107 protein-coding genes and 1 tRNA gene (2 of these 108 running past the window's edge) are annotated in these 113996 nt (G+C 71.1%); 47 read left to right on the plus strand and 61 right to left on the minus strand.

What is annotated here, in order from left to right:
- Positions 1 to 175 carry the 3' portion of a helix-turn-helix domain-containing protein gene (locus L2K70_RS21650; protein ID WP_236401667.1) on the plus strand. It extends 47 nt beyond the left edge of the window, so the window shows 175 of its 222 coding nt (coding positions 48-222); its start codon lies beyond the left edge, outside the window; it ends in the stop codon at positions 173 to 175.
- Positions 176 to 232: 57 nt separating this feature from the next.
- On the opposite strand, the gene L2K70_RS09870 is transcribed toward L2K70_RS21650, so the two are convergent.
- The 3 genes from L2K70_RS09870 to L2K70_RS09880 are packed head-to-tail and all read right to left on the minus strand — an operon-like array spanning position 233 to position 5349.
- Positions 233 to 2998, minus strand: a complete 2766-nt coding sequence (locus tag L2K70_RS09870) for a bifunctional YncE family protein/alkaline phosphatase family protein (RefSeq protein ID WP_236401668.1) — start codon at positions 2996 to 2998, stop codon at positions 233 to 235.
- Positions 2999 to 3028: 30 nt separating this feature from the next.
- Positions 3029 to 4408 (minus strand): ABC transporter permease, encoded by a 1380-nt coding sequence (locus L2K70_RS09875; protein WP_236401669.1) that lies wholly within the window; start codon positions 4406 to 4408, stop codon positions 3029 to 3031.
- Positions 4405 to 5349, minus strand: coding sequence for an ABC transporter ATP-binding protein (locus tag L2K70_RS09880; protein ID WP_236401670.1), 945 nt, complete (start codon positions 5347 to 5349; stop codon positions 4405 to 4407). Before L2K70_RS09880 ends, L2K70_RS09875 begins: the two co-directional genes overlap by 4 nt.
- Before the next feature lie 302 nt (positions 5350 to 5651).
- Here L2K70_RS09880 and L2K70_RS09885 point away from each other — a divergent pair, with 302 nt between their 5' ends.
- Together L2K70_RS09885 and L2K70_RS09890 are read left to right on the plus strand one after the other, a co-directional pair.
- Positions 5652 to 6002 (plus strand): YciI family protein, encoded by a 351-nt coding sequence (locus L2K70_RS09885; RefSeq protein ID WP_236401671.1) that lies wholly within the window; start codon positions 5652 to 5654, stop codon positions 6000 to 6002.
- Positions 6003 to 6064: 62 nt separating this feature from the next.
- A complete protein-coding gene (locus tag L2K70_RS09890) occupies positions 6065 to 7252 on the plus strand; it encodes an RNA polymerase sigma factor (RefSeq protein ID WP_236401672.1) in 1188 nt (395 codons plus the stop codon).
- Positions 7253 to 7325: 73 nt separating this feature from the next.
- Here L2K70_RS09890 and L2K70_RS09895 read toward each other — a convergent pair whose 3' ends face one another.
- The 14 genes from L2K70_RS09895 to L2K70_RS09960 form a co-directional block, all read right to left on the minus strand.
- Positions 7326 to 7841 carry a flavin reductase family protein gene (locus L2K70_RS09895; protein WP_236401673.1) on the minus strand — a complete coding sequence of 172 codons (516 nt, stop codon included), beginning with the start codon at positions 7839 to 7841 and terminating at the stop codon, positions 7326 to 7328.
- Complete coding sequence (locus tag L2K70_RS09900) at positions 7838 to 8359, minus strand: NADPH-dependent FMN reductase (RefSeq protein WP_236401674.1); 522 nt, start codon at positions 8357 to 8359, stop codon at positions 7838 to 7840. The genes L2K70_RS09895 and L2K70_RS09900 overlap by 4 nt, the downstream gene beginning before the upstream one ends.
- Positions 8356 to 9066 (minus strand): alpha/beta hydrolase, encoded by a 711-nt coding sequence (locus L2K70_RS09905; protein ID WP_236401675.1) that lies wholly within the window; start codon positions 9064 to 9066, stop codon positions 8356 to 8358. The genes L2K70_RS09900 and L2K70_RS09905 overlap by 4 nt, the downstream gene beginning before the upstream one ends.
- Positions 9067 to 9129: 63 nt before the next feature.
- Entirely contained in the window at positions 9130 to 9711 is a 582-nt protein-coding gene (locus L2K70_RS09910) for a cysteine dioxygenase family protein (protein ID WP_236401676.1), read from the minus strand.
- A complete protein-coding gene (locus tag L2K70_RS09915; protein WP_236401677.1) occupies positions 9708 to 10337 on the minus strand; it encodes an enoyl-CoA hydratase/isomerase family protein in 630 nt (209 codons plus the stop codon). Before L2K70_RS09915 ends, L2K70_RS09910 begins: the two co-directional genes overlap by 4 nt.
- Positions 10334 to 11485 (minus strand): CaiB/BaiF CoA transferase family protein, encoded by a 1152-nt coding sequence (locus tag L2K70_RS09920; protein WP_236401678.1) that lies wholly within the window; start codon positions 11483 to 11485, stop codon positions 10334 to 10336. The genes L2K70_RS09915 and L2K70_RS09920 overlap by 4 nt, the downstream gene beginning before the upstream one ends.
- Before the next feature lie 28 nt (positions 11486 to 11513).
- Positions 11514 to 12650, minus strand: a complete 1137-nt coding sequence (locus tag L2K70_RS09925) for an LLM class flavin-dependent oxidoreductase (protein ID WP_236401679.1) — start codon at positions 12648 to 12650, stop codon at positions 11514 to 11516.
- Positions 12651 to 12683: 33 nt separating this feature from the next.
- On the minus strand, positions 12684 to 13811 hold the full coding sequence (locus L2K70_RS09930; protein WP_236401680.1) for an LLM class flavin-dependent oxidoreductase: 1128 nt from the start codon (positions 13809 to 13811) through the stop codon (positions 12684 to 12686).
- Positions 13811 to 14866, minus strand: coding sequence for an ABC transporter ATP-binding protein (locus L2K70_RS09935; RefSeq protein WP_236401681.1), 1056 nt, complete (start codon positions 14864 to 14866; stop codon positions 13811 to 13813). Before L2K70_RS09935 ends, L2K70_RS09930 begins: the two co-directional genes overlap by 1 nt.
- Positions 14863 to 15864 carry an ABC transporter ATP-binding protein gene (locus L2K70_RS09940; protein ID WP_236401682.1) on the minus strand — a complete coding sequence of 334 codons (1002 nt, stop codon included), beginning with the start codon at positions 15862 to 15864 and terminating at the stop codon, positions 14863 to 14865. The genes L2K70_RS09935 and L2K70_RS09940 overlap by 4 nt, the downstream gene beginning before the upstream one ends.
- Positions 15857 to 16738 (minus strand): ABC transporter permease, encoded by an 882-nt coding sequence (locus L2K70_RS09945; protein ID WP_236401683.1) that lies wholly within the window; start codon positions 16736 to 16738, stop codon positions 15857 to 15859. Before L2K70_RS09945 ends, L2K70_RS09940 begins: the two co-directional genes overlap by 8 nt.
- Positions 16735 to 17802, minus strand: a complete 1068-nt coding sequence (locus tag L2K70_RS09950) for an ABC transporter permease (protein WP_236401684.1) — start codon at positions 17800 to 17802, stop codon at positions 16735 to 16737. Before L2K70_RS09950 ends, L2K70_RS09945 begins: the two co-directional genes overlap by 4 nt.
- Complete coding sequence (locus tag L2K70_RS09955) at positions 17799 to 19364, minus strand: ABC transporter substrate-binding protein (RefSeq protein ID WP_236401685.1); 1566 nt, start codon at positions 19362 to 19364, stop codon at positions 17799 to 17801. Before L2K70_RS09955 ends, L2K70_RS09950 begins: the two co-directional genes overlap by 4 nt.
- Positions 19365 to 19438: 74 nt before the next feature.
- The gene (locus L2K70_RS09960; protein ID WP_236401686.1) at positions 19439 to 20782 is read right to left on the minus strand and encodes an LLM class flavin-dependent oxidoreductase; all 1344 of its coding nucleotides are present in this window, start codon (positions 20780 to 20782) and stop codon (positions 19439 to 19441) included.
- A gap of 121 nt (positions 20783 to 20903) precedes the next feature.
- Between L2K70_RS09960 and L2K70_RS09965 the strand changes: the two genes are divergently transcribed.
- Entirely contained in the window at positions 20904 to 21779 is an 876-nt protein-coding gene (locus tag L2K70_RS09965) for a LysR family transcriptional regulator (protein WP_236401687.1), read from the plus strand.
- Positions 21780 to 21864: 85 nt separating this feature from the next.
- On the opposite strand, the gene L2K70_RS09970 is transcribed toward L2K70_RS09965, so the two are convergent.
- A tRNA-Thr gene (locus L2K70_RS09970) sits at positions 21865 to 21937 on the minus strand.
- 130 nt (positions 21938 to 22067) lie between these two features.
- Here L2K70_RS09970 and L2K70_RS09975 point away from each other — a divergent pair.
- Entirely contained in the window at positions 22068 to 22511 is a 444-nt protein-coding gene (locus L2K70_RS09975; RefSeq protein WP_236401688.1) for an OsmC family protein, read from the plus strand.
- On the opposite strand, the gene L2K70_RS09980 is transcribed toward L2K70_RS09975, so the two are convergent.
- From L2K70_RS09980 to topA, 5 genes are all read right to left on the minus strand, one after another.
- Positions 22512 to 24068 (minus strand): alpha/beta hydrolase, encoded by a 1557-nt coding sequence (locus L2K70_RS09980; RefSeq protein WP_236401689.1) that lies wholly within the window; start codon positions 24066 to 24068, stop codon positions 22512 to 22514. It abuts the gene before it with no gap.
- Positions 24065 to 25240: a DNA polymerase III subunit delta' gene (locus tag L2K70_RS09985; protein ID WP_236401690.1), complete on the minus strand. Its 1176-nt coding sequence runs from the start codon at positions 25238 to 25240 to the stop codon at positions 24065 to 24067. The genes L2K70_RS09980 and L2K70_RS09985 overlap by 4 nt, the downstream gene beginning before the upstream one ends.
- The gene (tmk, locus tag L2K70_RS09990; RefSeq protein ID WP_236401691.1) at positions 25237 to 25875 is read right to left on the minus strand and encodes a dTMP kinase; all 639 of its coding nucleotides are present in this window, start codon (positions 25873 to 25875) and stop codon (positions 25237 to 25239) included. Before tmk ends, L2K70_RS09985 begins: the two co-directional genes overlap by 4 nt.
- A gap of 55 nt (positions 25876 to 25930) precedes the next feature.
- The gene (locus tag L2K70_RS09995) at positions 25931 to 26638 is read right to left on the minus strand and encodes an RNA methyltransferase (RefSeq protein ID WP_236401692.1); all 708 of its coding nucleotides are present in this window, start codon (positions 26636 to 26638) and stop codon (positions 25931 to 25933) included.
- Positions 26639 to 26717: 79 nt separating this feature from the next.
- Complete coding sequence (gene topA / locus L2K70_RS10000) at positions 26718 to 29432, minus strand: type I DNA topoisomerase (protein ID WP_236401693.1); 2715 nt, start codon at positions 29430 to 29432, stop codon at positions 26718 to 26720.
- A 184-nt stretch (positions 29433 to 29616) separates the two neighbouring features.
- On the opposite strand from topA, the gene L2K70_RS10005 reads away from it, so the two are divergent.
- Positions 29617 to 30345: a hemerythrin domain-containing protein gene (locus L2K70_RS10005; protein WP_236401694.1), complete on the plus strand. Its 729-nt coding sequence runs from the start codon at positions 29617 to 29619 to the stop codon at positions 30343 to 30345.
- A 56-nt stretch (positions 30346 to 30401) separates the two neighbouring features.
- Positions 30402 to 33815: an ATP-binding protein gene (locus L2K70_RS10010; protein ID WP_236401695.1), complete on the plus strand. Its 3414-nt coding sequence runs from the start codon at positions 30402 to 30404 to the stop codon at positions 33813 to 33815.
- A gap of 6 nt (positions 33816 to 33821) precedes the next feature.
- On the opposite strand, the gene L2K70_RS10015 is transcribed toward L2K70_RS10010, so the two are convergent.
- The 4 genes from L2K70_RS10015 to L2K70_RS10030 form a co-directional block, all read right to left on the minus strand.
- On the minus strand, positions 33822 to 34163 hold the full coding sequence (locus L2K70_RS10015; protein ID WP_236401696.1) for a DUF3140 domain-containing protein: 342 nt from the start codon (positions 34161 to 34163) through the stop codon (positions 33822 to 33824).
- Between the two features lie 85 nt (positions 34164 to 34248).
- Positions 34249 to 35253: a sugar phosphate isomerase/epimerase family protein gene (locus tag L2K70_RS10020; RefSeq protein WP_236401697.1), complete on the minus strand. Its 1005-nt coding sequence runs from the start codon at positions 35251 to 35253 to the stop codon at positions 34249 to 34251.
- Positions 35254 to 35302: 49 nt separating this feature from the next.
- The gene (locus L2K70_RS10025; RefSeq protein WP_236401698.1) at positions 35303 to 37420 is read right to left on the minus strand and encodes a PQQ-dependent sugar dehydrogenase; all 2118 of its coding nucleotides are present in this window, start codon (positions 37418 to 37420) and stop codon (positions 35303 to 35305) included.
- Positions 37421 to 37552: 132 nt separating this feature from the next.
- Positions 37553 to 39034, minus strand: coding sequence for a DUF7059 domain-containing protein (locus L2K70_RS10030; protein WP_236401699.1), 1482 nt, complete (start codon positions 39032 to 39034; stop codon positions 37553 to 37555).
- A 40-nt stretch (positions 39035 to 39074) separates the two neighbouring features.
- Between L2K70_RS10030 and L2K70_RS10035 the strand changes: the two genes are divergently transcribed.
- Both L2K70_RS10035 and L2K70_RS10040 read left to right on the plus strand, forming a co-directional pair.
- Positions 39075 to 41180 carry an MMPL family transporter gene (locus tag L2K70_RS10035; protein WP_236401700.1) on the plus strand — a complete coding sequence of 702 codons (2106 nt, stop codon included), beginning with the start codon at positions 39075 to 39077 and terminating at the stop codon, positions 41178 to 41180.
- 15 nt (positions 41181 to 41195) lie between these two features.
- Positions 41196 to 42089 (plus strand): phosphotransferase, encoded by an 894-nt coding sequence (locus L2K70_RS10040; protein WP_236401701.1) that lies wholly within the window; start codon positions 41196 to 41198, stop codon positions 42087 to 42089.
- Positions 42090 to 42155: 66 nt separating this feature from the next.
- Here the strand turns inward: L2K70_RS10040 and L2K70_RS10045 are convergent, their stop codons facing one another.
- Positions 42156 to 44477 carry a sodium-translocating pyrophosphatase gene (locus L2K70_RS10045; RefSeq protein WP_236401702.1) on the minus strand — a complete coding sequence of 774 codons (2322 nt, stop codon included), beginning with the start codon at positions 44475 to 44477 and terminating at the stop codon, positions 42156 to 42158.
- A 168-nt stretch (positions 44478 to 44645) separates the two neighbouring features.
- The gene (locus L2K70_RS10050) at positions 44646 to 44981 is read right to left on the minus strand and encodes an anti-sigma factor antagonist (protein ID WP_129427178.1); all 336 of its coding nucleotides are present in this window, start codon (positions 44979 to 44981) and stop codon (positions 44646 to 44648) included.
- A gap of 174 nt (positions 44982 to 45155) precedes the next feature.
- On the opposite strand from L2K70_RS10050, the gene sftH reads away from it, so the two are divergent.
- Both sftH and L2K70_RS10060 read left to right on the plus strand, forming a co-directional pair.
- Complete coding sequence (sftH, locus tag L2K70_RS10055) at positions 45156 to 47504, plus strand: DEAD/DEAH box helicase (RefSeq protein WP_308195785.1); 2349 nt, start codon at positions 45156 to 45158, stop codon at positions 47502 to 47504.
- A gap of 9 nt (positions 47505 to 47513) precedes the next feature.
- Positions 47514 to 47825 (plus strand): hypothetical protein, encoded by a 312-nt coding sequence (locus tag L2K70_RS10060; protein ID WP_236401703.1) that lies wholly within the window; start codon positions 47514 to 47516, stop codon positions 47823 to 47825.
- A gap of 7 nt (positions 47826 to 47832) precedes the next feature.
- Here L2K70_RS10060 and L2K70_RS10065 read toward each other — a convergent pair whose 3' ends face one another.
- The 7 genes from L2K70_RS10065 to ssd all read right to left on the minus strand — a co-directional run bounded on the left by L2K70_RS10065 (position 47833) and on the right by ssd (position 52413).
- The gene (locus L2K70_RS10065) at positions 47833 to 48189 is read right to left on the minus strand and encodes an Rv3654c family TadE-like protein (RefSeq protein ID WP_236401704.1); all 357 of its coding nucleotides are present in this window, start codon (positions 48187 to 48189) and stop codon (positions 47833 to 47835) included.
- Positions 48186 to 48563, minus strand: coding sequence for a TadE family protein (locus L2K70_RS10070; RefSeq protein ID WP_236401705.1), 378 nt, complete (start codon positions 48561 to 48563; stop codon positions 48186 to 48188). The genes L2K70_RS10065 and L2K70_RS10070 overlap by 4 nt, the downstream gene beginning before the upstream one ends.
- Positions 48563 to 48742: a DUF4244 domain-containing protein gene (locus L2K70_RS10075; protein WP_236401706.1), complete on the minus strand. Its 180-nt coding sequence runs from the start codon at positions 48740 to 48742 to the stop codon at positions 48563 to 48565. Before L2K70_RS10075 ends, L2K70_RS10070 begins: the two co-directional genes overlap by 1 nt.
- A 140-nt stretch (positions 48743 to 48882) precedes the next feature.
- Positions 48883 to 49572, minus strand: a complete 690-nt coding sequence (locus L2K70_RS21655) for a type II secretion system F family protein (RefSeq protein WP_236401707.1) — start codon at positions 49570 to 49572, stop codon at positions 48883 to 48885.
- Entirely contained in the window at positions 49569 to 50072 is a 504-nt protein-coding gene (locus L2K70_RS10085) for a type II secretion system F family protein (protein WP_236401708.1), read from the minus strand. The genes L2K70_RS21655 and L2K70_RS10085 overlap by 4 nt, the downstream gene beginning before the upstream one ends.
- A 167-nt stretch (positions 50073 to 50239) precedes the next feature.
- Complete coding sequence (locus L2K70_RS10090) at positions 50240 to 51406, minus strand: TadA family conjugal transfer-associated ATPase (protein WP_236401709.1); 1167 nt, start codon at positions 51404 to 51406, stop codon at positions 50240 to 50242.
- Positions 51403 to 52413, minus strand: coding sequence for a septum site-determining protein Ssd (gene ssd, locus L2K70_RS10095; RefSeq protein ID WP_236401710.1), 1011 nt, complete (start codon positions 52411 to 52413; stop codon positions 51403 to 51405). Before ssd ends, L2K70_RS10090 begins: the two co-directional genes overlap by 4 nt.
- Before the next feature lie 133 nt (positions 52414 to 52546).
- On the opposite strand from ssd, the gene L2K70_RS10100 reads away from it, so the two are divergent.
- Positions 52547 to 53341, plus strand: a complete 795-nt coding sequence (locus L2K70_RS10100; RefSeq protein ID WP_236401711.1) for an HAD family hydrolase — start codon at positions 52547 to 52549, stop codon at positions 53339 to 53341.
- 297 nt (positions 53342 to 53638) lie between these two features.
- Here the strand turns inward: L2K70_RS10100 and L2K70_RS10105 are convergent, their stop codons facing one another.
- Positions 53639 to 54367 carry a Fic family protein gene (locus tag L2K70_RS10105; RefSeq protein WP_236401712.1) on the minus strand — a complete coding sequence of 243 codons (729 nt, stop codon included), beginning with the start codon at positions 54365 to 54367 and terminating at the stop codon, positions 53639 to 53641.
- A gap of 33 nt (positions 54368 to 54400) precedes the next feature.
- Positions 54401 to 55111, minus strand: coding sequence for a hypothetical protein (locus tag L2K70_RS10110; RefSeq protein WP_236401713.1), 711 nt, complete (start codon positions 55109 to 55111; stop codon positions 54401 to 54403).
- An 82-nt stretch (positions 55112 to 55193) separates the two neighbouring features.
- Here L2K70_RS10110 and L2K70_RS21660 point away from each other — a divergent pair, with 82 nt between their 5' ends.
- From L2K70_RS21660 to L2K70_RS10145, 7 genes are read left to right on the plus strand one after another with little or no spacing between them, the layout of a single operon-like run.
- The gene (locus L2K70_RS21660; protein ID WP_236401714.1) at positions 55194 to 56483 is read left to right on the plus strand and encodes a hypothetical protein; all 1290 of its coding nucleotides are present in this window, start codon (positions 55194 to 55196) and stop codon (positions 56481 to 56483) included.
- 36 nt (positions 56484 to 56519) lie between these two features.
- Positions 56520 to 57371 carry a class I SAM-dependent methyltransferase gene (locus L2K70_RS10120; RefSeq protein WP_236401715.1) on the plus strand — a complete coding sequence of 284 codons (852 nt, stop codon included), beginning with the start codon at positions 56520 to 56522 and terminating at the stop codon, positions 57369 to 57371.
- 44 nt (positions 57372 to 57415) lie between these two features.
- Positions 57416 to 58681: a hypothetical protein gene (locus L2K70_RS10125; RefSeq protein WP_236401716.1), complete on the plus strand. Its 1266-nt coding sequence runs from the start codon at positions 57416 to 57418 to the stop codon at positions 58679 to 58681.
- 27 nt (positions 58682 to 58708) lie between these two features.
- Entirely contained in the window at positions 58709 to 59839 is a 1131-nt protein-coding gene (locus L2K70_RS10130; RefSeq protein ID WP_236401717.1) for a sensor histidine kinase, read from the plus strand.
- A complete protein-coding gene (locus L2K70_RS10135; protein WP_236401718.1) occupies positions 59836 to 60549 on the plus strand; it encodes a LytR/AlgR family response regulator transcription factor in 714 nt (237 codons plus the stop codon). Before L2K70_RS10130 ends, L2K70_RS10135 begins: the two co-directional genes overlap by 4 nt.
- Before the next feature lie 10 nt (positions 60550 to 60559).
- Complete coding sequence (locus tag L2K70_RS10140; protein WP_236401719.1) at positions 60560 to 60946, plus strand: hypothetical protein; 387 nt, start codon at positions 60560 to 60562, stop codon at positions 60944 to 60946.
- Positions 60943 to 62457: a sodium/solute symporter gene (locus tag L2K70_RS10145; protein WP_236401720.1), complete on the plus strand. Its 1515-nt coding sequence runs from the start codon at positions 60943 to 60945 to the stop codon at positions 62455 to 62457. The genes L2K70_RS10140 and L2K70_RS10145 overlap by 4 nt, the downstream gene beginning before the upstream one ends.
- 80 nt (positions 62458 to 62537) lie before the next feature.
- On the opposite strand, the gene L2K70_RS10150 is transcribed toward L2K70_RS10145, so the two are convergent.
- Positions 62538 to 63233, minus strand: coding sequence for a VOC family protein (locus L2K70_RS10150; protein WP_236401721.1), 696 nt, complete (start codon positions 63231 to 63233; stop codon positions 62538 to 62540).
- 108 nt (positions 63234 to 63341) lie between these two features.
- Here L2K70_RS10150 and L2K70_RS10155 point away from each other — a divergent pair, with 108 nt between their 5' ends.
- Positions 63342 to 63617: a Fe-S cluster assembly protein HesB gene (locus tag L2K70_RS10155; protein WP_236401722.1), complete on the plus strand. Its 276-nt coding sequence runs from the start codon at positions 63342 to 63344 to the stop codon at positions 63615 to 63617.
- 55 nt (positions 63618 to 63672) lie between these two features.
- Here L2K70_RS10155 and L2K70_RS10160 read toward each other — a convergent pair whose 3' ends face one another.
- Positions 63673 to 64800, minus strand: coding sequence for a helix-turn-helix transcriptional regulator (locus L2K70_RS10160; RefSeq protein ID WP_236401842.1), 1128 nt, complete (start codon positions 64798 to 64800; stop codon positions 63673 to 63675).
- A 139-nt stretch (positions 64801 to 64939) separates the two neighbouring features.
- On the opposite strand from L2K70_RS10160, the gene L2K70_RS10165 reads away from it, so the two are divergent.
- A complete protein-coding gene (locus tag L2K70_RS10165) occupies positions 64940 to 66688 on the plus strand; it encodes an FAD-binding oxidoreductase (RefSeq protein ID WP_236401723.1) in 1749 nt (582 codons plus the stop codon).
- 4 nt (positions 66689 to 66692) lie between these two features.
- Here L2K70_RS10165 and L2K70_RS10170 read toward each other — a convergent pair whose 3' ends face one another.
- Complete coding sequence (locus L2K70_RS10170) at positions 66693 to 67130, minus strand: hypothetical protein (protein WP_236401724.1); 438 nt, start codon at positions 67128 to 67130, stop codon at positions 66693 to 66695.
- Between the two features lie 39 nt (positions 67131 to 67169).
- On the opposite strand from L2K70_RS10170, the gene L2K70_RS10175 reads away from it, so the two are divergent.
- Complete coding sequence (locus L2K70_RS10175; protein ID WP_236401725.1) at positions 67170 to 68318, plus strand: MFS transporter; 1149 nt, start codon at positions 67170 to 67172, stop codon at positions 68316 to 68318.
- Between the two features lie 7 nt (positions 68319 to 68325).
- Here L2K70_RS10175 and L2K70_RS10180 read toward each other — a convergent pair whose 3' ends face one another.
- A complete protein-coding gene (locus tag L2K70_RS10180) occupies positions 68326 to 69591 on the minus strand; it encodes an NHL repeat-containing protein (protein WP_236401726.1) in 1266 nt (421 codons plus the stop codon).
- 90 nt (positions 69592 to 69681) lie between these two features.
- Between L2K70_RS10180 and L2K70_RS10185 the strand changes: the two genes are divergently transcribed.
- Positions 69682 to 71139, plus strand: coding sequence for a phospholipase D family protein (locus L2K70_RS10185; RefSeq protein ID WP_236401727.1), 1458 nt, complete (start codon positions 69682 to 69684; stop codon positions 71137 to 71139).
- An 18-nt stretch (positions 71140 to 71157) separates the two neighbouring features.
- On the opposite strand, the gene L2K70_RS10190 is transcribed toward L2K70_RS10185, so the two are convergent.
- Positions 71158 to 71577 (minus strand): MarR family winged helix-turn-helix transcriptional regulator, encoded by a 420-nt coding sequence (locus tag L2K70_RS10190; RefSeq protein WP_236401728.1) that lies wholly within the window; start codon positions 71575 to 71577, stop codon positions 71158 to 71160.
- A gap of 73 nt (positions 71578 to 71650) precedes the next feature.
- Between L2K70_RS10190 and L2K70_RS10195 the strand changes: the two genes are divergently transcribed.
- On the plus strand, positions 71651 to 72733 hold the full coding sequence (locus L2K70_RS10195) for a methyltransferase (RefSeq protein WP_236401729.1): 1083 nt from the start codon (positions 71651 to 71653) through the stop codon (positions 72731 to 72733).
- Between the two features lies 1 nt (position 72734).
- The gene (locus L2K70_RS10200) at positions 72735 to 73133 is read left to right on the plus strand and encodes a DUF1304 family protein (protein ID WP_236401730.1); all 399 of its coding nucleotides are present in this window, start codon (positions 72735 to 72737) and stop codon (positions 73131 to 73133) included.
- 1 nt (position 73134) lies between these two features.
- On the opposite strand, the gene L2K70_RS10205 is transcribed toward L2K70_RS10200, so the two are convergent.
- Positions 73135 to 74184: an S-adenosylmethionine:tRNA ribosyltransferase-isomerase gene (locus L2K70_RS10205; protein WP_236401731.1), complete on the minus strand. Its 1050-nt coding sequence runs from the start codon at positions 74182 to 74184 to the stop codon at positions 73135 to 73137.
- Complete coding sequence (locus L2K70_RS10210; protein WP_236401732.1) at positions 74181 to 74867, minus strand: SDR family NAD(P)-dependent oxidoreductase; 687 nt, start codon at positions 74865 to 74867, stop codon at positions 74181 to 74183. Before L2K70_RS10210 ends, L2K70_RS10205 begins: the two co-directional genes overlap by 4 nt.
- A 49-nt stretch (positions 74868 to 74916) precedes the next feature.
- Between L2K70_RS10210 and soxR the strand changes: the two genes are divergently transcribed.
- Entirely contained in the window at positions 74917 to 75393 is a 477-nt protein-coding gene (gene soxR, locus L2K70_RS10215; protein WP_236401733.1) for a redox-sensitive transcriptional activator SoxR, read from the plus strand.
- A gap of 84 nt (positions 75394 to 75477) precedes the next feature.
- On the opposite strand, the gene L2K70_RS10220 is transcribed toward soxR, so the two are convergent.
- Together L2K70_RS10220 and L2K70_RS10225 are read right to left on the minus strand one after the other, a co-directional pair.
- Entirely contained in the window at positions 75478 to 75876 is a 399-nt protein-coding gene (locus tag L2K70_RS10220) for a VOC family protein (protein WP_236401734.1), read from the minus strand.
- Positions 75877 to 75909: 33 nt separating this feature from the next.
- The gene (locus L2K70_RS10225) at positions 75910 to 76098 is read right to left on the minus strand and encodes a hypothetical protein (RefSeq protein ID WP_236401735.1); all 189 of its coding nucleotides are present in this window, start codon (positions 76096 to 76098) and stop codon (positions 75910 to 75912) included.
- A gap of 161 nt (positions 76099 to 76259) precedes the next feature.
- Here L2K70_RS10225 and L2K70_RS10230 point away from each other — a divergent pair, with 161 nt between their 5' ends.
- The 11 genes from L2K70_RS10230 to L2K70_RS10280 all read left to right on the plus strand — a co-directional run bounded on the left by L2K70_RS10230 (position 76260) and on the right by L2K70_RS10280 (position 92870).
- Positions 76260 to 77342 (plus strand): RNA polymerase sigma factor, encoded by a 1083-nt coding sequence (locus L2K70_RS10230; protein WP_236401736.1) that lies wholly within the window; start codon positions 76260 to 76262, stop codon positions 77340 to 77342.
- A 2-nt stretch (positions 77343 to 77344) separates the two neighbouring features.
- Positions 77345 to 78553, plus strand: a complete 1209-nt coding sequence (locus L2K70_RS10235) for an MFS transporter (RefSeq protein ID WP_236401737.1) — start codon at positions 77345 to 77347, stop codon at positions 78551 to 78553.
- Between the two features lie 98 nt (positions 78554 to 78651).
- On the plus strand, positions 78652 to 78780 hold the full coding sequence (locus tag L2K70_RS21135; protein WP_268930412.1) for a hypothetical protein: 129 nt from the start codon (positions 78652 to 78654) through the stop codon (positions 78778 to 78780).
- 272 nt (positions 78781 to 79052) lie between these two features.
- Entirely contained in the window at positions 79053 to 80690 is a 1638-nt protein-coding gene (locus L2K70_RS21140; protein WP_268930413.1) for an NAD(P)/FAD-dependent oxidoreductase, read from the plus strand.
- Positions 80687 to 82084, plus strand: coding sequence for a sensor histidine kinase (locus tag L2K70_RS10250; protein WP_236401738.1), 1398 nt, complete (start codon positions 80687 to 80689; stop codon positions 82082 to 82084). Before L2K70_RS21140 ends, L2K70_RS10250 begins: the two co-directional genes overlap by 4 nt.
- Positions 82085 to 82225: 141 nt before the next feature.
- Complete coding sequence (locus tag L2K70_RS10255) at positions 82226 to 85771, plus strand: hypothetical protein (RefSeq protein WP_236401739.1); 3546 nt, start codon at positions 82226 to 82228, stop codon at positions 85769 to 85771.
- A gap of 108 nt (positions 85772 to 85879) precedes the next feature.
- Complete coding sequence (locus L2K70_RS10260) at positions 85880 to 86770, plus strand: hypothetical protein (protein WP_236401740.1); 891 nt, start codon at positions 85880 to 85882, stop codon at positions 86768 to 86770.
- Positions 86771 to 88061: 1291 nt separating this feature from the next.
- Entirely contained in the window at positions 88062 to 90140 is a 2079-nt protein-coding gene (locus tag L2K70_RS10265; RefSeq protein ID WP_236401741.1) for a hypothetical protein, read from the plus strand.
- Between the two features lie 136 nt (positions 90141 to 90276).
- A complete protein-coding gene (locus L2K70_RS10270; protein WP_236401742.1) occupies positions 90277 to 90846 on the plus strand; it encodes a hypothetical protein in 570 nt (189 codons plus the stop codon).
- Positions 90843 to 92183 carry a B12-binding domain-containing radical SAM protein gene (locus tag L2K70_RS10275; protein WP_236401743.1) on the plus strand — a complete coding sequence of 447 codons (1341 nt, stop codon included), beginning with the start codon at positions 90843 to 90845 and terminating at the stop codon, positions 92181 to 92183. Before L2K70_RS10270 ends, L2K70_RS10275 begins: the two co-directional genes overlap by 4 nt.
- A 240-nt stretch (positions 92184 to 92423) precedes the next feature.
- Positions 92424 to 92870 (plus strand): hypothetical protein, encoded by a 447-nt coding sequence (locus L2K70_RS10280; protein ID WP_236401744.1) that lies wholly within the window; start codon positions 92424 to 92426, stop codon positions 92868 to 92870.
- Between the two features lie 297 nt (positions 92871 to 93167).
- Here the strand turns inward: L2K70_RS10280 and L2K70_RS10285 are convergent, their stop codons facing one another.
- The gene (locus L2K70_RS10285; RefSeq protein WP_236401745.1) at positions 93168 to 93638 is read right to left on the minus strand and encodes a hypothetical protein; all 471 of its coding nucleotides are present in this window, start codon (positions 93636 to 93638) and stop codon (positions 93168 to 93170) included.
- A gap of 269 nt (positions 93639 to 93907) precedes the next feature.
- Between L2K70_RS10285 and L2K70_RS10290 the strand changes: the two genes are divergently transcribed.
- Positions 93908 to 94396, plus strand: a complete 489-nt coding sequence (locus L2K70_RS10290) for an NUDIX hydrolase (RefSeq protein WP_236401746.1) — start codon at positions 93908 to 93910, stop codon at positions 94394 to 94396.
- Between the two features lie 154 nt (positions 94397 to 94550).
- Here L2K70_RS10290 and L2K70_RS10295 read toward each other — a convergent pair whose 3' ends face one another.
- Together L2K70_RS10295 and L2K70_RS10300 are read right to left on the minus strand one after the other, a co-directional pair.
- Positions 94551 to 95387 carry a hypothetical protein gene (locus tag L2K70_RS10295; RefSeq protein ID WP_236401747.1) on the minus strand — a complete coding sequence of 279 codons (837 nt, stop codon included), beginning with the start codon at positions 95385 to 95387 and terminating at the stop codon, positions 94551 to 94553.
- Positions 95388 to 95745: 358 nt separating this feature from the next.
- Positions 95746 to 96873 (minus strand): excalibur calcium-binding domain-containing protein, encoded by a 1128-nt coding sequence (locus tag L2K70_RS10300; protein ID WP_236401748.1) that lies wholly within the window; start codon positions 96871 to 96873, stop codon positions 95746 to 95748.
- A 519-nt stretch (positions 96874 to 97392) separates the two neighbouring features.
- Here L2K70_RS10300 and kilB point away from each other — a divergent pair.
- On the plus strand, positions 97393 to 97872 hold the full coding sequence (kilB, locus tag L2K70_RS10305; RefSeq protein ID WP_236401749.1) for a plasmid transfer protein KilB: 480 nt from the start codon (positions 97393 to 97395) through the stop codon (positions 97870 to 97872).
- 114 nt (positions 97873 to 97986) lie between these two features.
- Here the strand turns inward: kilB and L2K70_RS10310 are convergent, their stop codons facing one another.
- Positions 97987 to 98190, minus strand: coding sequence for a cold-shock protein (locus L2K70_RS10310; protein ID WP_091198989.1), 204 nt, complete (start codon positions 98188 to 98190; stop codon positions 97987 to 97989).
- Between the two features lie 213 nt (positions 98191 to 98403).
- Here L2K70_RS10310 and L2K70_RS10315 point away from each other — a divergent pair, with 213 nt between their 5' ends.
- Positions 98404 to 99198, plus strand: coding sequence for an aldo/keto reductase (locus L2K70_RS10315; RefSeq protein WP_236401750.1), 795 nt, complete (start codon positions 98404 to 98406; stop codon positions 99196 to 99198).
- Here the strand turns inward: L2K70_RS10315 and L2K70_RS10320 are convergent.
- From L2K70_RS10320 to L2K70_RS10330, 3 genes are all read right to left on the minus strand, one after another.
- Positions 99195 to 100004 carry an SDR family NAD(P)-dependent oxidoreductase gene (locus tag L2K70_RS10320; RefSeq protein WP_236401751.1) on the minus strand — a complete coding sequence of 270 codons (810 nt, stop codon included), beginning with the start codon at positions 100002 to 100004 and terminating at the stop codon, positions 99195 to 99197. The genes L2K70_RS10315 and L2K70_RS10320 overlap by 4 nt on opposite strands.
- 10 nt (positions 100005 to 100014) lie before the next feature.
- Positions 100015 to 100470, minus strand: a complete 456-nt coding sequence (locus tag L2K70_RS10325) for an SRPBCC family protein (protein WP_236401752.1) — start codon at positions 100468 to 100470, stop codon at positions 100015 to 100017.
- Positions 100471 to 100580: 110 nt separating this feature from the next.
- Positions 100581 to 101549, minus strand: coding sequence for an aldose epimerase family protein (locus tag L2K70_RS10330; RefSeq protein WP_236401753.1), 969 nt, complete (start codon positions 101547 to 101549; stop codon positions 100581 to 100583).
- A gap of 79 nt (positions 101550 to 101628) precedes the next feature.
- On the opposite strand from L2K70_RS10330, the gene L2K70_RS10335 reads away from it, so the two are divergent.
- From L2K70_RS10335 to L2K70_RS10350, 4 genes are all read left to right on the plus strand, one after another.
- Positions 101629 to 101853, plus strand: a complete 225-nt coding sequence (locus L2K70_RS10335) for a DUF2188 domain-containing protein (RefSeq protein ID WP_236401754.1) — start codon at positions 101629 to 101631, stop codon at positions 101851 to 101853.
- Complete coding sequence (locus tag L2K70_RS10340; protein ID WP_236401755.1) at positions 101850 to 102473, plus strand: SGNH/GDSL hydrolase family protein; 624 nt, start codon at positions 101850 to 101852, stop codon at positions 102471 to 102473. Before L2K70_RS10335 ends, L2K70_RS10340 begins: the two co-directional genes overlap by 4 nt.
- Positions 102463 to 102855: a DUF1622 domain-containing protein gene (locus tag L2K70_RS10345; protein WP_236401756.1), complete on the plus strand. Its 393-nt coding sequence runs from the start codon at positions 102463 to 102465 to the stop codon at positions 102853 to 102855. The genes L2K70_RS10340 and L2K70_RS10345 overlap by 11 nt, the downstream gene beginning before the upstream one ends.
- Before the next feature lie 94 nt (positions 102856 to 102949).
- The gene (locus L2K70_RS10350) at positions 102950 to 105922 is read left to right on the plus strand and encodes a SpoIIE family protein phosphatase (RefSeq protein ID WP_236401757.1); all 2973 of its coding nucleotides are present in this window, start codon (positions 102950 to 102952) and stop codon (positions 105920 to 105922) included.
- On the opposite strand, the gene L2K70_RS10355 is transcribed toward L2K70_RS10350, so the two are convergent.
- The 7 genes from L2K70_RS10355 to L2K70_RS10385 form a co-directional block, all read right to left on the minus strand.
- A complete protein-coding gene (locus L2K70_RS10355; protein WP_236401758.1) occupies positions 105919 to 106785 on the minus strand; it encodes an NAD(P)-dependent oxidoreductase in 867 nt (288 codons plus the stop codon). The two genes, L2K70_RS10350 and L2K70_RS10355, sit on opposite strands and share 4 nt — an antisense overlap.
- A 70-nt stretch (positions 106786 to 106855) precedes the next feature.
- Positions 106856 to 107140, minus strand: coding sequence for a winged helix-turn-helix transcriptional regulator (locus L2K70_RS10360; protein ID WP_236401759.1), 285 nt, complete (start codon positions 107138 to 107140; stop codon positions 106856 to 106858).
- Positions 107137 to 107538 (minus strand): VOC family protein, encoded by a 402-nt coding sequence (locus L2K70_RS10365; RefSeq protein WP_236401760.1) that lies wholly within the window; start codon positions 107536 to 107538, stop codon positions 107137 to 107139. The genes L2K70_RS10360 and L2K70_RS10365 overlap by 4 nt, the downstream gene beginning before the upstream one ends.
- Positions 107539 to 107570: 32 nt before the next feature.
- Positions 107571 to 108587 carry an App1 family protein phosphatidate phosphatase gene (locus L2K70_RS21665; RefSeq protein ID WP_236401761.1) on the minus strand — a complete coding sequence of 339 codons (1017 nt, stop codon included), beginning with the start codon at positions 108585 to 108587 and terminating at the stop codon, positions 107571 to 107573.
- Between the two features lie 19 nt (positions 108588 to 108606).
- On the minus strand, positions 108607 to 109599 hold the full coding sequence (locus L2K70_RS10375; RefSeq protein ID WP_236401762.1) for an aldo/keto reductase: 993 nt from the start codon (positions 109597 to 109599) through the stop codon (positions 108607 to 108609).
- Positions 109600 to 109629: 30 nt separating this feature from the next.
- Positions 109630 to 110532 (minus strand): NAD-dependent epimerase/dehydratase family protein, encoded by a 903-nt coding sequence (locus L2K70_RS10380; RefSeq protein ID WP_236401763.1) that lies wholly within the window; start codon positions 110530 to 110532, stop codon positions 109630 to 109632.
- A 10-nt stretch (positions 110533 to 110542) separates the two neighbouring features.
- The gene (locus L2K70_RS10385) at positions 110543 to 111232 is read right to left on the minus strand and encodes a phosphatase PAP2 family protein (protein WP_236401764.1); all 690 of its coding nucleotides are present in this window, start codon (positions 111230 to 111232) and stop codon (positions 110543 to 110545) included.
- Between the two features lie 203 nt (positions 111233 to 111435).
- On the opposite strand from L2K70_RS10385, the gene L2K70_RS10390 reads away from it, so the two are divergent.
- The 3 genes from L2K70_RS10390 to acs form a co-directional block, all read left to right on the plus strand.
- Positions 111436 to 111783 carry a DUF485 domain-containing protein gene (locus L2K70_RS10390; RefSeq protein WP_236401765.1) on the plus strand — a complete coding sequence of 116 codons (348 nt, stop codon included), beginning with the start codon at positions 111436 to 111438 and terminating at the stop codon, positions 111781 to 111783.
- A gap of 1 nt (position 111784) precedes the next feature.
- The gene (locus L2K70_RS10395) at positions 111785 to 113419 is read left to right on the plus strand and encodes a monocarboxylic acid transporter (protein WP_236401766.1); all 1635 of its coding nucleotides are present in this window, start codon (positions 111785 to 111787) and stop codon (positions 113417 to 113419) included.
- A 141-nt stretch (positions 113420 to 113560) separates the two neighbouring features.
- Positions 113561 to 113996, plus strand: the beginning of a protein-coding gene (gene acs / locus L2K70_RS10400; protein ID WP_236401767.1) for an acetate--CoA ligase. It continues 1529 nt past the right edge of the window; the window shows 436 of its 1965 coding nt (coding positions 1-436); the start codon lies at positions 113561 to 113563; the stop codon falls past the right edge of the window.

Raw genomic sequence — 113996 nt, forward strand, 5'->3', positions numbered from 1 at the left:
CGGCCTGGGTCGCCGCGCGCGCGAGCACTCCGGCGTCTCGCTGGAGGAGATGGCAGCCGCGGTCGGCGTCTCGGTCGTCGAGCTGATGGCGTGGGAGCTCGGGGAGCGTGAACCGCGCGGGGATGCGGCCCGCGACTACGTGCGCGTGCTGCGGGGACTGTCGAACCGTCCGTGACGCCGACGGCAACCGGCCCGCGTCCGTGATGGACGCGGGCCGGCCGTCGACCTGGGGTTAGTCGGTGTCCGACCCCGGCAGGGCCGCTCCGGGGACCTCGTCAGGGAGGTACACCTTCGGATCGCCCGGGTAGGGCACGTCGTAGTGGTGGACGTCGTACCACGTGTAGCGGTTCATCAGCTCCGGGTTGGCGTAGTCCGCGCGGGCCCGCCTGCCACTGAGGTGCTGCTTGTCCTTCCACTTCTCCCAGGCGACCGTGTAGGAGACGGCCTCCGGAGCGGTCCGGGGTGCGGTGATCCCGCTCGCGGGGGTGTCGAGCCCGCACGCCGGCGCTGTCGCGATGTTCTCGGTGAGCGAGATCTTGTTCTTCCGGACCGAGTACGGCGTGAGGTCCGGCTTCTTCTGGAACGCGTCGAACATCGGCGTCGCGGCGGCGAGCTTCTGGTTCAGCGGCTCCGCGCCCAGGATCTGCTGGATGGTGCGGACCATGTTGATCTGCGTGTAGTAGCGCGACACCGTCGTGCCGTGGACGGCCCACGGACTGATCACCTGCACGGGCGCGCGGTGGCCGTCGACGTGATCGGCACCGTTCTGGCTGTCGTCCTCGACGACGAAGATGGCCGAGTCCTTCCACCACTTGCTGTGCGAGATCGTGTCGACCACCCGGCCGACCGCGAGGTCACCGCTTGCAACGTTGGACCGCGCCGAGACCGGCCCACCCGTGTGGTCGTCCGACATCCAGATCATCTGGAAGTCCTGCGGGCCGTTGGCGAGGAAGTCCTGCTTCCAGATCGCCGCGCGGTAGAGGTCGGGGATCGACATGTCGAACGGCGGGGAGAGCGGATGGGTGATCTCGTTGAGCGACGGGATGACGGAGCCGTAGTTGCCGCGCAGCTCGGGCGTCGTCAGGAGGGCCGGGTCACCGCCCTGCTCCTCGACGCTCTTCGTCGCGCAGTAGTACTGCTGCCACGTCCCGGACGGCTTGCCCTCGGTGTAGATGAACTCGCCGTAGTTGCGTGCCGTTGCGCCGGCGGCCTGCACCGAGGTCCAGAGGAAGCCCGAGCGCTGGTGGCCGAGCACGTCCTCCTCGGTGTCGTACGACCGCTCGTACTCTCCTGCGCTGGACTCGGTGTACTCCGGGTTGTCGCCCTGCATGAGCCAGTTGTGGCCCTCGGCGGAGTTGGTGCCGACGTCGTAGGTGTTGTCGTAGAGGCCGAACTGGCGGGCAAGTGCGTGCAGGTTCGGCGTGACGGTCTCGCCGAACTGCGCGAGGGACGGGTCGCCGTTGCCCTCGGGCATGTCGCCGTGGACCTGGTCGTAGGTGCGGTTCTCCTTCACGATCATGAAGACGTGCTTGATCGTGGACGGGTCCCCGATGCGCTTCGGGACCGGCACCGCCTTCGCCCTCTTGCCTGTCGCGTGCTTGGTGTCGGTGTCGGCGGGGCCCCAGCCGTTCTGGCTGAAGACCTGCGGCGTCAGGGTTTCGCGGACCTCGACGTCCGACGGCAGGGTGAATCGCGTGAGCGACGCCGTCGTCCCGTGGGTGCCGTGACCGGTGGCCGGCGTGGTGCCAGTGCCCTGGTTGAAGGTGATGAGCGGACCGCGGGCGTCGATGCCGCGCCTGTTCGCGACCACGACCTTGTCGCCCACCGGGAAGACGCCCTCGGGGTAGTAGTCGGTGGGCACGAGGCCGACGTAGCTCACCGGGTCGAGGGGGGTGGCTCCGAGCCGGTAGACGGCCACCGCGTTGGCGCGACCCAGGCTGACCAGCAGCCGGCCGTCCTGGACGGCGACGGCATCCGGCGCGTAGCCGACCTCGGAGCCCTGCCACGGCGTCGTCGAGATGGTCTGCACCACCTGGTCGGTGGCGGTGTCGATGACCGACACCGTGTCGTCGTTGGTGTTGGCGACGTAGACGACGCCGTCCTGCACGTGCATCGCCGTCGGGTGCAGCCCGACCGGGACCTCGGTCACCGGCACGTCCGCGGCGCTCGTGTCGATCACGCTGACAGTGCCGGTGGTCGACGTCCCGAGCACCGGGTCGGCCGGCACCGCCGTGCCGTAGGAGTCCTGCGTGTCGTCACCCGAGGTGGCCCGCCGGCCACCCTCGTTGGCGACGTAGAGCGTCGAGCCGACCAGGGCGAGGCTGCGCGGCGCGATCCCGACCGGCCACGTCTGCTTCACCGCACCCGTGGTCGGGTCGAGCGCGACGACGGTGTTCTGGCCGTTGAGGCCGGCATAGAGCGTCGAACCGTCGGGGGAGAAGGCGAGGCCGGAGGTGAGGGCGTTGGCGCCGCCGACCGTAGGCAGCACGAAGCGGGTCGGCGCCGCGAGGCTGCCGTCCGGGTTGACGGCGAAGCGGGTGAGCCCTGTGCGGTTCGGCATCCAGAAGGTGGTGCCGTCCGGGGAGTAGGCCGGGCTCTCCTGCCCGACCGTGTTGTCACTCAGGCGCAGGTTCACGCCCGCGGCCGTGCCGGCCCGCCACACGAGCGAGTAGGTCGAGAGGTCGAAGACCTGCAGCGAGACCGAGCGATCGTTGGAGGTCGCCGCCAGGAATCGGCCGTCCGGGCTCACCGTGGTCCCCATGAACTTGCCGTACGGAGTCGTCAGCCGCTCTCCGAGCGGCTTGAGCACCTGGTCCGAGGAGATCTGCAGGCCATCGGCGTGCTCGGTGCCGACCTGGTGATCGGCGAAGCGGACGGTCGCGGCGTAGGCGACACCGCCGGTGACGGCGATCGTGAGGGCGCCTGCGGCGGCGGCGAGCGCTCGTCCGCGCGGTATCAGGCGTCGTGGTCTCACGACGCGGTTGCGGGTGACGTTCATCAGGGTCCTTCCGAGAGGTGGGATGGAGCGTTACGGGTACGTGCGGGGAGGGTCGGGAGTGCGCTGCGCGAGCAGGTCGAGGGAGCCGTCGAACTGCCAGAGCGGGTTGGGTGCGTCGCCCGTGGGCGTGCGGACCTGGAAGAAGCCGTTGACCTCCTTCGGTCCGTCGCCGTCGGCGACGTACTTCCCGTCGGCGAGGACGTCGAGCTGGTAGATCGCGGACCCTGTCGCGCTCGAGCCCGGCAGGGTCCACGTCACGACGCAGCGCCAGTCGGAGCCCGGACCGGTGTCCTCGACCCGGTCGCCGCCCTTGTCGCAGCTGGCTGTCGCCTCCAGCTGGTCCACCGTCACCGCCGGTCGCGACAGCTGATCGGTCTGCAGCACGTAGAGATGGGAGAACGACGTCGCCAGGCCGGCCTCGACCTTGGTGCGCTCGATGCCTGACCCCGTCGCGCCCGTCGCCGACAGGACGCCGGTCGTCAGGACGGACAGGACGAGCAGCGGGACGAGCCCGCCGAGGACGAGGCGGCGGCCCGAACCGTCGTGGGCCAGGTCGGTGAAGTCGCGCCGGACGAAGATGCGGAAGGCGAGGTATGTCGCGAGGACGGTCCACGACAGCCCGACGACCAGGCCCACCCACACCGGCCCGGCCTGGACGGGCTCGGTGAGCAGCCCCCGGTAGGCGAGGAACCCGTTCACCGGGAGGGCGAGCCGGACCGCCACGGGCACCGGCAGCAGCGCCACCCCCTGCAGCACGAGCGCCAGGACCACGGGCAGGAGCAGGCCGAGGGGCGACCGGCCCAGTGCGACCGAGCCGAGCAGCCCCACGGCCCCGAACGCCAGCGTCGCCGGCACCACGGTGAGCCAGGCGAGGAGCACGGTCCGGGCCAGCTCGCCGGACTGGAGGAGGTGTCCGTCGATACCCGGGACGGCGTGACTGCCGACGGAGAGGAGCCCGCCGGCGACCGACGAGGCGACGATCGCGGCGAGCAGTGCGGCGATGACGGTGAGTGCCGCGAGGGCCTTGGCGACGAACACGACGCGTGCCGAGCGCACGGCGACCATCAGCTGGCGCCACGTGCCGAGACGGTCCTCGACGGCGAACACGTCGCCTGCGACGAGGGCGGTGAGGAGCGGCAGGACGAGCGTGCCCATGAACGCGAGCACCGCGAGGGAGCCCGCCCACCCGGACTGTCCCATCCACCGGCCGTAGAGCGCGTCGGCGGGAAGAGACGTCTGGCGGCTCACGACTGCTGTGTAGAGGGCCGGAGCCGCGAGGCAGGCGAGGAGGACCAGCCGGAGGCGCCACTGCGAGAGCAGCTTGACCAGCTCGAACCGGTAGACCCGGCCGAGCGGCGCCGCTGTCGTCCGGCTCTGGGGGGTCGCGGCGGTCCGGAACGCGGTCGTCATGCGGACACCTGCCGGAGGTCGGACGGCGAGCCGGTCAGCGCGAGGAAGGCCGCCTCGAGCGGTGGTACGACAGGCCCGAGCTCGCGGACCGCCGTGCCCGAGGCGACCAGACGGCCGACGAGCTCGTCGACGGCGTGCTCCGGGCCGCGGACGACCAGCGCGCGGTCGTCGTACCGGGCGTTGGCGGGGTCAGCCTCGACCCACAGCCCAGGGACGAGGGACGCGAGCCGTCGCGTGGCCGCCGGGTCGGTGGTCACCAGCCGGTAGTCGAGGTCGCCGCTCTCGGACGCAAGCTTGGAGAGGGGGCCGGTGAACACGACCCTGCCGGCGGTCAGCAGGGTGACCTCGTCACACAGCGCAGCGAGGTCGTCCATGCGGTGGCTCGAGAGCACGACGGTCACGCCGTCCGCCGCGAGGTCGCAGAGGATCGCGTGCATCTGGCGCTTGCCGGCTGGGTCGAGGCCGTTGGCCGGCTCGTCCACCACGAGCAGCTGCGGCTCCCCGATCAGCGCGGCGGCCAGGCCCAGCCGCTGTCTCATGCCGAGCGAGAAGCCGCGAACCGGGTCGTCTGCCACGTCGGCGAGGCCGACACGGTCGAGCAGTGCGTCCACCGTGCCCGCCTCGGCTAGACCCGGACGCAGCGACGAGATGCTGGACAGGTTCTGGCGCGCCGTGAGCGAGGGGTAGAGGCCGGGCCCGTCGACGAACCCGGTCGCCGATCCCGCTGCCTGCTCGACGGATGCGCCGAGCACCTCGAGCGTGCCGGAGGTGGGACGCGACAACCCCAGCAGCAGTCCGAGGAGCGTCGTCTTGCCCGCGCCGTTGGGACCGACGAGGCCGTGGATGCTGCCCGTCGACAGGTCGAGGTCCACGCCGTCCAGCGCGATCACGTCGCCGAACGTCTTGGTGAGGCTTCGCGCGCGGACGGCAGTCGCTGGCATGACGTACCTCATCCCGAGTCCGAGGTCGGCGCCGCCCGAGTGCGGCTCCGCCCGACGAACGTAGGAGCCGCGGGTGCACTGCGAACCGCGCGCAAGCGAACGTCACGCGAACGGCGGGCGAGGCGCGAGCGTCACGGCGGCGCCGTTCACTCCTCCTGCTCATGTCGACCGGTCCAGACCACCGCCAGAGATGCGGCGCGCGATGTCCTGACGGGCTGCCCTTGCTTCGTGATGATGGTGAGGACGGCAACGGGTCGTCCTCGAGCACCACCATCCGCACACCCCGACCCCAGGAGCCCGACATGCCCCAGTACGCAGCGATCATCTACTCCACCGACTCCGACTGGACCGCGCCCGAGCACGCCGACGAGATGGCGGAGTACGGCGCCTTCTCGGAGGCGGCCGCCGCCATCATCCGCGGCGGCGCCGCCCTGTTCCCCACCTCGACCGCGACCACCGTGCGTACGGACCGCAAGGGCGGCGACGTCGTCGTGTCCGACGGCCCCTACGCGGAGACGAAGGAGGTGCTGACCGGCTTCTTCCTCCTCGAGTGCGACGACCTGGACCACGCCATCGCGGTGGCCGCCACCATCCCGGGTGCATGGAACGGCGCCGTCGAGGTGCGCCCCGTCATCCCCCGCGAGATGGACTGACCACACCGGTGCACCCGTCCGACGGCCCGGATCCCGCACCACGTGCTGCCCTCGCAGACCTGGTGCGGGAGTCGGGCCGCGACGTGCTGGCGAGCCTGACCCGGCAGGTCGGTGACCTCGGCCTGGCCCAGGACGCCGTGCAGGACGCCGTCGTCCGCGCGCTCGAGACGTGGCCACGCGACGGCGTACCGCCGAACCCGACCGCGTGGCTCCGACTAACCGCGCGCCGACGCGCCATCGACCTCATCCGCCGCGAGCGGAGCCGCAGCGCACGGGAGGAGCGAGCCGTGACCAGCTCCCCCGAGCTACGCCCCGGGTGGACCGCCGAGATCGAGCCGAGCGTGCTCGACGACGACCTGCTCCGTCTCCTGTTCACCTGCTGCCACCCCAGCCTGGCGCCACCGAGCAGGGTCGCGCTGGCGCTGCGCACGCTCTGCGGGCTCACCGAGGCCGAGGTCGCGCGAGCCCTGCTCAGCACGCCTGACGCGACGGCGAAGAGGCTCGTCCGGGCGAGGCAGAAGATCAAGGCGGCGCACATCCCCTACGAGGTGCCCGCCGACCACGAGCTCCCGCAGCGGTGGGACGGGGTGCTCTCGACGGTCTACCTCACGTTCAACGAGGGCTACGCGGCCACCGCGGGCGCCGAGCTCACGCGTCCCCCGCTGCTGGTGGAGGCCGTGCGGCTGGGCCGGCTCCTCGTCCGGGTGCAACCCGACGACGCGGGCGCTCTGGGACTCCTCGCGCTGATGCTGCTCCAGGACTCGCGGCGCGCCGCCCGCGTCGACGAGACGGGCCGCCCGGTGCTGATGGCCGACCAGGACCGCGGGCTGTGGGACCGCGATGCGATCCGCGAGGGCGTCGAGGTCCTGGGCGAGGCGCTCCGCAGGTCCGGCGACGTCCCCCACCGCTTCGTGGTCCAGGCGGCCATCAGCGCGTGCCACGCCCTGGCGCCCACGTGGCCCGAGACCGACTGGGCCGCGATCGTCTCGTGGTACGACGTGCTCCAGCGGATCGACCCGTCACCGGTGGTGGCGCTCAACCGTGCCGTCGCAGTGGGCGAGCTCGACGGTCCCGACGCGGCCCTCAAGCTCCTCGACGCCATCACCGGCCTCGACACCTACGCGCTCCTCCACGCCTCCCGCGCCGTCCAGCTGCGGCGGCTCGGCCGGATCGACGAGGCGCGCACGGCCGACGAGCGTGCCGCCCGGCTGCCCCTCAACGAGCCGACCAGGTCGCTCCTCGTCGGCTGACGCAGGGACGCACCCAGGGTCTCGTGTCCGGGACACCACGGGATCCCGCTGACCGCTGATCGGGCGCCCGGACCTATACGAGCGTGCGCAGCGTGCCGAAACCGCTGCGGTGGAACACCAACGGGTGGGAGTTGTCCTCGGCCTGGTGCACCGCGTGGAGCTGCAGCAGCACGACGACATGGTCGCCGGCCTCCACCTCGCGGTAGATCGTGCAGTCGAAGCTGGCCAGGCCGTCGTCGAGCGTGATCGCGCCCTCCGGTGTCGTGGTGAACTCCAAGGAGTCGAAGCGCTGGTCCACCGGACCCGCGAGTGCGCGGCACACCTCGGCGTGGTGATCGGCCAGGACGGTGACACCCAGGTGGGACGAGCGACGGAGGTCGGGCCAGGTCTTGGACGAGGTGGCGAGGCTGACCGACACCAGCGGCGGGTCGAGGCTCACCGAGGTGAAGGAGCTCGCCGCGAGACCTATCGGGCGCCCGTCGATCTCCGCGGCGAGAGCCACGACGCCGCTCGGAAAGGTGCCGAATGCGTCGCGCAGCAGGCGGGGGTCGAGGTCCTGGTTGGTGGCGAGGCCGGGTGCGGTGGTCATGGTGCTCCGTTCGTGGGGAAGGGATGCGAGGCGAGGACCGTGGTGACCAGCGGACGGGTGGCTGCGAGCCAGTCGGCGTACGCCGTCGGGTCGTCGTGCCGGGCGTCGACCACGTAGAGCGCACGACCGGGCACCGTGCCGCCGATCTCGGTCAGGACCGGGCGCAGCGTCGTCTCGGGTGCGAGTGAGTGGTCCGGGCTGCCGCCCAACATCAGCGGCACGGCGAGACCGGACAGGCCCGTGCCCCCGGCGAAGCGGTCCAGGAACAGCTTGAGCAGCCCCGTGTAGGCGGCCTTGTAGGTGGGGCTGGCGACGACGACGAGGTCGGCGGCCCCGACCTGCTTGACGAGGTCTGCCACGGTCGGGTCCGCCCAGTCGAGGATGGCCGGGCCCAGGGTCGCCAGGTCGACGACGAGGTCGGGCTCCCCACCGCTCAGCTGGGTCGCCACGTAGGTCGCGGCCGCGAGCGTGCGGCTGCCCGGCTTGGGGTTGCCGACGACGACAGCGGTGGTGCTCATCGAACGGCTCCGGCCGGGACCAGCACCGGAGGCAGCTCGGCACCGAGCTTGAGCGACTCGAGGAACAGCACGATCGTCGCGGCCACCGATCGGTGCGACACGTCGTTGAGGATGTCGTGGCGTCCCCCGTCGACCAGCCACACGCGGGCCCCGGGCGCACCGACGTAGGACGAGACCGCGTCGGCGGCGGAGGTGATGCGGTCGGCAGAGCCGTGGATGACGAGGACCGGCTTGTCGGGCGCCGCCAGCTCGAGGCTCGTCCACGGGAGCGGCTGCTCGAGCGCTTCCCGGTCGAGCAGGAGGTCGCCGTCGAGGACCGAGCGGTGGACCGGACACGCGGTCCGCGCCTCGACCTGGTCCTCCCAGGTGCCGTCGGCTGTGGAGCCCGGGAGCGCGACGCCCGCGATCACGGCCGCGTCGGCGGCCACCTCCCCCACGAGGACGGCGGCCAGCGTTGCTCCGCTGTCCGCGCCGACGAGGACCTTGGGTGAGGGCAGCGACTCGTCGGCCAGCAGCTTCTCGACCCGCTCGCGCGTGGCGGTGAGGTCGTCGAGGTCCACGGGGACCACGCGCACCTTGTAGGCGTCGGCGGACAGGCGCGCGCCGAAGCGGGCGTACGACGCATCGGTCTCCCCGCGTCCTGGCAGGACGACGAGCGTGCCCCGGGGTGTGGCGCCGGTGGGTTCGTCCCAGGCGGTGACGGTCATGGTCGTTCTCCTAGTCGTGAGCAAGAGTCGTGAGCAAGAGTGGTGAGCGGGTCGTGAGCGGGCTCAGGCCCAGCGCGAGGTGAACCAGTGCACGGCGCCGGTCTCGGGGTCGTAGCTGCGGCGCGGGAGGGTCCCGATGTCCGCGCCGTAGACGTGGATGCCGACGACCGGCTGGTCGCCACCGCACCGGACCTGGTGCACGTCGTCGTCGGTGGTGCAGCACACGGTGACCTCGCCGGGCCCCCACTCGTCGGTGCCCTGGCCGACCAGCGGGACGTTGGGCGTCGTCGGCTTCTCGTAGCGGGTCTCGACCTCGACGCCGGAGTAGATCCCGACGACGCCCCAGGTCTCGTGCCCGTGGACCGGCGTCCCCTGGCCGACGTCCCAGACCGCGCTGGCGATCGAGAAGCTGCCGTCGGCGGCGACGTGCAGCGGGTACATCACGTAGCGCACGGGGTCGGGAGCCACCTGCTCGGCCGGCAGCTCGAATCCCTCGGCGAGCACGCGCTCGAGCTCGGTGCGGACTGCCGCGGTGAGCGCCTGCTCGTCGAGACCCTGCCCGATGAGGTCCTCGACGGTCCGGGCGAGACCAGCGATCGCCGGCACGTCGCTCTGGACCGGGACGATCTCCTGCTGGGTGGTCATGCGGGTTCCTTCTTCCTGGCTCGGGCCTTCATGGTCTGGTCGGCGTACGTCGTGAGGCGGGCGTGCAGGCCCGGGAGCGACACCGACCGTGCGAGTGCGCTCACCTCGGCGTCGCTGTCGTGCTGCGGACGGTCGGGGCGAGGTCCGGCGAGCGCGACGGCGAGGTCGCTCGGTACGCCGGTGGTCAGCCGTCCACCGAGCTCAGCCCGTCGTACGCCGCCCAGGGCGACGCCGAACGAGGAGCCGGGGAATCGGAGGGTGACCGACGGGTCGACGAGACGGTGGTCGCAGGCGAGCACCAGGTCGGCCCCGGCGCCGACGGCTGCGCCGTCGACCACGGCGGCGGTCACGTAGGGCGCCGCGATGAGCCGCTCGAGGAGGTCCCCGATCCGTAGGAAGCGCAGCGCCAGGGTGGCGTCGGTCTCCGCCGCGAGCCCGCCGAGGTCGAACCCGGCCGCGAAGTGGCGGGGGTTGCCGCGCAGGACGAGGGCATCGGGCCCCGCCGCGTCGGCCTCGTCCAAGACCCCGTGAAGGGACTCGACGAGGTGCGCCGAGAGGGCATTCGCTCGCTCCGGCCGATCCAGCGTGAGCGCCCACGTGGACCCGCGGTCGACGATGATGCTCACCGGGCGTGCTCCCCGGTCCACTCCTGCACGACCTCCGGGTGGGCGCCGAGGGCTGGTGCCCCGCGCTCCAGGCGCGCGGCCAGACCCGAGATCCGGACCGGGTAGACCACGGTGGGGGTCTCCCCCGCCACCGGCACGTCGAGGTGCGCCACCAGGCCCGTGGCCTCGACGTGAGGGTCGGCCAGCGCCTCCCCGAAGGTGTTGACGGGACCGCACGGCACTCCGCGTGCCCGGAGCTCGGTGAGCCAGTGCTCGCGCTTCTCCAGGGCGAGCTGCTCACCCAGGAGGTCGGCGAGCTCGCGCTGGTGCGCGACGCGGTCGCGTTGGGTGGCGAAACGGGGGTCGTCGACGAGGCCCGGGAGGCCGACGACCTCGGCGACGGCCTTCCACAGCTTGTCGTTGCCCGCGGCGATGGTCAGGTCGCCGTCGGCGGCGCTGAAGCCCTGGTAGGGCGCGTTGCGCGGGTGCGCCGTTCCGAGGCGCGCCGGCTCGACACCGGATCCCCAGTACTCGCTGGTCTGGAGTGCGGAGACACCGATCAGGCAGTCCAGCATCGGAACGTCGAGCCGTACGGACGCTCCGCTGTCGCGGACCCGGGGCAGCATCGCGGCGATGGTGTAGGCGGCGTAGAGGCCTGCGGTGAAGTCACCGACCGGGACTCCCGACTTGACGGGGTTGCCGTCCGGCTCGCCGGTGACGCTCATCAGGCCGGACATCCCCTGGATCACGACGTCGTAGGCGCCGTCGTTGACGTAGGGGCTGGTCAGTCCGTAGCCCGAGATCGAGGCGTAGACGAGGCCGCGATGGTCCGCCGAGACCTCGTCGTAGCCGAGGCCGAGCCGGTCCAGCACGCCCGGCCGGTAGTTCTCCACCACGACGTCGGCCGCTGCGACGAGCGCCCGCACGTCCGCCAGCTGCGATGGGTCCTTGAGGTCAGCGGTGATGCTGCGCTTGTTGCGGTTGACCGAGGCGAAGTTGTGGCTGAACTCCGCACCGTCCCGGTCGCGCGCGATCGGTGGCCACGCGCGCATCTGGTCACCCGTCGGCGGCTCGACCTTGACGACGTCCGCGCCGAGGTCGGCCAGCAGCATCCCGGCGAAGGGCCCGGCGGCCACGTGGGTGAGCTCGACGACGCGGACGCCGTCCAACGGCAGACGTGTCGGGGCGGCGGCACCGTCAGGACGCACGGGCGGTCCCCGCGCGGTGGGCGAGCTCCTGGCGCACGAGCGGCAGCAGGTCGCGGCCGTAGTCGATCGCGTCCTGCAGGGGGTCGTACCCGCGGATCAGCACGGTGTTCACCCCGATCTCGACGTAGTCGAGGATCGCGGCCGCGACCGTCTCGGGCGACCCGACGAGCGCGGTCGAGTTCCCGCCCCCGCCGACGGCGGTGGTCGTGGGCGTCCAGAGGCAACGGTCGTGCACGTCGCCCTTCTCGGCCACGGCGAGCAGGCGCTGCGACCCGGCGTTCTGGGGGCCCTGCCCCTGCTGCGGGTGGATCCGCCCGACCTTCTCCTTGAAGGCCGCGCCGACGGCGCCGTTGATCGTGGCGAGAATGCCGTGGGCCCGCTCCCACGCCTCCTCGTCGGTGCGGCCCAGGATCGGGCGGAACGAGACCGAGGTGCGCGGCGGCGTGGTCCGCCCCGCGGACTCCGCTTCGCGGGCGACCGTCGCGATCTGCTCGCCGGTCTCTGCGAGCGGCTCGCCCCACAGCATGTAGGTGTCGGCGTGCTTCGCCCCGACCGCGTACGCCGCCGTCGAGCTGCCTCCGAAGAACAGCTCGAGGTGGCGGTCCTGGTAGGGGTGGACCTGCGGGTCGAAGCCCTCGAAGCGGTAGTAGCTCCCCTCGAAGTCCCGCGGCCCTCGGGTGTCCCACGACTGCCGCAGGACCTGCAGGTACTCGTCGGTGCGGGCGTAGCGCTCGTCGTGGGGCAGGTAGTCGCCCTCGCGCCGCTGCTCGGTGTCGTTGCCGCCGGTCACGATGTTGAGCGCGACGCGGCCCTTCGAGAAGTGGTCCAGTGTGGTGAAGGTCCGCGAGGCGAGGGTCGGGTGCACGACACCGGGGCGGTGCGCGACGAGCAGGCCGAGGCGCTCGGTGTGTGCTGCGGCGAAGGCAGCCACCTGGGTGCCCTCGGACCAGCCGGAGCCGTAGCCGATGAGCACGCGGTCGAAGCCACCGTCCTCGTGGGCCCTCGCGAAGCGGGCGGTGTAGTCGGGGTCGACGACGGGCCCGGTCGAGGGGCGGATCTCGGAGGCGTCGGCGGTGCCGATCATGCCGAGGATCTCGACGGAGTCGTAGGGGGCGGGGACGGTCATGGTCGTTCCTTCTCTCGGGAGGTGGTCTGCGGCTCAGGCGGTGGCCAGCGCGAGGCGCTGCTCCGCGCCGCGGCGGACCAGCTCGATGACGGGGGCGTAGGAGGTGGCGTCGGCCAGCGGGTCGAACCCGCGGATGAGCAGCGTCGTGACGCCGAGGGCGACGTAGTCGAGCAGCGCGTCTGCCACCTGCTCGTGCGTGCCGACGAGCGCCGTGGAGTTGCCGGTGGCACCGGTGACCTTGGCCAGGGCGGTCCAGAGCCGCTTGTCGTGGACGTCGCCCTTGTCGGCCGCCTCGAGCAGCCGCTGCGAGCCGACGGCGTTGCTCCCGTCGAGGCCGAACGTGCGCCGGGTGGTGCCCCACCGCTCGCGCGTTGCGTCCAGGATGGCCTCGGCGCGTGCCCAGGCCGCCTCCTCGGTGTCGGCCACGATCGGCCGCAGGCTCACGCTGAAGCGGGGGTCGCGGCCGTACGGCGCCGCAGCGGCCCGGACCTGCTCGATCCGCTCGCGGATGCCGTCGAGCGGCTCCCCCCAGAAGGCGTAGGCGTCCGCGTGCTTGCCACCCACCCGGATGGCGTCCTCGGAGGCGCCCCCGAAGTAGATCGGGATGCCCCCGGGTGTCGGACGTACGGCCGACCACGCCCCACGCACGCGGTAGAACTCCCCGTCGTGGTCGAACGGTTCGCTCGACTCCCACTCACGGCGGAGCACCGTCAGGAAGTCGTCGGTCCGGCGGTAGCGGGTGGTCTTGTCGGAGAAGTCCCCGTCCCGGGCCTGGTCGACGTCGTCGCCACCGGTGATGACGTGCATCGCGACGCGGCCCGGGTGGAAGGCGTCGAGGGTGGCGTAGGCGCGAGCGGCCAACGTCGGGGCCAGGAAACCCGGGCGGTGTGCCAGCAGGACGCCGAGCCGCTCGGTCGACTGCAGCACGTGGGAGGCCACCAGGAAGCCGTCGGGCGTGGCCGAGGAGTGGGCGATGAGGACACGGTCGAAGCCCGCGTCCTCGTGCGCCCGCGCCAGCCGGGCGGCGTACTCGGGGTTGACCGTCGGTCCCACCGGCACGCCGGCCTCGGTCTGGGCCGAGATCCCGTCGACGCGGTTGTGCTCCGACGGGGCGTTGCTGGTCTCCTGCGTGGCGGTGATGCCGATGAGCTCGATGGTCATCAGGACTCCTTCGTGGTGGTCAGGTGGGTCCGCCACTCGCCTGCGACGTGGCAGGCCGCCTCGCGGTCGCCGGGCAGGGTGACGGGGGCGGGCTGGTCCGCGCACGCGTCGTGCGCGAACCGGCAGCGAGGCGCGAACACGCAGACGCCGTGGCTCGGCCAGGCTCGGGCGTCCGGCTGGGGGCGGAGCTGCTCGGGGCGGAGCCGGTCGACGTGCGCCACGCTCGGGGCGGACGCCGTCAGGAGGCCGGTGTAGGGGTGGGCGGGTCGCTGGAGCACGTCCTGGATCGGCCCCTGCTCCACCACCCGGCTGCGGTAGAACACCGCCACGCGGTCCGCGATCCCGGCCAGCGAGCTCAGGTCGTGAGCAATGATCACCACAGCCAGCCCGAGCTCGCTGCGCAGCCGGTCGAGGAGGCTGAGCACCAGGTTCCGGTTGGACACGTCGAGCGCGGACACGGGCTCGTCGCAGAACAGCAGCTTGGGGTGCGTCGAGATCGCCCGGGCGAGGGAGACCCGCTGTCGCTGCCCGCCGGAGAGCTGGCGTGGGCGACGGCCGAGCATCGACTCGGGCTCGAGCCCGACGAGGCGCAGCGACTCCGCCACCCGTACGTCGCGCTCGGCGCGGGACAGCGTGCCCGCGATGTCGAGCGGCTCGCGGACCAGCTCGGCCACCGTGAGGTCCGGGTCGAGGGAGCGCAACGGGTCCTGGAAGACCAGCTGCACCTGTCCCGATCGCCGGAACTCGCGGAGGGCTCGGCCCTTCAAGGAGCCCATGTCCTGGCCGTCGAGCTCGATGCGGCCGGCAGCCGGCCGGACCAGGCCGACCGTGGCGCGCGCGAGGGTGGTCTTGCCGGACCCGGTCTCACCGACGATCCCGACGATCTCACCGGGACGCACCTCCAGGCTGGCGGCGGTCAACGCTGCGCCGGTGCCGAGGTGCGTGCCCTTGCGGGGAGGTGCGTAGGAGACCGAGAGGTCGCTGACCCGCAGCACCGGCGCGACCTGCGTGTGCTCGGGGCCCGACACCTCGGGCCGTTCGCGAGTGGCGGTCATGCGAGGGCTCCTTCCAGGGCGTCGAGGCGGGCACAGCGAGCGGCGCGCCCCCCTCCCAGGTCGGCCAGGGGCACCGGGCCCGAGGTGCAGGCAGAGGTGGCGAAGCGGCACCGCGGAGCGAACCGGCAGCCCGGCATGTCCTCGCCGACGGACGGCGGCTGGCCGGGGATGACCTCGAGCGCGCGCCGTTCCCAGGTCCCGATCGTGGCGACCCCCATGAGGGCCTGCGTGTAGGGGTGTCGGGGACGGGCGAGCACCTCCTCGGTGGTGCCGCTCTCGACGATCTCGCCGGCGTACATCACCAGGATCCGCTCGCAGGTCTCCGCGACGACAGCGAGGTCGTGGGTGACGAGGAGCAGTGCGAGGCCGTGGGTCTCCCGCAGGCGTCCGAGCAGGTCGAGGATCTCGGCCTGGATGACCACGTCCAGCGCGGTCGTGGCCTCGTCGGCGATCAACAGCTCGGGCTCGCACGACACCGAGATCGCGATGAGCACCCGCTGCTGCATCCCGCCCGACAGCTCGTGCGGATACCGGTGGAACACGCCTTCAGGGTCGTGCAGGCCGACCTCGGTGAAGAGCTCGACCGCGCGGCGGTGGGCGTCGGCGCGGGAGAGCCCCCGCTTGACGCGGAGCTGCTCCGCGAGCTGGTGGCCGACGGTGAGCGAGGGGTTGAGGTAGGACGCAGAGTCCTGGAACACCGCGCCGAGCCGGGTGCCTCGTACCTCGTTCCACGTACGCCGGGTGGCTCCCGTCAGCTCGGTGCCGCCGAGCACGATGCGGCCGTGGTCCACCTCGCCGGTCGCCGGCAGCAGGCCGAGCACGGAGCGGCAGGTCAGCGTCTTGCCGCTGCCCGACTCGCCCACCAGCCCGACGGACTCGCCGCGGCCGATCGAGAACGAGACGTCGTGGACGGCCACCAGGTGGTCGCCCACCGAGACCCGCAGGTCGGTGACCTCCAGGACCGGACTGAGGACTGGACCGGGTACGGAGTCAGGCACGAGCGGCCTCCTTCTGCTCAGGGCGGACGGTCACGCGCCGCGGCGACCTGCGTCGCGAGGGGTCGCCCGCCGCCTCGCGGACGGCGTCGGCGAGGAGGTTGAGGGACCCGACGGTGGCCATCATCAGGAGGCCCGGGAAGACGGGCGCCCACGGCTGCTGCGCCAGGTAGTCGAGGTCAGAGGCGAGCATGCCGCCCCAGGTCGGCGCCGGCGGGGACACCCCGAGGCCGAGGAACGACAGGGACGCGACGACGAGGAGCGCCGCACCGGTCGCCTGGGCGGAGGTCACTGCCACGTTGGGCAGCACCTTGCTCCAGATGTGGCGGCGCAGCGTCCACCACTCGGTGGCGCCCATCAGCTCGGCGGCCTCGACGTACTGCTGACGGCGCAGTCCGAGTGCTGCTGCGCGGGTGACGCGGAAGAAGATCGGGCTGATGAGCACACCGATCGCGAACATGGCCTGCTGCAGGCCGTTGCCGAGCGTGCCGGCGACCGCGATCGCGAAGACGGTGAAGGGCAGGATGACGAGGGTGTCGCTGATCCGCAGGGTCATCCACTCCAGGCGCGGGCCGAGCCATGCGGACGCGAGGCCCGAGGGCACACCGAGCACGCCGCCGATGAGCACGGCCTCGAACGCGCCGATCACCGAGAGCCGGGTGCCGGCCATGAGCCGGCTCAGCACGTCACGTCCGACGTAGTCGGTCCCGAGCCAGTGGGCCGCGGAGGGGCCTTCCAGGACGTGGTCGGTGTACTGCCGGAGGGGGTCGTGGGGCGCGAGCGCTCCACCGACGAGGGTGAGGAAGGCGATGACGGCGAGCACGACCAGCGCGAAGCGGGCCGAGGGAACCCGCCAGAGGTTCCTGATGATGGTCATCGAGGGCCCCCCTGCCGGCGGGTCGTCGGGTCGAGCGCCCTCTGCAGGACGTTGACGACGGCACTGGCGATCACCACGACGACGGCGGTGACGAGGAGGGTGCCGAGGACGACCGGTACGTCGCCGCGCTCGGCGGACTGCAGCGCCAGCTGGGCGACACCCGGCAGCCCGAAGAGTCGCTCGGTGATGACGGCCCCACCGACGATGAGCGGGATCGCGAGTCCGATCACCGCGAGCGTCGGAGCGGCTGCGTTGCGCAGGACGTGGCCGAACAGCACCCGCGACCGGCCGTAGCCACGCATCTCGGCGCCGATCGCGTAGTTCTCCGTCAGCGCGGTGACCATCGAGGTGCGCAGCTGACGGGCGATCGACGCGGCGACGTCGAGGCTCAGCGCGAGCGAGGGCAGGATCGAGAACCTCAGCCACTGCGCGGGGTCCTGCTCGATCGGCACGTAGCCGCCGGCGGGCAGCAGCTGCAGCTTCACCGAGAAGATCACGATCAACGCCATGCCGATGACGAACGGAGGCAGGGTGGCGAGCACCGAGCACACCAGCGTCACCAGCCGGTCGACAGCGCCGCCGTTGCTCAGTGCGGCCGCGATGCCGGACCCGCCACCGATGAGGATGGCGAGCACCAGGGCCAGGGCTGCGATGGAGAGGTCGACCGGCAGCGCCTGCTTGATGCTGTCGGCGACCGGGATCGTGGTGAACCACGAGCGGCCGAGGTCGCCCTGGACGGCGTCGCCGACCCAGGCGACGTACTGCACGACCAGTGGCCGGTCGAGCCCGAACTCGTGGTTCATCCGGGCGATGTCCTCCGGCGTCGCGGTCTCGCCGAGCACGGCGGCGGCGGGGTTGCTGTCGCTCAGCGCTCCCAGGGCGAAGGTGATCACCGACGCGAGCAGGAGCACCGTGATGGTGACCGCCAGTGCGCCGGCGAGCGCGCGCAGCGCCGAGGTGACGCGGCCGGTCCGGCCTCGGGCTGGAGCGACGGACGCTGGAGCGGCCTGCGGCTCGATCTCCGGTGGGGACGTGCCTGCTTCGGGGGCGACGGTCAGGCTCACGCGGTGACACCCTCGAAGCGACGGAGGCTGGGACGGGTCGGGAGCCCGCTCACGCCCTTGCGGGCGATGACGGCCGGCACGAGGGTGAGGAAGGTGTTGGGGAAGGTCGTGACGGCGATCTTCGTGGCCTCCTGGAGCAGCGCAGGGTAGGTCGGGTCGTCCGTCGGCGTCTTCTTGACCTTCTCCAGCTGGGCCTCGAGCTCCGGGCTGGTGGTGCGCGCGGGGTTCATCAGTCCCTCGGCGCCGAAGAGCACCTGGAAGGCCTGGACCGGGGACTCGCGCCCTGCGAAGCCGTCGTAGGTGAGCGCCTTGGAGTGCTCGAGGTAGACCAGCTGGGTGTGCTGGGTCGGCGGGATCGACTCGATCTTCGCCTCGATCCCGACCTCCTTGAGCTGCGCCTGGATCAGCTCGACCGCGGCTTCGCTCTGGCCGCTGCTCGTGAAGACGGCCTTGACCGGCGAGGTGTGGCCGGCGTCCTTGAGGATCTTGCGCGACCGGTCCGGGTCGTAGGCGTAGATGCTGGCGAGCTCGGGGTTGTAGCCGACGTAGCCGGGCGGGAACGGCTGGTAGCTGACGTCGCCCACCCCGAACGCCGCGACCTCCTTGAGCTTCTCGCGGTCGATCGCGTACTTCATCGCCTCGACGACGGCCGGGTCGTCGAAGGGCGCCATGCTCGCGTTGACGTCGAGGACGCTCACGAACATCGTGCTGATGACCTGGACGTCGAGCCCGGCGTCCTTGGCCTGCTGGAGCTGCGCACCGCCCAGGCGGACCAGGTTGAACTGCCCGGACCGCGCGGCGGCCACGGCGGTCGACGGGTCGGGCTGGGGGTACAGCTCGAAGTTCTCGACCTTGATCTCGTCGGCCGCGGAGAAGTTCGGGTTCTTCTTCAACGTGGCGTGGTCGTTCTGCACGTACGCCGTGAGGGTGAACGGGCCCGAGCCTGCGGGCTGGGTGGCCAGCGAGTCGACGTCCTTCTCGAAGACGGCGGGGTTGACCACCATGCCGGTCTTGCCGGCGAAGAGGAGCGGGTACTGGTAGTCGACCTCGGTGAGCTCGATGACGACGTCGAGGTCGCCGTCGGCCCTCACCGACTTGATGGTGGCCATCTGCGGAGCGATGAGGGAGCCGTCCTGGGTCCGACCGCGTTCGATCGACTTCGCCACCGCCGTGGCGTCGAGCGGGCTCCCGTCGCTGAACTTCAGGCCCTCGTGGAGCGTGAAGGTCACGACCTTGCCCGAGTCGTCGTACGCCCACTTCTCGGCCAGCCAGGGCGTCGCGTTGCCCTGGTCGTCGAGGGCGGTGATCGCGTCGTAGGTGAGGGCGAGCATCTGGACGTCGGAGCCGGCGGAGGAGGTGACCGGGTCCCACGTGGTCGGCAGCTGCCACGCCCACTTGATGGTCCCGGTGCCGCCGGAGCCGGAGGAGCCGCCCGAGCCGAGGGTCGAGGTGCCGCCGCACGCCTCCAGCCCGAGGACGAGGCCGGCGGCGAGGCTGAGGCCGAGGAAGCCGCGTCGGGAGGGGGCGAAGGTGGGCGAGGGCGTGGTGCTGGCGCGCGTCATGGGAGGCGTGTGCCTTTCGGTTCGGGTCGTACGACGGGTGGGTGGGGGTGGTGGTGGGGCTGGCGCCGGCCGGGTCAACCGGCTCGACGGGCCGCCGTGTGGCGGTTCTCCGGCACGGGCAGCCCGAGATGCCCGCGCAGGTGGGTGGACTCGTAGTCGCTGCGGAAGACACCGCGGTCCTGGAGGATCGGGACCACGTCGTCCACGATCCGGCGGAAGTTGGCGGGGTGGTCGAGGCCGATGTTGAAGCCGTCGCAGGCCTTGGCCTCCCACCACTCGACGAGCTTGTCGGCGACGGTCGTCGGCGACCCGACGAACTCGCTCTTGCGGAACGCGCGGGTCGCCTCGACGGCCTGCCGCAGCGTCCAGCCGTTGTCGACGGCACGCTGGGTGACGGCCTTGGCCTGGGTGTAGAACGACCGCTCGCCGTGGACGAGGGCCTCGGCGGGGAAGGGCGCGTCGAGGTCGTACTGGGTGAAGTCGTGCCACCCGAAGGGACGTCCGAACTCGCGGAGCGCGGCGCCGAAGGTGTGGTCACGGTCGTTGTTGGCCGCCTCGATCTCGCGGGCGTCCTCATCGGTGTCGCCGACGACCACCTTGACGCCCGGCATGATGACGAGGTGGTCCGGGTTGCGGCCGAACCTGTCGCGCGCGCGGGTCTTGATGTCGTCGTAGAACGCCTGGCCGCTGGGGATGTCGGGCGCGAAGGTGAAGATCCCTTCGCCCACGCTTGCTCCCAGGTCGCGACCCTGCTCGGAGTCACCCGCCTGGAAGATCACCGGATGGCCCTGGGGCGAGCGCACCATGTTGAGCGGGCCACGGACGGAGAAGTAGGTACCTTCGTGGTCGAGGACGTGCTGCTTGGTGGCGTCGAGGAACTGCCCCGTCTCGCGGTCCCGCACGAAGGCGTCGTCCTCGTAGGAGTCCCAGAGCGCCCGGGCGAGCTCGACGTACTCCTGCGCCCTGCCGTAGCGGGTGTCGTAGTCGTAGTGCTCGTCCAGGCCGTAGTTGCCTGCCGTGCCGGCGTCCCCGGTGGTGACCACGTTCCACCCGGCTCGCCCGCCGCTGATGAGGTCGAGCGAGCCGAAGCGCCGCACCAGGTTGAAGGGGCTGTTGAAGCTCGTCGTCGCCGTCCCCACGAGGCCGATGCGCTCCGTCCGGGTGGCAAGGGCGCTGAGGAGGGTGAGCGGCTCGAGGCGATTGAGGTAGTGCGGGGGCGAGAACGGCGTGATGAACTGGCTGTCGACGATGAAGACCAGGTCGAACTTGCCCCGCTCGGCCAGCTGGGCCATCTCGACGTACCAGTCGATGTTGACGCTCGCGTCGCCGGGGATCTCGGGGTCGAGCCACAGCGTGTGGCTCCCCGGACCGCCCGTGCCGTAGGGCACTGCGCCCAGGTGCATCTGCCTCGTTGCCATCGACTCCCTCTCGCGAAAAATCTTTCTCTAGTAAGTTAGTCGACTTTTCTGGAACGATCCAACGCGCCGTTGTGATGGGACTCATCAGGCTGCGCGATCAAAGTCGACTAATCTGGTCGACATGGATCGCACCCTCGACATCGGCCCCCTCCGCAGCCTGGTCGCGGTCTCCGACTGCGGGGGCTTCCAGCGCGCTGCGGAGCGGCTGCACCTCAGCCAGGCGGGCGTGAGCCAGCACGTGCGTCGGCTCGAGGCGGCCACCGGGTTGCAGCTCGTGGAGCGGCACGGTCGCGGCTCGCGGTTCACCGCCGACGGCGAGCGGCTGCTCGCTGCGGCCAGGCGGATCCTCGCCGCTCACGACGAGGCGCTCCGCGATCTCGCCGGGGCGCGCCTCGAGGTCACGATCGGCTCGACCGAGCACGCGGCCGCGCGCCTCCTCCCGACGTTGTCAGCGGCGTTCGAGGACGTCGACTCCGGCACGACGTTCCGCTATCGCATCGACCGCGGCTCCCGCCTGCGCGAGGGCCTCGCCTCCGGGCAGGTCGACCTCGCGCTGCTGCTCAACGCGGCCGACCGCCCGGGAGCCGTGCCGGTCGGCGAGCTCGAGCTCACGTGGTACGCCGCCGAGACCTGGCGTCTGCCGACGCCGCCCGACCCCGTCATGGTCGTCGCCTTCGACAACCCGTGCGAGCTGCGCAACCGAGCCCTCCAGGCACTGGCGGACCACGGCATACCCGCCGCGATCGGAGCCGAGGCCACCCAGCTCGCAGGAGTGCAGGCCGCGGTGAGCTCGGGCCTCGGCGTGGCCCTGATGGCACTGGAGGAGCCGCCGGCCGGGATGGTCGCGGTGCACGACCTGCCCGCGCCCGAGCCGCTGATGGTCTACGTCTGCCCCCGTGACGGCCTGGCACCGGAGGTCACGAGGATCGCGGCGGACGCCCTCAGCGCCGTCCTGCGCCGCCCGCGCGACACCCGGCGGCTGGCCCCGGTCAGCTGATGAGCTCGTCGAGGCGCCACTGCACCCCGATGCCGACTTGGGACGCAGAGACGCCCCCGGGGTCTCGGGTCCCCGGGGGCGTCGGAGCCGCCTGTCAGAATCGAACTGACGACCTAGTCATTACGAGTGACTCGCTCTACCGACTGAGCTAAGGCGGCCGGCGTCGAGACGTGCTCGACGACCGCGGGCGAGTATACGGAGCACGCGGACCCGGACAGAAATCCGGGGGTGGGGAGCACCGGCTAGGTTCGAGGACGACCCATCCCCGACACATCGCAGGAGACCACGATGCCCACTCGCTCCGCCCGCACCGCCTGGAACGGCGGCCTCCAGGACGGATCCGGCCAGGTCGAGCTCACCAGCTCCGGCGTCGGCACGTACGACGTCTCGTTCCCCAAGCGGGCAGCCGACGACGCCGACGGCACGACCAGCCCCGAGGAGCTCGTCGCCGCGGCGCACTCCGCCTGCTACGCGATGCAGCTCTCCGCCCTCATCGCCGAGGCCGGCGGCACCCCGCAGGCGCTCGAGGTGAAGGCCGACGTCACCCTCGGCCCCGACAAGGAGGCCGGCGGCTTCAAGCTCACCGGCATCCTGCTCACCGTCCGCGGCGAGGTCGACGGCCTCGACGAGGCCGGCTTCAAGGAGGCCGCCGAGAAGGCCAAGGCCGGCTGCCCGATCAGCAAGGCGCTCACCGGCGTCGAGATCACGCTCGACGCCGCGCTCGAGGGCTGACTAGCAGGTCGTCCCGTCGTCGGGGACTGTCCCCTCCAGGAGGTAGTCCTCGACGATGGAGTCGATGCACCCGTTGCCGGAGTTGTAGGCCGTGTGGCCGTCGCCGTCGCGCTCGACGAGCACGCCGGAGTCGAGCTGCGCGGCCAGCGCCTCGGCCCACTTCATCGGGGTGGCGGGGTCCCGGCTCGTGCCCAGCACGAGGATCGGTGCGGCTCCCTCGGCCCTGATCGTCAGCGGTTCCTCGGTGGACTTCACGGCGATGCCGCGGCACCCGGTCATCCCCCAGGCGAAGATCCGGCCGAAGGTGGGCGACGCCTGCTCGAACTCCGGGTAGAGCGACGGCACCTGGCTGAACGGCACGGACGTGGGGTCGTCGAGGCAGTTGATGGCGTAGTTGGCCTCGATCGAGTTGTCGGCGTAGGACCCGTCGGCGTTGCGCGAGGCGTAGGCGTCGGCGAGGTCCATCAGCGCCGAGCCGTTGCCGTCGAGCGCCGACGTGAGCGCGGTGCTGAGCAGGAACCAGTAGTCGCGGTTGTAGAGCGGCGTGATGATGCCGTAGAACGCGTTGCCGACCTGCAGCTCGCGATCACCCGCCGGCAGTGGCTGCTCCTCGATCGAGTCGAGCAGGTCGCTGATCGTGGTCATGCCCTCGTCGACCGTGTCGCCGAGGAAGCAGTTGTCGGTGGTGTCGAGGCAGTTCTGCACGTAGGCCCGCAGCGCGGTCTCGAAGCCCTCGGCCTGCTCGAGCGCCAGCGACTTCGCGTCCAGGGACACGTCGACCGCCCCGTCGAGCACCAGGCGGCCGACCTTGTCGGGGAAGAGCTCGGCGTAGGTCGCGCCGAGCTTGGTGCCGTACGACGCCCCGAGGTAGGTCAGCGTGTCCTCGCCGAGCGCCGAGCGGAGGACGTCCATGTCGCGCGCGGCCTCGATCGTCGTGACGTGGCCGAGGTCGTCGCCGGAGCTGGCGACGCACTTCGGCCCGAAGCCGAGGACGGACGACTCGTAGGACTTCACCTCGGCCGGCGTGTCCGGCGTCGGGTCACCCGCGAGGTAGGCGTCGAGCTCGCTGTCGCTGAGGCAGTCGACCGGGGCCGAGCGGCCCGCCCCGCGCGGGTCGAAGCCGACGATGTCGAAGCCGTCGAGGAGCGGCTGGCGGAAGACGCGGCCGGCCGCGGCGGCGTACGACGTCCCCGGGGCGCCGGGCCCGCCGGGGTTCACCACCATCGAGCCGACCCGTGCCCCGCTGGCCGGCACCCGCAGCAGCGCGAGGTCGATGGTCTCGCCCTCGGGGTCGGCGTAGTCGATCGGGACGGTCAGGGTCCCGCAGTCCTGGTCGGGGTCGGACTCGCACGGCGCCCAGTCGATGCGCTGGGAGTAGAAGTCCGCGAGGGAGGCGTCGGGCGCCTCGGTCACCGTCGCCGGCGGCGGCGTGGTGGGCGACGGCGTGGGGCGCGCGGCGGGCTCGTCGGGCAGGGCCCCGCGGACGGCGAGCCCGACCGCGACGAACGCGGTCACGGCGAGCACGAGGACGGCGATGACCGCCGCGACCTTCTTCACCGACGACCTCCGGGCAGTCGCAGCGCGACCATCATCGACTCGAGCGCCAGCTGCGGCGGCACGTTGAACTCCAGCATCTGCTCGCGTGCGGTGAAGACCGCGTCGATCATCCGCAGCAGCTCGTCGGGCGTGGCGGCGCGGGCGACGACCTCGACGTCGCCGCGCAGCTCCTCGTTGACCAGCATGCCCGGTGCGCCGACGCCCACGGCGATCGCGTCGCGGTAGACCGATACGAGGTCCATCAGCGCACGGTCGATCACGTCGAGGACGCGTCGCTTGGCCTTCTGCTTCTGCAGCTTCTCCAGGGCCCCCAGCGCGGCGCGGTAGGAACGGCTCGTCGTGTCCTTGCGCTCGCTGCCGAAGATGGACTGGAGGTCGGCGAGCTCGCGCCTCTCGGCGTCGGCGGTGATCGCCTCGGTCTCCTGCTTGGCGAGCTCGGCCAGGTCGGTCGCGGCCGTCATGCACGCGCCGAGCGAGGTCAGCCCCGCTGGGATGCTCACCACCGAGCGGCGCCGCGCACGGGTCTCCTCGTCGAGCGCGAGCGCCCGGGCGCGGCCGATGTGGCCCTGGCTGGCGCGGGCAGCGAAGCCGGCGACGGACTCGGAGATCCCGTCGTGGCGGGCGAGGAACCGCGCGACGTCCTCGGTGCCGGGCGTCGCGAGCGTCAGCGTGCGGCAGCGCGACCGGATCGTCGGCAGGACGTCCTGGACGGTCGGCGCGCACAGGAGCCAGATCGTCTTGGGCGTCGGCTCCTCGATCGCCTTGAGGAGCGCGTTGCCGGTGCGTGGGTTCTCCGGGGTGCCGAGGCGGTCGGCGTCCTCGATGACGACGATCTGCCAGCGGCCGATGGCGGGGAACTTGGCCGCCGACTGCACGAGGCCGCGCATGTCGTCGACGTAGAGCACCGAGGTCTCCGACCGCACCCAGGTGATGTCGGGGTGCGAGCCGCTCATCCCGAGCCGGCACGCCTCGCACTCGCCACAGCCCGTACGTCGTTCGCACTGCAGCGCCGTCGCGAAGGCGCGCGCGACGTTGGACCGGCCCGAGCCGGGCGGTCCGGTGATCAGCCACGCGTGGGTCATCCCCGTGCCGGCTGCGGCGTGCTTGAGCACCTCGATGGTCGGTCGCTGGCCGACCAGGTCGTCCCAGACGCCGGCGGTCGTGGTCGTCATCGATCCTCCAGCAGCGGCTCGATGCGGGCGCGGATGGCGGCGGCGATCTCCTCGATCGGCTCCCGGGCGTCGAGGACGGCGTAGTGGTCGGGGTCAGCCGCCGCGAGGTCGAGGAAGCCCTGGCGCACCCGCTGGTGGAACTCCAGCGACTGCCCCTCGATCCGGTCGCGTCCGTCGAACCGTCCCAGCCCCGCCTCCGGCGCGAGGTCGAGCACGACGGTGAGGTGCGGGCGCAGGTCGGCCGTGGCCCACCGGGCCACCCCCTCCACCTCGGAGACCTCGAGCGTCCGGCCGGCGCCCTGGTAGGCCAGCGTGGAGTCGACGTAGCGGTCGGTGATCACGACCTCGCCGCGGGCGAGCGCGGGCAGGACCACGTGGTCGACGTGCTCGGCCTTGTCGGCGATGTAGAGCAGCGCCTCGGTGCGGTCGGACAGGTGCCCGGTCGCCGGGTCGAGGACGATCCGGCGCAGCTCCTTGCCCACCTCGGTGTCGCCCGGCTCGAACGTCAGCAGCACGGTGCGGCCCCGGTCGACCAGCCAGTCGCGCAGCAGTCGCGACTGCGTCGACTTGCCCGCGCCGTCCCCGCCCTCGAAGCACACGAACAGCCCGTGCTCGGAGTAGGCGGGTGGGTTCACGTCGCACACCCTACGGGCGGGCGCCCACACCCCCCCTCAGGCTGGGAGACGCGGGTCAGCCGTTGGTGCCGTTGGCGCGGCCGAGGAGGACCACGCCGATCAGGAACGCCCAGCCGCCAGTGAGGCGACGGCCGAGGTCCTTCGGACGCCACAGCCCCAGCGGGCCCCCGAGGAGCAAGAAGGCGAGGCTCCCCAGCGGCCCCCCGAAGAGGATCAGCCAGATCCAGGCCCACGACGTCGCGCGCCACGGCTGCGGTCCTGCCCCGGCCAGCAGGACGGTGCCGAACCAGGTGGCCAGGCCGAGGACTGCCGGGACGTCAGGCGCGCGCCACCCGTTCCACTCCTGGTACTCGAGGTGGTCGGCGTAGGTGAGCTCGAGGGCCGGCGGGTCCGTCCGCGCGTAGCCCGGCGAGATCGCCGTCAGGTAGTCCTCGAGATCGCCGAGGACCACCGCCGGGTCGCCGTGGGCGGTGATCCGGGAGCCGGCGTTGCGCCGCTTGTCGACCTTGACCAGGGCGTACCGGTGCAGCACGTCGCCGCGCCACCTCAACGTCACCAGCGCCGTGCCTCGCCAGTCACCCACGGTGGGATATCCCACGATCTCGACCTGGGTCACCTCGCCCTCCGCGATGGCTGACTCGAGGTCGTGGAGCGCGGCCTCCTTCTCGCCCAGGAGCACGAACGACACCCCGGTCGTCAGCCACATGGCGATGAACGTCAGCGCGGTCAGCCGCCAGCGGCGGCCGCGCCACTCGTCGTGCACCGGAACGATGGTGCCCGGCGGTTGCGGACTGATCTCCCTCGTCGTCATGTGCCTCACCCCCGGCCACGAGGGTAGGGCCTCAGGACTTCTTCGCGGCAGCCTTCTTGGTCGTCTTCTTGGCGGCGGTCTTCTTGGCCGTCGTCTTCTTCGCGGCGGCCTTCTTGGCGGGGGCCTTCTTCGCGCCCTTCTTGGCCGCCTTCTTCGCCGGGCCGCGCTCGCGGCGCTCGGCGAGCAGCTCGGCGGCGCGCTCGAGGGTGATCGACTCGACGGTGTCGTCCTTGCGGAGGGTGGCGTTGTACTCGCCGTCGGTGACGTACTCGCCGAAGCGGCCGGCCTTGACGATCACCGGCTGGCCCGAGACCGGGTCGTTGCCGAGCTCCTTGAGCGGCGGGGTGGCCGCGCCGCGGCCGCGCTGCTTGGGCTGGGCGTAGATCGCCTTGGCCTGGTCGAGGGTGATGTCGAAGATCTGGTCCTCGCTCGTGAGGCTCCGCGAGTCCGTGCCCTTCTTGAGGTACGGCCCGTAGCGCCCGTTCTGCGCGGTGATCTCCGTGCCGTCCTCGTCGGTGCCGACGATGCGCGGCAGGTCGAGCAGCTTGACCGCCTGCTCGAGGGTCACCGTGTCGAGGGTCATCGACTTGAAGAGCGAGCCGGTGCGCGGCTTGGCGCTCTTGGGCGCGTCCTCGGGCAGCAGCTCGGTGACGTAGGGGCCGAAGCGACCGTTCTTCGCGACGATCTGGAGTCCGGTGTCGGGGTGGTTGCCGATCACCTGCTCCTCGCCGGCCGGGTTGGCCAGCAGCTCCTTCGCCTTGGCCACCGTGAGCTCGTCGGGCGGCAGGTCGTCAGGCACGTTGGCCCGCACCGGAGCACCCGACTCACCGCCGTCGCCCGGCCCCTCGACGTAGGGCCCGTAGCGGCCCACGCGCAGGTTGATGCCGTCCTCGGGCGAGCCGATCGGGAAGGTGGCCATCTCCTTGGCGTCGATGTCGCCGAGCTCGGTCACCAGCGTCTTGAGACCGACCACGTCGCCGGCGCCGTAGTAGAACTCGCCGAGCTCGGAGACCCGGTCGCGCCGACCGCCGGCGATGTCGTCGAGCACGTCCTCCATCGAGGCGGTGAACTCGTAGGACACCTGCCGCGGGAAGTGCTCCTCCAGCAGCCGGATCACCGAGAACGCCAGCCAGGCCGGCACCAGCGCGGTGCCCTTCTTGTAGACGTAGCCGCGGTTGAGGATGGTGCCGATGATGGAGGCGTACGTCGACGGGCGGCCGATCTCGCGGTCCTCGAGCTCCTTGATGAGGGTCGCCTCGGTGTAGCGCGCGGGCGGCTTGGTCTCGTGGCCCTCCGGGGTGAGGGTCGCCGCGGACACCGCGGCACCCTGGGCGAGGTCGGGCAGCCGCGTCTCGGCGTCGTCCTTGCGCTTGGAGGAGTCGTCGATGTCCTCGACATACGCCTTGAGGAAGCCGTGGAAGGTGATCGTGCGCCCGCTCGCGCTGAAGACCGCGTCACGACCGTCGGACGCGGTGCCGCCGATGCGGATCGTCACGGAGTTTCCGACGGCGTCCTTCATCTGCGAGGCGACGGTGCGCATCCAGATCAGCTCGTAGAGGCGGAACTGCTCGCCCGACAGCCCGGTCTGGGCGGGCGTGCGGAAGGTGTCGCCGGCCGGGCGGATCGCCTCGTGCGCCTCCTGCGCGTTCTTGACCTTGGAGGCGTAGGTGCGCGGCGAGTCGGGCAGGTACTCGGCGCCGTACAGCTCACGCACCTGGTCGCGTGCCGCACCGACCGCGGCGTCCGAGAGCGTCGTGGAGTCGGTGCGCATGTAGGTGATGAAGCCGTTCTCGTAGAGCCGCTGCGCGACCGACATCGTCACGCTGGCGCTCATCCCGAGCTTGCGGCTCGCCTCCTGCTGCAGCGTGGTCGTGCGGAAGGGGGCGTAGGGCGAGCGGCGGTAGGGCTTGGACTCGACCGAGCGGACGTCGTACGTCGTGTCGGCGAGGGCGGCGGCCAGCGCCTCGGCGTCGGCGCGCGAGAGGTGGACGCGCTCCCCCTTGCCCTTCAGCTCTCCGGCGTTGTCGAAGTCGGAGCCGCGCGCGACGCGGACGTCGTCGACGGAGTGGAGCTTGGCGGGGAACATCCGCGGGTCGTGGCCGCTGCCGGCGTCGAAGGTGGCGTCGATGTCCCAGTATGAGGCCAGCCGGAACTTCATCCGCTCGCGCTCGCGGTCGACCACCAGCCGGGTGGCCACGGACTGCACGCGGCCCGCGGACAGGCCGGACATGACCTTCTTCCAGAGCACCGGGGAGACCTCGTAGCCGTAGAGGCGGTCGAGGATGCGTCGCGCCTCCTGGGCCTCGACGAGGTCGTCGTTGATGTCGCGGGGGTTTTCGACCGCGGCGAGGATCGCCGGCTTGGTGATCTCGTGGAAGACCATCCGGTGGACCGGGACGCTCTTCGGCGGCTTGAGCTCGTCGAGGAGGTGCCAGGCGATGGCCTCGCCCTCGCGGTCCTCATCGGTGGCGAGGTAGAGAGCGTCGGCGTCCTTGACCAGCTTCTTCAGCTTGGCGATGTGGCTCTTCTTGTCACGCGGCACGACGTAGTAGGGCTCGAACCCGTTGTCGACGTCGACAGCGAGACGGCCCCACGGCTTGTCCTTGATCTTCGCCGGGGTGTCCGCCGCGTTGTTCGGCAGGTCGCGGATGTGCCCGATCGAGGACTCGACGACGTAGTCCTTGCCCAGGTAGCCGCCGATGGTGCGGGCCTTGGCCGGGGACTCGACGATGACGAGCTTTGCCACTTCAGATTGCTCCCTCTTGATGCGCGCCGAGTGTTGCTCGGCGCGGCCACCGTAGCGCTCGATCCCCGTTTCGCCACTCCGCGCCGTCCACAGGGCCGGTCCAACCCGCGCCCAAGTGACACCCAAGAGGGCCCGTCGAGGGTGGTGCACACCACCAGACCGCTACCCCGAGAGAGGGCCGCTCATGTCCACCACCGTCCAGCAGCAGAAGCAGGTCGACCTCCCCGGCCAGACGTACGCCGCCGAGGGACCGCACGACCAGACCGGCATGTACGTCATGCACCACGCCTTCCGCCGCGACCTCGCCCGGTTCCGCTCCGCGGCCCGCAACACCCCGATCGGCGACGTCGCCACGTGGCGGTTGCTGGGCGAGCGCTACGGCCGCTTCGCCAGCACGCTGCACCACCACCACACGGTCGAGGACGACGTCTACTGGCCGGTCCTGCGCCGTGCCGCCGCCGAGCGAGGAGTGCCCGGCGACCTGGACGCCGTCTCCGACAACTCCGACGAGCACGCCGAGATGGACCCGTGCCTCGACCTGTGCGCCCGCGCCTTCGCCGAGATGGCCGAGCACCCGTGCGAGGACCACCGCAACGCCCTCGACCTCCGCCTGGCCGGCCTCGCCGAGCTGCTGCTCGGGCACATGTCGCACGAGGAGCACGAGATCCTCCCCCTCGTGCAGCGGGTGCTCACCCACGAGGAGTTCATGGACGTCGAGAAGACGATCGGCAAGTCCTACAACGGCAAGGACATCCCCTTCATCGTCGCCTGGGCCATGCACGGCCTGCCGCCCGCCGACCGTGACCGGATGTTCGCGCTCGCCGGTGCGCCGTACCGCGTCCTCCACGCCCTCTTCCGTCGCGGGTTCGAGCGACGCGAGGCCCGCACGTTCCGCTACGCCGACCAGCCCTGACGACCGCCGGTCCAGACAGCGCGCGAGGAGGTCCTCGCTGACCTAGGCTGGCCGCCGTGCGGGTGCGGGTGCTGGGCGCGAGCCGGGTGGACGGGGACGACGGCCCGGTCGAGCTCGGCGCGCGCAAGCCCCGCACGATCCTCGCCGCCCTCGCGCTGCGCCTCGACACCGACGTCACCGCCGACGCCCTCGTCGACCTCGTCTGGGGCGACGACGCGCCCCGCGGCGCCTACGGCACGCTGCACTCCTACATCTCCGGTCTCCGCCGCACCCTCGAGCCCGGGCTCGCGCCGCGGGAGAAGCCGACCGTGCTGCTCACGGCCGACGCGGGCTACCGCCTGCACCTCCCGCGTGCGGAGGTGGACGCGACCTGGTTCGCGGACGAGGTACGGCGATCGCAGCGCGCCCTCGCCCCGCTGGCCTCCCAGCTCTCGACCGGTCCCGCGGCGGACTGGCCCGACGCGGCCACGGTCGCCGAGCACGTCGAGCGGCTCGAGACGGCTCTCGGGACCTGGCGGGGGGCGGCCTACGCCGACCTGCTCGACCACCCCGACGTCCTGGCCGAGCGAACCGCTCTCGAGCAGCTGCGGTCCGGGGCGGAGGACGACCGCGCGCTCGGGCTCCTCGCCCTCGGCGAGCACGCCACGGCGGTCGCCGCCACCGAGCAGGCCGCCGCCCGGGACCCGCTGCGCGAGCGCACCCGCGCCCTCCACGCGCTGGCACTCGCCCGGTCGGGCCGCCAGGCCGACGCGCTCGCCGCGCTGCGCGACGTCCGCTCCCTCCTCGCCGACGAGCTCGGGCTGGACCCGGGGCAGGAGCTCCGCGACCTCGAGCAGGCGCTGCTGCGCCAGGACCAGGGACCGCTGCAGTGGCTGCGACGCACCGTCGCCCCCGCAGCCCCCGTCGCTGCACCGGCCCCCACAGGTCCCGAGCCCGCGCCCGGTCGGACCACCTCGACCGTGGGCCGTGACCGCGAGCGCGCCGCGCTCGAGCGCCTGCTGGACGACGCGGCGGCCGGGACGCCGGGCTTCGGCGTGCTCGTCGGCGAGGCCGGCATCGGCAAGTCCCGGCTGCTCGACGACCTCGTGGCCACCGCGCGCGAACGGGGCTTCTGCGTCGCGGTCGGTCGCTGCTCGTCCGACGACGGGGCGCCGGCGCTCTGGCCCTGGCAAGCCCTCCTCGCCGGGCTGGCCCGCGACGGCGAGGAGCCGGTCGACGTACGCCTCCTGCAGCAGCAGCTCGACGACGCCGAGACGGTGCAGGGCCGGGCCTTCTCCACGTGGGCGCTGCTGGGCGACACCGTGCGCGCCCGCGCGCAGCACGATCCCGTCCTGCTGGTGGTCGAGGACCTGCACTGGGCCGACACCCCCACGCTCCGCGCCCTGTCGGCGCTGGCCGAGGCCGCCGCGCCCGGCCAGCGGATCGCCCTGGCCGTCAGCCGACGTCCGTGGCCCGCCCCGTCCGGAGCACTGGGTGAGCTGCTCGAGCTGCTGGCCCGGCGCCACGCACCCCAGCTGGAGCTCGGCGGGCTCGAGCCGGCCGAGGCGCGCGACCTCGTCGCCGGCGTGACCGGCACCGACCCCGGGGACGACGTCGTCGACCGTTGGCACGCACGGAGCGGGGGCAACCCCTTCTTCCTCGTCGAGCTGGCCCGGCTCGGCGGGGACGGCCAGGACCTGCCGACGTCCGTGCGCCAGGTCCTGCTCCGACGGCTCGAGACCGTGCCGGACGAGACGCGCGACCTGCTGCTCCTCGCCGCCGTGCTCGGCCGCGAGTTCTCCCTCGACGTCCTCGCCGCGATCGCGGGGAAGGACCCGGAGGCCACCGACCTCGCGCTGGCAGCAGCACGCGCCGCGGGCATCGTCCGCGACCTCGAGGCCGGCGTGCTCGCCTTCGACCACGCCCTGACGCGCGACGCCGTGGCCGGATCGGTCCCCCCGACCCGCCTCGCCCGCCTCCACGCGCAGGTGGCGCACGCCATCGACGCCGACGAGCAGGTCGCCGCGCTGGTGCACCCCCGCGAGCGCGTCGCCGAGCTCGCCCGGCACTGGCTGGCAGCCGGTCCCACCCACACCGGCCGCGCGTGGCGCGCGGCCGCAGCAGCGGCCGACCAGGCGCGGTCGGACGCCGACCACCCCGGTGCCGTCGCGCTGCTCACCGCCGCCGTCGAGGCCCACCGGCGCGACCCGGCTGGCCGCCGGGAGGAGCTCTTCGACCTCCTGCTGCGGCGCGCACGCGACGCCCAGCTCGGGGCGGACTGGCACGTGGTCGTCGACTGCGTCGTCGAGGCGATCGCGCTCGGCCGCACCGAGGGCGACCCCTTCCTCGTCGCCCGAGCCGCCTCCGAGCTGACCCGGCACAGCGTCTGGTCGGTCCACGAGTACGGCGAGGTCTTCCCCGACGTCATCGACGACCTGCGCTGGGCGCTGGCCCACGTCGACCCGAGCGACGCACCGGCCCGCGCGGTCCTCATGCTGGTGCTGGCCCTCGAGCTCTACTACGACCCGACCGGGCAGGCGGAGGCCGAGGCGCTGGTCGACGAGGGCCTCCGCATCGCCCGCGGCACCGACGATCCCGTCGTCGCGTGGTGGGCGGCCAACACCGCGTGGCTCGCGCTCTGGCGCCCGGTCCACGCCGAGCGGCGTCGCGAGCTCGCGCTCGAGTCCCTGGCCGCCGCGGACCGCACCGAGGCCGGGCCCGGTCGCGACGACCGGCGGGCGGTCTCGCTGACGATGCTGGCGGGCATCCTGCTCGAGCTCGGCGACGTGGCCGGGTACGACGTCCGGGCGCGCGAGGCGGAGGCGGTCGCGCGGCGCCGGAGGCTGATCTACATCGACGTCGCGCTCGGCCTGGTCGAGGTCACGCTCGCCGCCATGCGCGAGCAGCCCGAGCGGGCGACCCTGTACGGCGAGAAGGTGCTGCGGGGCAGTGCCTACGCCGCCATCCCCGGGCGGGAGATGCACGGCTTCGGCGTGCTGACCGGACAGCTCACCTGGACCCCCGGCATCTCCCAGCTGCTCGACCCGATGTGGCAGGCCACCGGAGGCGGCCAGGACGAGATGACCCGCGGCGGCGTGCTCACCGTCGCGGCCCGCTCGGGACGCGTCGACCTCCTGCGCGACGCCGACGAGCGGCTGCACCTCGCCGAGGCCTACGCCGGGTGGACCCCGAACTGGACCGCCGGCCCGCTGTTCGCTGGGCTCGCGGAGACGGCCGCAGCACTGGACGACGTCACGCTGGCGCGCACGGCCGCCGCCGGCCTCGAGCCGATGGCCGGTCGACTGGCGATCTACGGCATCTCGGTGTGCATGGGACCGATCGACGCCTACCTCGCCCTCGCCCTCGCGGTGCAGGGCGACACGGCCCGCGCGACGGTCGTCGCGGACCGTGCCGCAGCCCAGGCCGTCGAGTGGGACCTGCCGGCCGTCACCCGGTGGCTGGCGGGCCACCGCGAGGCGCGGGGCTTCTGAGGGCGGCTACGCGTCCGTCGGCTTGAGCGGGTCGTGGCCGAACGACATCAGCAGGTGCCGCACGTCGTCGTCGTACGCCTCGGGCTCGGGCTCGTCGCCGCGGATCGTGCGCACCTGGTCGACGACGAGCGCCATGGTGTCCGCGTCGTCGGGGGTGACGTCGGTGCGGCGCTTGCCGAGGATCGCGACGACCTGCTGGGTGACCTCGAGGTCGGGGGTCGTCGCCAGAGTCGCGGTGTCCTCCCCCGACGACTGGGTGAGCATCCAGTCGGTCAGCTCGCGGGAGGTCATGGTGACGACGGCGTGGAACTCGTCCCACAGCTCGTCGGTGATCACGGAGTCAGCCATGCGCGGGCAGTACCCACTGCGGTGCGGTCTCACCGCACCGCAGTGGGTCCGTGATCGCCCGGTCAGTGCTGCGACCGGGCATCGATCAGAAGTGCAGCCCCTGGAGGTAGCGGAACCCGGTGTTGGCCGTGGCCGCCGGCGTGAAGTCCGGGGTGTCGTTCTCGACGATGTACTCCTCGACCTGGTGGGCCTTGAAGATGGCCGGGAAGTCGATCACGCCGAGGCCGAGGTCGGCCATGTCGCCGGGCGTCTGCTTGTAGAGCGCCGCGGCGTCGGCACCGTGGCGGTCCTTGACGTGGTACTGGCGGACCTCCTGCGGCGCCGTCCGGACGACCTCGTTGGCGAAGGCCAGCGGGTCGGCCGCGCCGGTGTTCACGCCACCGGTGTAGGCCCAGTAGAGGTCGACCTCGAGGTGCACCAGCGTGGGGTCGAGCCCCTCGGTGAGCACCTCCCACGGGGTCAGGCCCCCACCCAGGTCGATCGTGAACTCGTGGGCGTGGTTGTGGTAGCCGTAGCGCAGCCCGCGCTTGCGTGCCGCCGCCGCCTCGGTGTTCATCTGCTCGACCCACAGCTGCCAGTCGCTCAGCTTGTCGGAGTTGAGGTAGGGCACGACGAGGTACTTCTGCCGGAAGGTGTTGGCGTCGTCGAGCTTCTTCTGCAGCGCGGCCGCGTCGGCGCTGATGCCGTCGTGGCTCGAGGAGGCCCAGATGCCGCGACTGTCGAGCTCGGCCTTCAGCTTGGCCGCCGTGTCGAGGCCGGCCGCCGGGTAGAGGCCGGCCCGCTCGACGCGGGAGTAGCCGTACTTCGCGAGCTGGTCGAGCTGCTGCAGGACGCTGTCGCGCGTGGTCATGGCTGCGCGCAACGTGTAGAGCTGGATGCTGATCAGCTCCTCGGCCACCTCGCGACCCTTGGGACCCTGGGGTCCGTGGCCGCGGCCCCGGCCGGGGTGGGCGGCGGCCGGACCGGCCGTCCCCAGGGCCGCGAGGCCCGCCGCGCCGGCGGCGGCGCCGGCGATCAGGCCGCGCCGGCTGGCGCCCTTCTTCTCCATCGACTCCCGCAGCGCGGCGTCGCCGTCATGTCCGAAACACATGTGGTGCCTCTCTTCCTGGGCTTTCTCGGGGGGTTTCTCGGGTGTTCTGTCAGCCGGCCGGCTGCAGGACGACCTCGGCGTACCCCGTCAGCCCCGGCTGCGAGCCGGCGTCGGTGTACTCCGCGACGAAGACCGCCGCCAGGTCGTCGGTGGCCGGGTCGTGGCCGCCGGGCACGCTGGTGACCAGCGAGCCCGAGCAGCCGTTGGCCGTCGACTGGGGGTGGCCGTGGGTGTCGTGGCCGAGCACGTAGGTCACGGTCACGCGGCTGCAGTCGACCGGGTCGTCGTCGGTGACCTTGAGCTCGTAGGAGACGGTGTCGCCGAAGCGGAACTCCTGGTCGTCGACCGGGGTCACGAACTCGATCTCCGGGGCCTGGTTGCCGACCGTGATGTCGACGTCGGCCGACACGCTGCGCCCGTCCTCGTCGGTGACGCGCAGCGACGCTCGGTAGCTGCCGTCGACGGTGTAGGTGTGGGTCGCCGTCGCCTCACGGCTGTCGACCGTGCCGTCGCTCTCGAAGTCCCAGGCGTACGTCAGGGTGTCGCCGTCGGGGTCGCTGCTGGTCTCGCCGGAGAAGCTCACCGTCAGCGGCCCCTTGCCGGCGGCGCGGTCGGTCGTGATCCGCGCCTTCGGGCTGCGGTTGCCCGTGCCGACGAAGTCGATGCGTGAGAGCTGGGCGTCGGGGTTCTCGGCGAAGTAGCCGTCGCCGTACTCGAGGACGTAGAGCGCGCCGTCGGGACCGAACTCCATGTCCATCGGGTTGTCGGTCACGATGCCGGCCACGACGGACTCGATGGCGACGTCGTCACCGTCGACGTGGAAGCCCTTGATGTAGTCGCGGGTCCACTCGTAGAACATCGGGGTGTCGTCGTAGCGCTTGGGCCAGGCGACCGAGTTGCGGCGCTTGGCCACGCTCGCGTCGTACTGGTAGGCCGGACCGGCCATCGGGCCGATGCCGCCCGTGCCGAGACCCGCGAAGCGCTTCGACTTGCCGTAGGAGTACCAGACCTCGGGCTGGGTCACGGGGGGCAGCTTGCGCTTGCCGGTGTTGTGGACCGAGGTGTTGACCGGGGCCGAGCAGTCGAACGCCTTGCCGCTCTTCTCGGTGCGGAAGTCGTAGTCCATGTAGGGCAGGCGCGCGGTCGCGCAGTAGGGCCAGCCGTAGTTGCCCGGCTCCTCGACCACGGCCCACTTGCCGTGACCGGCGGGGCCGCGCGACGCCTTGGCCTTCTTGGCGTCCGGGGAGTAGTCGGCCACCCACAGCGCGTCGGTGTCGGGGTCGATCTCGATGCGGAACGGGTTGCGCCAGCCCATGGAGTAGATCTCCGGGCGCGTCTTCGGCGTCCCGGGCTTGAACAGGTTGCCCTTCGGGATCGAGTAGCCGCCCTTGGCCTTGGGCTTGATCCGCAGGATCTTGCCGCGCAGGTCGTTGGTGTTGGCGGCCGTGCGCTGGGCGTCGAACGCCGGGTTGCGGTCCTTGCGCTCGTCGAGCGGCACGAAGCCGTCGGACTGGAACGGGTTCGAGTCGTCGCCGGTCGACAGGATCAGGTTGCCCTTGGAGTCGAAGACGATGTCGCCGCCCACGTGGCAGCAGATCCCGCGGTCCACCGGCACGTCGAGCACCTTGCGCTCGGTGCCGAGACGCACCTGGCCGCCGGTGAAGCGGAACTTCGAGACGCGCAGGAAGCCCTTGTAGCGCTTGAAGTCGGCGGCGGTGCCGGTCTCCGGCGCGTCGCCCTCGTTGATCGAGGCGGTGCTCGGGTCGTCGCCCGGGGTGTCGAGCGGCGGCGAGTAGTAGAGGTAGACCCAGCTGTTCTTCTTGCCGTCGAACTTCGGGTCGAGCGCGATGCTCTGGAGTCCCTCCTCGTCGTGGAGGTAGACCGGGATCCGGCCCGCGACGGTGTTGTTGCCCGTCTGGGCGTCGTAGTGCCAGATGACGCCGGCACGGGTGGTGTGCAGGACGTCGCCGTCGGGGAGCACGGCGAGGTCGAGCGGCTCACCGGGCCGGTCGTTGAGGGTGACCTTCTGGAACTGGCGCGACGACGGCGCCTTCTTGGTGTCGCTGTGTCCCTCGTGCGCGGTGGCAGCGGGGAGGGTGGCGAGCAGGGGCAGGCAGAGGGCGGCGCCGGCGGCGACCGCGATCCCGCTGCGGAGGAATTGCGTCATGGGGGGTTTCTCCTGTTTCCCGAGTTGACGAGGAGCCCCTGCAACGTAGGCGTGTGACGAGCGTTACGTCAACGGCCTCACAACTTTTGCTCACCCATCGACACAAGTCGGGGTGACCGAATGACGCGCGGGTCAGACGAGGTACCCCTCCGCGACGAGCTCACGCACCACCGGGACGTACGCCGTGCGGAGCCCGTCCACGTCACGCCCGAGCAGGTCGCCGAGCGCGCCCAGGATCTGGCCGACCGTGAGGTCGCCGTCGCAGGCGCCGACCAGGGCCGCCTCGACCGTGTCGGCGGTTCGCGCCCGGCGGAACCCACGCTGCTGGCGCAGCACGATCGCCTCGGGGTCCTCGGCCCCGGGGCGGCCGACCGTCTCCTGCTGGACGTCCTCGCGGGCGACGAGGGTGCTCGCGAGCAGCTCGTCGTCACCGAGGCCCCGCAGGTCGGTGACCGCGTCGCCCCAGGCGTGGATCGCCGGGCCGATCGGCTGCTCGACGTCGTACGGCCACTCGACGAGCTGGCGGGTGCCACCGCCTGCTCGAGCGCTGCCGCCGAGGCGGACGTTGACCCAGCCGAAACCGACGCCCTCGATGCCGGAGTCCTCGAACCACGAGAGCCAGGTGTCGTAGCGCCGGGTGTAGTCCGGCCCACCGTGGTGGCCGGAGTCCTTGAGCCAGAGCTCGACGTAGGCCGCCGGGTCGAGGGTCTCGCGCTGGACGACCAGCGCGTCGCAGTCCTCGCGCAGCCACGAGCCGAGCCGCTCGTCCCATTCCTGGCCCGCGACGATCGACCAGTTCGCCAGGACCTGCAGCCACCCGCCGTCGGTCAGGTGGTCGGGGCCGGTGCGGACGATGTGCTCGACGACGCGGTCACCGGGCAGGCCCGAGTCGCGGTAGACCAGCCGCTCGCCGGTGGCAGGGGAGATCACGAACGGCGGGTTGGTCGAGATCAGGTCGAACCGCTCTCCCGCGACCGGCTCGAAGAACGACCCGTCGCGCACGTCGACCTCCGCGCCGTTGAGCGCGGCGTTGAGCCGGGTCATCCAGAGCGCGCGGGCGTTGACGTCGGTCGCGACGACGTGGTCGGCGTGGCCGGCGAGGTGCAGCGCCTGCACGCCGCAGCCGGTGCCGAGGTCCAGCGCCGAGCCGACCGGCTCGCGCATCGTGAGCTGGGCCAGGCTCGTCGAGGCGCTCGAGATGCCGAGGACGTGGTCGGGGCCGACCGCGACCGGCGCCCCGTCGAGGCCGGGCGTGAGGTCCGAGACGATCCAGAGGTCGCTCGTCTCGGTCGCGTAGGGCCGGCAGTCCATGCGGGCCGCGACCTCGCTGACGCTCTGCTCGAGGAGCCCGGCGTTGCAGAGCCGGTCGACCAGCCCCGGCAGGGCCCGGTCGGCGGCCTCGCGCGCCACCGGGGTCTGCAGCAGGAACAGCCGGACGAGGGTGTCGAGCGGCCCCCCGGACGTCGTACGACGCAGGGCGGGGAGGGTCTCGTTGCGGCCGAGCGCGCGGTGCGCGTCATCGCCGATGGCCTCGGCCACGCGGTCGTAGGTGAAGTCGGCGGCGACGAGCGCGTCGCGCAGCGGGGCGGCGAAGGACAGGTCGGGGGCAGGCACGGCGCCAGCGTAGGCGCGGTGGACTGAGTAGGGTCACGCCGTGCTCGAACGGACGGGGCCCTGGCTCCACCGCCACCACCGCGCGGTCCTGGCTCTGTGGGCCGTGCTGGTGGTCGCGGGCGCCGTGCTGGGCGGTTCGGTCTTCGACCGCGCCGCGGACGTCGGCCCGCGCCCGGGAGCCGAGTCGACCGTCGTCGGCGAACGCCTGGACCGGCTCGAGACCGAGGGCGAGCAGGTGCTGGTCGTCCTCTCCGGCACCGACCCGCTCGACCCCGCCACCAGCGAGAAGACGGCCGAGGTCGTCTTCGCGCTCCGCGAGGTGAAGGGCGTCGTCGACCTGCGCGACCCGTGGACCACCAACGCCTACGACCTGGTCGCCGAGGACCGCACCAGCGCCGCGGTCGAGGTCGAGCTCGATCCCGCCCTCAGCGACGAGCAGGCGCTGGCCACGGCCGACGACGTGGTCGACCTGCTGCGCCGAGCACCCTTCCCGCACGTGGCGGCCGGTGGCGACCTGCTGGCCGAACGCACCTTCACCGACCAGGCGGTGAGCGACGCGGCGATCGGCGAGGGCGTGGCGCTGGTCGTCCTCCTCGCCCTGCTGGTCCTGGCTCGCGGCAACCTCGCCGCCGGCCTGGTCCCCGTCGGCGCCGCCCTCGCGTCCGTCGCGCTCGCGCTCCTCGCGCTCTCCGGGCTCGCCGGCGTCACCCCGGTCAGCGACTTCGCCGTCAACGTCGTCACGGTGCTCGGCCTCGCCCTGTGCGTCGACTACTGCCTGCTCCTGCTGCATCGCTACGTCGAGGAGCGCGGCGCGGGCACGGTCCCGGCACCGGACGCCCTCGCCCGCACCATGGCCACCGCCGGGCGGACCGTGGTGGTCTCGGGGCTGACCGTCGGGGCCTCGATCGGCGCCCTGCTCCTGCTCGGCGACCCCCTGCTCGACGGGCTGGCCGTGGGCGGCGTGGTCGCCGTGCTCGCCGTCACCGTCACCGCGCTGACGCTCGGCCCAGCGCTGCTGGTCGCGTGCGACCGCTGGCTGCCCGAGCCGGACCGCGGCGTGCTCGGCCGGCCTTCGCGACCGCGCGAGGAGGCCCTGCTCCCCCGGTTCGCCCGCCTCGCCCAGGCCCGTCCGTGGCCGGTGCTGCTCGCCTCGTGCGGTGTCCTCGTCCTGCTCGCCACCCCGCTCCTCGGGCTGCGGCTCGGGGCGTCCGACGCCCGCTCGCTGCCGCCGGGCAGCGAGGCCCGCGAGGTCATCGAGGTGATCGAGTCCGACTACCCCGACATCGCCACCGCCCCCATCGACGTGCTGGCCGACGCACCCTCCGGCGACCCCGCGCTCGAGCGGATGGCCGCCCGGATGGCCGAGCTGCCCGACGTGAAGGACGTCGTGCTGCTGTCCGGGCTGCCCGACGGCTGGAGCCGCTGGATCGTGACCCCCGTCGGGCCGACCAGCGGCGAGGCGGCGCAGCGCGCCGTGACCGACATCCGCGCGCTCGACGACGAGCTCACGGTGCAGGTGGGGGGTCCGGCCGCGGAGCTCGTCGACTCGCGCGAGGCGCTCGGCGCGCGGGTGCCGCTCGCGATCGGGGTCGTCGTACTGGTCGCGGGGCTGCTGCTCCTGCGGCTCACCGGCTCGGTGGTCGTGGCGCTCAAGACGCTCGTCCTCAACGTCCTCTCGCTGGCCGCGATGCTGGGGGTCGTCGTCCTGGTCTTCCAGCACGGCTGGGGCGGTCCGCTGCTCGGCGGCACCGCGACGGGCAGCCTCGACCTCACCACGCCGCTGCTGCTGTTCATGTTCGCCTTCGGCCTCTCGATGGACTACCACCTCTTCCTCGTGGCGCGCATCAAGGAGGAGTGGGACCGGTTGGGCGGCACGCGCGAGGACAACACCCGCGCGGTGCTCGCCGGCATCACGGCCTCGGGACCGGTCGTCACCCTCGCTGCGCTCGCGGTCTCGATCGTCTTCATCGGCTTCGCCGCCGGCAAGCTGGTCAACGTCAAGGAGGTCGGCGTCGGGATGACGGTGGCCATCGTCCTCGACGTGACGATCGTCCGCGGGCTCCTGCTGCCGGCCGCGATGACCCTGCTCGGGGAGCGCAACTGGTGGCGCCCGGGCCTGCGGCGGCGACCCACCAGCCCAGCCTGATGTGAGGATGGTGGCGTGCTCGAGCGACCACCGGACGTCAGCGACGGGGAGATCCTCGACCTGGCTCGCACGCACTGGGACCCCCGCGCCGACGTCGTCGAGCACCTGCCCGTCGGCTGGGGCGCCCACCACTGGCGCGTGGACGTCTCAGGCGAGCCGAGGCTGTTCCTGACGCTCGACCCCGACCTGCCGCGCCACACGGTCGCCAGCCTCGAGGCGGCGTACTCCTCGGCCGCCGCCCTCGACCTCGACTTCGCCTGGCCGTCCCTCCCGTCGTCGCGAGGCCCGTACGTCGTCGCGCTGGGCACGCGGAAGGCGAGCGTCACCGGGTGGCTCGACGGGCAGCGCCCCGAGGAGTCCGTGGCCGAGCTCCCCGACCTGCTGGCCCGGCTCCACGCCGTGCCCGCACCCGACGCTGCGCTGGCGTGGACCAGCGAGGTCGAGCCCGACCTCGGCGACCGGCTGCGCGACCTGCTGCAGCAGCCGTGGTCGGGTCCGCTCGGTCCGGCGGCCCGGGAGCTCGTGGTCGAGCACCTCGCCCGGGTCGGCGCGTGGACCCGCGAGCACGCCCGCCTGCTCGCCCTGGCCGACCCGTCGTCGTACGTCGTCACGCACGGCGAGCCGCACGTGCGCAACCAGTGGGTCGCCCGCGGCCGCACGTGGCTGATCGACTGGGAGTCGCTGCGGCTGGCCCCGCGCGAGCGCGACCTCGCCACGCTGGTGCACGAGGGCCGCGACGTCGACCACGACCCGCAGATGGTGCGGCTCTTCGACCTCGAGTGGCGCCTCGGCGAGGTCTGGTCCTTCGCCCAGTGGCTGCAGGGACCTCATGTCGGTGACGCCGACGACCGCACGGCTCTCGGGGGACTGACGTCCGAGCTGACCCGGCCGCACTTCGACGAGCGCTGAACGGCGGACGGCCCGCCGCCCCCAGAGGGGCGACGGGCCGTCGGCGTCGTACGGTCGGGCGGCGGGTCAGACGGTCGGGCCGACCGGCGCCGCCGGCGCCTCGTCGGTGATCGACGACTCGCGCTGCTTGGACATGTAGACCACGCCGACGATGATCGCAGCCGCCACGAGGGCGATGACGATCCGGAGCACGTCGTTCTCGTCGTCGCCCACGCTCAGCGACACCACCGCGCTCGCGATGAGCAGCGAGACCAGGTTCATCACCTTGATGAGCGGGTTGATGGCCGGGCCGGCGGTGTCCTTGAACGGGTCGCCGACGGTGTCGCCGATGACCGTGGCCGCGTGGGCCTCGGAGCCCTTGCCGCCGTGGTGGCCGTCCTCGACCAGCTTCTTCGCGTTGTCCCACGCGCCGCCGGCGTTGGCCAGGAAGACCGCCATCAGCGTGCCCGTGCCGATCGCACCGGCGAGGAAGCCGGCCAGTGCGCTGAAGCCGAGACCGAAGCCCACGGCGATCGGGGCCATCACGGCCAGCACGCCGGGCGTCACCAGCTCGCGCAGCGAGTCGCGGGTGACGATGTCGACGACCTTGCCGTACTCGGGGCGGCCGGTGCCCTCCATGATCCCGGGGATCTCGCGGAACTGGCGGCGCACCTCCATCACGACCGCGCCGGCTGCGCGGGCGACGGCGTTGATGGCCAGGCCGGAGAAGAGGAACACCACTGCCGAGCCGAGCAGGATGCCCACGAGGACCGACGGGTCGAAGACGAACAGGCTCAGCAGCTCCGAGGAGTCCGCGTTGGACTCCTGCAGCTGGTCGAGGCCGGTCGAGGCGTAGGACCCGAACAGCGCGGTCGCGGCGAGCACGGCCGTCGCGATCGCGATGCCCTTGGTGATGGCCTTCGTGGTGTTGCCGACGGCGTCGAGGTCGGTGAGGATCTGCGCGCCGTTCTCGCTGACGTCGCCGGACATCTCCGCGACGCCCTGGGCGTTGTCCGAGACGGGGCCGAAGGTGTCCATCGCGACGATCGAGCCCACCGTGGTGAGCAGGCCGCAGCCGGCCAGCGCCACCGCGAAGAGCGAGATCGTGAGCGAGCCCGTGCCGAGGAGGAAGGCACCGAAGACGGCCGCGCCGAGCACGATGGTCGTGTAGACCGCGGACTCGAAGCCGACCGAGAGGCCGGACAGGATCACGGTCGCCGGACCGGTGAGCGAGGTCTTGCCGACGTCCTTGACCGGGCGGAACTCGGTGCCGGTGAAGTAGCCGGTCAGCGCGAGGATCGCGGCGGCCAGGATGATGCCGATGACCACGGCGACCGAGGCGATGAGGGCCGGATTGCCGTCGGGGGTCTCCGCGGAGATCTGGTCGAGCACGCTGGCGCCCACGCCGGTGAGGTCGGCGAAGTCCGTCGGCAGGTAGACGAACGACAGCACGACGCTGGCCACGGCGCCGATGGCCGCGGAGAGGTAGAAGCCGCGGTTGATCGTCGTCAGGCCGCTGACACCGGCCTTGGGCGTGGTGATGTAGACGCCGAGCACGGCGGTCAGTGCGCCGATGGCCGGGATGAGCAGCGGGTAGACGAGGCCCTTGTCGCCGAAGGCCTGCGAGCCGAGGATCAGCGCCGCGACCAGCGTGACGGCGTACGACTCGAAGAGGTCGGCGGCCATGCCGGCGCAGTCGCCGACGTTGTCACCCACGTTGTCCGCGATGGTCGCGGCGTTGCGGGGGTCGTCCTCGGGGATGTTCTGCTCGACCTTGCCGACGAGGTCGGCGCCGACGTCGGCGGCCTTGGTGAAGATGCCGCCGCCGACCCGCATGAACATCGCCAGCAGCGCGGCACCGAAGCCGAAGCCTTCGAGCACGGTGGGCGCCTCGTCCTGGAAGAGCAGCACGACGATGCTGGCACCGAGCAGGCCGAGGCCGACGGTCAGCATGCCGACCGTGGCGCCGGTGCGCAGGCCGATGTTCATCGCGCGCTCGCGACCCTCGGTCTCGGCGGCGGCCGCGACGCGCAGGTTGGCGCGGACCGCGAGGCTCATGCCGAGGTATCCCACGGCGGCCGAGAAGCCGGCGCCGACGATGAAGAACACCGACCGGAAGATCCGGATCGCCATGTCGTCGGCGGGCAGGGCGAGCAGGGCGAAGAACGCGATGCCGGCGAAGATCGCCAGCGTGCGGAACTGTCGCTGCAGGTAGGCGTCCGCGCCCTCCTGCACGGCTTGGGCGATCGTCTTCATGTTGTCGGTGCCCTCGCCGGCGGCCAGCACCTGGGACCGGAACATCGCGGCCATCCCGAGCGCGCCGAGCGCGATCAGGGCGACGACGACGACCAGGACCAGGTTTCCACCTTCGAGCTCAGGCGCCACGACCGCGGGCAGAGTCCCCGTCATGCGTGTCCTCCTAGGACGTAAAAGATCCGTGAACGCGCCGGAGTCTACGCAGAGGTGACCCAGATCACGGGAGGGGGTGACCCAGACCACACGGGCACACCGGATTGGAACGTACAAAGCCCCTCCGGGCCAGCCCAGAGGGGTGATGTGGTGCGTGGGGCGAGGCGCTCAGGCGCCGGGCGCGAGCCCGACCGAGTCGTGGATGACGAACACCTTCGCCAGCCCGGTGATCCGGAAGATCTTGAGCAGGCGCTCCTGGGTGCAGACGAGGTCGAGCGAGCCGTCGTGGGCGCGGACCTTCTTCAGGCCGCCGACCAGGACGCCGAGACCGGTGGAGTCGAGGAACTCGACGGCCTCGAGGTCGATCACGATGTCGTAGGTCCCGGCGCCGACGAGCTCGGTGATGCAGTCGCGCAGCTTGGGTGCGGTGTAGACGTCGATCTCCCCGCCGACGGCGACGACGGCGCGACCATCGACCTCGCGTGTCGCAAGGGTCAGATCCACAACTGCTCCCCGGTTCCCGAATGCTCGGACTGGACGCGTGCAGGACACCCGGTGTGTCCCCCTGTTCCGGGTGGTATCAAACCACGAGTCACACGGGTTGCGCAGGTCTCCCCAACACTTCTCCCGGACGGTATCTCGTCGGGCGCTGTCGCCGCCGTTTGTCAGACTTCCCCGGTGCCCACTCCGCGTCCCGACGTCCTGCCCCCGGTGGAGTCGCTCGTGCGCCGCCTCACGCAGGTTCCGGGGCGCGAGGACCGGCTCCGCCACCTCGAGGTGCTGCCGGCCCGCGAGGCCGTCCACGAGGACTGGCCCGAGTGGGTGCCGGACGACGTACGAGGGGCGTTCGCCGCGCAGGGAGTGGCGCGGCCGTGGCGCCACCAGGTCGTGGCGGCCGACGCCGCGCACGCCGGCGACCACGTCATCGTCGCGACCGGGACGGCCTCTGGGAAGTCACTGGCCTACCAGGTGCCGGCGCTCTCCTCGATCCGCGCGGCCCGTGGACCGCGGGGCGAGCGCGGCGCCTCCGTCCTCTACCTCGCGCCCACCAAGGCGCTCGCCCACGACCAGCTCTCGGGGCTCGCGTCGCTCGGGCTCGACGTGCGCCTCGCCGCCCACGACGGCGACAGCTCGCGCGAGGAGCGCGACTGGACCCGCGACCACGGCGAGTACGTCCTCACCAACCCCGACATGCTCCATCGCTCGCTGCTCCCCTCCCACCACCGCTGGTCACGGCTGCTGGGCTCGCTGGAGTTCGTCGTGGTGGACGAGTGCCACCACTACCGCGGCGTCTTCGGTGCGCACGTCTCCCACGTGCTGCGCCGGCTGCGGCGGGTGTGCGCGATGTACGGCGCCCACCCCACGTTCGTGCTCGCCTCAGCCACCGTCGCCCAGCCCGAGGTGACGGCCTCCCGGCTGACCGGCCTCGACGTGGTGGCGCTGACCCGGGACGACTCGCCGCGCGGCGCGGTGTCGCTGCTGCTGTGGGAGCCACCGTTCACCTCGCACGCCGGCGAGAACGGCGCTCCGGTCCGGCGGGCCGCCTCGTCCGAGGTGGCCGACCTGCTGGCCGACCTGGTCGCCGAGGACGTCCGCACGCTCGCCTTCATCCGCTCGCGTCGGGGCGCCGAGCAGGTGGCCACGACGGCGTCCGACCTGCTTGCCGAGGTCGACCCCTCGCTGCCGGACCGCGTCGCGGCCTACCGCGGGGGCTACCTGCCCGAGGAACGGCGAGCGCTGGAGGCCGCTCTGCGCCGGGGTGACCTGATGGGTCTGGCCGCCACCAACGCCCTCGAGCTCGGCATCGACATCAGCGGTCTCGACGCCGTCCTCATCGCCGGCTTCCCCGGCACCCGCGCCGCCTTCTGGCAGCAGGTCGGGCGCGCGGGGCGTGGCGCGCAGGACGCCCTCGGCATCCTGGTCGCCAAGGACGACCCCCTCGACACCTACCTCGTCACGCACCCCGAGACCCTGATCGGGGCACCGGTCGAGGCCTCCGTCTTCGACCCGTCCAACCCCCACGTGATGGGGCCGCACCTCTGCGCCGCCGCGCAGGAGTCACCGCTCACGGAGAAGGACCTGCCGCACTTCGGCCCGACCACCCGCGAGGTGGTCGACGACCTCGTCGGGATGGGCTTGCTCCGCAAGCGGCCGCGGGGCTGGTTCTGGACCGATCGCGGTCGGGCCGCCGACCTCGCCGACATCCGGTCCGCCGGCGGCTCGCCCGTCCAGCTGATCGAGGCCGACACCGGCCGGGTCGTCGGCACCGTCGACGCGAGCGGTGCCCACAACCAGGCCCACCCCGGCGCGGTCTACGTCCACCAGGGCGAGACCTGGCTCGTCGAGGAGCTCGACGTCGAGCACCACGTCGCGACCATGCGGCGCGACGACCCGTCGTTCAGCACGACCGCGCGCGAGGTCACCGACATCAGCATCGTCAGCACCCGCGAGCGCCGGTCGTGGGCGGGCTGCGAGCTCAGCCTCGGCGAGGTCGACGTCTCCCACCAGGTCGTCTCCTTCCTCCGTCGGCGGCAGCCGGGCGGCGAGGTGCTGTCGGAGGAGCCGCTCGACCTGCCCGAGCGCACCCTGCGGACGACCGCCGTGTGGTGGACCGTGCCCGACGACGTGGTCGCCGAGGCCGGGCTCGCCGCGCTCGACGTACCGGGCGCCGCGCACGCCGCCGAGCACTGCTCGATCGGCCTCCTGCCCCTCTTCGCCACCTGCGACCGCTGGGACATCGGCGGCGTCTCCACTGCCCGGCACGCCGACACCGGCGTGCTCACCGTCTTCGTGTACGACGGCCACCCCGGCGGCGCCGGCTTCTCCGAGCGCGGCTTCCACACCGCCGTCGCCTGGCTGTCCGCGACCCGCGAGGCGATCGCGAGCTGCGAGTGCTCGAGCGGCTGCCCGTCGTGCATCCAGTCACCCAAGTGCGGCAACCAGAACAACCCCCTGGACAAGGACGGCGCGATCCAGCTGCTCGACGCGCTCCTTGCGGGTGCACCGCGTGAGGACCGACAGGGCTAGATTCGCGCCATGGTGGTCATCGCTCTCATCCTCATCGCCCTCGGCGCGCTCGCGATCGTCGTCGCCTTCGCCTTCACCGATCCGGGGACCGGCGGCACCTACCTCGGGGTCGACGTCAACATCCTGTCGGCGTTCCTGATCGGTGTGGCTGCGGGTGCGGCCATCCTCTGGGGCCTCTGGATCCTCAAGTGGGGCACCAAGCGCAGCCTCGCCCACCGACGCGAGCGCAAGGAGCTGAGCGAGCTCAACGCCAAGCTCGAGCGCGTCGAGGCCGAGCGCCGCGGGGAGGACGGCACCGTGACGGACCGCGACCGCATCTGACCTCGCCTCACCCGGGGCCCGCTCGCGCCTCTGCGGTCAACCGCACGTCGCGCCGCGGGACGTCCGGTCCCGGCACGGACACCTCGACGGTGACCTCGTCGCCGGCCAGCCGGCATCCCTCGAGGACGGCGCCGTTGGCGGTCGCCACCTCACCCGCTCGCCCGCAGGCGTCGTCGAGGTGCGAGGCACCCGCCAGCGCCGCGAGGTCGGCCGCCGCCTGGGCGCGTCGCTGTGCGGTGACCAGGCCGCCTGCCGCACCGAGGCCGGTCATCACGAACACCAGCAGACCCGCCATCGCGACCACCAGCACGGTGGCACCGCCGCGATCGGTGCGCGCCGCTCCGGGCTCGGTCCCACGCTTCACGACGCCTCCACCAGCGCCACCGCCTCGGCGGAGACGGTGATCCCCGGCAGGGACGACAGCAAACCGCCGGGGCCGTCGATGCGCGCGCTCGTCGTGACGGTCACCCGGCCCTCGTCCTCCGCGATCCGGACGCGGGCGTCCTCCGGTGCGATCCTCAGCGCGACGGCTTCCGCCGAGGTGACGTCGTCACCGCGAGCGACGGCCCGAGCCGCCTCCCGTGACGCGTCGACCACCCGGACCTGCGCGGCGCCGACGGCGAGCATCCACACGAGGCCGGCCGTGAGGGCGACCAGCAGCGGGATCCCCAGCGCGAGCTCCGCGGTGGCGGCGCCCCGCTGGTCACGTCCCCCGTGCCACCCTCGCCGGTCGCCCATCAGCCGATGCCGAGCAAGCCCATGACGTGGTCGAACAGCCGGACCAGCAGCTTGTCCCCGAAGCTGCCGGTCAGCAGCTTGTAGAGCAGCCCGGCGAACCCGGCACCCGCCGCGGTCCCGACGGCGTACTCGGCGGTGGTGATGCCCAGCTCGGTGCGGTCGATCCGGTGACGCCTCATCGTTTCCCCTCTCGTGCTGGGGCTCCCGTTGAGCCCCGTCGCCCGACCAGCCTCGGAGGATCGGGACGGGACCGCACCCGGCTGCCGGCAGACCTGTGGACGGACGCCCGCGGCGTCGCCCTGTGGACGTCGAGTGGCCCTCACGGCGCCACCGACCCGACGAGCGAGGCGACCGTGGGCACCACGCCGAGCAGCAGGAAGGCCGGCAGGAGGCAGACGCCCAGCGGGACAGCCGCGCTCACCCCGACCCGGCGGGCCGCGTCCTCGGCGCGGGCGAGGAACTCGCGGGTGAGCTCGTCGGCGAGCCGTTCGACGGTCTGCACGACGGACGCACCCGACGTCAGGGACCGCACCATGGCGCGGCCGAGCGGCGCGAGCTCGTCGTCCTCGAGGAGCGCCTGCCACGCCTCCACCCCCGACGCTCCCCACCGGGACCGGTCGACGACCGGGAGGAGCCGGTCGGCAGCCGGACCGGGCAGTGCGGCGCAGACCTGGGCCAGTCCGGTCGTCGGATCGGCTCCGCCGCGGATGGTCGAGGCGAACAGGTCGACGAGGTGCGGCAAGGTCTGCTGCACCTCCTCCCGATCACGACGTCGGGCCGGCGACTCGGCCCGCGCGAGCACCCACCAGGCAGCACCGGCACCGAGGAGCCCGGCCACCGGGCCCGCCGGACCACCCACGAAGAGCCACGCCCCGGCGCCCACGCCGAGAGCGGCCGCCGGGCGAAGAGGGAGACCTGGCGTCGGGCGCTCGCGCCTCGGCGGTCGCACGTCGGTGGGCAGCCAGCACAGCACCGCGAGCGCAGCCGCGACCGCGGTCGCCCAGGTCACGGCGCACCCGCCCGGTCGGCGAGCCGCTCGATCCACCACAGTCCGAGGGCGATGAGGGACAGGCCCACCACCAGGCACGCCCACCCCACCGGTGTGCGCAACACGAAGGACCACGGATCCGACCCGGCACCGGAGCCCATCATCAGCACCGCGAGCGGCAGGCACGTCACCAGCCGGGCGGTGGCCCGCGCCGAGGCGAGCTCGGAGTCGACGAGCCGTCGCGTCCGCCGACGTGCGCGCAGGCCGTCGGCCGTGCGTTCGAGGGCGGCGGACAGTCCCTGGCCGGATCGCTCCGCCACCTGCCACGCGCCGGCCACCCACCGCAGGTCGGATGCACCGCGGTGCTCCTCCGCGAGCCGCCGGAGCACGTCGGGCACATCCGCCCCGAGCCGTACGGCGTCCGCTGCCGCCACCAGCGGCGGCCACCGCTCGGCCGCAGCAGCCAGGGCCGCACCGGGCGGGCGTCCTGCCGCCAGCTCGGCGGCGAGGAGATCGCACACCTCCAGCACCGCAGCCCGGTCGGAGGTCGTGCGGCGTCGACCTGCTCCCCACGTCCGCCCCCACGAAGGACGGGAGCGGGCCGAGGCGACCGTGGGCAGTCCTGTCGACGGTGGTGGCCACGACACGGCCACCGCCGCGGCCAGTAGGACTGCCGCGAGCCAGGCGCTCACCACGCCACCGAGCCCAGGCGCCGGGCGAGTGCCGCGGCGGCCGGACCGCGGACCACGCGGTCGGCGTCGAAGGTCGCGGCGGTCCGCAGCGCCACCAAGCCGGATGCCTCCCGGTCCGGCACCGCGAGCTCCAGCACCCGACGCCTCCCGTCACGACCGCGCCCGAGGTGAATGACGACGTCGAGCGCGGACGCGAGCTGGCTGTGCGCGGCCTCCCGCGGCAGCCCGGCGGCCAACGACAGGGCCTCGATCCGGGCCGGGACGTCGGCGGCGGAGTTGGCGTGGAGCGTCCCGCAGCCGCCGCCGTGCCCGGTGTTGAGGGCCGCGAGGAGGCCGACGACCTCGGCGCCGCGCACCTCCCCGACCACCAAACGGTCGGGCCGCATCCGGAGCGCCTGGCGCACCAGCGTCTGCAGGGTGATCTCGCCGGCGCCCTCGATGTTGGGCGGCCGCCCCTCCAGCGCGACGACGTGGGGGTGATCGGGTCGCAGCTCGCTCGCGTCCTCCACGAGGACGATCCGCTCGCCGACGTCGACGAGCGAGAGAAGGGCCGACAGGACCGAGGTCTTGCCCGTGCCCGTCCCGCCCGTGACCAGGAACGCGCACCGCGAGTCGACGACCTCCTCCAGCAGGAACGCACCGTCCGGCGGCAGCGCTCCCGCCGTCACCAGCTCGGGAAGCGTCCAGACCCGCCCGCGCGGGATGCGGAGCGACAACACGGTGCCCGAGCGGGCGACCGGCGCCAGGACGGCGTGGAACCGGCTCCCGTCGGGCAGCCGCACGTCCGCGTGCGGGGTCGCGTCGTCCAACCGGCGGCCGGCCGTCGCGGCCAGTCGCTGCGCGAGTCGCCTGACCGATCCCTCGTCCGGGAAGGAGACCGTCGACCGCTCGAGCCCGCGACCGCGGTCGAGCCACACGTCCTCGGGTCCGTTGACCAGCACGTCGGTCACGTCGGGCAGCCGCAGCAGCTCCTCCAGGGGACCCGCGCCCAGCACGTCGCGGCGCAGCAGGTCGTGGACCGCCAGCACGGTCGCGTCACCGACCGGCGCACCGGACGCGCGCAACGCCTCGGCCACGCGGTGCGGCGTCAGGTCCCCGGACGTGCCGGCCAGCCGCCGGCGCACGTAGTCGACCACCTCGGCCGGGACGGCTGGTGTCTTCACGCTGCGTCCAGCAGGTCGCGGGCGGCTCGGGCGAGCGGACCTCGACGGGTGAGGGGGCCCAGGCCCCGGTCGACGGAGGCCGCCAGACCGCGCTGCTCCCCCAGCGTCGCGACGACCGGCACGCCGGTCACGCGAGCCGCGTCGGCATCGCTCAGGCCGCCCGGCCGCACCACGAGCCCGGCGCGGTCGGCGCACCGGAGGTCGGCGACCAGGCGGGCGGTGGCCGCGACCCCCGGGACCGTGGCCGGGGTGACGACGAGCAGGTCGTCGCACCGCTCGACCAGCTCGACCAGCGCTGGCCCGCCGTGGCGGGCGAGGTCGAGGACGACCAGCTCGTGGCCGCGGACGGCCGCGTCGAGCATGCGCCTGGCTGCAGGCACGTCGAGCCGGCGACGGAACCCGGACCAGGTGAGCACCCCGAGCGCGCCCTCGCAGGGCACGCCCTCGCGCAACGCTCGCGCGCCGAGCCGTCCGACCGTGTCCGCGAGGCCCTCCCACCGCACGCCGCCGCGGCCCTCCAGGCCGAGCAACCGGTCGACGCCCGGGCCGAGCGGGTCGGCATCGACCAGCAGCGTCGGTCCGCGGGTCGCGTGCCACTGCGCGAGCGCGCAGGCGAGCGTCGTCGCCCCCGCCCCGCCGGAGCCGCCGACCACACCGACCACCCGACCCGGCGACGCCCGCTCCCCGACGTCGGCGAGCGCGTCCGCGAGCCAGGGCGAGCCCTCGGGCAGGTCGACCACCGACGCGGCCCCCAGCCCGACGGCGTACCGGAAGACGCCCTCGCCGACGGACGACCCGACCACGTGGACCCCGCCCCTGCGCGGTGGGGAAAGGGCCGTCACCTCCCCCGCCACGTCAGCTCCGACGAGGACCAGGTCGGCGCCGGACCAGGACCCGAGGGCGAGCGACGGATCGGCACCCACGTCGGCCTCCACCCCCGCCGCCGCGCACAGCGCGACGACGGTCTCGTGGAGGTCGGCGGATCGGGTGAGGAGGAGGACGGCCATGACGACAAGGCTCGGCATTGCCACCGACGACGGACAGACGGTGCCCCGCGAGCCTGTGGAGGAGCCGTCCGCGAAGGCCCCTGTGGACGTCTGACGGCCCGCCCGCACGGACGAAGGCCCCTACGATGACGGCATGTCCCGCCCGACCGCGGCCTTCTTCGACCTCGACAAGACGATCATCGCCAAGTCGAGCACGCTCGCGTTCAGCCGCGAGTTCCAGGCGGGCGGGCTCATCTCACGGCGCGCGATGCTGCGCTCGGCGTACGCCCAGTTCGTCTTCTTCACCGGCGGGGCCGACCACGACCAGATGGACAAGATGCGCGAGTTCATGTCGCAGCTGTGCGCCGGCTGGGACGTCGCCACCGTGCGCGAGATCGTCCACGAGACCCTCACGAACATCGTGGAGCCCCTCGTCTACGACGAGGCCGTGACGCTGATGGAGGAGCACCGGGAGGCCGGCCGCGACATCGTCATCGTCTCCGCCAGCGGCGCCGAGGTCGTCGAGCCGATCGGCGAGATGCTCGGCGCCGACCGGGTCGTCGCGACCCGGATGGAGATCGTCGACGGCAGGTACACCGGCGAGATCGACTACTACGCCTACGCCGAGGAGAAGGCCCGCGCGATCGAACACCTCGCCGAGACCGTCGGCTACGACCTCGACGAGTGCTACGCCTACAGCGACTCGGTCACCGACGTGCACATGCTCCAGGTCGTCGGCCACCCCTTCGCGGTCAACCCCGACCGCGAGCTGCGGCGCATCGCGACCGCGAACGACTGGCCGGTGCTGCTCTTCGTGCGTCCCGTGGCGCTGCGCCGACGCGTCCCGCTACCGCCCGCCAGGCCGACCCTGGCGGCCCTCGCCGTGGGTGGCGCGGTCGCCGCCGGGAGCGTCATCTGGGCCAACCGGAAGCGTCGCGGCGTGTCGTGACCGGCGTGTCGCGGAGATCCCCGCGCACCCACCGGCCGACGGCAAAGTCAACCCTTGAAGGTCCCGGGCGGCGGGGCTAGAACAGAGTCAAGAACTCCACAGCAGCACGTGTGCCAGGTACCCACGCGGCGATCCACCCATCCGATGGGGTGCTGGAGGTCGGGATCAGCCCGAGCCAGCGATTGAGAAGAGCACGCTTGGTAGCCACGGCATCACGTGTCAGCGGCGGCACCCGATCCACGTGAGCGGGTGCCGCTCGCACGTCGTCTCGATACGCCTCGCTCGTGCCTCGCTCGGCTACTCGACCACCGGATGACGGAGTGGCGAGGCCTCGGCCCCCGCGGAGAACGCCTCGGCGCCGTACAGCGCCCAGGCGTGCACGCCGCTCGGCCCGCCGTCGCGGTAGGCGCGCAGGTTGGACTCGTAGGCGGCCCGGTGGGCGAGGTGCCCGGCCTCCGGCACGACGAGGGACTTGGCGTCGACGCCGCGGGAGACGAGCACGAGCCGCTCGAGCGCACGGGCCACGATGCCGTTGTGCGAGGCGAAGGGAGCCGCCGTCGCGACGTCGGCGTGCGCGATCGCGGCGACCAGCAGCGCGGGCGCCTCCGTGCCGGACAGCAGCAGCTCGGCGACGCCGCGCAGCCGGTCGGCGGACGCCGCGTCGCGCGGGCGGCCCAGCTCGTCGGGCGACAGCGCGGCCGACCCGGCGACCGCGTGCAGCCGCGCGATCGCCTGCAGCGGCGCGGTCTTGAGCAGCGGCGCGAGCGCGAGCATCGACGCCGAGAGCCGTACGGCGTCGGCGGCGATCTCGTCGAGCTCCCCCGCCCGCACCTCGTCGAGCGACGACGAGGACCCTTCGAGAACGGCGCTGGCGTGGGCACCGCGCAGCAGCGACTCGGCCGTCATCTCCGGCGACGTGCGCCGCAGCCCACGGTCGCGCAGCATCACGTCGATGCCGTCGCGCGTACCGGCATAGGCCGAGCGAACGCCCTCGAGCTCGGTCAGCCAGGCGAGCGGATCGGTCATGGGAGGACGGTATCCGCGAGGCCCGGTGCCGGGTCAGGCGGTGCGGGGCAGGAGCGAGATCTTCTGCCACACCTTGCGCGACATGCTGGTGGTCAGCGTCTCGAGGTCACTGACGGTCGTCAGGACGAGTGAGTCCTGCGACTCCTCGGCGCAGAGCGCGGCGACCTTGCCGATCAGCGAGAGCAGCTCGGAGCAGTACTCGAGGTAGTGCTCCATCTGGGCCCGGTCGAGGTCCCCGATGTCGACGCTCACCTCGGTCGGCACGAAGTCCGAGCGCAGCCGCTCGGGGTCCTTGGTGAGCTGGTGCATGTCGACGATGTGCGCCAGCGAACGGAGCTTGTGGAGCAGCGCGAGCAGCCGGCCGCGCACCAGCCGCTGGGGCAGGGCGTAGAGGAACCACAGCGCGAGCCCCGCGAAGACCAGGTCGTTGATGGTCGACTCGATCAGCGGCACCCACTCGAACGACTGGTCCGGCCCGGCCCGTACGGCGTCGCGCGCGGCGAGCAGGAAGACGAGGATCGTCGCCGCGAGGACGAGCAGCGCCGCGGCGCGTGAGGCGACGCGGACCCAGCGCAGCCGGTCGCGGACCTCGCTCGCCACCTGGGTGACCTGCGTCGTCAGCCCGACGAGCTCGCCGGCGACCGCCAGCAGGCCGCGGTCGGGGAACCGGGCCGCGATGCGCGCCTGGAGCCGCACGACCGTGTCCCGCACCGGTCCCGCGTCGAGGCGGTCGAGCGACGTCACGGCCGACAGCGTAGGCGTACGACGCCTTCTGCGTCGGCGCTTGCCTCTAGGGTCGACTGCACCACGACACACAGGGGGACACGTGAGCCGGACCTCGACGTTGCTGACCGCGATGCTGGTCGGTGCGGCCCTGCTGCAGCCGACGACCGCGACGGCACAGGCACCGCCCTGCCAGGGGAAGGCCGTGACGATCGACGGCCGCGGTGCCACGCAGGTCATCGGCACCGAGGGGGACGACGTCATCGTCTCCGACACCGCCTCCGAGGTCATCGCGCTGGGCGGCAACGACCTCGTCTGTCTCGCGGCCGGCCACGCGAACCCGGTCGTCCGGGCGGGTGCCGGCGACGACGTGGTCGACGCCACCGCGGCGACGGGCACGAACACCTTCCTCGGCGAGGGCGACGACACCTACCTCGGGTCCCGGTACCGCGACGTCGTGGCCGCCGGTGACGGCGAGACCGATGACCGCGGTCGGGACGTCGTGGACACCGGACCGCGCAGCGAGCTGCAGGACGTCGTGTACTCCGGCGAGCCGGGCCGGCCCAACGACGACCAGCTGCGGGCGGGCTACGTCGAGCTGTGGTGGAGCGGCTCCTCGACCGGCACCGCGACCCTCGACGGCGGTGTCGCCAGCACCCTGCACCTCCGGCCGGAGGTGTCGCGCCTGTGGGTCTGGGCGTCCATCGACGTGATGTTCGTCGAGGGCCAGCCCAACCAGGAGCTCTCCGGCTTCACCGACTTCGCGATCGCGGCGACCGACGACCTCGAGCGCCTGGTGTTCGGCGGCGGCCCCGCCGACGAGCACGTCACCGTCGACGGCCCGTCGTCGCGCACCAAGCTCGACATCGACCTCGGACGCGGCGACGACGAGCTGGAGCTGACCTACTACGGCACGAGCCACCCGAGGACCTCCCTCAGCGGTGGACGCGGCACGGACCGGCTCGCGCTCGGCGTCCACGGGCCGTCGGACGTGAGCGTCGACCTCGGCCGTGGACGGCTCACCCTTGGTCGCGGCTCGCGCCCCGTCGCGGCGCGCGGGTTCGAGGACGCATCGGTGCTCGCCCAGCGCGTCGACGTGGTCGGCACCTCCGGCCCCAACACGATCGAGGTCGGTCCGTGCCGCGGCACCGTCGAGGGACGCGGCGGGTCCGACACGCTGTCGGCGTACGTCGACACGCCACGCGGGTCGCGCGTCGGCTGCCGCGGCGCTCGCGGCGTGCTGCTCGCAGGGGGTGCCGGCGCCGACCGGCTCTTCGGCGCTGGCGGGGCCGACCTGCTCGTCGGCGGCCCCGGACGGGACCGTGCCGACGGCGGTCGCGGCCGCGACACCTGCTCTGCCGAGGTCGTGACGAGCTGCGAGGCACGTCGCTGACGTCGCCGGCCCGGGGGCGCTTGTAGCCTGACCACGATGAGCGACGAACTCTCCGAGACCCGGCCCACCGTCGACCGCGCGCGCTCGTTCGGCTCGGTCGCGGACGCGTACGACCGGGGGCGGCCGTCGTACCCCGACGAGGCCGTCACGTGGCTCACCGGAGGCGAGGCCAAGGTCGTGCTCGAGCTCGGCGCCGGCACGGGCAAGCTCACCCGCCAGCTCGTCGACGCCGGCCACGCGGTCTTCGCGACCGATCCCGACGAGGCGATGCTCGAGGTGCTGCGCGAGCGCGTGCCCGAGGTGAGCGCCCGCACCGCGACCGCGGAGGACATCCCGGCCAACGACCGCTCGGTCGACGTCGTGGTCGTGGCGCAGGCGTTCCACTGGTTCGACCACGAGGCCGCGCTGCCGGAGATCGCGCGCATCCTCAAGCCCGGCGGGCACGTCGCGCTGGTGTGGAACAGCCGCGACGAGCGGATCCCGTGGGTGCGCCGGATGGGCGACCTCCTGGGCCGCCATGACAGCAACACCTCGTCGTCGCAGCACCTCGTCACCAGCGAGCTCTTCGGCTTCATGGAGGAGACCTCCTTCAAGCACTGGCAGGAGGTCAACCGCGACTCGGTCCTCGACCTCGCCAGGTCGCGGTCGTCGTACCTCGTGATGGACGCGGACGACCAGGAGCAGCACCTCGCGGAGGTGCGCGCGTTCTACGACGACTACGGCCGCGGCATGGACGGCATGCAGATCCCCTACGTCACGCGCTGCTACCGCGCCGTCGTCGTCGACCGCGACGAGCAGACAACTTCCGGCGACGACGAGCCGTCACAGGGGGGACCGGTCGTGAGCGACGGCACCGACACCGACATGTTGCTCATCGACTTCCGCTGAGTCGCACTGCACCTCCGGGGGGAACCATGCGTCGTACGACGCCAATGACCGTTGCCGGCCTGCTCGGCCTGGCCCTGCTCGCACCGACCACGGCGGCGAGCGCGGCGGGCGAGACCTGCCAGGGTCGAACGGCGACCCTCGTCGGCACCCCCGGTGCCTCGATCCGGGGAACGGAAGGCCCGGACGTCGTCGTGACGAGCGGTGCGTACTCCGTGGATGCTCTCGGCGGTGACGACCTCGTCTGCGTGACGGCCGGGACCGAGACCTTCGTGTCGACGGGCGTCGGCAACGACGTCGTCGACGCGACCCAACCCGGACCCGCGACGCTGGTCGTCACCCTCGGCGACGGGGACGACACCTTCGTCGGAGCCGCGCCGGAGCTCAGTGTCCACGCCGGTTCGTCGTCGGGGGACAGCGGCGCGGACGACGTGCACGTGACCGCTGTGGACGGGGCCAGCGCCTTGATCGACAGCGGACAGGCCGGGGTCGCCAACGGCGACCGCGTGCACCTGGCCGGCACTGGCGACGTCCGCTGGCGCGGCGCGATGGCCCCCGGTGCGGCGCTCGTCGGCGGGACCGACAGAAATCACCTCGAGGCGGACCTCCCAGCGGGCGGCGTCACCGTGGACCTGCGCAGGGGTGTCGCAACGGCCGGCTCCGACGTCCTTCATTGGTCCGGCTTCGAGTCGTTCCGGTTCGACGACACCCAGGGCACCACGACCTCCGTCGACCTGACGGGCACGGCAGGTGACGACGAGGTCGATCTCTACCTGCTCGGACCTGCCACCCGGGTCAGGGCATCGATGGGCAAGGGCCGCGACGTCCTGGGCACCACGTCCCTCGCCACGGGCAACCACTACCGCGGCGGACAGGGACGTGACCTGATCGGCGTCGTGGCGTGGGGCGATCTCGGCGTCGACCTCGACAGGGGCGTGCTGTCGCAGCGGCTCGAGGGAACGGTGCGCCGATCGTCGGCGACGTCGTTCGAGGACGTCAGCGTGTGGGGCCGCAGGGCCGAGGTCGTGGGGGACGCCGGCGACAACACGATCACCGTCGGCGGGTGCCGCCGCTCGGTGGCGGCTGGCCGCGGCGGCGACGACGTCATCACGTACGACGGGGACATCGCGTTCGACGGGCGCACGTGCAACAGCGCCCCAGGTGCCCGGTTCACCGGTGGCAGCGGCGACGACGTGCTCGTCGGCGGAGTCGGGGACGACACCCTGATCGGCGGCCGCGGACGCGACCAGGCCGACGGCCGCGCCGGTACCGACCGCTGCGTCGCCGAGCGCGCGCAGGATTGCGAGCGCTGACCCCGCCCAGCGCCTAGGGTCAGGCGGGTGGCGAGGTGGAGGTGGCGGCGTACGTCGCTGGGCGGCGAGGCCGACCGTGCCGCCTTCCGCGCGCTGCACAACGCCTCGCTGGCGAGCCCGGCGCTGCGCGAGGGCCTGACGTCGGCGAGCGCCGAGCGGTCCGTACGCCACCTGCGCGCGCTGCTCGGCACCCCGGCCGCCGGGCTCGGTGACACCAGCGGCTTGCTGGCGTGGGACGGCCTCGGGGGCCACCACCGCAGCCAGCTCGCTGCGACGATCAGCCAGGTCGCGGAGACCGGCCGGACGATGATCGTCGACCAGCGGACGCTGGTCTGCGACGACGGCGGCTGCCAGGTGCGGCAGGCGATCGTGAGCCCGCTGGTCGCCGAGGACACGCTCGTCGGGGCGCTCGTCGTCGGTGCCCCGCACACGACCGGTGGCCTGGTCCGCGCCGCCGACGAGGTGGCGTCGTGGGTCAGCGGCCAGCTCGAGCTCGCCGAGCTCGACCTCTCGCGGACCCGGCTGATGGAGGCCGAGGTGCGGGCGCTGCGGGCGCAGATCAGCCCGCACTTCATCTACAACTCGCTCGGCGCGATCGCCAGCTTCGTGCGCACCGACCCCGACCGGGCTCGCGAGCTCCTGCTCGAGTTCGCCGACTTCACCCGCTACTCCTTCCGCCGCCACGGCGAGTACACGACGCTCGCCGAGGAGCTGCGCTCGGTCGAGCGCTACCTCCTCCTCGAGCAGGCGCGCTTCGGCGACCGGCTGCAGGTCACGCTGCAGGTCGCGCCCGAAGTGCTGCCGGTGGCCGTGCCGTTCCTCTGCGTCCAGCCGCTCGTCGAGAACGCCGTACGCCACGGGCTCGAGGCCAGCGCCGACAAGGCCGACGGCGTCGGCCGGCTCTCCATCACCGCGCGCGACCTGGGCCAGGAGTGCGTCATCGAGGTCGAGGACGACGGCGCCGGCGAGGACGCCGAGCGCGTCCGGAAGGCGCTCGCCGGGGACGCGTCGATGGACTCGGTCGGGCTCGGCAACGTCGACGCGAGGCTGCGCAACGCCTACGGCGACGACTACGGTCTGGTGGTCGAGACCGCGCCCGGCGCCGGCACGAAGGTGATCGTGCGGGTGCCCAAGTTCGCCCCCGGAGTCCAGGTATGACTGGTTTGAAGGTCCTCGTCATCGACGACGAGCGCCCCGCGCTCGACGAGCTCACCTTCCTGCTGGGTCGCGACCCCCGCATCGGCGAGGTGGTGGGCAGCGACTCCGCGACCGAGGCGCTGCGCGTGCTGCACGCCGAGGAGGTCGACGCGGTCTTCCTCGACATCCAGATGCCCGGCCTGACCGGGCTCGACCTCGCGCAGGTGCTGTCGCGCTTCAAGGCCCCGCCGCCGGTGGTCTTCGTGACCGCCCACGAGGAGCACGCGGTGGCCGCTTTCGAGCTGCGCGCCGTCGACTACGTCCTCAAGCCGGTGCGCGAGGAGCGCCTGGCCGAGGCCGTACGACGCGTCGTCGAGGCGGGCGGCCCGGCGCCGTCCGGCGACGTGCAGATCCCGGTCGAGCGGGGCGGCGTCACGCGCTTCATCAACCGCTCCGAGATCACCCACGTCGAGGCCCAGGGCGACTACGCGCGGCTGCACACGGCCGACGGCTCGCACCTGGTCCGCACGCCGCTGTCGTCGCTGGCCGAGCAGTGGGCGCCCGCCGGCTTCGTGCGGATCCACCGGTCCGTCCTGGTCGCGCTCCCCCACGTCGAGGAGGTGCGCAGCGAGAACGGCCGCGTCAGCGTCGTGATCGCCGGCACCGAGCTGCCGGTCAGCCGGCGGCACACCCGCGAGCTCCGGTCGGTCCTCACCCGGCGCCCCGAATGAGCCCGCAGCCATGAGCGACCCCCTCCCCCGCGTCCGGGTGACCGGTCCGCCGCGGCGTCGTGCGGACGTCGTACGGCCTGCGGGGGCGCGTGAGATCGACGCGGAGAGCGCGCTCGGCGAGGTCTTCATGCGGTCCCTGCTGCGCGAGCAGCTCGTGCTCGCTCTGCGGGTGCTCGCCGCGCTCGTCCTGACGCTCGGCCTGCTGCCGCTGGCCTTCCACCTGTTCCCGTCGCTCGGCGACGTGCGGGTCGGGCCGCTGCCGCTGGGCTGGCTGCTGCTCGGGGTGCTCACCTATCCCTGGCTGGTGCTGCTCGGCTGGCTCTACATCCGCCGCGTCGAGGACAACGAGCGCGACTTCGCCGACCTGGTGTCCGTGCTCCCGGAGGCTCCCGAGTGAGCACCGACATCCTTCCCGGCGTCGTCGCCGTCGTGCTGGTGTCGCTGGCGACGCTCGCGATCGGCACCTTCGGGCTGCGGATCTCCCGCACCACCAGCGACTTCCTCGTCGCCTCGCGGACCGTGCGGCCGCGGCTCAACGCGAGCGCGATCGGCGGGGAGTACCTCTCCGCCGCGTCCTTCCTCGGCGTCGCCGGGCTGCTGCTGACGTTCGGCGCGGAGATGCTCTGGTACCCGGTCGGCTGGACCGCGGGCTACCTCGTCCTCCTCGTGCTGGTCGCCGCACCGCTGCGGCGCTCGGGTGCCTACACGCTGCCCGACTTCGCGGAGGCCCGGCTCGGATCGGCGGGCGTGCGCAGGCTGTGCTCGGTGCTGGTCGTGGCGATCGGCTGGCTCTACCTGCTGCCGCAGTTCCAGGGCGCCGGCGTCACGCTGCGCGCCACCATCGACGCACCGCCGTGGGCGGGCTCGCTCGTCGTCGCGCTGGTCGTGCTCGCGTCGGTGAGCCCCGGCGGGATGCGCTCGATCACCTTCGTGCAGGCCTTCCAGTACTGGCTCAAGCTGACCGCGCTGCTCATCCCCGTCTTCGTGCTGCTGGCGGTGTGGATGTCCGACGGCGCCGCAGACCCAGCAGCTGCCAGTCCGCCGTCGTGGTCGATCCCGATCGCCAGTCCCGGTGGGGGCATCGGGCTCTACACGACGTACTCCCTGATCATCGCGACGTTCCTCGGCACGATGGGCCTGCCGCACGTGGTCGTGCGGTTCTACACCAACCCCGACGGCCGCGCGGCACGTCGAACGACGCTCGCGGTGCTGATGCTGCTGGGCGTCTTCTACGTCCTGCCCCCGGTGTACGGCGCCCTGGGCCGCATCTACGCCCCGAGGTTGATCGAGAACGGGTCCGACGTGCTCGTGCTCGAGCTGCCGTCGCTGATGGTCGGCGGCGTGCTGGGCGCCGTGCTCACCGGGCTGGTCACCGCGGGCGCGTTCGCGGCGTTCCTCTCGACGTCGTCGGGGCTGACCATCGCGGTGGCGGGCGTCCTCTCGCAGGACGTGACCGGCCGGCGCTGGGGCACGCGCCGGTTGGGGGGCGTCGCGGCCTTCCGCGTCGCGGCGGTGATCGCGGTCGTCGTACCGCTCCTGATGTCGCTGCCCGCCCAGGACGTCGCGGTTGCGCGGACCGTCGGCCTGGCCTTCGCGGTGACCGCCTCGACCTTTGCTCCCCTGCTGATGCTCGGCATCTGGTGGCGGGGGCTGACGCCGACCGGCGCCGTCGCCGGACTGCTCGTCGGCGGCTTGGGGTCGGGCGCCGCGGTCGCCTGGACCCTCGGCACCTCGGCGTCGTCCGGTTGGGCGGCCGCCCTGCTCGGGCAGCCCGCCGCGTGGTCGGTGCCCGCGTCGTTCCTCACCATGGTCGTGATCTCGCGCCTGACCGCCGCCACCGTCCCCGCCCACGCCGGGCGCTTCATGGTCCGCCTCCACACCCCCGAGGCCGTCGACCTCCAGCGGTGATCCCACCGCTGGTCGAGCAGCCGAGCGAGGAACGAGACCACCGGGAAGGCAGTTCGAGCCTCAGGCCTGCGCTCGCACGCTCAGCTCTCGTCCTCCACCGACGAACTGCCTGCGTTGGTGGTCGCCGATCGCAACCAGAGCTCGTTGCCGTCGGGGTCGGCCAGCTCCACCCGACCACCGGACCGGGAGACCTCCGAGGCGCCTAAGGACACCAGCCGTGCCACCTCGGCCTCGAGGTCGTCGGTCGCGAGAACGAGGTGCATCCGGTTGCGCCCGTGACGCTCGTTGAGCGGCGTGCCGCCCCACGCGATGATCATCCGGCCGTCGGGGCTGCGGATCGCGGTCTCGCCGTCCTCGTCGTGGACGAGCGGCCAGCCGAGGGCCTCGGACCAGAACACCCCGACCTCGCGGGTGCCGTCGGCCGCCAGCTCGCCGAGGAACGCCGTACCGGCGAGCCAGTTGTTCGTCTCCGGGATGACGCAGAACTCGTTGCCCTCCGGGTCTGCGAGCACGACGTGGTCCTCCTCGGGCAGCTGTCCGACGTCGAGGTGGGTCGCGCCGAGCGACAGGGCGCGGTCGACGTTCTCCTGCTGGGACGCGGCGTAGCTGGTCAGGTGGACGTGGACCTGGTTGAGGCCTCTGCGCGGCGGCAGGTCGGCGTGCTCGAAGACGAGCGGGACCGGTACGTCGCTGCCGTCGAGGAGGTCACGCCAGAACTGCCCGAGCCGGTCGGGGTCCGCGGCGAGGATCGTCAGTGCGTGCAGACGGGAGGCCACCGGTCCAACCTAGGCACGCCCCGGCCGCCGGAGCGAGCGAGTTTGATCCTGCGGCCCGTCCCGGCAATGGTGGAGGGGACACATTCGCTAGTCGGAAGGAGAGCCACTGTGCTTGCTCTCACCGAGAACGTGACCGAGATCGTGAACCAGCTCACCGACGAGGTGCCCGGCATCGCCGGCATCCGCGTCGCCACCGAGCCCGACGGGCAGTCGCTGTCCGTCAGCCCCGCCGAGCAGGCCTCTCCGGGCGACCAGGTCCTCGAGCAGGACGGCGCCACCGTGTACGTCGATGAGGCTGCGGCCGTCATCCTCGACGAGATGGTCCTGGACGGCGGCGTCGACGCCGAGGGCAACATCGAGTTCGCGGTCGGCCAGCAGGCCTGAGCCCCGCGACAGTGGAGCCCCGGACCACCAGGTCCGGGGCTCCACCCATGTCCACCTAGCTCGTGAACCACCCCGAGGGACCGAGCTCCGAGCCCATCCTCGGGACGTACTGGTCGAAGTAGATCAGCGAGATCAGCTCGCGCCGGCTGCGCACGCCCGCCTTGTCGAAGACCGCCTTGAGGTGGTCCTGCACCGTGTAGGTCGACACGTGCATCGCCTGCGCGATCGCCTTCGTGTCGACGCCCTGGAGCACCAGCTGCGTCACGTCGCGCTCGCGCGGCGTCAGGTCGAAGGCCGCCACGACCAGCGGCACGATCTCCGGCGGCCGGGCCTCCTCGATCGTGATGACGACGTCGCCGTCGTGCTCCCCCAGGGCGGTGAGCGGCGAGGCGTGCAGCACCAGCCACATCCCGCTCGCTCCACGGACCCGGGTGCGGGGCGGGACGGTGGTCTCGCCGCGGGCGAACCGCCGGGCGGCACTGACCAGCGCGGCGACCAGCGCCACCGGCGCGCCACTGCTCTGACCGAAGAAGAGGTCGGCGAGCCGCTCGTCGGCGCCGAGGCTGGTCTGCCGGATCGAGTTGTCGCCGCCGACGATGATGACGGCCGGGCCGGTCGCGGCAGCGTGCGCCGTCGATCCGGCCAGCGTCGCGAGCATCCCGGAGCGCAGGCCCACGGCGAGCACCTCGGTGAGCGAGGCCATGAAGTCGACCTCGGTCTCGGTGAAGCTCGGGGAGTCGGACTCGCGGAAGAGGGCGATCGCCCCCCACACCCGGTCCCCGAGCCGGCACACGGTGCGCAGCTCGTCGGTGTAGCCGAAGTTCGGCGTCATGAACTGCGACACCCGGGGCGACAGCTCGGTCTTCCCCGACGTCACGAGGTGCACCCCCGCGGCGTCCACGCCGCTGCCGGCCATCGCCGTGAACGCCGTCGGCTCGTGCTCGCCGTACTCCATCAGCGCGAACTCGTGGTCGAGCTCGTTGCGCCCGAGCAGGTCGCCGTACTTCCACGTGCCGGTCAGCAGCCGGGTGCTCGGGTCGACGGTCGCGAGGCACGCGCTGACGAACGGCACCGCCCGCGACAGCGAGGCGACCGACTCGTCGAGGAAGTCGTCGATGCCGAGGCCTGCCCGGGCCACGACGTCGACGTCTCGCCGGACGCGCTCGGCCGTCAGGGAGGACATCACCCGTGAAGTCTCCGTCAGGCCGTCCCGGACGGACATCCCAGATGTGTGGGGTGTCTAGTCCACCAGACGCGACGCCCGCCAACTCCCGCTGCGGTTGGGATGGTCGCGCGACCACGTCGGGATCGACGGTTGTGCCATGACCACCGCACTGACCGACCTCCTCCGGCTGCCGCCCCAGGGTCCGCTCGACACGGACGGCCGCCTCCTCCACGAGGACGACGACGCCGCCCAGCTGGCCCTCGCCCTCGCCAACGTCGAGGGATGGCTCGCCGAGGCCCACCTGCATCCGCAGGACCTCGCCGAGCTGCACGTCAGGACCACCGACCTGGCCCGCCTCGAGCGTGTGTACGACGTCCTCACCGAGCGGCTCGAGGCCACGTCGGCGCACCCCGTCGTGACCATCACCGAGGTCGCCGCCCTCGCCGTCGCCGGCATGACCGTCGCGCTCGACGCCGTCGCCCGACGGACCCACCCCGAAGACCACCCACAAGAAGAAGGACCTGCCATGACCACCCAGCACACCCTCGCCCCCGCCGCCGAGTCGCTTCGTGGCCTCTGCAGCGGAGGCGTCCACCTGCCCGGCGACCCCGGCTACGACGCGGCGCGGATGCCGTGGAACGTCGCCGTGGACCAGCGCCCGGCAGCGGTCGCCGTACCCCACTCCGCCGAGGAGGTGCAGGCCGTCGTCCGGGCGGCCGTCGCCGCCGGGCTGCGCGTCGCACCGCAGAGCACCGGCCACAACGCCGCACCGCTCGCGCAGGGACCGCTCCACGACGTCGTCATCGTCCGGCTGTCCGAGCTGACCGGCGTCACGATCGACGCCGGGAGCCGCATCGCCCGCGTCGTCGGCGGCACCCTGTGGCAGGACGTCGTGGCGGCCGCGGCCGAGCACGGGCTGGCCGCGATGCACGGCAGCTCGCCCGACGTCGCCGTCGCGGGCTACACCCTCGGCGGCGGCCTGTCCTGGTACGCAAGGCAGCACGGACTCGCGAGCCACCAGCTCACGGCCGTCGAGCTCGTCACGTCCGACGGCGAGCTGGTGCGCACCGACGCCGAGCACCACCCGGAGCTGTTCTGGGCGCTGCGCGGCGGTGGCGGCAACCTCGGTGTCGTCACGGCGATGGAGATGCGCCTGCTGCCGGTGGCCGACGTCTACGGCGGCATGCTGCTGTGGGACCGCTCCCGGGCGGCGGAGGTCCTCCGCACGTGGGCGGCCTGGACCCGCGAGCTGCCCGAGTCGGTGACGACCGCCATCCGGATGATGAGCTTCCCGCCGCTGCCCGAGCTGCCGCCGTTCCTCAGCGGCCGTCAGCTCGTGGTCATCGACGGCGCGGTCCTCGAGTCCGACGAGCGCGCCGCCGAGCTGCTCGCGCCGCTGCGGGCGCTCGCGCCGGAGATGGACACCTTCGGGCGGATGCCGGCCGCCGGCCTGATCGGGATCCACATGGACCCGCCCGGTCCCACCCCCGCGGTGTCGCACCATGCGACCCTGGGCGAGCTCACGGACGAGGCCCTCGAGACGTTCCTGGCCGAGGTCGGCGACGGCTCGACGACGTCGCTGCTCTTCGCCGAGCTGCGCCATCTCGGCGGTGCGCTCGCCCGGCCCGACACCGGCGGCGCGCTGACCCACCTGCGGGCCGACTACAACCTGTTCTGCGTCGCGGTCGCGGCCACGCCGGAGATGGGCGCGCAGGGCATGGCCGACGCCCGCGCGGTCACGTCCGCGATGGCCCCGTGGTCCACCAGCGCCCGCGTCCTCAACTTCACCGAGGAGCAGGTCGACACCAGCACCGGCTACGACGCCGAGGGCTGGGCGCGTCTGCAGCAGGTCCGCGACGCCGCCGACCCCACCGGGGTGTTCCTGGCGAACCACCGGGTGCGCTGACGCCTCACCCGGCCAGGTCGGGGCACAGCTCCGCGAGCGCGGCCAGCTGCTCGCGGGTGACGTACGACGGATTGCTGCCGGCGGGCATCCGGAGCACCTCCATCGCGGAGAGCTCCGGGTGCCCGCTCAGCTCGTTGCGGAGCAGCGGCACCGGCAGCGGGGACAGCTCGACCGGGATCACCCCGTCCGCCGCCGCACCGGTCGTCCGGCCGTGCGCGTGGATGCCCGCGGGCAGCCCGGGCTCGTTGCCGCTGATCCACAGCAGCACCCGCTGGCCGGCGTGGACCAGCTCGGTGCGGTACGACGGTCGCACGCACCGCGTGGCGACCTCCGCGAACGACGACTCCACGTGCAGCCGGGTCGCGGGCTCGGCGCCCCGCGCCTTGATGAGCCAGGCGCCCAGGGAGTCCTCGGTGAGGGCGCGCGAAGGGGTGGTGGGCACCCACCGAGCATCGCACCTGCTCCCCCGTAGGCTCCGGCCGTGACCGAGCGGGGGCCGATCTGGCGAGAGCCGGGGATGGCACCGCTGGCCCTGATGACGTGCGCCGGGTTCTCCGGCTACGCCCTGCTCCTCACCGTCGCGCCGCTGTGGGCGGTCGAGGGTGGCGCCGGCACCGCCGGCTCGGGCCTGGTCAACGGCGTGCTGCTGCTCTTCACGGTCCTCACCCAGCTGCTCGTCCCGCGCGCGCTCGACCGGTTCGGCTGGGGCGCGGTCCTCGTCGCCGGGCTCGTCCTGATGGGCGTCCCCGGGATGCTGTACGGCGTCAGCGACGGGCTCGCGACGATCCTCGCCCTCTCGGCCCTGCGGGGCACGGGCTTCGGCATTCTCACCGTCACCGGCAGCGCCGCAGTCGCCGTGCTGGTCGAGCCCGAGCGACGCGGCGAGGCGATCGGGGTCTACGGCCTCGCGGTCGCGCTGCCCAACCTGGTCCTGCTGCCGGCCGGTCCGTGGATCGCGGACACCCTCGGCTTCGGGTGGGTCTTCGCCCTCGACGTCCTGCCGCTGGTCGGCATCCCGGCGGCGCTGCGGCTCGGGTCGACGCTCCGGGCACCATCCGTCGAGGACGACCCCATTGACGTCGACCAGTCCGTGCTCCGGCACCTGGTGCGGCCGATCCTGCTGCTGCTCGCCGTCACGCTCGCCGGTGGCGCGGTCATCACGTTCACCCCGCAGGCCGTCGACAGCCCGTCGATCGCGGCGGGCGGCCTGTTCCTGATGGGCCTCGCGGCCGCGCTCAGCCGGTGGCGGGCCGGGGTGCTCGCCGACCGGCACGGTGCCCAGCGGTTCGTCGTACCCATGGTCGTGCTCACCGGCGTCGCGATGGCCGGCGTCGCCTGGGCGGTGGCGGCGCCCAGCGCACCACTCTTCCTCGGAGCCATGCTGGTGCTCGGCCTCTGCTACGGCGGCCTGCAGAACCTCACGCTGCTCGTCTCGTTCGCCGCCGTCCCGCCGCGCCAGCACAACCGCGCCAGCGCCTTCTGGAACATCGGCTTCGACGCCGGTACGGCGCTCGGCTCGGTCGCCGTCGGCGTGCTCGCCGAGCTGACGCCGTTCGCCACCGCCTTCCTCGTCTGCGGGGCGATCGCCGCCGCGACGCTGCCGCTCGCGCTGCGGCGTCCGCGCTCCTGATCCAGGTTCAGGGACGCACCGAGACCACCTGGTCGGGGCCATCGGGCCATGGGTTCGTCGACGTGATCACCGTGCCCGTCGCGTCGTGCACCACGACCGAGATGGCGAAGACACCCTTGCCGTCGTCCACCAGCACGGACGACGTGCGTCGGCCCGCGGCGTTGAACGACCAGAGGACCGCGCCCCGGGCCTTCTCGCGGTCGTTGACCACGTGCACCCGACCGCGTGCGGGGTCGATCGCGACCTGCGGGAGACCCCCGTGGTCGCCGCGGTCGGCGATCCGCACCATCCGGGCGCTGCGGAGCCGGCCCGAGGGACGGTAGGTCCGGATGGACGCGCGGTCGCCGTCGGCGGAGACCGCCACCACGTCGCCCTTCGGCGTCACGGCCACCGCGCTCGCGTAGACGCTGCCGGTGTCGCGCCAGCTGCGGACGAACCTGGTCCGACCGCGCGTGTCGAAGGAGAACAGCTTCACCGGCTGCTGGATCACGCCCGGCTCGGCGAGCACGTGGATGCGACCGCGGCCGGCGTCGAGGGCCAGCGCGAGGTCGCTCGGAGCGACGGCGCCCGGCTGACGCTTCTTCCACCGCAGCGTGCCACCAGTGTCGTAGCCGAGGACGACGACGTCCTGACGCTTGCTGCGGGCGCGGTCGGCGCGCCGCGCGGTGCCGGCGACGTACACGCGCCCACGGTCGGCGTCGATCACGACGTCGTCGGGGATCGTCCGCACGTCCGAGGAGGTCCACGTCCGTGAGAAGGCCGGCGCGCCCGCCCGGTCCCAGCAGCTCGTCACCCAGCCCTGCGCGTCCCGCCTGCGCCCCAGTGCGCCGACGGTGCACGCCAGCCCCGACTCGGGGTCGACCTCGAGGTCGGCGACGTAGTCCATCGCGACCCCGGTGTCGACATTGCGCACCACCTGTCCGGCGCGGTCGAGCACGACCAGCCGCAACGGGCCGCCGTACGCCCCCGCCAGCACGACCCGGCCGTCGGTCGGGTCGACCTCGATCGAGGTGAGGTCGCCCTCCACCGAGGTCGTCCACTCGACCGCGCCCGTCCGGCCGTCGAGCCGGCGGACCACCTGCGCGTCCTCGAAGGGCGCCGACAGGGCCAGCACGTCCCCGTCGCCCTGGTCGACGGCGAGCACCTGGCCGTTGCCGGGCAGGTCGGTGGAGTCCCGCCACTGGACGACGTACGCCTCGGCGGGCGCGCCCATCCCGAGCGCGAGGACGGCGGCGGTGATGGACGAGGTGATGAACGAGATGGTCGTTCGCATGGATCGGCTCCTTCGGTCGGCCGCCAGTCTGACGCGCCGGCCCCGTGCGAAGTTGTCGACGGATCAGGTGGCGTCGGACAGGCTGGGGGCGTGAGCGAGTGGTTCCTGCCCGAGTCGGAGCGTCCGTGGACCTCGGGCAACCTCGTCGTCCCGCGGATCCACGGCGCCGACTACTTCGCGCGTCTCGTCGAGGTCATCGAGGCGTGCGAGGCAGGGGACCGGATCTTCTTCACCGACTGGCGTGGCGACGCCGACGAGAAGCTGGGCGAGGATGGACCGACGGTCGCCCACCTGCTGCGCGAGGCGGCCGCGCGAGACGTGGAGGTCCGGGCGCTGATGTGGCGCTCGCACCCCGGTTCGCTCAACGGCGAGGAGAACGGCCACCTCGGCCGGATCATCAACGAGTGCGGCGGCGAGGCGCTGCTCGACGAGCGGGTGAAGTGGGGCGGCTCGCACCACCAGAAGCTGTTCGTCGTACGACGCCAGGGCCGGCCCGAGGACGACGTGGCCTTCGTCGGCGGCATCGACCTCTGCTACAGCCGACGCGACGACGCCGCGCACGGCGGGGACCCGCAGGCGGCGCCGCTCGACGACCGCTACGGCGACGCCCCGCCGTGGCACGACGCGATGGCCGAGATCCGCGGGCCTGCCATCGCGCACGTGCTCGACACCTTCACCGAGCGGTGGGACGACACGACGCCGCTCGACCACCGCAACCCCTACCGCTTCGTCGCGCACCGCGTCACCCGGATGCCGCGCCGCCCCGAGCAGCTGCCCGAGCGGTGGGACCCGCCGCCGGAGGCCGGGCACCACCAGGTGCAGGTCCTGCGCACCTACCCGTGGAAGCGACCCCACTACCCGTTCGCACCCGAGGGCGAGCGCACGATCGCGCGCGCCTACACCCGCGCCTTCCAGCGCGCGAAGCGGATGATCTACGTCGAGGACCAGTACTTCTGGTCCGACGTCGTCGCCGGCACGCTCGCCGACGCGCTGCGCCGTGAGCCCGACCTCCAGGTGATCGCGGTCGTCCCGCGATTCAGCGAGAACGAGAGCCGCTTCGGCGGCCCGCCCGCCCACTACGGCCAGCGCGTCGCGTGGGAGCTGCTGCGCGAGGCCGGCGGTGACCGCTTCATGATGTTCGACCTCGAGAACGACGCGGGTACGCCGATCTACGTGCACGCCAAGGTCTGCATCGTCGACGACGAGTGGATGACGATCGGCTCCGACAACCTCAACCTCCGCTCCTGGACCCACGACTCCGAGCTCACCTGCGCGATCGTCGACCCCGACGGCGAGCTGCACCGCTCGCTGCGGACGACGCTGTGGGCCGAGCACCTCGGCCTGCCCGAGGACGACCCGCGCCTCGCCGACATCGACGACCCGACCTCGCTCTGGCTCTCGCGCGTCGGCGAGCCCGGTAGCCGGGTGGCCGTCCACGAGCCGCCCGAGGTCTCCACCGGCACCGCCCGCTGGGCGGGACCCGTCTACCGCCGGTTCTACGACCCCGACGGTCGTCCGCCCCGGCTGCGCGGGACGTCGGACTTCTAGGCGGGTTCTGGGCGGGTTCTAGGCGTAGGGGTCGGTGATCTCGCGGAGCCTGACCAGGCCCTCGCGCAGCTGGGCCGCCAGCTCGGGACCGAGGTGCTCGGTCCACTCCCGCTCGACGGACATCACGATGCCCATCGCGTGCCTCGCGGCCTCCCTGCCCCGCTCGGACATCCGGATCAGCTGCGCGCGGCCGTCGCTCGGGTCGGCGACCCGCTCGACCAGCCCCTCACGCTCGAGGGCCGCGACCAGCAGGCTCGCGGTCTGCTTCGTCACCTGGGCCCGGTCCGCCAGCTCGGTGATCCGCGACCCCTCGTCGGCGATGCGTTGCGCGAGTCGCGACTGCGCCACCGTGACGTCGTACCCCGCCTCCCGCATGGCGCGCTGCACGCGCTCGTCCATGGACCGGTAGGAGACGAACATGAGCGTGGCGAGGTCCATCGCACCCCTTGACATAGTCAGCATCCCTGACCAATATGGTCAGCATCCCTGACGATCATAGAGGGGGCGCCCCATGACCCGACTCCCACCCCTGCGCGTCGCGCGCGCCGCCACCGGGGTGCGGACAGCGCTCCAGGGTCTGACCCGGCGGATGGTGCCGCCGGAGGTCGGCACGCTGGAGCTCGCCGCGGCCTTCATGGCCACCCAGGCCGCGTACGCCGTGGCGCGGCTGCGGATCGCCGACGCCCTCGCCGTCGGCCCCCGCTCGGCGCCGGACGTCGCGAGCGAGGTCGGGACGGACCCCGACGCGACGTACCGCCTCCTGAGGGCCGCGGCCACCCACGGGATCGTCCGTCACGACGGGGACCGGTTCGCCCTCACCGGCGTCGGTCGCACTCTCGTCTCGGACGCGCCGGGATCGATGCGGTCCGTCGTGCTGATGATCGGCGACCCGCGCTACCAGTCGGTGTGGGGCCAGCTGCCCGAGGCGGTCCGCACCGGAGGTCCACGCGCGGCGGCCGTGCACGGCGTCTCGATGTGGGAGCTGCTCGAGCGCGACACCGGCTACGCGCAGGACTTCAACGACGCCATGGGCCGACTGACGGCTCTCGACTGGCCGACGGTCGACGCGGTCTACGACTTCACCCCGTTCGGCACCATCGTCGACGTCGGCGGCGGGCACGGACAGCTGCTGTCGCTGATGCTCGGCGCGGCACCGGCCGCGAAGGGCGTGCTGCTCGAGCAGCCGAGCATGGTCGGGGAGGCCGAGAAGCAGCTCGGTGCTGCTGGCCTGCTCCACCGCTGCCGGCTCGTGGGTGCGTCGTTCTTCGAGACCGCCCCCGACGACGGCGACCTCTACGTCCTGCGCCGCGTCGTGCACGACTTCGACGACGACCAGGCGGTTGCCCTCCTGACGAACCTCCGGCGCCACATGCCCTCGACAGCCGCCCTGCTGCTGATGGAGAGCGTGGTGCCGGACGGCGGAGAGCCGCAGTTCGCCAAGCTGCTCGACCTCGACATGCTGCTCTTCGTCGGCGGTCGCGAGCGGACCGAGGCGGAGCTTGCCTCGCTCCTCGAGCGGGCCGGCTTCCAGATGACGCGCGTGGTGCCGACCATCTCGACGATCTCGCTCGTCGAGGCCCGGCCAGGGGCCTGACGTGGATGCGCTCGCGCAGGTCTGCACCGCCGTCGCGGCCGTCATCCTGATCGCGGTCTTCCCGTTCGAGGCGTTCCTGGTCGACCGGCCGTGGGTGCAGCGGTTCCTCGCCATCGAGCCGCACGGCATCGAGCACGTGCACCTCTGGTCGTTCTGCATCGGCGTCCGCAACGCCCTGGCCGGCATCGGCGGACTGGCCGGCCTCTGGGTCCTCCACTCCGGCGACGAGTCGACCGGCGTCACCGTGGTCGTCGTGTCGCTGCTCTACATGCTGATGTCTTCGCTCGCGATGGGCGTCGCCGACCTCCTCGGCTACTGGCGACCGCGGGGCGGCAGCGTCCGCGGCACCGTTGCCTCGTCCGTGCTGCCCGCGGTCGCCCTGCTGGTGATCGCGGTCTGAGTCACCGCCTCATCAGCAGCGCCGAGTCGCCGAACTCGTGCCAGAGGTAGCCCCCCGCAACTGCCGCGTCGTACGCCGCCTGGGTGAGGCGCTCGCCCGCGACCGCCTCGACGAGGAGCAGGTGCGACGCCATCGGGTCGTGCCAGCCGGTGATCAGACCGTCGATGACCTTGGGCGGCTGCTGCGGCGTGACCACGCGCGCCGTCCACCCCCTGCTCGCGACCACGTGCCTGCCGAGCACCGCCGACTCGACGGCGCGGGTGGCCGTCGTGCCCACGGCGATCACGCGACCGCCGTTCTCGCGGGCGCCGTTGATGGTGCGTGCGCTGGTCGGCGGGACCTCGAACCACTCCGGCCCCGGCGCCTCGCCCGCCTCCTGCGACGAGACACCGGTGTGCAGCGTGACGGGCGCGAACAGGACCCCCGCGGTGACGAGGCGGGCGACGAGCGCGTCGGTGAAGGGCCGGCCCGCCGAGGCCATCTCGGCGCTGCCGGGGTGACGGCCGAAGACGGTCTGATAGCTCTCGAGCGGGTAGCGCCGGTCGAGGTAGCCGTAGGCGATCGGCCGTCCGTTCCAGTCGAGCTGGCGGTCGAGGTCGCCTCGCACCGACGCCCGCCAGAGGCGGTTGCCGACGCCGGTCGGCGAGGAGGCGGCGCCGGGCCAGGGCTCGCGGAGCGCGAGCCGGACGTCGCCCACCCGCAGCTGGTCGCCGGCATCTGCGTCGAGGATCGCGCGGGCTGCGTCGGGCGCGGTCCGCAGCTCGACCACGCGGTCGCCGTCCTCCAGCCGGTGGGCGACGTGCAGCACCACCGGCCGTCCGTCGAGCTCGGCGTCGACCTCGGCGGCGATGGTGGCGGAGGTGTTCACGACCAGTACGTCGCCCGCACCCAGGTGGTCAGGAAGGTCGCGGAAGCGTTCGTGCGAGATGCCGTCCGGGGTGCCGACGAGCAGCCGCACCTCGTCGCGGGCCAGGCCGCGCTCCTCCGCCGGCTGCGGCGCGAAGGCCGACGCGGCGAAGCGGGTGTGCGGGGTCTCGGTGAGCGCGGTCATGCGAAGTCCTCCGCCCGGTAGCGGCCGGAGTCCGGCCTCTGGTCCAGGAGGGTGAGGATGCTCGGCACGACCGTCTCCGGAAGCGGCCGGTCGGAGATGTCCTCGCCAGGGAAGGCGTCCTGGTGCATCGCGGTGCGCATGTCGCCCGGGTCGACGGCGTACGCCGTCAGGCCGGTCTCGGCGCCGTACGTCAGCGTGACGTGGTCGAGCGCCGCCTTGCTCGCGCCGTAGAGCCCCCAGGTCTCGTAGTGGTTGACCGCGGCGTCCGAGCTGATCGAGAGCAGTACGCCGTCCGCGACCCGCAGCCACGGCAGGAGCAACGAGGTGAGGACCAGCGGTCCGCCGATGTTCGTGCGCCACATCTGCGTGAGGTCGGCAATGTCGACCCCGGACAGCTGCTTCATCGGCAGCGGGCCGAGCGTGCTGGCGTTGTGGACCAGCAGGTCGAGCCGTCCGTGGCGCTCCACCTCGATCCGCAGGTCTTCTCTATGGTCGCCATCCGTCAGGTCGCCGAGGATCGTCGTCACCCCGTCCGGCAGCTCGGCCTCCTTGAACTTCTCCGGGCTCCTGCCGTCGGTGATGACGTGCCAGCCGTCGGCGGCGAGCGCCCTGGTCAGGGCCAGGCCGAGCCCGGCCGATCCCCCGGTGACGAGTGCCACCCGTGTCATGTAGTTGGTGTCCATGCCGCTATCGTTCAAGTTGAAGTGAACTTGAGTTCAAGGGGTGATTCCGGTGGATGCACGAGACCTGCTCCCGATGGGAGAGATCTCGCGCCGCAGCGGCTTCGCCGCGTCGGCGATCCGCTACTACGAGGCGGAGGGCCTGATCGAGGCGCACCGCTCCGGCGGCGGCCAGCGACGGTTCGAGCGCAGCGTCCTGCGCCGGCTCGCCTTCATCCGGGCGGCGTCCAACGTCGGACTGTCCATCGAGGAGATCCGCGACGAGCTGGGCCGGCTGCCCGGCAACCGCACCCCCACCAAGGCCGACTGGCACCGCATCTCCAAGCACTGGGGCGCCCGCCTGGACGAGCAGATCGCCGCCCTCCAGCGTCTGAAGAGCGGCCTCGACGGCTGCATCGGCTGCGGCTGCCTCAGCCTCCGCTCCTGCGCCTTCTCCAACGCCGGTGACTGGGCCGCCTCCCAGGGCCCCGGCGCCCAGCTCCTCCCCGACAGCCTGAGGAAGCCCCACCCGACGAAGCGCACCAGCTAGTCGCTGGTTGAGGTGCGAGGAGCGCTAGCGACGAGCCTCGAAACCCGCGATCACCGTGGTTTCGAGGCTCGCTGCGCTCGCACCTCAACCACCGTCGGACAGCGTGAACAACGTCAGCTGCATCCCGTCCGGCGCAGCGACCCGCGCGTTCCGGTCACCCCAGGGCGTCAGTACGGCGTCCGCGACCGCCGTCGCCCCGGCATCCACCAGCGACGCCGCCACGGCGTCGGCGTCCGGCACCTGCAGCGCGAACCGCACCTTCCCCGAGACCCGCCGCCCGACCTCGAGGTCGTCGACCATCGCGGCCTGCGCCTCGTCGAACAGCTCGAGCGTCGCTCGACCCGCGTCGAGCAGCAGCACCCGCCCCTGGTCGCCGCTCCAGTCCGCCACCTCGGGCAGGCCGAGCGCGTCGCGGTAGAGGCGTACGGCGGCTTCGAAGTCGTCGACGGTCAGCGTGATCCGGAGCTCCTGGACGTCAGTCATGCCCCGATCGTCGCGGCTCCAGTGCACCTGAGGTCAAGGGCGGTCTGCGCGACGCTTCCCCGCGACCGGCTTCCCCTTGTACCCGGACTCCGAGCGCTGGCGGGGGATGTGGACCGAGGGCAGCGTGGGCATGCCTCGGTACCCCTCCGCGCGGCGGAGCGCCCACAGGATGAAGACGATCACGGCCGCGATGAGGAGCCACAACACGACCATCCAGTCCATGAACCGCCCTCTCCGGCCCGGAACTTTACTGAAGCCGTGACAGGTGATCTGGACTGGACCAGACCGCGATACAGCCTTGTGCTGGACAATCATCCGAAAGTGCGTTGGCCGACGCCCCGTGCGAGCGATCAGTGGTCACCGACGCACCCCGAGGAGCTCCGTTGACCGCACCGCACCCGCTGCCCGACCACGACGACCTGTGGTCGTCCGCGCAGCGTGCCCGGGTCGTACGGCTGTGCGTGGCTGTCGTCGGTCCGGCTGCGGCAGAGGACGTGGCGCAGGAGGCCCTCCTCGAGGCCTGGCGGCAGCGGCACAAGCTCGTCGACGCGTCGGGCGCCGACGCGTGGCTGCGTGCGATCGCCCGCAACGTCTGCCGACGCCACCTGCGGAGCGCCGGCGCCGACCGGACGACGGCGACCGAGAACGTGCCCGACCGCCGGCACGACGATGACGACCCGCTCGAGCGCGAGGAGGTCGTCGACCTGCTCGACCGTGCGCTGGGCAGGCTCCCCGAAGCGACCCGTACCGCTCTCGTCGGCCACTACGTCGAGGAGCTCAGCCACGCCGAGATCGCCGGCCGCCTGGGCACGAGCGCGGATGCGGTCTCGATGCGCATCACTCGCGGACGCCGACAGCTGCAGCACCTCCTCGAGGGCGAGGGATGGTCCGAGGAGTCGGGCTGGCGGCACACGCGGCTCAGCTGCGCCGACTGTGGACGCCCCGCCATCGAGATGCGCCACGACGAGAGCGAGGTCGCGTTCCGCTGCCGGTGGTGCGACGGCGGTGAGCTCTCCTCGCGCCTCGACCTACGCGCGCCGACCTACGCCGACCTCGTCGGGCACCTGCAGCGCCCGACGGCCATCCAGTCCCGCCTGACCGACTGGACTCGCACCTACTGGACGTCGGACGAGCGCCACTGCGTTCGCTGCGGAGCGGGTGTCAGCAAGCAGCGGTACGACAAGGAGGCCGGCCCGTGGGAGAAGGCCACCGGCTGGCTCGCCCACTGCGACGGGTGCGGCGAGGCGGTCAGCAGCTCGGTCTCCGGTCTGGTGCTCTCGCTCAGCGAGGTCCGCGAGGCCCGCCGCCGGGAGCCCAGGCTGAGGAGCCTGCCGGTGCGCGACGTCGTACGGGACGGGCAGCCCGCCAAGGTCGTCGCCCTCGGCGACAGTGACGGCACGCCCCGCGTCGCGGTCGTCGTACGCGAGCACGACCTCCGCATCCTCCACGTCGACACCCCGACGTAGCCGTGATCGCCGTCCTCCGACGGCGCGACTTCGGCCTCCTGTGGCTCGCCGGCCTGGTGTCGGTGGCGGGCGACTGGGTGCTGATGACCGCGCTGCCCTACGTCGTCTACGACCGCACCGGCTCCGTCCTCGCGACGGCCGGCATGGTCGCCGCACAGCTCGCGCCGTCGATCGTGCTGAGCTCGTTCGCCGGTGTCTTCGTCGACCGGTGGGACCGCCGCCGCGTCCTCGTTGTCACCAACGTCCTGCAGGGGCTGGCGGTCACCGCGCTCCTGCTGGTCGGCGACGGCAGCCTCTGGATCGTGTACGCCGTCGCTGCCGCGCAGTCGGCGTTCGCGTCGTTCTCCCAACCGGCGGAGGCCGCCCTGCTCCCGACGCTCGTGCGGGAGGAGCAGCTGGTGGCGGCCAACGCGCTGAACGTGCTGAACAACCGGCTCGGCCGGTTGGGCGGCGTGCCGCTCGGGGCCGTCTTGCTCGCCACCTTTGGCCTGTCACTGGTGGTCGTCGTCGACGCCGTGTCCTTCCTCGTCGCGGCCGCACTCGTGGCCGCGATGCGGCACCGGGACCAGCCACATCTCGAGGAAGGCGACGCGACGAGAGCCTTCGCCCGCTTCTGGTCCGAGTGGATCGCCGGGCTCCGCATCGTCCGGGAGGACCAGACGATCGCGGTCCTGTTCGTCGTCCTCGGGCTGATGACCTTCGGCGGCACGATGCTCGACCCGCTGTTCGCCCCCTGGATCCGCGACATCCTCGGCCAGGGCGTCGACGCCGTCGCGATCCTCACGGTGACGTCGTCGCTCGCCGGGGTCGCCGGGTCGCTGGTCGTCGGGTCGGTGGGCGCCCGGCTGAGCAGCCGCGCCCTGATGGGCTGGGGCTCGGTGATCGCCGGCGGGCTCCTGCTCGCGAAGTTCAACGTCCCGTCGCTGTGGGTGGCGGTCGCCCTGTCCGCGGTCGGCGGCATCACCGCGGTGGCGTCCTCGGTCGGCGTCGAGACCCTCGCCCAGGAACGTACGCCCGAGCACGTCCGCGGAAGGGTCTTCGGCTCGCTCCAGGCGACGGTCTGGCTGATGAGCCTGCTCGGAGCGGTCGTGGGTGGCCTGGTCGGTGAGCTCGTCGGACTGCTCCCCGCGCTCGACCTCGCGGCGGCCCTCGTCCTGCTGTCGGGCGTCGTCGTACTCGCACTGGTGAGAGATGCGGGCCACAGTGCGTGAACGTATGTGCACCGCTGTCGGGGGTACCGAGCCGTCGCACACCCCGTGCGCCGCGCTCAAGACGATGGGCCGCTGTCAGCAAGCAAGCAGGAGCTCACATGTCCACGACCTACGGCCGGCACTCCCGGACCGACACGACGGGCGCCACGACCTTCGAGCGGCTCAGCTCGATGGTCGTCGCCCTCGCCACGATGTTCGCGGGCGGCGACGGCCGCCACGCCCGGTGACCCCGATGTACGTCCGGTCGCTCGCCCAGGTCTTCGGCATGCTCAGCGCTGCCGTCGCCCAGGCGGCCGCGTCCGTGATCCCTGTCCCGCGGCGCCCGCAGCACTAGCACCGCGGCACGACCCGACCGCCCCGGCACTCACGCAGAGCCGGGGCGGTCGCACGTCCGGGTCCAGACGGAAAACCGGACGGACACTGGTCTCGACCACCCTGTTCGACCGCCTCCCCCGCGCGTAGCGTCCCCAGCGGACGACACCCGAGCGGGGAGGTGCCGATGGCGAAGCCCGCCATCCTTGCTGTCGACGACGACGTGGCAGTGGTGGGAGCCGTCGTGCGCGACCTGCGCCAGCAGTACGGCGCCGACTACCGCATCCTGCGCGCCACCTCCGGGCCGGAGGCGCTCGAGATCCTCGCCGACCAGCTGCTCAAGGACCGCCCGGTCGCCGCCGTCGTGAGTGACCAGCGGATGCCCGGCATGTCGGGCATCGAGGTGCTGCGGCAGGTGCGCGAGCAGTCGCCCGAGACCAAGCTCCTGCTGCTGACGGCGTACGCCGACACCGACGTCGCGATCCAGGCGATCAACGACATCGCGCTCGACTACTACCTGATGAAACCGTGGGACCCGCCGGAGGACCGGCTCTACCCCGCGCTCGACGACCTGCTGCGCGACTGGGCGCACGCCAACCCCGACCGCGACTCCGAGGTGCGCGTCGTCGGTCACCGCTGGTCAGACCGGACCCACGAGGTCAAGACGTTCCTCACCCACAACCACGTCCCCTACCGCTGGCTCGAGGTCGACTCCTCCGACGAGGCGACACGGCTGCTGGAGGTCGCCGGCGACGGCGAGCTCCCCGTCGTGGCGCTGCCCGACGGGTCGGTGCTCCGCTCGCCCACCTCCGCCGAGCTCGCCACCGCGCTCGGCCTCAGCACCCAGGCGACCAAGCCGCTCTACGACCTCTGCGTCGTCGGCGCCGGGCCTGCGGGCCTCGCGGCCGCGGTCTACGCCGCCTCCGAGGGGCTGCAGGTCGTCGTCGTGGAGCGCGACGCACCGGGCGGCCAGGCCGGGCAGAGCGCGTCGATCGAGAACTACCTCGGCTTCCCCAAGGGCCTTTCCGGCGCCGACCTCACGCACCGCGCGGTGGCGCAGGCGTCGAGGTTCGGCGCGGAGATGGTGCTCGCGCGCGACGTCGTCGGCTTCGAGACGCGCGGCCCCGTGCGCGCGGTGCTGCTGGAGGGTTCGGCCGACATCGAGGCCCGCGCGGTCCTGGTGGCCAGCGGGGTGTCGTACCGCCGTCTCGACGCCCCCGGCCTCGACGACTTCGTCGGACGCGGCATCTACTACGGCGCCAGCGCCAGCGAGGCGACGCAGACGGTCGGGGAGGACGTGTACGTCGTCGGCGCGGCCAACTCGGCCGGGCAGGCCGTGCTCAACTTCGCCCGCTATGCCAAGAAGGTCGTGCTGGTGGTGCGCGGGACGTCGCTCGAGGCGTCGATGTCGCAGTACCTCGTCACCCGCATCCTCGCCACGCCCAACGTCGAGGTGCGGCTGCAGACCGAGATCGTCGGCACCCGCGGCGACGGGCACCTCGAGGGCATCACGCTGTGCTCGGCCGGTCATGCCGGGGAGGCCGACACCAGCTCGGTCTACATCTTCATCGGCGCGGCCCCGCGGACGTCGTGGCTGGGCTCGTCGGTGGCCCGCGACGAGAAGGGCTTCGTGCTGACGGGGCCCGACCTGCCGTCCGACATCACGTGGCCGCTGGAGCGCAGCCCGTTCGCGCTGGAGACCAGCGTGCCGGGCGTCTTCGCCGCGGGCGACGTGCGCCGCGACTCGATGAAGCGCGTCGCGTCCGCCGTCGGCGAGGGCGCGATGTCGGTGTACCTGGTCCACCGCTACCTGGCGGCGACATGAGCCTCGTCTCCGAGCTGCGCGCTGTCCCGGTCCTGGCCGGGTTCAACGACGAGCAGCTGGCCGAGATGGCCGCGGCGGGCGAGACGGTGACGTTCGCGGCCGGCAGCCGCGTGTTCGAGGCAGGGAAGCCGGCCGACGACTGGTGGGCGCTCCTCTCGGGGCGCATCGACCTCGTCCGGCCGGTCGGCAACGAGGAGGTCGTCATGGCGACCATGGCCAACGTCGGCCAGTGGGCGGGCGGCCTCCAGGCGTGGGACGACAACGGCGTCTACATGGGCACGGCCAAGGTCATGGAGGAGACGCGGCTCTTCCGCCTGCCGTCCACCGAGCTCGAGCGGCTCGGTCAGCTCTGGTTCCCTTTCGCGGTGCACCTGCTTCGCGGGCTCATCGCCACGGCCCGGCGGATCGAGAGCGGAGTCCGCGAGCGCGAGGCCCTCGTCGCGCTCGGCACGCTCGCCGCCGGGCTGGCCCACGAGATCAACAACCCGGCCGCGGCCGCCGTACGGTCCGTCGGCGCACTCCAGCAGTCCAGCGACGAGGTCTTCGCCTCCCTCCAGCGGTTGGCGAGCGCGGAGATCCACGCCGCCGAGTTCGCCGCACTCGACGAGCTGCGCCGTGCGATCGATCCCTCGGCCGCGCCGACCGGCGTCGCACTGGCCGACCTCGAGGAGTCCCTCACGGATTTGCTCGAGGACCACGACATCGACCAGTCGTGGACGATCGCTCCTGCCCTGGCCGCGGCGGGCGTCACTCCATCGTGGCTCTCGCGGGCTGCATCGACCCTGCCGGCTCATGCCCTGCAGCCCGGACTCGAGTGGGTCGCGGCGTCGCTGACGACCACCGCCCTGATCAACGAGGCGCAGGACTCGACCCGCCGCATCTCCGACCTCGTCTCGGCCGTGAAGTCCTACTCCCAGATGGACCGCGCCGCCCTCCAAGAGGTGCGCGTCGTCGACGGCCTCGAGAGCACCCTGATCATGCTCGGCCACAAGCTGCGGGAAGGCGGCATCACCGTCGTGCGTGAGTACGACGACTCCGTCCCCACCATCACCGCCAACCCGGCCGAGCTCAACCAGGTCTGGACGAACCTCATCGACAACGCCGTCGACGCCATGGCCGGTGGCGGCACGTTGACCGTTCGCACGTACGCCGACGGGCACCACGTCGTCGTCGAGATCCGCGACACCGGCCCCGGCATCACCGACGATGTCGCCGCCCACATGTTCGAGCCCTTCTTCACGACCAAGGAGGTCGGGAAGGGGACGGGCCTCGGCCTCGACATCTCCCGCCGGATCACCGTCGAGCGGCACGGGGGCGAGATCAGGGTGGACTCGGCGCCCGGTACGACAACCGTGCGGGTTTCACTTCAGCGCGAGCGCTCGGCTCAGCAGTAGCCCACTCCGCCCACTATGACGCGGTCGAATGGATCGGGAAGCGCCCCTTTCCGCCTACTCCCGACAAGCGTCGGGATTCGCGCCTAGTCTCTTCACCAACGAGACGTACGTGCAAAGAGCGAGCTCACCGGATAGGCGTCCTTGACCGAGCAGAGTGGTGGCACCCCAGCCGAAGAATCCGGCTCTCCGGATGCTCTTCCGCTCAGTTCGGAAGCACCCACGTCGGGCCCCGGCAGCCGCCGCGGAATCTGGACCGCCCAGCGCGAGGAACTCCGCAGTGCGCTCACAGCACAAAGTGTGCTCTGTGGTCAGTTGTATCGAGAAGCCGTTGACGCTCTGGGGGCACCTGAGCTCGACACCGGCAGGCTGGTCGTTGCTGGTCATGCGGTGCGCGAGCTGGTCAACCTGCTCCCGGCGGTCCTCGGAGACGTGAACCTTCCCGAGAGAGTCCGCGATTCCGATCTCCGTGACCATCTCGTGGCGGAGTGGAACGAGTACAAGGCAGACATCGCTACCGGGGCCGCCGCGCCCGGTCTGATGCCGTCCAAGGTGGCGAATGCCATCGACGCATGGGCTCGGGCGCAAAGCCAGATCACCAAGAACTCCCAGGCGCGTCGAGCGGCGCTGGTCTTGGGGACGACCGAGACGATCGAGGACAGCAGCGTCAGGGTCGTGATCGGCGCAGTTGATTCGTTCGAACGACTCCGCCACCCGTCCAAGTCGGACTCCGAGTCGCCCGTGGACCGGGCCGCCTATCGGGACGCCCTGAGCATCATCGAGAACGCCATCACCAGTCGGATCCTTGGCTTCTTCGCTGTCAAGGACAGGCTTCAGGATGTGGTTGACGCCGCGAACGTACGCACAGAAGACGGCGTGTGGACGCAACCGACGGAAACCGACGTGTCCACAGCCCTCGCGCGGATCGGGGGGCTTCAGCACCGCAGGATCTTCTATGACGAGCTCGGGAACCCGGAGTGGATCGGGCCGCTGGATCGTCTTGCCGCGCTCGAGGCACCGACGGCGCTCGACCCAGACGCCGAGCAACGCTGGCAACCATGGCCCGCCGGGGACTATCTGGTGCGCATGGCCGAGCACCGATCGGCTGAGGTACGGCAGATCCTTCTCCGGGTCATCGACGCTCAGTCGGCATGGGCCGCCAAGGTCCGCCTCCTCGACGCAGCTCTTCGGATGCCGGTCGCAGACGCCCGAGGGATGGCATCGGCCATTCAGTCGCATCTGAACGGCGAGCTCGACCCGAATCTCGCCCTCGACGTCGTGACTTTCCTCGAACAGCTCGCGGGAGCTGGAGAGATACGACCTGCCATGCGCCTCGCCCATACCGTGCTGTGTCCGCGTACTCTGCCAAACGCAGGCGGCCGCGGCCGCCGAGACGTGCGCGCCGGGATTGATTCGTATTGGTATGCGCAGGCCCTAAAGCGCGTGACGTCTGCCCTCAGTGCAGACCCGCGCCTGCTCGGGACTGTGTACGCATGGCTGCGTTTGGAACAAGAGCTGAGCGAGTCTTGGGACCCGGACAGGGACTGGGATGCGAGCAGCATCTGGCGACCGTCGATCAGCGACCACGAACAGAACTATCGCCACCATGACATTGCAGACGCGCTGGTGGATGCCCTGAGAGATCTGGCGATAAATCAGATGGAGTCCGGAGTCGATCTTGAGCGGGTGATGGGGACTCTCGAACGCGACAGGATGCCGATCGCGATGCGAATTGCCGTGTATGCACTGTCTGCGCAGGGCGGTCGACAGGACGACGCGCTCAAGGTAGCGACAGAGCGTGTGCTCGATAGAGACCTACTTCATCATCCCTGGTTCTTTCGCGAGTACACCCAACTCGCGGCAGCCACTCTGCCGCGGCTCAACGACGCCGACTATGGACGGTGGGAAGCGCTGGTGGACGAAGGCCCCCAGGTCAGCGCGGAACGGCGTCAGCGGATCGTCGAGCACCGGGCGGAAGGGCAGTCCGAGGACGACGCGTTTGCTCAGTACGTCACCATGCGCCGCCACGAACTGCTCTCAGCCATCGGCGCCGGGGCGCTACGCGAACGTCTCCTCGAGACTCACACTGCACTCGTTGAAGACCTCGGCGAGTACGAGCACGCAGGCTTTCGGAGCTGGCACTCGATGTCCTATGGCGAAGAGGCTCCACCGATCGGGGTCGAGCTTGCCGAAATGCCTGCCGCGGACGTCCTCGCCACCGTTCGCAATTGGGAACCCGACAGGACTCAGACCGGGACAAAGGAAGGTCTGGCGGAATCGCTGCAGGAAGTCGCCGAGGCCAGGCCCGCCGAGTTCAGCGCGCTGGCTCAGCCCTTCATGCAACTGGACGATCCGTATCGGTCTCGGTTCCTAGACGGAATACGCAAAGCTGCCGAGTCCAATGCGGCCGCCGTCGACTGGGCGTCGTACCTACGCGGCGCCAGAGTACTCGCAAGCACCGTCGCGCGAGAGGAGGACCGAAACACCTACTCGTTGCGCCAGGTGTGCAACTCCATCGAGAGTGCCGTGAACGGAGAGCGAACACAGATTCCCGTGGAGTTGCTCTCGGATGCTGCATCGACCGTCGCGACCTGGATCGACGACCCCGACCCCAACGACGAGGACGCGATCGGTAGCGACCACCTCACTAGGGCGCTCAACACCGTCCGACCCGTTGCAGTTCGCACCCTAATCCGCATCGGCAGAGCGGCCAAACTCGCGCACGGTGACGAGTTCGATTCTGAGCCAGTCATCGCTGCGGTCCAAAAGGCACTACATAGCCGACTGGTGCCGCGTGATGCGAGCCTGGCTGTCTCATCCGCGTTTGGGGATGGCCTGAGCCTGATGATGTGGATGGACGGGCCGTGGACGAACTCGTGGCTGCCGAGCGCCATGACGGCGGACACCTGGGGTGATGTTTTTGTCACCACGGCCCTGACGACCAACATGACCAGCACCCAACTGCTGAACGATCTCTGGCCCAGCATCGACGCCATTCTCGGTCGCACTTCTACACGCGAATCTGTCGAGATGGGTTGGCGTTCAGATCGGTCCATCGACGAGGTCGTCGGCGATCACCTGATGAACTTGGCTATGTGGGGCTCCGCGTCTCCGTGGCCCGTGCGCACGGAGTCATTTTTCGCGCGCGTCAGCACCGAGGTCGCTGCCTCCGTGCTTGGACAGGTGGGTTGGCGTCTGATGAACACTGCCGAGCCTTCGCGGGAACTCGTCGAGCGCGCCGAAGCGATTTGGGACGCTCGACAGGATGCCGTCGATCGCGGCGACGCAGACGCCGGACAACTATCCCAGTTCTACTGGTGGGTCCACAGCAACAAGTTTCCCGTCACTTGGTGGCTCCCCCGTCTCACTCGGGTAGCCGACCAGATCGACTTCGACGGCCGCAGCTTCATCGGCGAGCACATCGAGGAAGCCGCACACACTCACGCCGGGGACGCAGTGGCCCTCATGGCCCGACTCCTCCGAAGCGACGAAACTCGGACGCTGGCACGCCACGGTCTTGTCACCTCGGCTCCAACGGTCATCGCGCTCGGGCTGCGTTCTGGCGATGAAGCAATCGGACGCTCGGCGCGGGAGTTGATGGACCTTCTGGGCGAACAGGGCATCGTCGACATGGACGAACAGGTGTCAAGGGCCTCCCGGGAACTCGACGTCTCGAACGAGTCAAGCTGACATCTATCGCCACGCATCCATCGGCCAGCCCTGCCGGCAGAGCATCCATTTACGCGGGCCGTGAGCCGCAGAGCGCGGGGCGGCGTGGGCGCTGCGACCATACAAGGCATGGACGACGAGGACACCGAGCGCCCAGATGAGGTGACCGACGACGTTCGCGAGCGCATGGTCGCGGACATCTACGCTCGTTGGGTCAACCTGGTCCTGCTGGCACGGATGGGCAACGGCACGTGGCGGCAGACCGACCGACTGGTGCGCTTCGAGTTGGTCTTCCCTCTCGACAATGACGCCGACGTTCGCGTTCGAATCAACGACGAGGACGGCTTGTGGAGTCAACCGCGTGCGGCTCGATCGTTCACGGAAGGTCACGTCCTTGAACCCGATGACCTAGTCGTCGAGTTGCTTGAACCTTCCGATGTGCGGTCTGAGCGGTACATCCTCGCTCAGTTCGACGGAGAGCACTGGCAACTCGAGATTAACCTCAACGTTGCTCATCCGCGCCGCCTGGAACACCTCGCTGCTGCCCTGGAGTTCAGAGACGCAGCCCTAGGAGCGCTTGAGAGTTCAGCCTTTCACGCCTTCTACGAGAACGCGTTCCATGCCGCTGAACACCTGGCCCAGGCCGAGTTGCTCAGCTATGGGCCAACGGTCGACGAGATTGCGAACGCCAAGACTCACGGACGAGTTAGAAGCACCTATCAGCTGTGGGCACGACTGGACAACACGGATCCGAGATTCGCGACGCTGCTAACAGAGCTAAGTGAAGCAAGATCGGGACTGACGTATCTGCGAGGAAACCGTGACAGGGACCGTGCGGCCGCTGAAGGGCGCGCCGCGGTTCTCAACGAAATGTTCGAGTGGGTTCGTGGCCTCGTCGAAGACGGAACGGGACCAAAGGTGATTCGAATGATCGCTACCGCCGACATCGAAGCCGGCCAACTCCTCGGGAAAGCGGACCTGGCGCTCAAGCTGGAGCGGAGCGACCGGTCAGACCCCTAACGCCCGACGGAGACAGAACACTTGCATGCTGGAGGGCATGCGCGTCAGTCCGCCGCGTTCAGTCTTGCGGGATGACCTATCGAGGTCGTTCGTCCCTGGAGCGGCCGGCCGAACGTGCATGCAAGGCAACCGGGGCCCGAAGATCAGCTGCCCGTCGCGTGAGGCCAACGAGGCTCCTCACAAGTCGCCCACCAGACTCATCAGTTAGAAGCGCTAGTTCCTCGTTGCGTGCAGTGCGCAACAGCCAAGGGTGGCTGTCGAGGGTTGTCTCGGGATCCATCACGAATGCGCCATGCGCAAGACGATGTCGTTCCTCGCGCAACTCGAGGGAGTCGTCTAAGAGCGTCTGAACGGCCTTCGCCAGTTCTCCGTTCAGCAAAGTGATGGCCCGTTCGCACAACTTCACGGCCTGGCCAGGCTTACCCGCGACCAGGGTCCAGTCTTCGGTCCATGCTTCACCAGTAGCTGCTGCTCGTCCGACCTGCCCCATTTGAATGTCGAGCACAGCGAAATTCGATGAGACCCGGCCGAGCCAGAGATAGTGATCGTCGGGCGGCCGAGGTGCGCCGCCAGAAGTCGTCGTCATGATGCAACTCTTCCCCGCCTCGATTCGATGCGCAAACGGTTTGGCCGACGATTGGGAGTTGGTCCCGGTGCCCCATTCCGCCGCCTTCGCCCGCCTGCCGAACACCGCAACGGAAGTCCTCGAGGCGGGGCTTTGGCCCAGCCGCTTGGATTGACGGCCAGGCTCACCCGCTTCGGGCCGGAGTCGAGTAGAGCAGTGCGTAGGGCACTCCGGCGCCGCGCATCAGGAGCAGGTCGGACAGGGCGCAGCCGTTCATCACGAGAAGCAGGAATGGCGACGATTCAGGCCCGGGGCCACCAATTAGGCCGCAGGGGGCGCCTTGCGAGTGCGACAAGGGCCTGCACACCACGCCGGAACTGCTGACGTCGGATGCTTGGATGCGCTGATCGCAGCCTTACCTCGCAACAAGTCAACGAACGACGCAGGTTTGCAGTAGCCGTCCCACCTGCTGGTTCTTTTCGCCGTTTGGCCACCTTCGGCGCTGAGTCGTGTCGAGAATGACCGCCGAACACCTGAGTAAGAGGGGAGGCCAGGTTGTTGTTCACGGGGGCTGTGGTGGTGACGGGTGCCCACTCGGGAATCAACCCGTCGCCGGGGTTGGGAACAGCGCGCTCCCTACGTGAGGCGTTTCCCGACGCACACATAACTGCCGTCGACTACTCAGTCCGCTCGACCGGTCTTGCACACGATGTATTCGACGAACGCGTGGTGCTGCCGCCCTGGCGCGAGGTCGACCTCAACACAGGCCGACAATCTCTTCTTGATCTGGTCACCGAGCGCCAAGGGCTGCTGATCTCAGGGCTGGACCTCGAAGCCTCTGTTCTCAGCGTCCTGGCATCCCCGTCCATCCTGGTGCCCCCAGTAGACGCGCTCAATCGTGTGTCCAAAGGAAGCGCCGGGCAGGCAGCTGAACTACTGGAGCTGCAGTATCCGGTCACAATGGCGGTGGCGTCTCTTGCCGATGCTTTCGACTTCTGCGAGACACACGGATGGCGGGCTTGGGCCAAGGGCGAGCGCTATGAAGCGGTACCCGTAACACATCCCGGCGCCCTCGCCCACGCGCTCGACCGCATCACCAAGACGTGGGGCGGCACGCCACTGCTGCAAGCAGACGTGGCGGGAGCCGAGGAGTCCATCTGCTTCGCCGCTCATGACGGACGGCTGCTTGGCGCGTGCGCGATGCGCAAGACCAGCATGACGCCCGAGGGAAAGACGTGGTCGGGGCGGGTCACGGAACTGTCCGAAGCCGACGAGAAGAGCCTTCGCACATTCGTGGCTGAGACCAGGTGGACGGGAGGCGGCGAGCTGGAACTGGTGCGTGAAGCACGAACCGATGAACGCTTCCTCATCGACCTGAACCCTAGGTTCCCAGCCTGGGTGCACGGCGCGACGCTCGCAGGCTTCAACCTGCCGGCGCGTCTCGTCGCCGCGGCCAGCGGGTCGACTGCGCCGACCGAGTCAAGTAGTGGAAACCCCGAGTTCGTCCGCGTTGTGCTCGAACTACCAGCCGTCCACTCCTATCCGGTGCAGGGCTTCGGAATGCCGTCCCAACTCGCCGCAGGCCTCAAGGGCCACCCGTCCGGAATGCCTGATCTGTCTCGCGCAGTCAGCGGCGAGCGCCCGCCCGCCCGGTCCTCAACGGTCGCGAGCCATCACCCTGCGGTGGATGAACTGCAAACGCTGGCTATGGCAGACCTCATGACGCCGGTGCGGCTTGCCCTTCCCCGGGTTGTCGAGCAACGCCTTGCACAACTCAACAACTTGCGCCTGCAGATCGCCGCCAGTTCGGGATTGCCCGTGACGTGCGCCTACTCGATCAAGACCGACCCTTCGCCCGACATCTTGAGTGCCATGCACGCCTCGGGGTTGAAGGCGGAGGCGATCTCAATGGCCGAGGTGCAACGTGCTCTCGGGGCGGGCTTTACCCCGTCGGACATCGTCCTCAACGGACCCGGGAAGTGGTGGCCCCGTCCTGTCGATTCTCGACTGGCACTACGCGCACTGTTCGCAGACTCCACGTCTGACCTGAAGCGGTGCCTCAGGGTCAGCGCAGATGGTGACCTTCAGCCGAACCTGGTGGGCCTCAGGGTTGCCGCCCCGAAGGTCACGTCGCGATTCGGCATCCGGCTGCATGACCGGCGTCAGTTCGCAAGTACGGCATCGCTGTTGGCCGCCAGCCATCTGGAGAGCTTTGGGGCGCACATGCACGTCGCAGCCAGCGCCATCGGCTTCACTGAGTGGCTCGCGAACGCCCGGTTCGCCATCGACTTGGCCGCGATGCTCGCGGACACAGTAGGCATCCCGGTCAAAGCCTTCGACTTCGGCGGCGGGTGGCCGGCCGCCATGACGCGATTCGACACACCTGCATTGAGGGAGACGTGGACCGAAGCCGCCGGCTACGCGCGCAGCAAGCTGCCTGATCTTGAGGAGGTGCTCTTCGAACCCGGGAAGGCGTTGGTGCAGCCGGCGCAGCTGCTGCTAACGCGGGTTCTCGAGCTTAGGGACTCTCCCGACGACGACCTTGCCGCAGTGGTGGATGCGTCGGTGGCGGATTTGGCAGACCTGACTCGGGTGGCTCGCACTGTCGTCGCGTTCGACGACCAGTACCAGACGTGGAACGTGCTGCCGGACGGAGACGACCTCATCTACGGACGCATCTGCATGGAGCACGACATCTTGCGGCGAGGCGTCGCCATACCGGACACCGCCGAACCCGGAACTCTCCTAGCGTTCCTGGACGCGGGAGCCTACGAATCGAGCATGGCTTATGCCTTCGGCAGCTGATCTCGCGAAGCGATTCGCCTCTCCCTCCGCCTTGCGTACGCACGAGGACTGCTTGGCGTGCATCGCGACCGCAAGATGGCTGACGGCAATGCATGAGAATCGACTGCCCGCATATCCCGTAGGTCCCCTGCGCGAGATGCCGACGTGGCTGCGCGATCACTTCGATTGGGGCATCACGCACTGGCCCGCTCACCTGTGCGACCTCCTCGCCGCTGACACGGTCGACTGCGGGGTCTTCGCGGCCCTCGCGAGTCGACTGCTTTACGCCCATCAGATTCCACATGCCCGAGCCCAGCTGATTCTGCGCGCGACACCTCAGGAAACGACGGCTTGGCGTGAGATATGGGCGAGCGGGAACGGCGATCCGAACTGGTTGCTCACTGGCGAGTCGGTCTACCACGAGGCCATTGCCGTGCTTGACGGCACGCGGCTGGTTCTGTTCGACACCACTGACATGCAGCCTGTAGATCCGTGGACGAGCAACCCGGTCGGGAGGCTGGCCGCTCTGCGCATCACGTCGGACACCCATCTTCGTGGGGCCATCTCCGATCGGATCGCGCTGATAGGTGTCGAGGCCACCAAGTCGGCTCCGCTCGACGCCGACAGCTTCCTCGCCGTTGCCGGGATCGAGCTGCAAATGGCGCTCACGCACGAAGGGACCTGGATTGAGCCCTTGGCGGACAAGACGTGGAAGGCGATGACGTGAACACAGCAGCTGAGGTTGGGACCGTCCTTCTCGTCCACCCCGGGATTTACAACGACTTCAATCCTCTGGCCTTTCCGCCTTGGGGTGCGCTGTCGGTGGCGTCGCACCTGCGTGCGCACGACATCAACACGGTCGTCGCTGACCTCAACGGGCAGGACATCTACGCATCCATGACGGCGTTGCTGCGCGAGCACGCGCCAGCCGTTGTCGGCTTCACGTGCAAACTCGGTCTTGCCGCAAGACGGTTTCGGGAGGCAGTCGAGTGCGTCCGACGCGAGCGCGGCGACGACGTTCGGATCGTCGCCGGGGGGCCGTTGGTCAGCACATACCCCGACCCGCTCCATCCGCTGTGGGATTCAGTCGACAACCTGCTCCTCGGGGACGGAGAGTCAGCGCTCCTCACCTTGCTCACGGACCCCGAAGGAGCCAACCACTCGGCGCACAGCGAGGTCGATCTCAACGAGGTGGGCTGGGGAATGTGGTGGCCCGAGCTGGGTGACTACGTCCGTCCGGCGGAGTACTGGCCGAACATGAACGCTCGCGGCATGCACGTCGCTTCTGCTCGCGGTTGCACGCGACGGTGCACGTTCTGCTACCTCAACACGCATGTACCGGGAAAGCGGTTCAGGTATGTCGGAGCGGAACGACTGTTCGACCGGCTCATCGACCTGCGGGAAACCTTTAACACCACGGGCTACTACTTCGTTGACGACTGCTTTATCGACCGCGGGCAGCACAGGCTCAACGACTTCATCGAAGTGAACCGGTCCCACGGAAATCCATTCGTCTACGGCTGCGACGTGCAGCTTCCCGACCTCGCGGACCCTGCCACGTTGGAGCGCATGCACACGTCGGGTTTCAGATGCCTGTACCTCGGCATCGAAGCCGCCTCACCCGCCGTCCGGAAGAGCTTGGGCAAGGGCAGCGTTCGCGAACCGGTCGAGACGCTGGTGAACCGCGCCCTTGACATGGGTTTCTTGATCCGCGCATCCATCGGTATCGGCTGGCCTGGGGAAACGCTGGAGGAGATGAAGGCGACCGTCGACCTCATCGGTCGCGTCGACCGGCTCGCCTTCGACGCCTACAAGTTCTTTCCACTTCCCGGCACGCCGCTGGGAGAGTCCGCCTACTGGGCTGCGAGGCGTGACATGGCCTTGACCAAGGACCAGTTGCTCGAGGACTCCTACGCCGACTACTCGGAGTTCAACGCCAACTACTCCGGCGTCCCCGATGCCGAACTCGAGGAGGTCTGGGGCCACATGCTGGATCTGGAACAGTCGAGGCTCGCCGCCTACGCGGCGACACCGATGTTCCCGCCGCCGCCCCCGGCCACGTGACGGTCGCTGGATCGTCGTTGATCCCACCTTCTCTTTCGTCACTTAAGCACAGGGCAACGAGGTAGGCCGTAGGGCGAGAGACGTTCCTCCTCCAGGGAGCGAGCGCGGCGCGCACGCTCCGTTGTTGACGCCTCCCATAGCCGGCGGCCACGCGTCATCTCGCCGCGAGTCGCCCTTGAGGTCGACTTAGACGACCCAGAGTCCCGATCGCCTGCATCGAGATGCAGAAGGATGACACGCATGCCAGTAAACGACGCAGTAGTTGGAGCTATCGCTGGTGGCGGATTCGCCCTCGCCGGCGTAGCGCTGCAGCAAGCCCTCGCCATCAACAGCGACAAGAAGCGATTCCGGCGGGAGCGCATGGCAATTCGCGAGGATCAGTGCACGAAGGCTTTCGCCGATCTAGTTGTTGGTGGTCGACGTGTTCAGCGAGCGCTCGTCGACCGGGATCGCAAGGCGGTTGGCGCACAGGATCGACTTGCCGCGGAGGTCGACAAGCTGGCGGAATCTGCGGCACTTGTCCGTGTGCTCGTCACCGACAGGGCATTGCTCCAATGCGTCGAGGAGTTCGAGGATGTAGCGAAGCAGCTGCAAACGAGGCCGTCGGACGGCGAGCAGATTCTCCAACTCACGCCCCTAATCGCGTTGATTCAGACATACGAGGCGAAACGCCTCGCAACGCTGTAAGGCGCATCCCGATGGTTGAAAGGCGCGGGCGGTTTCTTGGAAGCACGGGCCGAACCTTCCCTGCGTCGAGGAGGCGGCCGGGCGTCGGTCCGCAGGGGCTGCGATCCTAACGGCTCGGACGCACAAAGTCATTCCGCCACCTGTTGGGAACAGGGGCCGCCCGTAAGCGCGGGTCACACGGAGTGAGAAAAGCAGCCTAATCGAGGCCGGCCCCGCCGATCATGCCACTCGCCGCGGAAAGGGGGTCGAAGCACGCGCTTGGCCACAGTCCGGCAGGCGGCTCTGCCTACGCAAGCCCTAGCCCGCCCACCACGCGACGGCCGCCGAGGCCGCCGTGATGATCAGACCTAGAACCGCGATGGTTGTCTGGATCCAGAACTCTTTCGAGCTTCCGGATGCGACGGCGGCGCTCGAGATGGAGTCGGTGGAGGTAGAACTGCCCGTTGCCCGCGACCCAGTTGTCACTTGGCCGCCCATGAGCGCTCCATGCCACCGCGACGCCCGATAAGCGATCAGGGCAAGGGCGAATGCGACCAGCATCAGGACGATGCCGCCGAATAGAAGGGCCAGCCGCGTCTCGGCTGGGATCGGAACTATTGTTTCCTTCCTGAAGCCGATGATGCCGGTCTTTTTAATCTCAGTCTTCTGAGATGCGAATCCGAGAAGCATCAACCCAAACGCCAGAGAGAGGAATGCTCCGAGCCCGAGGATCGTCCGATTCCGGTCCTGACGCTCATGGACTAGGGCCATGTACTCGTATTGGTCCACGATCTGATGCTACGAGCAAGGCCAGGGCGTTCGCACGGCTTGGTGGCTGTTCGCAACCTCGACGACTCGCTGGACGTAGGTCCGTCGCCTGCCACGGAGACGTTCTGGGGGAGCGATGGATGCAAGCTATTGCGCGGTGGGCAAGCTGCCGGTCCGCAGATGCAGTCTATGCGTGGCCATGACACATTCCGCCGCGTGTCAGGGACATCCGGATCTGCCGGGAGAGGTGAGACGTCCAGGCACGGTGAGTGCTCTGGCAGAGTGCGATCATGACGCCAGTCGACCGTTCGCACATCCGGGTCAAGGCCATGCTGATCGCACCGAACGATGACTTCACGGCCCACGCCGTCAGCCTCAACCCGCCTACTGCGGAGAACGCCTCCGGGTACCACCGCCTGATCGGCGGTGGTGTCGAACTGGGTGAGACCCATCGCGATGCGATCGTGCGCGAGGTAGACGAAGAACTCGGCGCAAACATTCGGGACCTGGCGTTCCTGACCGTTGTCGAGAGCATCTTCCGCATTGACGGCACGCTCGGCCACGAGATCGTTTTCCTTTACGCGGGCCGACTGGATCCCTCACCTGCCATAACGGACGCGTCACTCATTGAGATCGACGGCAGCGTTGTGCCAGTCGTGTGGCGCCCGATCGACGACGAGAACGAGCCGCTCCCGCTCTATCCGAGCGCAACGGTCGATTGGGTACGCAGCCTGTCGTCCCAACGTCATCCTCGGGGGCAGGCAGTCGAAGACGAGTGACAGTAGTGAGAGGCGCGTCCGCATCTGCTTGTCATGCACGTGATCCGCGTTTGGTCGGGAGGTGCGCCATTTCGCCGCGAGTCGGGGTCGACGGCCCCGCGCCGTCGCAATCGAGGCCTCTGACCGTGGGCGCAACCTCCAGGTACCCAGAGATTCACGCTGGCGCCTCTACCGAGGACCATGACTCTCCCAGCTCGATCCCCACACCGTTCTGGCCGAGATAGAAACGACCCGCATCTCGGCTTCGGCTCGCAATGTCAAGGCGCTCAGAGAAGTCCTTTGCCTCGACGAGCTCAATCAGTGCGGCTTCAATCGCCGCTCCTACGTCCTCAAACATGGCGAGGCTCCCACCCGCGAGAAGTGGGACGCCGAGCTCGAACACGACGGCCGGAAGCCACAGCCACGCGTCGACGTCTCGCAGGTGCCACCGGAGAAATTCGCCTTGGCCGTCGGCATCACGGCTAGATGCGGCTGCGACGAGCGGTTCATAGTGCAACGCAATGATCGCGCTTCGGTCGATCACATCGGCGCTGCGTTGGCGAGGCGGATCTTCCAGCCGACACTGCCACGCCGGATCCGAGCCACTGGGTGCGGCAAAGTACGACATCGACGCTACCGCCAGTGTGGCGACCACGCCCGTGACTGTGGGAAGTAGTTTGGCCTGGTCCTTCGCCGTCTTTAGCGCCGGCAGGTCTATGCCGTTAGATCGGCCCTTCGCCTCGACGGCGACCGAGGTCGTCTTGAGGAACGGATGCACGCCCAGGAAGTCAGGGCGGCTGCGGTGGGTGGCTTTTTTACCCATCAGCGCGAGAACCCGGTCGAGGTGGACCAAGGACGGCACGTCGAGCACTTCGGCGCACGCCAGCTGCGCCATGGTCATGCCATGGAAGTAGCTGACGGCCCCCTTCTCGGTGCCGTCGAGGCGGTCGTATCCGTCACTGCGTCGCCACCGGTTGCCTGTGACGTCCAACGTGGACGCGACAAGGGTCATGCGCCAGCACAACTCAAGCACCGAGCGTGAGCCCAACGATGGAGCAGTCGGGGAGACACCTACCGTCGCAGCGGCCCACATGAGCTTGACCAGTGGTGCTTCCATGTCGGTGTAACTGGCTACCGAGCTGGCAAACCCCTCTGTCGTGACCCCGACATGCATCGACACCGTGCCTAACTCCTTCCGTCGATAGTCCTCTGCAAACTCGCACGGGCTTCGCTGGACCGATCCGTACTCGTAGCGGCTGAATACTTTGGCTCACGCTTTCGGTCAGGTCCTCTGGATTGGGACGTCGTCGACAGGTGGAGGCGTGGAAGCTCGATGCTTGTTTGGTTAAGCTGGCATTGGCCCGTCTTACCTAAATGACCTTGACGAATCGTTCGGTTGAGAAGTCGTCGGCGTCTACGTTCCACGTGTCGGTTGGTTGCAGCGCACCCGGGATGGTGGCGCAAACGAAGAGAGTCATGGTTTGACCTTGGGGGATGTACTTGTCGCCCATGTAAGCGTCGCCGCCGCCGCAGTAGTCGTAGAGTCCCGGACCGAGTTTCCGGTATCGCTCGTCTCCGCGGGCAAGACTAAAGTTGACCCAGTTGGGGGCGGCGGTTCCGGCTCCGAGATTGGTGACGGTGACGGGGACTCTGACGTAAACCCATCCGGGGCTCACGGTTCCGTAAATGATGCTGCTGGGCTTGGCTTTGGCTTCTGCCTGCATTTCGGGGAGCGGGTCAGCGTCGGTAGCGCCCACTTGGTAGCGCCACGGTCCGAGGTCGAAGGCGGTCCCGACGATGTAAGGGTTGGCTTCGCTGCCGTTGTTTGCGATGCAGGCGCCGTACATGCCGTGGCGGTGGTAGGACGCACCGCCGGTCCACTTCTGGTAGCGAGCTTTGTTCTTGTACTGGTATCTGGCGGGTGTGGCCCAGCCTGTTTTGACTTGTTCTGCGCCGATGGAGACGTTCGCGCGGTCAGCGATGACGTCGCCGAGGATGTTGCCTTGCTTGTCGCGTTTGGGTGCGGTCTTGTCGAGTTTCACGCTGACAATGAGTCCGGGGTTGATCCAGGAGCGCAGGTCGTCGCGTGCGCCTGCGGTGATGCAGGAGGTGCCTCGTACTTGAGCGCCGAGGAGTCGAACGTTGAAGGGTCGGTCGGTGCCTTGCCGGAGTTTCAGCAGGTCGCCGGCGAGGACTTTGACGACCTTGATCGGTTTCGGCTTTGGCGGTTGCGGCTGCGAGTTGTTGTTGCCTGGGGTTGGGTCGCTGCCGTAGTAATAGGGGCCGCCGAGCGATTCGCAGACGACGCCGTCGCCGTCGGAGTCGAGGTTGTTTGGGTCAGCGGAGGGCGAGTGGTTGAGGTAGAAGAGTTGCGCTGCCTGCTGGCTGGGGAAGTCAGCACAATCGACGTCCTTGGCTTGCGTTTGTGCGTGCGCGGTAGGCAGTTGGGCAGCGAGTGCGGTCGCTGCGAAGGCGAGTAATAGTCCGGTACGTCGCATTGTGATCCCCCAGGCTGCATCGCCCCGTCTGGACGCATGCGTGTGTGGTCAACATGGAATCACGGGCACGTGGCCGTGCGCTGCGGGTCTCTCGAAGTGCGTGGCTGGTTGGCCGGATTGACGGCTTGAGGTCGTGATTAAGGTCGTCGGTTTGCGGACTGTTCAGTCCTAACGGCGGCTCGCGCGTGGCGAGGTCGTCTGGGTCGCTGGCCGACCGTGTGAACTCGTTCGCTTCCTGCTGTGGAGGTAGCTGCGGAGGCGGGCGAGGTCGCGCACTGGTCGGTTGTGTCTGCGTGGAGCGCGGTCTCGGAATGCCACGTCGCACAATCTCTGCGTTTGTCGCGCGCATGGACATTGACCGCAATACGACGCAACTTCGACCCTCACCAAACCGTCCCCGCTTTCACTCTGCGCCTGGCTGACTCCGAGCGGCGGCAAGAGACGGGACAGGACAGGCCGCGATCATGTCTCGGGGGCGGTTCCACTTGTCGTCAGGCACTAGCGACGCCACCCTCGAGCATGACTTCCTTGTGGATAGCGGCGATCGGCATCTTCGGAACCTTGGCTGGATCGGTGGTGACACAGGTGCTGCAGGCGCGAGCCGCTGATCGAAGGGGCCACCTCGAGGAGCGCCGACGCGTCAGTGATCTTCGTCGAGAGGCGCTGGCGCTCTTTGCGGACGCTCTGATGTCGTACCGAAAAGCGCAGCTTCACAATTGGCATGAAGCCAAGTCCCGAGGCGTCGACCCGGACGAAACCGACGCTGCCGCCGAACTTCGCGACTTGAGGGCGAAGGCATGGAGCGCCTTCTACCGCGTTCAACTCTTGTGGCAGGACAATTCAGTCGTTGGCGGAGCGCGCAAGTTAGTTGACGCTGTCACTGACCTGAAATTGCTAGATGACAAGGAGGCGGTCGGCGAGTCTGCCGATCAAGTTCGTGAGGACCTGTCTTTAGTGATGGATCAAGGACGGGATGCACTCGACTCCGACAACGGCTAGTCGGCAGGTGTCCCTTGCCGACTGACCTAACCTGCGGCATTCCGCCGCATATGACCTTCCCCGAGATGACAGAAGCCCCCGACCAGTCGGCCGAGGGCTTCTGTGCGAGTCGGATTAGGAGACGCGGACGTTCTCGGCCTGGGGACCCTTGGGGCCCTGGGCGAGGTCGAACTCGACCTTCTGGTTCTCGTCGAGCGACTTGTAGCCGCCGGACTGGATCGCGGAGAAGTGCACGAACACGTCCTCGCCGCCGCCGTCCTGCGCGATGAAGCCGAAGCCCTTGTCGGCGTTGAACCACTTGACGGTGCCTGAAGCCATGATGAGTTTCCTTTGTTTCGTCTCGGGACTGTGTGCCACCGAGCTGCTGAAGACATCCACCTGATGGAGTCCAGCGAACCGAAAACCAGGAGTACGAGACACGAGCCGCCCGTCGTGAGCGGCGAGGACGACCGCGGGCCGTCCCTTCAACACCCTCAACAGTAGAGCACTGCGCACATCTCCGCTCTTTCGGCGCTGGCTAGTGTCGAACACATGACCAACGACGCCCCCCAGCTCCCGGACCAGACGCTCACCCTCTCCGGCGGATCGAGGATCCCTCTGCTCGGCTTCGGCACGTGGCAGATCACGGGCGAGGACGCGGTGCGTTCGACCGCGGCAGCGCTCGAGGCCGGCTACCGCCACCTCGACACCGCGACCGTGTACGGCAACGAGGGCGAGGTCGGCAAGGCGCTGGCCGAGAGCGGCGTCGCGCGCGACGACGTGTTCGTGACGACCAAGTGCCCACCGGACAACGTGGGCAAGGAGCTCGACACCCTGAAGAAGAGCCTCGAGCTGCTGCAGACCGACCACGTCGACCTGTGGCTGATCCACTGGCCCGGCGACGGGTCGGCGAACACCGACCTGTGGAAGGCGTTCATCGAGGCGCGCGACGCCGGGCTGACGAAGGAGATCGGGGTCAGCAACTTCGACGCGGCACTCCTCGACGAGGTCAAGGAGGCGACCGGCGAGGCGCCGGCGATCAACCAGATCCGGTGGAGCCCGCTGCTCTTCGACGGCCAGACCGTCCTCGAGCACCGTGACCGCAACGTCGTGCTCGAGGGCTACAGCGCCCTGCGTGGCGGGACGCTCGACCACCCCTCCATCGTGGAGATCGCCGAGCGGCTGGACCGCACGCCGGCGCAGGTGATCATCCGCTGGCACCTGCAGCACGAGATCGTCGTCATCCCGAAGTCCGTCAACGCCGACCGCATCCGGTCCAACGCGGACGTCGGCGGGTTCGAGCTCAGCGCCGAGGACATGGCGACGCTCGACGGCCTCGGCGGCTAGCCCCGCTCCTCGGCGATGCTGTTGCCGCCGTCGACGACCAGGCACTGACCCGTCACGTAGGACGAGCCCGGCGCGCACAGGAAGGCGATCGCGGCGGCCACCTCGCGCGGCGTGGCGCTGCGCCCGACCGGCGTACGACGTCCCTGCCGCACCTCGTCGTCGGTCTGGCTGCCGGTCGCGATCCAGCCGGGCGCGACCGCATTCGCGGTGATGCCGTCGGCAGCGTGGTCGATCGCCACCGACCGCGCGAGGCCGACCATGCCAGCCTTGGCGGCGGCGTACGCCCCCTCGTCGCGCATCGCCATCACCGCTCCGGTCACCGAGGTCACCATGACGACACGACCCCAGCCGGTCTCGCGCATGCCGGGCAGGACCGCCCGGGTCGCGAGGAACGCGGTGTCGAGGTTGCGGGTGAGCGCGGCCTGCCAGGCGTCGTACGACAGTCCGTCGACGCCGCCGGTCTCGTCGCCTGTGCCGGACCCGGTGCTGAACGCCGGGGAGCTGACGCTGGTCATGCCGGCGTTGTTCACGAGGATCGTCGGCGGACCGAGCGCCTCGACGACTCGGGCGTGCGCCTCGCTCACCTGACGTTCGTCGGTGAGGTCGGCGACGACGCCGACGGCGCGGACTCCGCCGGCTTCCAGCTCGGCGGCCCGCTCGTGCGCGCGGTCCGTGGTGGCGCCGACCGCGACGGCAGCACCGAGGGCACCCAGCAGCGACGCGGCGGCGTACCCGATCCCGTCCGGCGAGCCGGCTCCCGTCACCCACGCGACGCGGCCGGTCAGGTCGAAGGCGTCAGGCAGCATGCGCCGAAGACTAGGAGAAGGACTTCTCCAGCGCGTCGAGCACGGCGGTCCGCTCTCGTACGGCGATCCACTTCATCACCGGTGTCGCCGGCGCGTAGACGCCGTACGTCCTGAGGCGAGCGTAGTGCGTGACGCGCGTCGTGCCGTCGCGGGCGTCCGACAGCCTGTAGCCCGGCCAGCCCTCGGCGAGCTTGGCGCCCCAGGGAGCCTGCTGCCACCAGTGGTACTCCAGCGCGGTCGGCTGGTCGAACACCGACACCTCGCCCGGCGCCTTGCCGAACAGCGTGGAGTCCTCGTAGGTCGTGCCGAGGCCGACCGGCCCGTCGGACGTCTTCACGGACTTCCGACGGATGCTGCCCCGGTGGGGCTGCCAGTCGTTGATGCTCTCGATGTCGGCGAGCTTGTCGAAGACCGCCTCGATCGGGGCCTTGATGATGCGTTCGAGGTGGAGCTCGGCGTCGCCCATGGGGTCATGATGTGCCTGCGTCCGACTCCGGCGGTAGGCCGGTCTAGTGGGGCGTTGGTCTCGTGACGGGACTTCGTCCCTCCTCGACCAGCGGGCGCAGTGTTCGCGGGCTACTCGACCGGCGCTGAGCGCGCGAAACGCCACTCGATGACGGAGCGGTAGGTCTCCCCCGGCTCGAGGACGGGCGAGGGCCACTCGGGGTGGTTCGGCGAGTCCGGGAAGACCTGCGGTTCGAGCGCGACACCGGCCCGCCGCACGTGGACACTGCCGTCGAAGCCGTCGCCCGTGTAGACCTGCAGGCCGGGCTGGTCGCTCCACACCTCGACGGTCGCGCCCGTGCGCGGCGACGACAGGGACGCGTGCCGGCGCAGGCCAGAGCCGCGCACGACGTAGTTGTGGTCAATGGAAGCCCGCAGCGGGGCGGGCGAGCGGAGGTCGAACGGCGTCCCGGCGACCGGCGCGTGCTCGCCCAGTGGGATCGCGGTGTCGTCGACCGGCGTGTACTCGTCCGCCTCGACGACGAGTCCGTGCTCGTCGATCGAGCCCTCTCCGTCGAGGTTGAAGTAGGAGTGCTGCGTCATCCCGACCACTGTCGTCGCGTCGGTCGTCGCCGACAGCTCGACGGTCACCGTGTCGCCAGAAACGGCGTAGCGCACCCGGGCCGTCACCGTGCCCGGGAAGCCCTGGTCGCCGTCCGGGCTCACCAGCGCCAGCTCGACCGCGTCGTCGGAGTGCGACACCACGTCCCACACCTGTACGTCGAAGCCCTCCGGCCCGCCGTGCAGGTTGTTGCCCCGGTCGTTGGCGGCGAGCTGCACCGTCGTACCGCCAAGCGAGAAGCGGCCGCCAGCGATCCGGTTCGCGTAGCGCCCGATCGTGGCGCCGACGTAGTCGGGGCTCGCCAGCCGCTCGGCGACATCGGCGTGGCCCAGCACGACGTCGCGGCCGTCGACCAGCAGCCGGTGGACCGCGGCGCCCAGGGTGAGCACCTCGACGACGGGACCGGGCTCGGACCCGATCGTCAGCAGCCGGACCTCGCGTCCGTCGGGCATCTGGTCGAAGACGCGGTCGGTGGGCACGCCTCCATCCTGCCGCACATCACGACACCTTCCGGCGGGTACCGACGACCAGCGCAACGGACCGTCGAAGGAGCACGCCATGCCCGAAGGTGACGTCGAGACCTACCACTCCGACGGCAGGTGGAAGAACCGGATCGAGGCGCTCGAGGACCTGCCCGGCTCCTACGACACCAAGGACGAGGCGGTCGAGGCCGGCCGTGACGAGGCGCGCGAGCGCAAGGTCGAGCACATCGTGCGCAACCTCGACGGCGAGATCGCCGAGCGCAGCACCTATGGCCACGACCCGCGCGACATCAAGGGTTGAGCACCTCGGCGATCCGGTTCGCGGTCCTCGGCGACTCGATCGCGTGGGGCCAGGGAGCCGCCCGCGACGACGAACGCCTCGGGCCACGGCTGCAGAGGGGGCTCGAGGACCACGGGATCGCCCTCGAGCTCGGCGTCTTCGCCGTGCCGGGTGCCCGGAGCCGGGGGCTCGCTCCGCAGGTCGACCGGGCCCTGTCCTGGCGGCCCGACCTGGTGCTCGTCGTCATCGGCGCCAACGACCTCACCCACCGCGAGCCGGTCGCCGACGCCGTACGCGCCCTCGCCGGGGCCGTGGGCCGGCTCCGCGAGGCGGGCGCGGAGGTCGTCGTCGCCCCGGCCCCCGACCTGGGCGCCGTGCCGCACGTCCCTGTGTCGCTGCGAGAGATCGTGCGAGCGGCGAGCGAGGACCTGCGCCGGCGGCAGGCCGCGGCCGTCGAGGCCGAGGGCGGCCACGTGGCCGACGCCGACGGCCGTACGTCGACCGCGTTCGCCGCCGACCCGGCGATGTTCTCCGCCGACCGCTTCCACCCGTCGAGCGCGGGGTACGCCGTCATCGCCGACGCGGTCCTGCCCGCGATCCTGCAGGCCGCGCGCGTGCGAGGGTGGGTCAATGCTGGGTGACGAACGGTTCGACGACCTGATGGAGCTCGTCGTGCACGGGTTCGAGATCGGCGGAGTCGCCGTCCTCGTCCTCGGAGCCCTCGGCGCCTTCGTGCACGCCGCTCTCGTGGCCCGACGCAAGGGTCTCCCCACCGCCTACGAGACGGCTCGTCGCAGCGTGGGGCGCGCCATCCTGCTCGGCCTCGAGCTGCTGATCATCGCCGACATCGTCCTCACCATCACCGTGGACGCCACGCTCGACAGCGCGCTCGCGCTCGGTCTCATCGTGATCGTGCGGACCTTCCTCAGCTTCTCGCTCGAGGTCGAGCTCGAGGGGACGCTGCCGTGGCGACGTCGCCCGACGCGGGAGCGCCCGGTCGACACCCCTGACCGAGCGGGCTAGCCCGCGCACCCGAACGGGGCTCGGCGCCAGTGGATCCCACCTAGCATCTGCCTACTGCCATCCGGGCAGACAGCAACGACTCAGAGGACCTGACGTGACCAGTCGACTGCGCGCAGTTGGCGAGAGCCCGTTGTGGCTGAGCGGCGTGCTGCTGCTTGCGCTGATGGTGGCGGTCGACATCGTCCTCCAGCGCCAGATCAACGGCGCCTACGCCGGCGCCGCGGTCCTCACCGCGATCTACGCGTCGCCCCAGCGTACGGCGCTCGTGTCCGCCCTGGCCCTGGCGATGTCGGTCGCGTCGGGCGCGTGGAACGACAACCTCGGCGAGCGGGACTGGGCCATCCGGTTCGCCACCTGCGTCGTGATCTGCGGGCTCGCGCTCATCGCCTCCAACACCAACCGCAAACGCCAGCAACGACTGGAGCGCACCACGGCGATGGCGCAGGGCGTCCTCGACGCGCTCGCCGTCGAGCTCACCGGCGCCCGCACGGTGCGCGAGGTCGCCGACGGCTTCCTCGGCAGAGCCGTGGCCGCGATGGGCGCCACGTCCGCCATGGTCATGTCCCTCGACTCGGACGACGTCCTGCGGACCCTCACCTGGCACGGGCGCCGGGGCAACGGGGCGGACCAGTACCAGGAGGTGCCGCTGTCCAGCGACGTCCCGGGTGCCGTCGCGGTGAGGGAGGACCGGGACATCCACTACCGGTCGGTGGAGGAGATCGTCGCCGCCTTCCCCGCCCTGGCCGGCTACTACCCCGACGACCGCAGCCTCCACCTGCTGCCGCTGCGGCGCGAGGACCGGACGTACGGCCTGCTGGCGATCACGTTCCCGCCGGACGTCCTCACCCACCACGAGGACGGCTTCCTCCACTCGCTCGCCGGCGCGCTGGCGAGCGCAGTGGAACGTGCGGCCGAGCTGCAGCGTGCGGATGCCGCGACGCACAGGACGACCCTGCTCGGCGAGCTGTCGATGAGCCTGTCGCGCAGCCTGGACACCGGCACGACGGTGGCCGAGTGCGGTCGGATCCTCGTGCCCCGCTTCGCGGACTGGTGCTCCCTCCAGCTGCTGCGCGACGGCCAGCTCGAGACCGTCGCCATCAACCACCGCGATCCCGAGACCACCGCGTGGGCCGAGTCGCTCCGCGGCGCCTTCCCGACCCGCATGGACGGCCCGACCGGTGCGGCCCAGGTGGTCAGGACCGGCGAGAGCGTCCTCTACCCGTTCATCCCGGCGGACCTCATCGAGGCCGCGGCCGACGGCCCCGAGCACCTCGAGCTCCTGCAGCGCCTCGGCCTGACCAGTGCCATGGTCGTGCCGCTCCACGGTCGCGACGGCGTCATCGGCGCCCTCACCCTCATCCATGCGGAGTCCGGCCGGCGCTACGGCGACGAGGACGTCGAGTTCCTCGAGGCGGTGGCGGACCGGGTGGCGGTCGCGCTGGAGACCGCGGCGACCTTCGAGCACCAGTCACAGCGCCTCGCCGGGGTCACGGCGGTGGCCGAAGCAGCGCAGCGCGCGATCCTGGCTCCCCCACCTGCGCGGACCGGCCCGGTCACCCTGTCCGCCCGCTACCACTCGGCCGCTTTCGAGGCGCAGGTCGGCGGCGACCTCTACGAGGTGGTGCAGGGGCCCTCGTCCGTACGCCTGCTGGTGGGCGACGTACGAGGCAAGGGGCTCTCCGCGGTGCGCACCGCCACGGTCGTGCTGGGGGAGTTCCGCGCCGCCGCAGCCGGCCCCGGCGACGTCGCCCACGTGGCCCGTGAGATCGATCGGCGCATCCGCCCCTACCTGCCCGACGCGGAGGACTTCGTGACGGGGGTGCTGGTCGACATCCGGTACGACGGCACGTTCGACGTGGTCTCGTGCGGCCACCCGGCGCCCGTCGTCCTGCGTGCTTCCGGCCACGTCCGTGCGATCGAGCTCGACCACGAACCGCCGCTCGGGCTCGGAGTGCAGCCGACACCGGTGACAGGCAGGCTCGAACCGGGTGATCGGATGCTCCTCTTCACCGACGGCCTGATCGAGGCCCGTTCGCCGTTGGGCGGCTTCATCGACCCGACTCCCTTCCTCGCGCGGATGCAGCGGGCCGAGTTCGAGTCCGCCCTCGACGACCTGCTGGACGGCCTGGTGCGGGCGACCGGTCACGAGCTCGACGACGACCTCGCCCTCCTTCTCGCCTGCTACGACCCGGAACCTGTCGGCCTCGACGCCGTCGAGGTCACCGAGGAGCTGGTGGCCGACCCCGCCAACGTCGGTCGGGCTCGCCGGTTGCTCCGCGCCGCGCTCGACGGAGTCCTCGACGACGCGCTCGCGGAGCCGGCGGAGCTCCTGCTTTCGGAGGTCGTCACCAACGCCTTCGTGCACGCCGGCGGCATCGCGACCGTCCGGGTGCGCGCGACGCCGGTCGCGGTGCGGGTCGAGGTGGAGGACGGCTCCAGCCGGCACCCCACCCGCCGGGGGTTCACGACCACCGCCGGCACCGGCCGCGGCTTGCGGCTGCTCGACGAGCTCGCCGACCGGTGGGGCTCCGCCCCGCGCCCCGAGGGCAAGGTGGTCTGGTTCGAGCTGGGCACGCACGCGGGCGCGCTGGCAGCGACGAACCACAGGGCGCCCGCCGATCCGGACGACGGGTCCGTCCACGTACGCCTGCGGGAGGTCCCCCTGCTGGTGCACGCGGGATGGCAGGAGGACGCGACCGCGCTCCTGCGCGAGTACCTCCTGCACGTCCTCGAGGAGGACCAGCACATCCTCGAGCGGCACGCCCGCGCCAGCGCCGCCATGACCCTCCTGCACGAGCAGGTCCCCGCCCCGCAACCGTCCGGCGGGCCGGCCATCACCGCCGACGAGGTGGTGCTGAGCGTGCCGCGCGAGATGGTGGCGTGGTTCGCGACCCTCGACGAGCTGCTCGGCGAGGCCATCGCGCAGGCGCGGGAGGGTCGGTTCCTCAGCCCGTCCACGGGGCCGGAGATCGACAAGATGCGGCAGTGGCTGTGCCGGGAGGTCGCGCGGCAGGCAGACGGCGGGACGCCGACACCCTGGGCCGCGCCCGACCCCGCCCGCGGCTAGTCCCGGGCCTCGATCGCCCGCACGATCGCAGCCATGTCCTCGGCGCCGTGGCCGAGCCGCTCGGCCTCGTCGAACAGCTCACGGCACACATCGATCACCGGCGACGCCGTGCCCGAGTCGCGGGCGGCGTCGGTGACGAGCCGGCTGTTGTAGTGCACGTCGCGGATCGACGCCTGCGAGCTCATGTCGCCGGTGACGAGCTTGTCCAGCTTGATCCGCGAGACCGCGCTCGCCATCGGCCCGGCGTCCAGCACCGACCGGAAGACCTCGAGATCGAGGCCCTGGCTGTCGGCGAAGTGGAACGCCTCCGCCAACCCGGTCACCTGAGTGATGAGGAAGAGGTTGACCGCCAGCTTCATCCGCGTCCCGTCGGGGACCTCGCCGCACCGCACCGTGGTCGCGCAGATCGGCGCGAGCAGCGCGACGACCTCGTCGACCGCGGAGCCTGGACCGGCGACCATGCCGACGAGCTGTCCGTTCTCCGCCGGCACCCGGGAGCCCGACACCGGCGCCTCGACGTACGTCCCGCCTGCCGCCACGACGTCCTGCGACAGCCCCAGCGAGTACGACGCCGCCGTCGTGCCCATGGGTACGACGGTCCGGCCCAAGACCAGCTCGGCGAAGCGCGGCGTGCCGCGGCCCAGCACCTCGTCGATGACGTCTCCGTTCATCAGCATCACGAAGACGATCCGCGCGTCGCGGAAGACCTCGTCGACGGTCGAGGCGACCGTCGCGCCGGCCTCGGCGGCGAGGTCGAGCGCCGGTTGCGAGCGGTTCCAGACGACCAGGTCCGTGCCCGCGCGAGCCAGGTTGAGCGCCATCGGCAGTCCCATGGTGCCGAGCCCGACGAATCCGACCGTCATGCGCTCAGGTTGCCCGGCGTGAGTCCGACCGGCGAGCGGGATCCGGACGACCGTCGCCGGATTTGCGCCATCACTCGGCGTGCTCACGCCCCCACGTGCCGAGCGCGTCGATCGACTCGCGCAGGGCGAGCCCCCGCTCGGTCAGTGCGTACGCCCGGGTGTTGTGCTTCAGCGGGAGGCGGGTGAGCACGCCGGCTGCCTCGAGCTCGCGCAGGCGTGTGGCGAGCATGTTGGTCGGCACGCCGAGGTCGCGCTGGAGGTCGCCGTACCGCTGCGGACCGTCGAGCAGCCGCTCCACGATGAGCAGGGCCCATCGCGACCCGACGACGCCGAGGGCCGCCGCGAGGTCGCTCACGCGTCCGCGGTGTCCGGCTTCATCCAGAACGGCGAGTAGTGGTAGCCGTCGGGGTCGTCGAACTGGCGCTGGTACATGAACGGGTAGTCGTCGGTGTCCCCGATCCGGCCACCCGCGGCACCGGCGCGCTCGACCAGCTCGTCGACGGCCTCGCGGCTCGGGCAGTCGAACGACACCGTGACCTTGGACGGGGTGTCGGGCCCACCGATCAGCTCCTCGACACCCCCGACGGCGGCGTACATCTCGCGGCTGCCGAGCATCACGTACTGCTCCGGCGCGATCGCGAAGCAGGACACGTTGTGGTCCGACATCTCGGCGTTCAGGGTCCAGCCGATGGCGCTGTAGAAGGCGGTCGCGCGCTCGACGTCGGCAACCGGACAGGTGATGAAGAGGCTCATGCGAGCGATACTTGCATTTTGCAAGTAAGCGGTCAAGGGGCCGGCAGCAGACCGATCCGCTGCGCGTGACGTCGTACGGCGTCGGAGTCGGCGGCGAGGACGAACGGGACGTCGGAGTTCCAGGCGTCCGAGACCTTCTCCACCCGGCCGTCGCCCGGGTCGAGGCGCACCTCGCGGATGTAGACCGCGAGGACCCGCCCGGGGTACTCGCGGACGATGTCGGCGTAGACCTGCGGGTCGTGCTCACCGGAGTCGCCGAGCAGCACGAAGGACAGGTCAGGGTGCAGGTCGAGCACCTCGCGGATCCGCGTGTGCTTCTGCTCGCGACCCTGCCGGTTGCCGAGCAGGTCGCGCAGCAGCACCGGCCCGAGCGGGAAGTCGCGGTGGCGCAGGAACGCGAGCAGGAAGGAGTGCAGGTTCCACGGGCTCGACGAGACGTAGAAGACCGGGTTCGCCCCGGCGGCCAGGTCGCGGTAGAGCTCCGGCGCGCCGGGGAACGCCGTCCGCGTCAGCGCCGAGCCGGTGAAGGTCTGGACGACCATCCGCATCGCGCGCTGCACGCCGGTCTCCAGGATCGTGTCGTCGACGTCGGAGAGGATCCCGAAGCGCGCGTCCGGGCCCGGCACGCGCACCTGGACCAGAGCCGCCTCGGCGTCGGTCACGCCCCGGTAGGCCCCCCGCAGCGCGACCGTCCCGGTCGTCCACGGGCTCGTCAGCGAACCCACCGGCGTCGGCACCCGGACGAGGAAGTAGCCGTCCTGGTCGGACTCGACCTCGACGGAGGTGCCGGCGACGGTCACCCGCAGCGGGACGCCGGGTAGCTCGTCGGTGACGAAGTGGCCGAGCGTACGACGCGTCGCGGCCCGCACGCCCTCGCCCTCCTCGGCCTCCGGGGCGAGCCGGTTGTCGAGGACGCGCCCGCGCACCACCACGCCGTCCGGACCTCCGTGACCGAGGTAGGTCTCGATCCGGAAGTGCTCGGGCGTGCGGTGACCGTGACGCGAGTCCCACGCGCGCTCGACGGCGAGGACCAGGCGCTGGAGGCTCACCCGGTCACCGTAGGGACCATTACCAGCGGTCGTGCACCTGCTTCCGGATGCGACGGTCGTAGAGGTCGGCGATCGCGTCGACGAGCTCCTGCGGCAGGGCGCCGACCTCGCCGGCGGCGGCGTTGGATCGCGCCTGGTCGGTGTTGCGGGCGCCGGGGATCACCGTGGTGACGCCGGGCTGCTGCGCCACCCACGCGATCGCGGCCTGCGCGGGCGTCACGTCGAGGCCGCTGTCGGCGACGAGCCGGGCGAACTCCTGCGCGGCCTCCACGCCGGTGGCGTAGTCGACGCCGGAGAAGGTCTCACCCACGTCGAAGGCGCTGCCGTCGCGGTTGTAGTTGCGGTGGTCGTCCTCGGCGAACTGGGTGTCGAGGCCGTACTTGCCCGACAGCAGGCCGGACGCCAGCGGGACGCGGGCGATGATGCCGACCCCGGCCTCCTCGGCTGCGGGCAGGACGGCGTCGAGGGGCTTCATCCGGAAGGCGTTGAGGATGATCTGCACGCTCGCGACGTTCGGTCGCGCGATCGCGCTGAGCGCCTGGTCGGCGGTCTCCACGCTGACGCCGTACGCCGCGATGACCTGCTCCTCGACCAGCCGGTCGAGGACGTCGTAGGTCGCGTCGTCGTCGATGACCGCGCTCGGCGGGCAGTGCAGCTGGACGAGGTCGATGGTGTCGACGCCGAGGTTGCGGCGCGAGCGGTCGAGCCACGTGCGGAAGTTGGCCTCGACGTAGTTGGCCGGCACCTGCCCCTCGCGCCGGCCCATCTTGGTCGCGACGGTGAAGCCCGCGTCGGCGTGCTCGGCGGCGAAGCGGCCGACGATCTGCTCGCTGCGCCCGTCGCCGTACACGTCGGCGGTGTCGTAGAACGTCACGCCGGCCTCGGCCGACGCCTCGAGCACGGCGCGGGCGTCGTCCTCGCTGACGTCACCCCAGTCGGCGCCGAGCTGCCACGTGCCGAGGCCGATCACCGAGGCCGAGAAGGGGGTACGGGGGAAGGGTCGCGTCTCCATGCCGCTCACTCTTGCAGGGCGGTCAACGGGTCAGGACCGCAGTCCGGACTTGAGCTCGTCCATCGCCTCGTCCCACGAGACCTGGGGCGACCAGCCCCAGCCCTGTGCCCGGTCGGCGCGGATCGCACCGGTCCACGCCGGCTTGTCGTCCCAGACCGGCTCGACGCCGAGCGCGTCGCAGACGGTGCCGAGGTAGTCGCGCCACGTCGCCTTCGGTGCGGCCACGTTGACCGGCGTGCAGCCGCCGAGCACCGGGCCGGCCGCCACGTCGTCGCGCAGTGGGATCGCACCGGTAGCGAGGTCGGCGGTGATGTCGGCGAGGTCCCTGACGTGCACCCAGGCGGCCGTCGCGTCGGCGACCGCGTGGCGGCGGGACTCGTCCTCGGCCATGGCGCGCGGCTGGACCGTGTTCCAGACCGACGACTCGCCCGGGCCGAGGATCATCGGCGGGCGCACCAGCACCCGCGTCGTACCACCGAGCCGGGCCAGCGCCTCGTCGATGTCGCGCTTGATGACGGAGTAGTCGTTCGCGTCGTCGGGGACGTAGTCCGACTCCTCGGTGACGTCGCCGACCTCAGGCGTGCGGGCGTACACGCCGGCCGTCGAGATGTGCACGACGAGCGGTACGCCGGCGTCGCCCGCCGCGGACGCGATGGTCAGCGTGCCGTCGAGGCCGATGCGGCGCTGCTCGTCGGCATCGCCGCCGAGCGGGTGGACGGTGGTCACGAGCGCGTCCGACCCGGCCACGACCTGGGCGGCGAACACCGGGTCGCCGAAGTCGCCGACGTGCTCGTCGACGCCGGTGAGGTCGGGCGCGGTACCGACTCGGCGTACGACCGCGCGCACCGTCGCGCCCCTCTCGCTCAGCGCGGACACCACGTGGCTGCCCACGAGTCCGTTGGCTCCGGTCACGACGACGATGGGGGAGGTCATGGGTTCCACACTAGGTCGATGGTTTCGAGGCTTGCTGCGCTCGCACCTCCACCACCGAGTGCTCGGTCAGCAGCGTCCTGGCGACGACGGCGACCCAGATGGGGGCGAAGACCAGGCTGGTGAGGACGTCGGTGAGGTGGTGGGCGCCCTCGTAGAGGCGGGAGGGGGCGACGATCACCGGGGCGAGGAAGAGGATCCACGCCCATTTGCGCGACGACGGCATGGTGCGGAAGAGGTAGATCGCGAGCGCGCAGTAGACGACGATCGCGGTCATCACGTGGCCCGACGGATAGCTGTGGTCGGGCACCAGGCCGGGGTCGAGGATCTTCACGGGCGGGCGGTCGCGGGTGATCAGCGCCGTGACGATCAGGTAGAGCGCGAGCGTGCCGACGACCAGCACCGTGAAGTAGACGAGCGGCAGCTTGGTCTTCTGCACGCGCCAGAGGATGAGGGCCACGACCGCCGCGACGATGACGCCCACGATCGTGTCGGCGACGTGGCTGCCCCACGCGGCGAGGAACTCACCGTCCGGCGTGCGGTCGGCGGCGATCGACCTCGAGAAGTCGTCGTCCCACGGCTCGATGCTCGACTTCAGCGGGTGGGTGATCAACCAGCCGACGGCGATCACGGCGAGGGTGAGCACGACCCAGGTGACGGACAGGGTGCGGGCGGCGTGCTTGGTGCGGGTGCTGATCTCCACGGACCGAGGGTGCCAGCAGCGCGCGCCGAGCGGGAGTCCCCCAGGGGTGAGCCGCGACCGCTCGTCGTACGACACCGACCGCCCGTCGCTCGCCCGCGCCCACCGGGCGACCGCCCCGCGCGGCCCACTCCCCGACGTGGCGCGCGCGGTGCCACGGTGACGACGGTCACACCTCGGTGACCCCCGCCCGGAAGGATCCTGACGTGACCTCTGACGCTCACGACCAGGCCGCACGGCACGACCCCGTCTACGACGAGCTGTCGGCCCGGCCCGAGTTCGCGGAGCTGCGCTCTCGCTACCGCCGCTTCGTCATCCCGGCCACGGTCGCGTTCCTGGCCTGGTACGCGCTCTACGTCCTGATGTCGATGTTCGCCCACGACTTCATGAGCACCAAGGTCGTCGGCAACATCAACGTCGCCCTCGTCTTCGGCCTGCTGCAGTTCGCGACGACGTTCATCCTCGCCTTCGTCTACAGCCGCTACAGCAACTCCCGGCTCGACCCGCTGGCCTCGCAGCTCAGCGACTCCTACTACGACGGACGGGAGCGCTGACATGGAAGGCCACCAGATCCTCACCACGGTGCTGTTCCTCGGTGTCGTCGCCCTCACGGTCGGCATCACCATCTGGGCCAGCCGCAACTCCAGCGGCGCGGCCGACCACTACGCCGGCGGCCGCGGCTTCTCCGGCTTCCAGAACGGTCTCGCCATCGGCGGCGACTACATGTCGGCGGCGTCGTTCCTCGGCATCTCGGGCGCCATCGCGCTGTCGGGCTACGACGGCTTCCTCTACTCGATCGGCTTCCTCGTCGCCTGGCTCGTCGCGCTGCTGCTCGTGGCCGAGGTGCTGCGGAACTCCGGGCGCTACACGATGGCCGACCAGCTCGCCTACCGGATGAAGCAGAAGCCGGTCCGGATGGCGGCCGCGACCTCCACGGTCGTCGTCTCGATCTTCTACCTGCTCGCCCAGATGGTCGGCGCGGGCGCACTCGTCGCCCTGCTGCTCGGCGTCAGCAGCGACGGGCTCAAGAACCTGACGATCTTCTTCGTCGGCGCGCTGATGATCTTCTACGTCACCGTGGGCGGCATGAAGGGCACCACGTGGGTGCAGATCGTCAAGGCCGTCCTCCTGATGGCCGGCTCGGCGCTCATCGTCGTACTGGTGCTCGCGAAGTTCGGCTTCAACCTGTCCGAGCTCCTCGGCACCGCCGCGCAGAACAGCGGCAAGGGCGGCGCCTTCCTCGAGCCCGGCCTGAAGTACGGCGTCTCGACCACGTCGAAGATCGACTTCATCTCCCTCGGCATCGCCCTCGTGCTCGGCACGGCCGGCCTGCCGCACATCCTGATCCGCTTCTACACGACCCCGACGTCGCGCGACGCGCGCAAGTCGGTGCTGTGGGCGATCGGCCTGATCGGCGTGTTCTACCTCTTCACGCTGATCCTGGGCTTCGGTGCGGCCGCGCTGCTGGACAAGGACTCGTACGCCGAGGTGGCCGCGTCGGGCGGCAACCTGGCCTCGCCGCTGCTGGCCGAGGCCGTCGGAGGCGGGTCGGGCTCGACCGGGGGCGCCGTCCTCCTCGCGGTGATCGCGGCGGTCGCCTTCGCCACGATCCTCGCGGTGGTCGCCGGACTGACGCTGACGTCGTCGGTGTCGGTGGCTCACGACCTCTACAACTCCGTGTTCAAGAACGGCCAGGCCTCGGAGGCCGAGGAGATCCGGGTGTCCCGGATCGCGGCGGGCGTCATCGGCCTGATCGCGATCGTGCTGGCGATCCCGGCGCAGAAGCTCAACATCGCGTTCCTGGTCGCGCTCGCCTTCGCGGTCGCCGCGTCGGCCAACCTGCCGGCGATCATCTACAACATGTTCTGGCGGCGCTTCAACACCCGCGGCGCGCTCTGGAGCATCTACGGCGGCCTGATCTCGTCCGTCGGCCTGGTGATCTTCAGCCCGATCGTCAGCGGCAAGGGCGTGGACCCGGTCAGCGGGAAGAACCTCTCGCTGCTGCCGACCAGCATCGACATCTCGTGGTTCCCGCTGGAGAACCCCGGCATCGTGTCGATCCCGCTCGGCTTCCTCCTCGGATACCTCGGGACCATCTCGTCGAAGGAGCAGTCGGCGGAGGACCGCTACACCGAGCTCGAGGTCCGCGCCCTCACCGGCGCCGGCGCCGAGCAGGCCAGCAAGCACTGAATCCACCTCGCTGGTTGAGGTGCGAGCGAAGCGAGCCTCGAAACCACACCCACCTGGTTTCGAGGCTCGTCGCTGGCGCTCCTCGCACCTCAACCAGCGACGCGAGTACGTTTGAACTTCCGTCGTCCCCAGGAGAGAGCCTTGTCCGAGCAGACCCTGTCGAACCTGTCCCGCGAGGAGCGCCGCTTCGAGCCGCCCGCCGACCTGGCCGCCGACGCCAACGTCAAGGCGGAGGCCTACGCCCGCGCCGAGGAGGACCGCGAGGCCTTCTGGGCCGCGGCGGCCGAGCGCCTGGACTGGGGCCAGAAGTGGGACCAGGTGCTCGACTGGTCCGACCCGCCGTTCGCGAAGTGGTTCGTCGGCGGCACCATCAACGCCGCGGTCAACTGCGTGGACCGCCACGTCGACGCCGGGCGCGGCGACAAGGTGGCCCTGCACTGGGTGGGCGAGCCGGAGGACGACACCCGCGACATCACCTACGCCGAGCTGAAGGACCTCGTGTCGAAGGCGGCGAACGCGCTGACCGACCTCGGCGTGAAGAAGGGCGACCGGGTCGCGATCTACATGCCGATGATCC

The sequence above is a fragment of the Nocardioides potassii genome, assembly GCF_021648885.1.
Classification (GTDB): domain Bacteria; phylum Actinomycetota; class Actinomycetes; order Propionibacteriales; family Nocardioidaceae; genus Nocardioides; species Nocardioides potassii.

Coding starts and splice junctions, on each gene's coding strand:
- L2K70_RS10195 (WP_236401729.1), top strand. CDS start 71,651: ATGACCCGACTCCCACCCCTGCGCGTCGCGCGCGCCGCCACCGGGGTG.
- L2K70_RS10015 (WP_236401696.1), bottom strand. CDS start 34,163: ATGGCTGACTCCGTGATCACCGACGAGCTGTGGGACGAGTTCCACGCC.
- L2K70_RS10295 (WP_236401747.1), bottom strand. CDS start 95,387: ATGACCCTTGTCGCGTCCACGTTGGACGTCACAGGCAACCGGTGGCGA.
- L2K70_RS10140 (WP_236401719.1), top strand. CDS start 60,560: ATGAGCGACCCCCTCCCCCGCGTCCGGGTGACCGGTCCGCCGCGGCGT.
- L2K70_RS09900 (WP_236401674.1), bottom strand. CDS start 8,359: ATGAGCACCACCGCTGTCGTCGTCGGCAACCCCAAGCCGGGCAGCCGC.
- L2K70_RS10220 (WP_236401734.1), bottom strand. CDS start 75,876: ATGACTGACGTCCAGGAGCTCCGGATCACGCTGACCGTCGACGACTTC.
- L2K70_RS10005 (WP_236401694.1), top strand. CDS start 29,617: ATGTCCACCACCGTCCAGCAGCAGAAGCAGGTCGACCTCCCCGGCCAG.
- L2K70_RS10075 (WP_236401706.1), bottom strand. CDS start 48,742: ATGAGGCGTCACCGGATCGACCGCACCGAGCTGGGCATCACCACCGCC.
- L2K70_RS10125 (WP_236401716.1), top strand. CDS start 57,416: ATGACCGTTGCCGGCCTGCTCGGCCTGGCCCTGCTCGCACCGACCACG.
- L2K70_RS10105 (WP_236401712.1), bottom strand. CDS start 54,367: ATGACCGATCCGCTCGCCTGGCTGACCGAGCTCGAGGGCGTTCGCTCG.
- ssd (WP_236401710.1), bottom strand. CDS start 52,413: ATGGCCGTCCTCCTCCTCACCCGATCCGCCGACCTCCACGAGACCGTC.
- L2K70_RS10100 (WP_236401711.1), top strand. CDS start 52,547: ATGTCCCGCCCGACCGCGGCCTTCTTCGACCTCGACAAGACGATCATC.
- L2K70_RS10165 (WP_236401723.1), top strand. CDS start 64,940: ATGACCACCGCACTGACCGACCTCCTCCGGCTGCCGCCCCAGGGTCCG.
- L2K70_RS10345 (WP_236401756.1), top strand. CDS start 102,463: ATGCTGGGTGACGAACGGTTCGACGACCTGATGGAGCTCGTCGTGCAC.
- L2K70_RS10320 (WP_236401751.1), bottom strand. CDS start 100,004: ATGCTGCCTGACGCCTTCGACCTGACCGGCCGCGTCGCGTGGGTGACG.
- L2K70_RS09880 (WP_236401670.1), bottom strand. CDS start 5,349: ATGCCAGCGACTGCCGTCCGCGCGCGAAGCCTCACCAAGACGTTCGGC.
- L2K70_RS21135 (WP_268930412.1), top strand. CDS start 78,652: ATGTCCACGACCTACGGCCGGCACTCCCGGACCGACACGACGGGCGCC.
- L2K70_RS10290 (WP_236401746.1), top strand. CDS start 93,908: ATGACGCCAGTCGACCGTTCGCACATCCGGGTCAAGGCCATGCTGATC.
- L2K70_RS10315 (WP_236401750.1), top strand. CDS start 98,404: ATGACCAACGACGCCCCCCAGCTCCCGGACCAGACGCTCACCCTCTCC.
- L2K70_RS10025 (WP_236401698.1), bottom strand. CDS start 37,420: ATGACGCAATTCCTCCGCAGCGGGATCGCGGTCGCCGCCGGCGCCGCC.
- L2K70_RS10260 (WP_236401740.1), top strand. CDS start 85,880: ATGGACGACGAGGACACCGAGCGCCCAGATGAGGTGACCGACGACGTT.
- L2K70_RS10375 (WP_236401762.1), bottom strand. CDS start 109,599: ATGGAGACGCGACCCTTCCCCCGTACCCCCTTCTCGGCCTCGGTGATC.
- L2K70_RS09960 (WP_236401686.1), bottom strand. CDS start 20,782: ATGGCAACGAGGCAGATGCACCTGGGCGCAGTGCCCTACGGCACGGGC.
- L2K70_RS10365 (WP_236401760.1), bottom strand. CDS start 107,538: ATGAGCCTCTTCATCACCTGTCCGGTTGCCGACGTCGAGCGCGCGACC.
- L2K70_RS10205 (WP_236401731.1), bottom strand. CDS start 74,184: ATGACCGCGCTCACCGAGACCCCGCACACCCGCTTCGCCGCGTCGGCC.
- L2K70_RS21140 (WP_268930413.1), top strand. CDS start 79,053: ATGGCGAAGCCCGCCATCCTTGCTGTCGACGACGACGTGGCAGTGGTG.
- L2K70_RS10135 (WP_236401718.1), top strand. CDS start 59,836: ATGACTGGTTTGAAGGTCCTCGTCATCGACGACGAGCGCCCCGCGCTC.
- L2K70_RS10120 (WP_236401715.1), top strand. CDS start 56,520: ATGAGCGACGAACTCTCCGAGACCCGGCCCACCGTCGACCGCGCGCGC.
- L2K70_RS10190 (WP_236401728.1), bottom strand. CDS start 71,577: ATGGACCTCGCCACGCTCATGTTCGTCTCCTACCGGTCCATGGACGAG.
- L2K70_RS09870 (WP_236401668.1), bottom strand. CDS start 2,998: ATGAACGTCACCCGCAACCGCGTCGTGAGACCACGACGCCTGATACCG.
- L2K70_RS09885 (WP_236401671.1), top strand. CDS start 5,652: ATGCCCCAGTACGCAGCGATCATCTACTCCACCGACTCCGACTGGACC.
- L2K70_RS10250 (WP_236401738.1), top strand. CDS start 80,687: ATGAGCCTCGTCTCCGAGCTGCGCGCTGTCCCGGTCCTGGCCGGGTTC.
- L2K70_RS09875 (WP_236401669.1), bottom strand. CDS start 4,408: ATGACGACCGCGTTCCGGACCGCCGCGACCCCCCAGAGCCGGACGACA.
- L2K70_RS10060 (WP_236401703.1), top strand. CDS start 47,514: ATGGTGGTCATCGCTCTCATCCTCATCGCCCTCGGCGCGCTCGCGATC.
- L2K70_RS10355 (WP_236401758.1), bottom strand. CDS start 106,785: ATGACGGTCGGATTCGTCGGGCTCGGCACCATGGGACTGCCGATGGCG.
- L2K70_RS10280 (WP_236401744.1), top strand. CDS start 92,424: ATGCCAGTAAACGACGCAGTAGTTGGAGCTATCGCTGGTGGCGGATTC.
- L2K70_RS09905 (WP_236401675.1), bottom strand. CDS start 9,066: ATGACCGTCACCGCCTGGGACGAACCCACCGGCGCCACACCCCGGGGC.
- L2K70_RS09975 (WP_236401688.1), top strand. CDS start 22,068: ATGCCCACTCGCTCCGCCCGCACCGCCTGGAACGGCGGCCTCCAGGAC.
- L2K70_RS09925 (WP_236401679.1), bottom strand. CDS start 12,650: ATGACCGTCCCCGCCCCCTACGACTCCGTCGAGATCCTCGGCATGATC.
- L2K70_RS10380 (WP_236401763.1), bottom strand. CDS start 110,532: ATGACCTCCCCCATCGTCGTCGTGACCGGAGCCAACGGACTCGTGGGC.
- L2K70_RS10395 (WP_236401766.1), top strand. CDS start 111,785: ATGGAAGGCCACCAGATCCTCACCACGGTGCTGTTCCTCGGTGTCGTC.
- L2K70_RS09895 (WP_236401673.1), bottom strand. CDS start 7,841: ATGACCACCGCACCCGGCCTCGCCACCAACCAGGACCTCGACCCCCGC.
- L2K70_RS09945 (WP_236401683.1), bottom strand. CDS start 16,738: ATGACCATCATCAGGAACCTCTGGCGGGTTCCCTCGGCCCGCTTCGCG.
- kilB (WP_236401749.1), top strand. CDS start 97,393: ATGACTTCCTTGTGGATAGCGGCGATCGGCATCTTCGGAACCTTGGCT.
- L2K70_RS10300 (WP_236401748.1), bottom strand. CDS start 96,873: ATGCGACGTACCGGACTATTACTCGCCTTCGCAGCGACCGCACTCGCT.
- L2K70_RS10160 (WP_236401842.1), bottom strand. CDS start 64,800: ATGTCCTCCCTGACGGCCGAGCGCGTCCGGCGAGACGTCGACGTCGTG.
- L2K70_RS09955 (WP_236401685.1), bottom strand. CDS start 19,364: ATGACGCGCGCCAGCACCACGCCCTCGCCCACCTTCGCCCCCTCCCGA.
- L2K70_RS10020 (WP_236401697.1), bottom strand. CDS start 35,253: ATGTGTTTCGGACATGACGGCGACGCCGCGCTGCGGGAGTCGATGGAG.
- L2K70_RS10325 (WP_236401752.1), bottom strand. CDS start 100,470: ATGGGCGACGCCGAGCTCCACCTCGAACGCATCATCAAGGCCCCGATC.
- L2K70_RS09930 (WP_236401680.1), bottom strand. CDS start 13,811: ATGACCATCGAGCTCATCGGCATCACCGCCACGCAGGAGACCAGCAAC.
- L2K70_RS10335 (WP_236401754.1), top strand. CDS start 101,629: ATGCCCGAAGGTGACGTCGAGACCTACCACTCCGACGGCAGGTGGAAG.
- L2K70_RS10225 (WP_236401735.1), bottom strand. CDS start 76,098: ATGGACTGGATGGTCGTGTTGTGGCTCCTCATCGCGGCCGTGATCGTC.
- L2K70_RS10270 (WP_236401742.1), top strand. CDS start 90,277: ATGCCGACGTGGCTGCGCGATCACTTCGATTGGGGCATCACGCACTGG.
- L2K70_RS09985 (WP_236401690.1), bottom strand. CDS start 25,240: ATGACGACCACGACCGCCGGCGTCTGGGACGACCTGGTCGGCCAGCGA.
- L2K70_RS10045 (WP_236401702.1), bottom strand. CDS start 44,477: ATGACGGGGACTCTGCCCGCGGTCGTGGCGCCTGAGCTCGAAGGTGGA.
- L2K70_RS09935 (WP_236401681.1), bottom strand. CDS start 14,866: ATGACCGCCACTCGCGAACGGCCCGAGGTGTCGGGCCCCGAGCACACG.
- L2K70_RS10310 (WP_091198989.1), bottom strand. CDS start 98,190: ATGGCTTCAGGCACCGTCAAGTGGTTCAACGCCGACAAGGGCTTCGGC.
- L2K70_RS10210 (WP_236401732.1), bottom strand. CDS start 74,867: ATGGACACCAACTACATGACACGGGTGGCACTCGTCACCGGGGGATCG.
- L2K70_RS10070 (WP_236401705.1), bottom strand. CDS start 48,563: ATGGGCGACCGGCGAGGGTGGCACGGGGGACGTGACCAGCGGGGCGCC.
- L2K70_RS09965 (WP_236401687.1), top strand. CDS start 20,904: ATGGATCGCACCCTCGACATCGGCCCCCTCCGCAGCCTGGTCGCGGTC.
- L2K70_RS10180 (WP_236401726.1), bottom strand. CDS start 69,591: ATGCGAACGACCATCTCGTTCATCACCTCGTCCATCACCGCCGCCGTC.
- L2K70_RS09910 (WP_236401676.1), bottom strand. CDS start 9,711: ATGACCACCCAGCAGGAGATCGTCCCGGTCCAGAGCGACGTGCCGGCG.